At 41.2% G+C, this 115,343-nt stretch carries 84 protein-coding genes, 1 tRNA gene and 2 pseudogenes; 57 read left to right on the forward strand and 30 right to left on the reverse strand.

The window, feature by feature from the left end; translation table 11 throughout:
- Nucleotides 1-56: 56 nt before the first annotated feature.
- Together ACM5QX_RS02550 and ACM5QX_RS02555 are read right to left on the reverse strand one after the other, a co-directional pair.
- Nucleotides 57-428, reverse strand: coding sequence for a DUF3011 domain-containing protein (locus ACM5QX_RS02550; RefSeq protein WP_414752252.1), 372 nt, complete (start codon nucleotides 426-428; stop codon nucleotides 57-59).
- A 150-nt stretch (nucleotides 429-578) separates the two neighbouring features.
- Nucleotides 579-680, reverse strand: a pseudogene (locus ACM5QX_RS02555) (pentapeptide repeat-containing protein); the annotation flags it as partial.
- A 390-nt stretch (nucleotides 681-1,070) separates the two neighbouring features.
- On the opposite strand from ACM5QX_RS02555, the gene ACM5QX_RS02560 reads away from it, so the two are divergent.
- From ACM5QX_RS02560 to ACM5QX_RS02585, 6 genes are all read left to right on the forward strand, one after another.
- Nucleotides 1,071-3,836, forward strand: a complete 2,766-nt coding sequence (locus ACM5QX_RS02560; protein ID WP_414752253.1) for a zinc-dependent metalloprotease — start codon at nucleotides 1,071-1,073, stop codon at nucleotides 3,834-3,836.
- 245 nt (nucleotides 3,837-4,081) lie between these two features.
- Entirely contained in the window at nucleotides 4,082-9,886 is a 5,805-nt protein-coding gene (locus tag ACM5QX_RS02565) for an AAA family ATPase (RefSeq protein WP_414752254.1), read from the forward strand.
- Nucleotides 9,887-10,478: 592 nt separating this feature from the next.
- Complete coding sequence (locus ACM5QX_RS02570) at nucleotides 10,479-10,655, forward strand: hypothetical protein (protein WP_153228495.1); 177 nt, start codon at nucleotides 10,479-10,481, stop codon at nucleotides 10,653-10,655.
- A 163-nt stretch (nucleotides 10,656-10,818) separates the two neighbouring features.
- A complete protein-coding gene (locus ACM5QX_RS02575) occupies nucleotides 10,819-12,849 on the forward strand; it encodes an FAD-dependent oxidoreductase (protein ID WP_414752255.1) in 2,031 nt (676 codons plus the stop codon).
- Between the two features lie 168 nt (nucleotides 12,850-13,017).
- Nucleotides 13,018-13,344, forward strand: a complete 327-nt coding sequence (gene clpS / locus ACM5QX_RS02580) for an ATP-dependent Clp protease adapter ClpS (protein ID WP_011319596.1) — start codon at nucleotides 13,018-13,020, stop codon at nucleotides 13,342-13,344.
- 5 nt (nucleotides 13,345-13,349) lie between these two features.
- On the forward strand, nucleotides 13,350-13,679 hold the full coding sequence (locus ACM5QX_RS02585) for a DUF2103 domain-containing protein (RefSeq protein WP_414752256.1): 330 nt from the start codon (nucleotides 13,350-13,352) through the stop codon (nucleotides 13,677-13,679).
- A gap of 47 nt (nucleotides 13,680-13,726) precedes the next feature.
- Here the strand turns inward: ACM5QX_RS02585 and ACM5QX_RS02590 are convergent, their stop codons facing one another.
- Entirely contained in the window at nucleotides 13,727-14,059 is a 333-nt protein-coding gene (locus ACM5QX_RS02590; protein ID WP_414752257.1) for a hypothetical protein, read from the reverse strand.
- 564 nt (nucleotides 14,060-14,623) lie between these two features.
- Nucleotides 14,624-17,173 carry a TonB-dependent receptor domain-containing protein gene (locus ACM5QX_RS02595; RefSeq protein ID WP_414752258.1) on the reverse strand — a complete coding sequence of 850 codons (2,550 nt, stop codon included), beginning with the start codon at nucleotides 17,171-17,173 and terminating at the stop codon, nucleotides 14,624-14,626.
- 573 nt (nucleotides 17,174-17,746) lie between these two features.
- Here ACM5QX_RS02595 and ACM5QX_RS02600 point away from each other — a divergent pair.
- The 12 genes from ACM5QX_RS02600 (at nucleotide 17,747) to fhuB (ending at nucleotide 34,808) form a co-directional block, all read left to right on the forward strand.
- Nucleotides 17,747-19,228, forward strand: coding sequence for an aspartate aminotransferase family protein (locus ACM5QX_RS02600; RefSeq protein WP_414752259.1), 1,482 nt, complete (start codon nucleotides 17,747-17,749; stop codon nucleotides 19,226-19,228).
- Nucleotides 19,228-20,796, forward strand: coding sequence for a pyridoxal phosphate-dependent decarboxylase family protein (locus tag ACM5QX_RS02605; protein WP_414752260.1), 1,569 nt, complete (start codon nucleotides 19,228-19,230; stop codon nucleotides 20,794-20,796). The genes ACM5QX_RS02600 and ACM5QX_RS02605 overlap by 1 nt, the downstream gene beginning before the upstream one ends.
- Nucleotides 20,797-20,916: 120 nt before the next feature.
- Nucleotides 20,917-22,737, forward strand: a complete 1,821-nt coding sequence (locus ACM5QX_RS02610; protein WP_414752261.1) for an IucA/IucC family protein — start codon at nucleotides 20,917-20,919, stop codon at nucleotides 22,735-22,737.
- A 71-nt stretch (nucleotides 22,738-22,808) separates the two neighbouring features.
- On the forward strand, nucleotides 22,809-23,387 hold the full coding sequence (locus ACM5QX_RS02615) for a GNAT family N-acetyltransferase (RefSeq protein ID WP_414752262.1): 579 nt from the start codon (nucleotides 22,809-22,811) through the stop codon (nucleotides 23,385-23,387).
- The gene (locus ACM5QX_RS02620; RefSeq protein ID WP_414752263.1) at nucleotides 23,384-24,667 is read left to right on the forward strand and encodes a lysine N(6)-hydroxylase/L-ornithine N(5)-oxygenase family protein; all 1,284 of its coding nucleotides are present in this window, start codon (nucleotides 23,384-23,386) and stop codon (nucleotides 24,665-24,667) included. Before ACM5QX_RS02615 ends, ACM5QX_RS02620 begins: the two co-directional genes overlap by 4 nt.
- Complete coding sequence (locus tag ACM5QX_RS02625; RefSeq protein ID WP_414752264.1) at nucleotides 24,664-25,857, forward strand: MFS transporter; 1,194 nt, start codon at nucleotides 24,664-24,666, stop codon at nucleotides 25,855-25,857. The genes ACM5QX_RS02620 and ACM5QX_RS02625 overlap by 4 nt, the downstream gene beginning before the upstream one ends.
- Nucleotides 25,858-26,016: 159 nt before the next feature.
- The gene (locus ACM5QX_RS02630; protein ID WP_414752265.1) at nucleotides 26,017-28,458 is read left to right on the forward strand and encodes a GNAT family N-acetyltransferase; all 2,442 of its coding nucleotides are present in this window, start codon (nucleotides 26,017-26,019) and stop codon (nucleotides 28,456-28,458) included.
- Nucleotides 28,459-28,603: 145 nt separating this feature from the next.
- A complete protein-coding gene (locus ACM5QX_RS02635; RefSeq protein WP_414752266.1) occupies nucleotides 28,604-29,617 on the forward strand; it encodes an alpha/beta hydrolase in 1,014 nt (337 codons plus the stop codon).
- A gap of 114 nt (nucleotides 29,618-29,731) precedes the next feature.
- Nucleotides 29,732-30,703, forward strand: coding sequence for a sucrase ferredoxin (locus ACM5QX_RS02640; protein ID WP_414752432.1), 972 nt, complete (start codon nucleotides 29,732-29,734; stop codon nucleotides 30,701-30,703).
- Nucleotides 30,704-30,940: 237 nt separating this feature from the next.
- Nucleotides 30,941-31,747 carry an ABC transporter ATP-binding protein gene (locus tag ACM5QX_RS02645; RefSeq protein WP_414752267.1) on the forward strand — a complete coding sequence of 269 codons (807 nt, stop codon included), beginning with the start codon at nucleotides 30,941-30,943 and terminating at the stop codon, nucleotides 31,745-31,747.
- Nucleotides 31,744-32,718, forward strand: coding sequence for an ABC transporter substrate-binding protein (locus ACM5QX_RS02650; protein WP_414752268.1), 975 nt, complete (start codon nucleotides 31,744-31,746; stop codon nucleotides 32,716-32,718). Before ACM5QX_RS02645 ends, ACM5QX_RS02650 begins: the two co-directional genes overlap by 4 nt.
- A gap of 155 nt (nucleotides 32,719-32,873) precedes the next feature.
- Nucleotides 32,874-34,808, forward strand: a complete 1,935-nt coding sequence (fhuB, locus tag ACM5QX_RS02655; RefSeq protein ID WP_414752269.1) for a Fe(3+)-hydroxamate ABC transporter permease FhuB — start codon at nucleotides 32,874-32,876, stop codon at nucleotides 34,806-34,808.
- A gap of 116 nt (nucleotides 34,809-34,924) precedes the next feature.
- Here fhuB and ACM5QX_RS02660 read toward each other — a convergent pair whose 3' ends face one another.
- Complete coding sequence (locus tag ACM5QX_RS02660) at nucleotides 34,925-36,337, reverse strand: 1-acyl-sn-glycerol-3-phosphate acyltransferase (RefSeq protein ID WP_414752270.1); 1,413 nt, start codon at nucleotides 36,335-36,337, stop codon at nucleotides 34,925-34,927.
- Nucleotides 36,338-36,856: 519 nt separating this feature from the next.
- Between ACM5QX_RS02660 and ACM5QX_RS02665 the strand changes: the two genes are divergently transcribed.
- Complete coding sequence (locus tag ACM5QX_RS02665) at nucleotides 36,857-37,489, forward strand: class I SAM-dependent methyltransferase (RefSeq protein WP_414752271.1); 633 nt, start codon at nucleotides 36,857-36,859, stop codon at nucleotides 37,487-37,489.
- Between the two features lie 97 nt (nucleotides 37,490-37,586).
- Here ACM5QX_RS02665 and ACM5QX_RS02670 read toward each other — a convergent pair.
- Nucleotides 37,587-37,659 (reverse strand) — tRNA-Ala (locus tag ACM5QX_RS02670).
- Between the two features lie 59 nt (nucleotides 37,660-37,718).
- Here ACM5QX_RS02670 and ACM5QX_RS02675 point away from each other — a divergent pair.
- The gene (locus tag ACM5QX_RS02675; RefSeq protein ID WP_414752272.1) at nucleotides 37,719-38,636 is read left to right on the forward strand and encodes a rhodanese-related sulfurtransferase; all 918 of its coding nucleotides are present in this window, start codon (nucleotides 37,719-37,721) and stop codon (nucleotides 38,634-38,636) included.
- A gap of 214 nt (nucleotides 38,637-38,850) precedes the next feature.
- Here the strand turns inward: ACM5QX_RS02675 and cobS are convergent, their stop codons facing one another.
- Nucleotides 38,851-39,609: an adenosylcobinamide-GDP ribazoletransferase gene (gene cobS, locus ACM5QX_RS02680; protein WP_414752273.1), complete on the reverse strand. Its 759-nt coding sequence runs from the start codon at nucleotides 39,607-39,609 to the stop codon at nucleotides 38,851-38,853.
- Between the two features lie 259 nt (nucleotides 39,610-39,868).
- Between cobS and ACM5QX_RS02685 the strand changes: the two genes are divergently transcribed.
- Nucleotides 39,869-41,077, forward strand: coding sequence for a NupC/NupG family nucleoside CNT transporter (locus ACM5QX_RS02685; protein WP_414752274.1), 1,209 nt, complete (start codon nucleotides 39,869-39,871; stop codon nucleotides 41,075-41,077).
- A gap of 80 nt (nucleotides 41,078-41,157) precedes the next feature.
- On the opposite strand, the gene ACM5QX_RS02690 is transcribed toward ACM5QX_RS02685, so the two are convergent.
- Complete coding sequence (locus ACM5QX_RS02690; RefSeq protein ID WP_414752275.1) at nucleotides 41,158-41,619, reverse strand: hypothetical protein; 462 nt, start codon at nucleotides 41,617-41,619, stop codon at nucleotides 41,158-41,160.
- A gap of 351 nt (nucleotides 41,620-41,970) precedes the next feature.
- Here ACM5QX_RS02690 and ACM5QX_RS02695 point away from each other — a divergent pair, with 351 nt between their 5' ends.
- The 5 genes from ACM5QX_RS02695 to ACM5QX_RS02715 all read left to right on the forward strand — a co-directional run bounded on the left by ACM5QX_RS02695 (nucleotide 41,971) and on the right by ACM5QX_RS02715 (nucleotide 48,907).
- On the forward strand, nucleotides 41,971-42,720 hold the full coding sequence (locus ACM5QX_RS02695) for a sucrose-phosphate phosphatase (protein WP_414752276.1): 750 nt from the start codon (nucleotides 41,971-41,973) through the stop codon (nucleotides 42,718-42,720).
- Nucleotides 42,717-43,358: a Holliday junction branch migration protein RuvA gene (gene ruvA / locus ACM5QX_RS02700; protein ID WP_011319573.1), complete on the forward strand. Its 642-nt coding sequence runs from the start codon at nucleotides 42,717-42,719 to the stop codon at nucleotides 43,356-43,358. Before ACM5QX_RS02695 ends, ruvA begins: the two co-directional genes overlap by 4 nt.
- A gap of 91 nt (nucleotides 43,359-43,449) precedes the next feature.
- The gene (gene bioF, locus ACM5QX_RS02705) at nucleotides 43,450-44,610 is read left to right on the forward strand and encodes an 8-amino-7-oxononanoate synthase (RefSeq protein ID WP_414752277.1); all 1,161 of its coding nucleotides are present in this window, start codon (nucleotides 43,450-43,452) and stop codon (nucleotides 44,608-44,610) included.
- 59 nt (nucleotides 44,611-44,669) lie between these two features.
- A complete protein-coding gene (locus tag ACM5QX_RS02710; RefSeq protein WP_041456226.1) occupies nucleotides 44,670-44,921 on the forward strand; it encodes a hypothetical protein in 252 nt (83 codons plus the stop codon).
- Between the two features lie 395 nt (nucleotides 44,922-45,316).
- Nucleotides 45,317-48,907, forward strand: coding sequence for an NB-ARC domain-containing protein (locus ACM5QX_RS02715; protein ID WP_414752278.1), 3,591 nt, complete (start codon nucleotides 45,317-45,319; stop codon nucleotides 48,905-48,907).
- 428 nt (nucleotides 48,908-49,335) lie between these two features.
- Here ACM5QX_RS02715 and ACM5QX_RS02720 read toward each other — a convergent pair whose 3' ends face one another.
- Nucleotides 49,336-50,172 (reverse strand): hypothetical protein, encoded by an 837-nt coding sequence (locus ACM5QX_RS02720; RefSeq protein ID WP_414752279.1) that lies wholly within the window; start codon nucleotides 50,170-50,172, stop codon nucleotides 49,336-49,338.
- Between the two features lie 258 nt (nucleotides 50,173-50,430).
- Here ACM5QX_RS02720 and ACM5QX_RS02725 point away from each other — a divergent pair, with 258 nt between their 5' ends.
- The gene (locus tag ACM5QX_RS02725; RefSeq protein WP_414752280.1) at nucleotides 50,431-50,748 is read left to right on the forward strand and encodes a hypothetical protein; all 318 of its coding nucleotides are present in this window, start codon (nucleotides 50,431-50,433) and stop codon (nucleotides 50,746-50,748) included.
- Between the two features lie 255 nt (nucleotides 50,749-51,003).
- Nucleotides 51,004-51,432: a hypothetical protein gene (locus tag ACM5QX_RS02730; RefSeq protein ID WP_414752281.1), complete on the forward strand. Its 429-nt coding sequence runs from the start codon at nucleotides 51,004-51,006 to the stop codon at nucleotides 51,430-51,432.
- Here ACM5QX_RS02730 and ACM5QX_RS02735 read toward each other — a convergent pair.
- Complete coding sequence (locus ACM5QX_RS02735; RefSeq protein WP_414752282.1) at nucleotides 51,429-51,623, reverse strand: hypothetical protein; 195 nt, start codon at nucleotides 51,621-51,623, stop codon at nucleotides 51,429-51,431. The genes ACM5QX_RS02730 and ACM5QX_RS02735 overlap by 4 nt on opposite strands.
- A 46-nt stretch (nucleotides 51,624-51,669) precedes the next feature.
- Here ACM5QX_RS02735 and ACM5QX_RS02740 point away from each other — a divergent pair.
- From ACM5QX_RS02740 to ACM5QX_RS02750, 3 genes and pseudogenes are all read left to right on the forward strand, one after another.
- Nucleotides 51,670-51,861: pseudogene (locus tag ACM5QX_RS02740) on the forward strand (multidrug ABC transporter permease); the annotation flags it as partial.
- 20 nt (nucleotides 51,862-51,881) lie between these two features.
- Entirely contained in the window at nucleotides 51,882-52,364 is a 483-nt protein-coding gene (locus tag ACM5QX_RS02745) for a MarR family winged helix-turn-helix transcriptional regulator (protein WP_011319566.1), read from the forward strand.
- Nucleotides 52,324-53,592 carry an MFS transporter gene (locus ACM5QX_RS02750; protein WP_414752283.1) on the forward strand — a complete coding sequence of 423 codons (1,269 nt, stop codon included), beginning with the start codon at nucleotides 52,324-52,326 and terminating at the stop codon, nucleotides 53,590-53,592. Before ACM5QX_RS02745 ends, ACM5QX_RS02750 begins: the two co-directional genes overlap by 41 nt.
- 114 nt (nucleotides 53,593-53,706) lie before the next feature.
- Here the strand turns inward: ACM5QX_RS02750 and ACM5QX_RS02755 are convergent, their stop codons facing one another.
- The 3 genes from ACM5QX_RS02755 to ACM5QX_RS02765 all read right to left on the reverse strand — a co-directional run bounded on the left by ACM5QX_RS02755 (nucleotide 53,707) and on the right by ACM5QX_RS02765 (nucleotide 59,655).
- Nucleotides 53,707-54,336 (reverse strand): hypothetical protein, encoded by a 630-nt coding sequence (locus ACM5QX_RS02755; RefSeq protein WP_414752284.1) that lies wholly within the window; start codon nucleotides 54,334-54,336, stop codon nucleotides 53,707-53,709.
- 155 nt (nucleotides 54,337-54,491) lie between these two features.
- Entirely contained in the window at nucleotides 54,492-57,914 is a 3,423-nt protein-coding gene (locus tag ACM5QX_RS02760; RefSeq protein ID WP_414752285.1) for a filamentous hemagglutinin N-terminal domain-containing protein, read from the reverse strand.
- A 40-nt stretch (nucleotides 57,915-57,954) separates the two neighbouring features.
- The gene (locus ACM5QX_RS02765; protein WP_414752286.1) at nucleotides 57,955-59,655 is read right to left on the reverse strand and encodes a protein kinase domain-containing protein; all 1,701 of its coding nucleotides are present in this window, start codon (nucleotides 59,653-59,655) and stop codon (nucleotides 57,955-57,957) included.
- A 639-nt stretch (nucleotides 59,656-60,294) separates the two neighbouring features.
- Between ACM5QX_RS02765 and ACM5QX_RS02770 the strand changes: the two genes are divergently transcribed.
- Both ACM5QX_RS02770 and ACM5QX_RS02775 read left to right on the forward strand, forming a co-directional pair.
- Nucleotides 60,295-60,588, forward strand: a complete 294-nt coding sequence (locus tag ACM5QX_RS02770; protein WP_414752433.1) for a M10 family metallopeptidase C-terminal domain-containing protein — start codon at nucleotides 60,295-60,297, stop codon at nucleotides 60,586-60,588.
- Entirely contained in the window at nucleotides 60,546-63,197 is a 2,652-nt protein-coding gene (locus ACM5QX_RS02775; RefSeq protein ID WP_414752287.1) for a CHAT domain-containing protein, read from the forward strand. Before ACM5QX_RS02770 ends, ACM5QX_RS02775 begins: the two co-directional genes overlap by 43 nt.
- 160 nt (nucleotides 63,198-63,357) lie before the next feature.
- On the opposite strand, the gene ACM5QX_RS02780 is transcribed toward ACM5QX_RS02775, so the two are convergent.
- The 3 genes from ACM5QX_RS02780 to ACM5QX_RS02790 form a co-directional block, all read right to left on the reverse strand.
- Nucleotides 63,358-64,104, reverse strand: a complete 747-nt coding sequence (locus tag ACM5QX_RS02780; protein WP_414752288.1) for a DUF928 domain-containing protein — start codon at nucleotides 64,102-64,104, stop codon at nucleotides 63,358-63,360.
- Nucleotides 64,105-64,390: 286 nt separating this feature from the next.
- Nucleotides 64,391-66,238, reverse strand: a complete 1,848-nt coding sequence (locus ACM5QX_RS02785) for a CHASE2 domain-containing protein (RefSeq protein WP_414752289.1) — start codon at nucleotides 66,236-66,238, stop codon at nucleotides 64,391-64,393.
- A gap of 74 nt (nucleotides 66,239-66,312) precedes the next feature.
- Nucleotides 66,313-67,182, reverse strand: coding sequence for a response regulator (locus tag ACM5QX_RS02790; RefSeq protein WP_414752290.1), 870 nt, complete (start codon nucleotides 67,180-67,182; stop codon nucleotides 66,313-66,315).
- A 357-nt stretch (nucleotides 67,183-67,539) separates the two neighbouring features.
- Here ACM5QX_RS02790 and rlmN point away from each other — a divergent pair, with 357 nt between their 5' ends.
- A complete protein-coding gene (gene rlmN, locus ACM5QX_RS02795) occupies nucleotides 67,540-68,607 on the forward strand; it encodes a 23S rRNA (adenine(2503)-C(2))-methyltransferase RlmN (RefSeq protein WP_414752291.1) in 1,068 nt (355 codons plus the stop codon).
- A 352-nt stretch (nucleotides 68,608-68,959) separates the two neighbouring features.
- On the opposite strand, the gene ACM5QX_RS02800 is transcribed toward rlmN, so the two are convergent.
- Complete coding sequence (locus tag ACM5QX_RS02800) at nucleotides 68,960-74,377, reverse strand: AAA family ATPase (RefSeq protein WP_414752292.1); 5,418 nt, start codon at nucleotides 74,375-74,377, stop codon at nucleotides 68,960-68,962.
- A 387-nt stretch (nucleotides 74,378-74,764) separates the two neighbouring features.
- The gene (locus tag ACM5QX_RS02805; RefSeq protein WP_414752293.1) at nucleotides 74,765-75,682 is read right to left on the reverse strand and encodes a LysR family transcriptional regulator; all 918 of its coding nucleotides are present in this window, start codon (nucleotides 75,680-75,682) and stop codon (nucleotides 74,765-74,767) included.
- 85 nt (nucleotides 75,683-75,767) lie between these two features.
- Between ACM5QX_RS02805 and ACM5QX_RS02810 the strand changes: the two genes are divergently transcribed.
- From ACM5QX_RS02810 to ACM5QX_RS02820, 3 genes are all read left to right on the forward strand, one after another.
- Complete coding sequence (locus ACM5QX_RS02810) at nucleotides 75,768-76,514, forward strand: SDR family oxidoreductase (RefSeq protein WP_414752294.1); 747 nt, start codon at nucleotides 75,768-75,770, stop codon at nucleotides 76,512-76,514.
- Nucleotides 76,515-76,520: 6 nt separating this feature from the next.
- Nucleotides 76,521-77,438, forward strand: coding sequence for an SMP-30/gluconolactonase/LRE family protein (locus ACM5QX_RS02815; RefSeq protein WP_414752295.1), 918 nt, complete (start codon nucleotides 76,521-76,523; stop codon nucleotides 77,436-77,438).
- Between the two features lie 117 nt (nucleotides 77,439-77,555).
- Nucleotides 77,556-78,116, forward strand: a complete 561-nt coding sequence (locus tag ACM5QX_RS02820; protein ID WP_414752296.1) for an antibiotic biosynthesis monooxygenase — start codon at nucleotides 77,556-77,558, stop codon at nucleotides 78,114-78,116.
- A gap of 111 nt (nucleotides 78,117-78,227) precedes the next feature.
- Here the strand turns inward: ACM5QX_RS02820 and ACM5QX_RS02825 are convergent, their stop codons facing one another.
- Nucleotides 78,228-78,362, reverse strand: coding sequence for a phosphopantetheine-binding protein (locus tag ACM5QX_RS02825; RefSeq protein ID WP_414752297.1), 135 nt, complete (start codon nucleotides 78,360-78,362; stop codon nucleotides 78,228-78,230).
- A 538-nt stretch (nucleotides 78,363-78,900) separates the two neighbouring features.
- Here ACM5QX_RS02825 and ACM5QX_RS02830 point away from each other — a divergent pair.
- Entirely contained in the window at nucleotides 78,901-79,317 is a 417-nt protein-coding gene (locus tag ACM5QX_RS02830) for a 2TM domain-containing protein (RefSeq protein WP_414752298.1), read from the forward strand.
- Between the two features lie 221 nt (nucleotides 79,318-79,538).
- Here the strand turns inward: ACM5QX_RS02830 and ACM5QX_RS02835 are convergent, their stop codons facing one another.
- From ACM5QX_RS02835 to thrB, 3 genes are all read right to left on the reverse strand, one after another.
- The gene (locus ACM5QX_RS02835) at nucleotides 79,539-81,152 is read right to left on the reverse strand and encodes an NAD(P)H-quinone oxidoreductase subunit 4 (protein WP_414752434.1); all 1,614 of its coding nucleotides are present in this window, start codon (nucleotides 81,150-81,152) and stop codon (nucleotides 79,539-79,541) included.
- A gap of 290 nt (nucleotides 81,153-81,442) precedes the next feature.
- On the reverse strand, nucleotides 81,443-81,982 hold the full coding sequence (locus ACM5QX_RS02840) for a hypothetical protein (protein ID WP_414752299.1): 540 nt from the start codon (nucleotides 81,980-81,982) through the stop codon (nucleotides 81,443-81,445).
- A 9-nt stretch (nucleotides 81,983-81,991) separates the two neighbouring features.
- Nucleotides 81,992-82,900 (reverse strand): homoserine kinase, encoded by a 909-nt coding sequence (thrB, locus tag ACM5QX_RS02845; protein WP_414752300.1) that lies wholly within the window; start codon nucleotides 82,898-82,900, stop codon nucleotides 81,992-81,994.
- A 271-nt stretch (nucleotides 82,901-83,171) separates the two neighbouring features.
- Here thrB and ACM5QX_RS02850 point away from each other — a divergent pair, with 271 nt between their 5' ends.
- Together ACM5QX_RS02850 and ACM5QX_RS02855 are read left to right on the forward strand one after the other, a co-directional pair.
- Nucleotides 83,172-83,540, forward strand: a complete 369-nt coding sequence (locus ACM5QX_RS02850; RefSeq protein WP_011319546.1) for a hypothetical protein — start codon at nucleotides 83,172-83,174, stop codon at nucleotides 83,538-83,540.
- 63 nt (nucleotides 83,541-83,603) lie between these two features.
- Nucleotides 83,604-83,843 carry a hypothetical protein gene (locus ACM5QX_RS02855; protein WP_011319545.1) on the forward strand — a complete coding sequence of 80 codons (240 nt, stop codon included), beginning with the start codon at nucleotides 83,604-83,606 and terminating at the stop codon, nucleotides 83,841-83,843.
- A gap of 113 nt (nucleotides 83,844-83,956) precedes the next feature.
- Here ACM5QX_RS02855 and ACM5QX_RS02860 read toward each other — a convergent pair whose 3' ends face one another.
- Complete coding sequence (locus ACM5QX_RS02860) at nucleotides 83,957-86,299, reverse strand: protein kinase domain-containing protein (RefSeq protein WP_414752301.1); 2,343 nt, start codon at nucleotides 86,297-86,299, stop codon at nucleotides 83,957-83,959.
- Between the two features lie 408 nt (nucleotides 86,300-86,707).
- Here ACM5QX_RS02860 and ACM5QX_RS02865 point away from each other — a divergent pair, with 408 nt between their 5' ends.
- Both ACM5QX_RS02865 and ACM5QX_RS02870 read left to right on the forward strand, forming a co-directional pair.
- Nucleotides 86,708-88,021, forward strand: a complete 1,314-nt coding sequence (locus ACM5QX_RS02865) for a dicarboxylate/amino acid:cation symporter (protein WP_414752302.1) — start codon at nucleotides 86,708-86,710, stop codon at nucleotides 88,019-88,021.
- Nucleotides 88,022-88,115: 94 nt separating this feature from the next.
- Nucleotides 88,116-88,994 (forward strand): DUF2207 domain-containing protein, encoded by an 879-nt coding sequence (locus ACM5QX_RS02870; protein ID WP_414752303.1) that lies wholly within the window; start codon nucleotides 88,116-88,118, stop codon nucleotides 88,992-88,994.
- Here the strand turns inward: ACM5QX_RS02870 and ACM5QX_RS02875 are convergent.
- The gene (locus ACM5QX_RS02875) at nucleotides 88,991-90,181 is read right to left on the reverse strand and encodes an ATP-binding protein (RefSeq protein WP_414752304.1); all 1,191 of its coding nucleotides are present in this window, start codon (nucleotides 90,179-90,181) and stop codon (nucleotides 88,991-88,993) included. The two genes, ACM5QX_RS02870 and ACM5QX_RS02875, sit on opposite strands and share 4 nt — an antisense overlap.
- A gap of 201 nt (nucleotides 90,182-90,382) precedes the next feature.
- The gene (thrS, locus tag ACM5QX_RS02880) at nucleotides 90,383-92,230 is read right to left on the reverse strand and encodes a threonine--tRNA ligase (RefSeq protein ID WP_414752305.1); all 1,848 of its coding nucleotides are present in this window, start codon (nucleotides 92,228-92,230) and stop codon (nucleotides 90,383-90,385) included.
- A 482-nt stretch (nucleotides 92,231-92,712) separates the two neighbouring features.
- Between thrS and ACM5QX_RS02885 the strand changes: the two genes are divergently transcribed.
- The 3 genes from ACM5QX_RS02885 (at nucleotide 92,713) to prfB (ending at nucleotide 94,962) form a co-directional block, all read left to right on the forward strand.
- Nucleotides 92,713-93,030, forward strand: a complete 318-nt coding sequence (locus tag ACM5QX_RS02885) for a DUF2605 domain-containing protein (protein WP_414752306.1) — start codon at nucleotides 92,713-92,715, stop codon at nucleotides 93,028-93,030.
- 238 nt (nucleotides 93,031-93,268) lie between these two features.
- The gene (locus ACM5QX_RS02890; RefSeq protein WP_011319538.1) at nucleotides 93,269-93,607 is read left to right on the forward strand and encodes a DUF2973 domain-containing protein; all 339 of its coding nucleotides are present in this window, start codon (nucleotides 93,269-93,271) and stop codon (nucleotides 93,605-93,607) included.
- A gap of 232 nt (nucleotides 93,608-93,839) precedes the next feature.
- Nucleotides 93,840-94,962 (forward strand): peptide chain release factor 2 gene (prfB, locus tag ACM5QX_RS02895; RefSeq protein WP_153228520.1). Its coding sequence is split into 2 segments (ribosomal slippage): nucleotides 93,840-93,911 and nucleotides 93,913-94,962, totalling 1,122 coding nucleotides; the frame shifts between segments, so codons are not numbered across the junction.
- A 3-nt stretch (nucleotides 94,963-94,965) separates the two neighbouring features.
- On the opposite strand, the gene ACM5QX_RS02900 is transcribed toward prfB, so the two are convergent.
- Complete coding sequence (locus tag ACM5QX_RS02900) at nucleotides 94,966-95,094, reverse strand: hypothetical protein (protein WP_414752307.1); 129 nt, start codon at nucleotides 95,092-95,094, stop codon at nucleotides 94,966-94,968.
- Between the two features lies 1 nt (nucleotide 95,095).
- On the opposite strand from ACM5QX_RS02900, the gene ACM5QX_RS02905 reads away from it, so the two are divergent.
- The 5 genes from ACM5QX_RS02905 to ACM5QX_RS02925 all read left to right on the forward strand — a co-directional run bounded on the left by ACM5QX_RS02905 (nucleotide 95,096) and on the right by ACM5QX_RS02925 (nucleotide 97,986).
- Nucleotides 95,096-95,251 carry a DUF3285 domain-containing protein gene (locus ACM5QX_RS02905; protein ID WP_414752308.1) on the forward strand — a complete coding sequence of 52 codons (156 nt, stop codon included), beginning with the start codon at nucleotides 95,096-95,098 and terminating at the stop codon, nucleotides 95,249-95,251.
- Between the two features lie 43 nt (nucleotides 95,252-95,294).
- Nucleotides 95,295-95,825, forward strand: coding sequence for an rRNA maturation RNase YbeY (gene ybeY, locus ACM5QX_RS02910; protein WP_414752309.1), 531 nt, complete (start codon nucleotides 95,295-95,297; stop codon nucleotides 95,823-95,825).
- Between the two features lie 139 nt (nucleotides 95,826-95,964).
- Nucleotides 95,965-96,420 (forward strand): diacylglycerol kinase family protein, encoded by a 456-nt coding sequence (locus ACM5QX_RS02915; RefSeq protein ID WP_011319534.1) that lies wholly within the window; start codon nucleotides 95,965-95,967, stop codon nucleotides 96,418-96,420.
- Between the two features lie 195 nt (nucleotides 96,421-96,615).
- Nucleotides 96,616-97,215, forward strand: coding sequence for an anthranilate synthase component II (locus ACM5QX_RS02920; RefSeq protein WP_414752310.1), 600 nt, complete (start codon nucleotides 96,616-96,618; stop codon nucleotides 97,213-97,215).
- A 3-nt stretch (nucleotides 97,216-97,218) separates the two neighbouring features.
- Nucleotides 97,219-97,986, forward strand: a complete 768-nt coding sequence (locus ACM5QX_RS02925; protein WP_414752311.1) for an MBL fold metallo-hydrolase — start codon at nucleotides 97,219-97,221, stop codon at nucleotides 97,984-97,986.
- Between the two features lie 109 nt (nucleotides 97,987-98,095).
- On the opposite strand, the gene ACM5QX_RS02930 is transcribed toward ACM5QX_RS02925, so the two are convergent.
- Entirely contained in the window at nucleotides 98,096-99,325 is a 1,230-nt protein-coding gene (locus tag ACM5QX_RS02930) for an FG-GAP repeat domain-containing protein (protein WP_414752312.1), read from the reverse strand.
- 558 nt (nucleotides 99,326-99,883) lie between these two features.
- Here ACM5QX_RS02930 and pepP point away from each other — a divergent pair.
- Together pepP and ACM5QX_RS02940 are read left to right on the forward strand one after the other, a co-directional pair.
- The gene (pepP, locus tag ACM5QX_RS02935) at nucleotides 99,884-101,194 is read left to right on the forward strand and encodes a Xaa-Pro aminopeptidase (protein WP_414752313.1); all 1,311 of its coding nucleotides are present in this window, start codon (nucleotides 99,884-99,886) and stop codon (nucleotides 101,192-101,194) included.
- A gap of 141 nt (nucleotides 101,195-101,335) precedes the next feature.
- Nucleotides 101,336-101,896: a thermonuclease family protein gene (locus ACM5QX_RS02940; protein ID WP_414752314.1), complete on the forward strand. Its 561-nt coding sequence runs from the start codon at nucleotides 101,336-101,338 to the stop codon at nucleotides 101,894-101,896.
- Nucleotides 101,897-102,274: 378 nt separating this feature from the next.
- Here ACM5QX_RS02940 and ACM5QX_RS02945 read toward each other — a convergent pair whose 3' ends face one another.
- Nucleotides 102,275-103,027, reverse strand: a complete 753-nt coding sequence (locus tag ACM5QX_RS02945) for a TVP38/TMEM64 family protein (RefSeq protein ID WP_414752315.1) — start codon at nucleotides 103,025-103,027, stop codon at nucleotides 102,275-102,277.
- A gap of 277 nt (nucleotides 103,028-103,304) precedes the next feature.
- Between ACM5QX_RS02945 and ACM5QX_RS02950 the strand changes: the two genes are divergently transcribed.
- The 3 genes from ACM5QX_RS02950 to ACM5QX_RS02960 all read left to right on the forward strand — a co-directional run bounded on the left by ACM5QX_RS02950 (nucleotide 103,305) and on the right by ACM5QX_RS02960 (nucleotide 105,141).
- The gene (locus tag ACM5QX_RS02950; protein WP_414752316.1) at nucleotides 103,305-103,997 is read left to right on the forward strand and encodes a hypothetical protein; all 693 of its coding nucleotides are present in this window, start codon (nucleotides 103,305-103,307) and stop codon (nucleotides 103,995-103,997) included.
- Between the two features lie 12 nt (nucleotides 103,998-104,009).
- The gene (locus ACM5QX_RS02955; protein WP_414752317.1) at nucleotides 104,010-104,543 is read left to right on the forward strand and encodes a hypothetical protein; all 534 of its coding nucleotides are present in this window, start codon (nucleotides 104,010-104,012) and stop codon (nucleotides 104,541-104,543) included.
- Nucleotides 104,544-104,751: 208 nt separating this feature from the next.
- The gene (locus ACM5QX_RS02960) at nucleotides 104,752-105,141 is read left to right on the forward strand and encodes a pentapeptide repeat-containing protein (protein ID WP_414752318.1); all 390 of its coding nucleotides are present in this window, start codon (nucleotides 104,752-104,754) and stop codon (nucleotides 105,139-105,141) included.
- A gap of 15 nt (nucleotides 105,142-105,156) precedes the next feature.
- Here ACM5QX_RS02960 and ACM5QX_RS02965 read toward each other — a convergent pair whose 3' ends face one another.
- Nucleotides 105,157-109,830: a PAS domain-containing protein gene (locus ACM5QX_RS02965; RefSeq protein ID WP_414752319.1), complete on the reverse strand. Its 4,674-nt coding sequence runs from the start codon at nucleotides 109,828-109,830 to the stop codon at nucleotides 105,157-105,159.
- 430 nt (nucleotides 109,831-110,260) lie between these two features.
- Here ACM5QX_RS02965 and ACM5QX_RS02970 point away from each other — a divergent pair, with 430 nt between their 5' ends.
- Complete coding sequence (locus tag ACM5QX_RS02970; RefSeq protein ID WP_414752320.1) at nucleotides 110,261-111,673, forward strand: NAD(P)/FAD-dependent oxidoreductase; 1,413 nt, start codon at nucleotides 110,261-110,263, stop codon at nucleotides 111,671-111,673.
- Nucleotides 111,674-111,677: 4 nt separating this feature from the next.
- Nucleotides 111,678-112,196, forward strand: coding sequence for a DoxX family membrane protein (locus ACM5QX_RS02975; RefSeq protein WP_414752321.1), 519 nt, complete (start codon nucleotides 111,678-111,680; stop codon nucleotides 112,194-112,196).
- Nucleotides 112,197-112,455: 259 nt separating this feature from the next.
- Here ACM5QX_RS02975 and ACM5QX_RS02980 read toward each other — a convergent pair whose 3' ends face one another.
- Entirely contained in the window at nucleotides 112,456-115,116 is a 2,661-nt protein-coding gene (locus ACM5QX_RS02980; RefSeq protein ID WP_414752322.1) for an MGH1-like glycoside hydrolase domain-containing protein, read from the reverse strand.
- Nucleotides 115,117-115,343: the final 227 nt, after the last annotated feature.

Consider the following 115,343-nt stretch of genomic DNA (forward strand, 5'->3'; position numbering starts at 1 on the left):
TATGGACATTGCACAGTAGATGACCTCAATTCATCCCTCTATTATGCAACGCCGAGCTACCATCTGTTATACCTATCGTCTCTGTTGTATCTGCTGTCTCTGTCTCTGTTGTATCGGGTATCTCTGTTATACCTGCCACCTCTGCCATATCTAGAATTAACAGCTGAGAACTCGGCTCGACAACCGTTTCTCACCCAAATACGATTTCTGTTCTGACCCCAATTTCCTCTACAGCTAGCATTAGACAACTGCCTAACCAACCTCACTCTACCTGTTGAGGGTGCGATACAAACGTTCCTCCGATTATTTTGACTCTCACAAGTTATGATTTGTTGAGCTGAGGCAGGGGGAGCAACACTCAACATTGCACCAATACTGATGCTGGTAACCATAAAAGCAGTAGCTATTACGGGAAGACGGAAGGCCATAGTAAATTTATGCTCCGTAAATAAAATGTTAATAAAATTAGTTTTGGCCTGCTAAATCCAAGCCATTGTTAATCATAAAACTAGATTTGTATGGCTAAATAGGTCAAAAGTCACGAATGTAGTTGTGATTAAAGTCATGGTTTTCTAGTTTTATCTAGAATAAGCACCGTATAAAATAGCTCCCCTTAAAACAGTATTAGCCAGAACAACGCTTTCTACATCAGCATTGTAGAGTTCGGCGTTGATGAGTTTAACATCTGAAAATTTCTACATTTCCTGAGGGATGCTGATCGCTTACTGCTTTCTTCACAATTTATCAGCTTTTCAGCGTAGCATCCATTACATTTTTTCACATTCAATGCAGATATACTTCTGATACATCTATCTTGGGGCTTATAAAATATCTGTCTTAAGAAATAAATATTCCTGAATAATCAATTTTATTTTATAAATGAAAAATTGCAGAATAACGCTCACAAAATTCAAATCGCACACCATTTTTGGGTTAGCAATGTTCTTTGACTCAAGTAAACTTAGTTACCTGTAATTCATGAATATCACTTAAGTGTTTGTACATCTGACAAATGATGAATTAATCTACATTTTCTTAAAATAAAAACGCTTCAGGCAGAAAACTAAAGGATGAGATACTGGTTAACTAGGTTAGTAATATTTGTAGCCTTTCTATACAGTTTCTTACTCAATACTAATTATGTAAGAGCCGAGCAACTGACACGCCTTGAATTAGAGCAATTAAACACATATCCAGTAGTAGAAAACTTAACTGTTGCCGAAAATAATCTTGGGGAGAAACCACAGGAAGATTTTTGGCGATTTCGTGAGTTTGTCAAAGGAATAAAGAAAGTACAAGGGCTTTTTACTCTTTATGGTCAGGAAAATTTTGGGGATATTTTCTTAGAAATTAAGCCAGAACAATTAAATAAAAACTACTTAGCCACGGTGACTTTAGAATCAGGTATTGGGGAAAGCGGTATTTATAGTGGTTCACCCCTGGCTGATTACCTGTTCTATTTTCAGCGAGTCAATAATAATTTGCATTTTGTAGTGCGTAATGTTAAATTCCGTACAGAAGCAAGTTTACCAGAACAGCGATCGCTTGCTCGCTCATTTAGCGACTCAGTTCTTTATTCACTACCCATCAACAGCATTGATTCACGTAGTAAAAGCATACTCATAAACTTGGGCGACTTGCTGATGCAGGATTTCCCTGGCTTAACACCTCTATTGAAATACTCTTTACAGGCAGACTATCGCCTAGAAGCAAGCAAATCCTATTTTGGTGATGTCAACAGCTTGCCGGAAAATCTAGAAATCGACGCAGTTTATGGTTTTTCCTCACCAGAAGGAGCAAATTTAGTTACCTTACCCGATAGCCGAGCGCTCACCCTCAAGGTACACTACAGTTTTTCCCAACTTCAAGAAAACAATGGCTATATTCCCCGCCTAGCCGATGACCGAGTTGGATATTTCATTACTGCTTTTCAGGACTTCTCGAATCACAACACACAAGAATCCTTTGTCCGTTACATCAATCGTTGGCATCTGGAACCATCTGACCCGGATGCACCTTTATCTGTACCCAAACAACCGATAGTATTTTGGATTGAAAATGCTGTACCCCAGCAGTACCGCCAAGCGATTCGGGAAGGTGTACTGATGTGGAATAAAGCATTTGCCAAAGCCGGATTTATCGACGCTATTGAAGTGCGACAAATGCCAGATGATGCCGACTGGCAACCAGCTGATGTCCGCTACAACACTATTCGCTGGTTCAATTCTCTGGATGCAGGTTTTGCCAAAGGGCCAGTCCGTGTCAACCCTCTCACAGGGGAAATTTTGGATGCAGATATCATCATCGATGCCAATATGGTGCTGTCTGTTCAGCATGAGTACCAAGCGTTGATGAATGATAGTTTGTCTCTGGGGGATATGTGCAGAGAGGCAGGAGGCAGGGGGGCAGGGGGCAGGGAGCAGGGGGATATTAACAAATATTCTTCCCCCACACCCCTCCATCCCTATACCCCTACACCCCTCCATTCCTCCGAACTCTGCTATAGCCAAAATACTTCCGAACAAGCCGCTATGGGGGCTTTGGCGTTATCGCTTTTGCAAAATACTCAACCTAATAGAGAAACGATGGAGGAGTATGTGCATCAATATCTGCGCTATCTTGTAGCTCATGAAGTTGGTCATACTCTGGGTTTGCGCCACAACTTTCACGGTAGCACTATGTTAGCGCCGCAAGAATTAAATAACCGAGAAATTACTCGCGTCAAGGGTTTAGTGGGTTCGGTGATGGACTATCTACCTGTGAACATTGCACCCCAGGGAGTGGAACAAGGGGATTATTTTCCCGGAGTGATTGGCCCCTATGATGAATGGGCGATTGAGTACGGTTATAGATACAGTCCTCATGGAGTAGATGAGGTAGTTACGCCGGAAGTAGAAAGAAGTTTTTTACAGCAAATTGCTTTAGCATCGCCGCAACCAGAATTATCTTATGCCACAGATGAAGATATTTGGGATATCAATCCTTTGGCGAATGTTTGGGATATGAGTAGTGATGTGCTGGTTTATTCGCAATGGCAAATGGATAACGCCCGCGCCATGTGGCAACGCTTGGACGAGCATTATCTACCCAAAGGAGAAAGCTATAGTCATTTGCGCGTTTTATTTAATCGAGTATTGAAATATTATTTTCGTAACGCTGCGCTACTTTCTAAATATATTGGTGGGCAATCCTTCCGCCGGACTCATGCTAGTGATGATAGTTCTTGGGCATTTGTGCCGGTTCCCCTTAGCAAACAACGTCAAGCTTTGGCAGAGTTACAAGAGTATGTATTTGCTGAGGATGCTTTTAGTTTTTCGCCAAAATTACTCAATCAGTTAGCCCCATCCCGTTGGCAACATTGGGGCAGTTCTGTACCTAACAACCGCCTTGACTATCCCATTCACGAACGTGTTTTAAATTTTCAACGATTTATTTTACGATCGCTCTTAGATAGTGAACGTCTGCATCGTTTACAAGATATAGAACTGAAAAGCTCCTCTGAACAAGCTCTTTCCATACCAGAATTATTCGATACCTTGCAACAAGGCATCTGGACGGAAGTTGTCAGCACAGCAGAACCACAGCCAATTTCTAGCATCCGCCGTTCGTTGCAACGAGAATATTTAGATATCTTGCTGGAAATGGTCTTACATCATCTTGATATACCCGAAGACGGTAGCACCCTAGCTTGGTATGAATTACGCCAATTGCAAAACGCTATTGACACCCAACTAAAACAATGGGATGGACAAGGGGATATTTACACGTTAGCCCACTTGCAATTTTCGAGCGATCGCATCACGAAAGCATTGAATGCGGGTTTACTTTCTCAATAAAACACAAGCAAGTATTCACATTTAAAATCAACTGTGGATAAGAGACTTCCAGAAAATAAATTATTCAATGGGTCAGAGCAAATATGATCATTGTATTCTTCCTCCCCTGCTTCCCCTGCTCCCCCTGCCTCCTCTGCTTACCACAGTGATTGTATATTTTTTTAGTTGGAAGTCCCTAAGCTGTCGGGTATTTAACTTGTCGATCTGGGAATACTAAGTAGGAAATTATCTAGCCTGGACGCAGTATGATTGCTACTCAAGTCAGTATTCCTGGATATATAGTTCATGAACAACTCTATGATGGCTCCAGAACTTTTGTCTACCGATCTGTAAAAGAAACTGATAACAAACCCGTAGTTATCAAACTGTTGAAAAATCATTATCCTAGCTTTAGCGAACTAGTACAATTCCGCAACCAGTATACTATTGCTAAAAATCTTAACTATCCTGGAATCATCCAGACCTATAGCCTGGAATCGTTCCAAAATGGTTATATCTTGGTAATGGAAGACTTTGGGGGAATTTCCCTCAAGGACTATTTTTTTAAGAATTATGTTTCGTCACTTGATGAGTTTTTACAAATAGCGATCGCCCTCTGTAACACCTTAGATATACTCTACAAAGAACGCATTATTCATAAAGATATTAAACCCAGCAATATATTAATTAACCCTGAAACTAAGCAAGTTAAATTAATCGACTTTAGTATTGCATCTTTACTACCAAGAGAAACTCAAACCCTGGTTAACCCCAATGTTTTAGAAGGAACACTAGCTTATATATCTCCCGAACAAACCGGGAGGATGAATCGCGGAATTGATTACCGGACAGATTTCTATTCTCTGGGTGTAACTTTTTATGAATTACTCACAAGAGAGTTACCTTTTCCAGCTAATGAACCGATGGAAGTAGTACATTGTCATATTGCCAAAATAGCACCATTAGCGCATGAAGTTAATCCCCAAATCCCACCAATATTATCAGCAATTGTCAGCAAATTGATGGCAAAAAATGTCGAAGACCGCTATCAAAGTGCATTGGGATTAAAATATGATTTAGAAAATTGTTTATCTCAACTCCAAGCAACTGGCAACATTGAGAGTTTTAAAATTGCCCAAAGGGATGTGTGCGATCGCTTCATCATTCCTGATAAACTTTATGGTAGAGAAGCCCAAATAGAAATGTTGCTACAAGCCTTTGATAGAGTCAGTCTTGGTGCAACAGAAATGATGCTGGTGGCTGGCTTTTCAGGAATTGGTAAAACGGCAGTTGTCAATGAAGTGCATAAACCGATTGTTAGACAACGTGGTTATTTTATTAAAGGTAAATTTGAGCAATTTCAACGCAATATTCCCTTCTCTGCCTTTGTCCAAGCGTTTCGTAATTTAATAGGTAAATTATTAACAGAAAGCAATAGCCAAATTCAGCAATGGAAAGTCCAGATTTTAGAGGCATTGGGTGAAAATGGACAGGTAATTATTGACGTTATTCCCGAACTAGAACTCATTATTGGTCAACAACCACCCACAAAAGACTTATCAGGTAGCGCAGCCCAAAATCGCTTTAATTTATTATTTCAGAAATTCACCCAAGTTTTTACTAGTAAAGAGCATCCATTAGTAATATTTTTAGATGATTTACAATGGGCAGATTTGGCATCATTAAACTTAATGCAACTCTTAATTGCTGACACAGAATATCTACTATTAATAGGTGCATATCGTGATAACGAAGTCAGCCCATCACATCCCTTAATGTTTACCTTGGGTGAAATTAAAAAATTACCATCAATAATTAATACAATTACCTTAACACCACTGAGTCAAATACGCATCAATCAATTAGTGGCTGACACACTCAAATGTACAGAAGCTTTAGCTTGGAATCTTTCGCAACTGGTATATCAAAAAACTCAAGGTAATCCATTTTTTAGTACACAGTTTCTCAAAGCATTACATCAGGAAAATCTGATTCAATTCAACTTATTTGAGGGATATTGGCAATGTGATATTACGGCAATCAACCAGCAATCACTTACCTCAGATGTAGTTGAATTTATGGTATTTCAATTACAGAGATTATCTGCATCAACTCAAGATGTGCTGAAATTAGCTGCTTGTATTGGTAACTATTTTGATTTATCAATTTTAGCAATTGTTTCCGGTCAGACGGAGGTAGAAATTGCTACTGATTTGTGGCAAGCATTACAGGAGGGTTTGATCCTACCAACTAGTAATATTTATAAGTTTTATCAACAAGATACATTATTAGATCATCAACGCATAACTAATGATAATGGCAAAAGAGTATTCACTTATAAATTCTTACACGACCGAGTCCAGCAAGCAGCTTATTCTCTCATCCCTAATAATCAAAAAGCAGTAACTCATCTCAAAATTGGAGAATTACTACGGCAAAATTTATCTCATATAGAGCAAGAGGAAAAACTATTTGATATTGTCGGACACTTGAACCGAGGACAAGAGCTAATTACTCAACTAAGTGAACGGGAAGCATTAGCTAAACTCAACTTACAAGCGGGAGTTAAAGCGAGAAATTCCACAGCTTATGCCGCCGCAACGGAGTATTTACAACTAGGCATTGAGTTGCTACAAACAAACTGCTGGCAAACTCAGTATGAATTAGCTCTCAACCTCCATATTGCGGCCGTTGAAGTTGCCTATCTCAATGGTGACTTTGAGGAGATGGAAAAGATAGCAGCACTGGTGTTGCGATCCGCTCGGACAATTTTAGACAAAGTGAAAATTTACACAATTCAAATTGCGGCACAAACAACCCAGAGCCAGATGTTAGAGGCGATCGCCATAGGAACAGATGCACTTTCCCAATTAGGAGTAGAATTTCCTCGTGAACCTGATGAAGCTGAAATTGCCAAGGCTCTACAAGCTATTACTAACCAGATCCAGAGCAGACAGATTGGGGAACTAGTTGATCTACCAGTCATGACTAATCCTACATCAGTGGCAGCAATGCAACTATTAGGAAGGTTATTTTCACCCATTTTCGTGGGAATACCAGGTTTATTACCGATTCTGAGCGCAAAGATGGTGAGTTTGTCACTCCAGTTCGGAAATACACCAACATCGACGGTGGGGTATGCAATTCATGGACTGGTGATGTGTGCTGTTTTGCAAGAAGTGGAAACAGGCTACAGTTTTGGTAAATTAGCCCTCTCATTGCTGGAGCGTTTCAATTTACCAGAGTATAAATCCATGACTCTACATCTGTTTGGGGATTTTATTCAGCATCATCGGGAAACTTTGCAGGCAACAACATTAACACTGAAAGATAGCTATAGGATTGGTATGGATACTGGTGATTTTCTCCGTGCTGGCTACAGCATTGTGGGTTATAGCCAGGTAAGATTATTTAGTGGGGTGGAATTGGATATTTGCGAATCTGAGTTAGCAACTTACAGCGCCGCCTTGGCTCAGGTTAAACAATTTTCTCCGCAAGTTTATTTAAACCTAACTTGGCAGACAGTCAAAAATCTGCGGGAACCTGTCAATCAACCAGATTGCTTAATTGGTAGTGCTTATGATGAAACGCAGATGTTTCCTAAGCACCTCCAAGATAGTGAACTGACGGCTATCTCTGTGGCTTACATAGCCAAACTGATGCTAGCTTACTTGTGGGGCAATTACTCGCCTGCAATGAGCTACATTAAACAAATCAAGCTGTATTTAATGGCAGTATCGGGATTAATTTGTGTTCCGATTTTTCACTTTTACGCAGCCCTGACATACCTCGCTATCTTCCGCACACAGTCAAAGCCAGAGCAGGCTGAAATCCTCGCCCAAATTGCAACCCATCAAACTTGTCTGCATCATTCTGCACAAAATGCTCCTATGAATCATTTACATAAATGGTATTTAGTTGAGGCAGAAAAACAACGGGTTTTAGGATATTACTATGAAGCGGGAGACAGGTACGATCGCGCTATTGCCGGCGCTAAAGCAAATGGCTATATCCAAGAAGAAGGTTTAGCCAACGAATTAGCAGCAAAATTTTACCTGGATTGGGGTAGAGAAAAAGCTGCCATGTGGTATGTGCAAGAAGCCTATTATTGTTATGCCAAATGGGGAGCAAAAGCTAAAGTTGCTGATTTAGAAAGACGCTATCCGCAGTTACTTGCCCCCATATTACAGCAAAGCCGTTCGACCCTTTCAACCAACGAAACTATCTTCACCGTGGGGACTGTCACAAAAAGTAGTTCTTCAGTCTCTAGCAGCAGTAGCAACGTCTCAGATACCCTAGATTTAACAGCAATTCTCAAAGCATCTCAAGCAATCTCTGGGGAAATCGAACTAGAAAAACTGCTTTCGTCTTTACTGAAAATCATCATCGAAAATGCTGGGGCTGATAAATGTGTGTTAATGCTGTTGCAAGACAATCATTTATTAATTCAAGGTTCAATTACCCAGGGTTCTAAGCCAATTATGTTGCCAAGTCTTCCCGTTGAAGACAGCCTGGAAATTCCCCACAAACTCATTTACAAAGTCAAGCATAGTCAACATACTGCTGTCTTGTTGGATGCAACCACAGATACTACCTTAGCCAATGACCCATACATCATCCGTCAAAAGCCTTTGAGTATTTTGTGCAGCCCGATTTTGTATCAAGGTAAATTGCTGGGGATTTTATATCTAGAAAATAATTTAGTGAGAGGGGCATTTACGAGCGATCGCGTCCAACTATTGAATTTACTTTGTACACAAGTTGCCATTTCTCTAGAAAATGCCCAACTTTATCAACGTTCTCAGGAAAATGCCCAACAGTTAGAGCGATCGCTGGAAAAATTACGGCTCAGTGAAGCCCGCTTTCAAAAACTGGCAAATAATGTTCCTGGAATAATTTATCAGATCCGGATTAAGGCTGATGGTTCAGCTTCAATACCTTACGTTAGTTCTGGGTGTCAAACACTTTATGAAATAGCAGCAGAAGATTTCATGTCAGGTAAATACAGCTTGCGCGATTTTGAACATCCTGACGATCGAGCAAAGGCGTTTCAAATAGTTGTCGAGTCAGCGAAAAATCTCACCCCTTTTCAGCATGAATGGCGCATTGTTACACCTAATGGAAATATCAAGTGGGTAAAAGCTGCATCTCAGCCAGAACGTGGTGAGGATGGTGAAATTGTATGGGATGGCATTTTGATTGAAATCAGCGATCTCAAACAAGCTGAACTGGATTTGCAACAAGCCCAATTACAAATCATTCAAAGTGAGAAAATGTCCGCCTTGGGTAACTTAGTGGCTGGTGTCGCCCACGAAATGAATAATCCTTTGGGCTTTATTGCTGCTAGTCTCAAGCAAGCTAAACCTACCTTTGCCGATATTCTCGAACATTTGAAAATCTATCAAGAAACTTTACCCGATAAAACTGAAGAAATTCTCGATCACGAGTCGGAAATAGATTTGGAATACACCATAGAAGACCTGCCCAAAATGCTGGATTCTATGACAATAGCTTGTGATAGGTTAAAAAATATCAGCACTTCCCTACGCACTTTCTCCCGTGCTGATAGAGACTACAAAGTACCATTTAATCTTCACGAAGGCATTGATAGCACAATCTTAATTCTCAAACATCGTCTCAAATCTAACGAACAACGTCCCGCAATTAAGGTAATAACTAACTATGGAAATTTACCACAATTAGAATGTTTCCCTGGGCAATTAAATCAGGTATTTATGAATATTTTAGTTAATGCAATTGACGCATTAGATGAATCGAATCACGGACGGAATTTTGAAGAGATTCAATCTCATCCTAACCAGATCACAATTACTACATCAATAGCAGATAAATCCGTGAAAATTTCCATTGCTGATAATGGTAAAGGTATGAGTGAAGAAGTTAAACATAAAATATTTGACCATTTATTTACTACCAAAGGTGTAGGTAAAGGTACAGGTTTAGGGTTGGCTATAGCTAAACAAATTGTTGTGGAAAGCCACGGTGGCCAGTTGAAATGTAACTCGGCTTTAGGAGAAGGTACAGAATTTATCATAGAAATACCCGTGTAGATTTTACTGTTCAAAAGATAAATCCGGGGGTTTGAATTAAGTCAGAGTGGAGGTTTACTTCATAGACGCACAAGCGCCTTACCGCAGGTATCTGAACTTATACCAATTCAAAATTCAAAATTCAAAATTCAAAATTAGGAAAGTCAAACAGCATAAGGGTATGTCTGTATGTATCTGTCGCATTCTTTTTTTAAATTGGTATTAGTAAGAGAGGGGCTTATATCCTTTTTTGGCGTTGCATATTTGCGGGATGAATTTAGACTTCTCGACAAAGCTGAAAGTCGATTCTACCCTTCTCCTGTGGAGACGCTAACGCGTAGCTTGCTTCCCCGTAGGGGTACGGGTTCCGCGTTAGCGGTATGCGTGTTAGCGTTAGCGGGGCGTAGCCCGATAAAAATCATCCCATCAATCAGCAACGCCCCTTTTTTTCTTTGGTCAAGTAGATTTTAGAAGGTGCTTGGAAAAAAATTCTGCGTACTCGTTGACATCAGTATTTTATTTTACTAGAGTGAGAGCGATCGCATGAGTAATTTCCCTTGTGCATCTGTGAAAAATTCTGAGGTAGTTGCACTTATAGACATTATTAATACATATGGAACAATACATTACAGAAGCGATCGGTCTAGGTAGACCACAACTGCAAGTAGAACTAGTATTAAGTCCTGAAATAGAAACATTGCTAAAAGTTACAATTTACGATTTTGCTGCTTTGCTTTCAAAAAACGAACCAGAGAAAGTATCGAAATCTGCATTAGTCATTGGTCATTAGAGACGCGATTGACCGCGTCTGCGTTTTTCATATATGCGCTTAGCCGCATCTGTACAGTTGTCAATTTTCTCTCCCTTGCACCTCCTACTTCCTTCTTGTAGAGAACCTTTAGAAGATGGTAACGTCTACAAGTTCGCACAAGAGTAGAAAGAGTTCTCACATCATGAAGCGCAGACATAAAGTAGCCTGTCTCCAGACATCACTCATCAGTCTCAGCTTAATCTCTGGCTACCTGATACCTAATTCTGCAATTGTCGCTGCACCACCAAGAACCCCAGATAAAACGGTCAATTGTGACATTTTGGTGGTGGGTGGCGGACTTTCTGGGGTTGCTACAGCTTACGAAGGTTTATTAGCGGGTAGAAGGGTTTGCCTAACAGAAATTACTGATTGGTTGGGTGGACAAATTTCCTCTCAAGGAACTTCGGCTTTAGATGAAAGACCCACGCAAAGCCAACGTCAGTTCTATTCTCGCGGCTATTTGGAATTGCGTAATCGCATTCAGAAAAAATACGGTAAGCTTAATCCCGGAGACTGTTGGGTAAGTGATTCCTGTTTTCTGCCCCGTGATGCCCATACAGTGATGGTGCAATTGCTGAAAGATGCAGAAAGACGGGGTAAGGGTAAGTTGGAATGGTTCCCCAACACAGTAATTAAGGATTTAGAAATTTCTCAGGGTAAATTAATTAATAGTGCGATCGCCATTCAACATCAACCAGTTAAAGGCGCACCACCCCTCAACACCTTTACCCTATCACAAACCATTGACGATGCTTATCGTTATAGCAACTCATCCCGGTTTACCAAAAGTATTATTCGCCTAGTTCCCCAACAAACTAAAGGAAATAGTCCCAAATGGTACATCGTAGATGCTAGCGAAACAGGAGAAATTATCGCCCTAGCTGATGTCCCCTACCGCTTAGGTATTGATGCCCGTTCCTTTCTGGAACCTTCTTCCTCCAGTGCCAAAAATGACCCCTATTGTACCCAAGGCTTTACTTACACCTTTGCAATGGAGGCTACCAAGGAAGCACAACCCCAGAAAATGCCCCCATATTATTTACAATATTCGCCCTATTTCAGCTATGAGTTACCAAGACTAGCAGACTTTGGTTTAGTTTTTACCTACCGCCGCATTTGGAGTCCGACGAAGGGAGAACCTGCCAATTTCAACGGCGTGAGATTTTCTGCCCCCACACCAGGGGATATTTCTATGCAGAACTGGACTTGGGGTAACGACTATCGCCCTGGTACTGCCAAAGATAACTTAGTTTACACCAGGCAACAGCTACAAGGAACAGGACAGTTAAAACCAGGTGGTTGGATGGGGGGACTACGAACCGAAAGCCTCCGCAAAGCCGAAGAAAAAGCCTTCTCTTACTATTATTGGTTAGTAGCGGGAACTACAGATTCCCAACTAGGGGAAGGTGTGAAGCGTCCCCAAACTAATAACCGCTTTTTAGCCGGGTTAGACTCCCCAATGGGAACAGCACATGGCTTATCAAAATACCCTTATATGCGGGAAGGTAGGCGCATCATCGGCCGTCCCAGTTGGGGACAACCTACAGGTTTTACTATTTGGGAAGTCGATATTTCTCGTCGTAATTATAACGATGAATATTACCGCAAAACCTTGCCAGCCGATATGTATCGGCAGTTGAGAGCGACATTAGCAGGTTTAGAGGCAACTTCAGTGATTTCTGGTCAGGTTTCCCCAGATAAAGCGATGCGGCGGACTCGTTCCACCATTTTCCCTGATGCTGTAGGCATTGGTCACTACGCCATCGATTTCCACCCTTGTATGGAGAAAAGCCCACCAGAAACACCCGGAAATAGAGAACGTCCAGGGGAACGACGGGGTGCAGGACAAGCCTACCCCTTCCAAATCGCCTTACGGGCAATGATTCCCCAAAAAATTGATAATTTGATAGTCGGGGGTAAAAGTATTGCCACTAGCCACATTGCAGCCGCAGCTTATCGCGTACACTCCTTTGAATGGTCTGCTGGTGCGGCGGCGGGAACTGTAGCCGCTTTTTCCTTAAACAATGAAGTTGCACCTTACCAATTAGTAGACGATTTACCCAAATCAGAACCCCAATTGCAAGCCCTGAAGCGTCTATTAGAAAAAAACGGCAATCCCACAGCTTTCCCTGATACTTCCATCTTCAACCAAAATTGGGAAAATTGGCGGTAGTTGGTCATTGCTCATTAGTCATTGGTCATTGGTTGGACTATTGACTATGGACTATGGACTGTGGACTATTGACTATGGACTCTAGACTATTAACCACTGACCACTAACAATGGACTAAACTATTTAGTTGTAGTTTAGTTTTGTAAAATTCCTCTGGTTAACTGTTCTATGGTTACAAAACTTTCGATAGATGTTTACGCCATGAGTACAGCACCAACTGTCACTCCTGAACGGTCTAATCAAACTGTCCGCAAGTCTTATCCAAATTACAAGGTGATTGTGTTGAATGATGACTTTAATACTTTTCAACACGTTGCCGAGTGTTTGGTGAAGTATATTCCGGGTATGACTGGCGATTTAGCTTGGGATTTGACTAATCAAGTACATTATGAAGGACAAGCGATCGTTTGGGTAGGGCCGCAAGAACCCGCAGAATTGTATCACCAACAATTGCGTCGGGCTGGGCTAACAATGGCCCCCCTAGAGGCGGCTTAATTATCATGGGTAAATCCTCCGCCGACCACCAAAAGCCTGTCTCTCGTAAAAAGGATGGTAGATTAGTTTGGAATCATTCTACCCACATTCCCGGCCTGATACCGATTTTAGAACGCCTGTGTCAACAAGATGGCATTCAAACCATCACACCAGGAGTTATAGGTAGGGTTAAAGGCCATTCTCCCAAAATGCAACTGCGTGTGTCTGTTCCTATTCTTGGCGGCTATAAAGTTATCGCCCGACAGGGAAAAACAGTGCAAGAGGTGTTCATCTTAACACCTCTTGCTCAGGATACACTGGAAGCGATGATTGCGATCGCCTGCAAACGAGGGTAGCCCTTCATAGTCAATAGTCAATAGTCCATCTGACTAGTGACTAACTACTAATCTTGAATTTCTTGGCGTACTGCAAATCTATGTAGTGGCAGACTCAGTATACAAGAAAAAGTTAAAAAATATGACAAAGCTGTAGTTATTTTCAATGTCATCATCATTGGCTCATAGTTAGGAAAAACCATCTTTTCCAGACCAAATGCCACGCAATAAACTAACCAATAACTAAAGCTCATTCTAAATAGAATTTTCTCGGTTTCTTCTCGTTCATCATCTTTTGTACCTTTGCTATCCCAGAGCAATATCAAGCCTGCAATGCAAGCCACAAAGGATACAGCAACTACAAACCCATGACACAAGAAATTAACTCCGTGCATCTGCATTCATCCCAATTTTTGCCATTGAGATTCAGTCTAAAGGAATATTCCTCAAGTCCATACAAAATGGTAACAAACTGCAATATAAAGCCACGATTTTTGTTAACAAATGCAAAGATAAATATATTAGTTTGATTGAGCAAAAAATTCTTTAATTATGATGAATTTTATAGTTATAACGTTTCTTGATGTAGCTTGCCTGGCGTAGCCATAGATGCACTTGATTCCGTACGGTAGAGACGTTGCATGCAACGTCTCTACATCATTTATTTGGCGCAAATTCATGGAGAATTGGTATTATTTATATGAATTTTTGTTTAACCAAATAGATAAGACCGATACACACAGATTTTCTGTTGAGACTGGGCGTAAGGGTATAGGGGTGTAGGGGGTGTAAAGGTTTCGAGCATTTATACCCCTATGCTTGCCTATGTGTAAATTTTATAGTACTATTGTACTATATCTAGATTCTAACTCTATAAACCCCACACTGCACCCGTGGGGTTTTTATTTGGGAGTGCAGATTTGCAAGTTTTCCGACTCCCTCAGTCTCTTGATCAAGAAAAGAATTTACCAATCAAAAGAATACTTAATACTCAAAGTTCTACCTCTAGCAGCAGCATAAGCGCTATCATTTGCTTGCAATTGGGAAACTACGGGGAAATATTGGCTATTAAATAGATTTTCTAATCCCAGTTGTAATGTTCCTGCGCCGAGTTTAATACTGCTGATGTAGTCTACAGTGAAATAACTCTCTACAGGTCTCCTACCAAAGGCCGTATTGTTATTACCAAAGACTTCTCTATTACCAGAATACAAAGCTTGTAGACGATTTCGCCAACCGGGTAAAGTCTCATTTTCTACATAAGCTGTAAGTTTCAATGGGGGAATCCTAAACCCATCTAATGATTCGTAATCGCCATCATTGTTGCTGTCAATTTCCCCACCAATTAAGGTAAATGTCCCGCCAACTTGCCATGTAGAACTAGGTTGTGCGTCAATGGCTGCTTCTAAACCATAAATTCTTTCTGGGGCGCGGATGACAGTTCCTGGTGCTGTGAAAGTTGTACCTAAGTCGGACTCGTTATAAAAAGCTGAGAGTGATGCTTGTACAGTGTCCCATTGCCCACGAATGCCAATTTCATAGTTATCTACTTTTTGGGGTTCGGGATTGAGGGATTCTACAGAAAAGCCTGGTGGGGCGTTGCGGAGTGCTAACCCAATATCTGATAAGGAGAAACCTTGAGCATAGTTAGCAAATACACTCAGTTGGGGATTAAGGGCGTATACTGCGCCCAAATTGAACAGTGTGGCGTTAAAGTTCAAATCACCGCCGCCAATAGTAACGTTGGGATTAGCTAGGGTGCGGAAATCATTGACACTCACATCAGCGTTTTCGTAGCGTACACCACCATTGAAGACGAAGCGATCGCTTATTTCCCAATTCAATTGAGCAAATAATCCCAGACTCCTTAATTCTAAAGGCGGAGTCCAAGAGCGATCGCCTGTTTTACGAAATGCTAACCCCCCACTGGCGACAAACGCAGCTTGATCAAATACAGAGACAGGTTGGGAGGTATCTTCGTGGGAATAATCTACACCCCAAAGTAGTTTGGCTGCACCTTGATTAAATAAAGGTGTTTCTATCTGCAAGCGTCCGCCATACTTTTCTGACTCCACCCGCGATTGAAAGATTTCGTTACCCAAACTAGCAAAGCTACGCCCGTCAAAGGGAAAGAAGCGCGTCAGGTAATCTCGGTAATATAACTGGGCTTGTAGTTTGCTATTGAATAAGTCGTCGTGGGTGTATTGCAGGTTGATGAATGTGTTTTCATTCCCTGGCCTTTCATCTAAACTCAATCCTTCTAAAGCACGAGCTTTTTGTCTACCTGGGATAGTATTGACGCTGGGATCACTCGCAATATCTGTATCTTGCTTTTCGTCGAAGCGATTAAAGGTTAGTTGGAGACGTTGATTTGTATCTATATCAACACCAAACTTACCAAATAAGTTGATACTCGAAGCATCAGAAAAGCCACCTTGGGCATTAGGATCAGAGGGAATGCGATCGCCTTGAGCATCAAAGAAGCCACCAGTTTTAGCTACTGCAAAGTTAAAGGTAAAATCAAAGTTATCTTGTTTTGCCGAGATAAAATGCTGTAGGTTGGTGCTAAAACTGTCCCCTGACAAATTACCTAACGCTGCACTCACACCAACTTCTGTCCGGGAGGTTAATTTTTCTTCAGACGGTCGCCTGGTGATGATATTAATCACACCCCCTGTTGCACCATCACCATAAATTGCACTGGGGCCGCGCACTACTTCAATTCTTTCAATCGCCGCCGCGTCAATTGTCCGCAAATCCCGCGACGCATTTCTAGTTGTCGATTGGGGAACTCCATCAATCAAAACCTGGGGATTCCTTCCCCTGAGAGTTAGACCAAAATTACTAGCACCTTGAGCTGGTGGTGCTAAACCAGGAACTGTTTTCCCCAGAATTTCTATGAGGTTACGAGAAGTGCTGGCTTGTGCGGCGATTTGTTCGCGGTCAATAACGGTGATGGAACGCGGGACATTTTGTATTGGTGTTTCGGTACGCGTTGCTGTCACCACCAGTTCAATTGGTTCATCCGCTTCGGCGGGGGAATCTTGAGCTACTTCAGTTGCGGTGAATGCCAAAATTAAACCTGTATCGCTATCAAATAGCTCAAATTTGGGAAGGCTTTTCTCTCCAGTCACAGTCACCCGGATTGTATTGTCATTTTGATTAACCACAGTCACAGTAGTTACGCCTGTGACTGGGTTATTTTGGCTGAATGTGTTTTCCCCAGACAAATTGAGTTGAGCGTTAGTGATATCAGCAATCAAACTATTGCCTTGATTTTGCGTTGATACCTGCAATTTTTCGGCGGCTGTACTATCTAATATCACCTCTAGACCTTGAGCAGTCGGAACAACTCTCACACCAGTTACTTGCGTTAATTCCTGAGCGTTAGGTGCTGGTGATTGTGTATTGAGTGGTGTAGGGGATGGAGCTTCCTGACTATTTGCAGGATGGTTGATAAACGACGAAACAAAGCCTGTGAGCAAGAGAAGAAAAAGGATTTTTCCGGGTTTCATTTTCACTTCACACCTAAAAGTTGCGACTGGATTATGGCTAGTGACACAATCCATCGCCAGTTATTATTGACTTGCATTAGCAATAGTTCTTGATTTTATTAAAATATAACTATTTCAGGAGTTGCACAAGTAGTTTATTGCATAAAAGTATCAAAAAGGTATGACTTAAGCACAAAAAATCTACATGATGGAAGCGAATAAGTCTTGATATACAAGGAATGTAGAGATTTTCTTGTTCTTTGCATACTGTTAGTAATTATTATGATTTACCTATGAAAACGAAAGAGGGGTTTAGGAGTATAAATATTTGAAACCCTCACACCCTTACGCCCATACACCCTCACACCCTCACACCCCTACACCCTCAAACATTTCATTACCATGATGAAGTAAGCAGCTTTAGATAAGAAAAGTTAATGAATCAAAAATTTCTGAGATTTTTAGCTGTTTATTAGTAGACTTTTTCATTAAAGTTCATGTAGGATGTTTGGCAGGTGGAAAATAAATGAAAATAATTATCAAATATTCTGTTCCCACTTACCATTAAGGCTCAACGCCTAGAGGATTTTCACAATGCAACTCAATCACAATGGCGTACACTCTGAAGGCCACTCTTTCGTGGTACCGCAGATATGTCCATCGCAGAGTAGTGTAGGGTCTGATTTTCCTAGTAATCGCGTGCATTCTTTACCTGGTGAGGCATCCAGCCAATATTTAGAGCGCCAGCAAGCACGAGAGTCCAACGCTAGAAGCTATCCCCGGCGAATTCCGATCGCCATTAGTGAGGCTCAGGGTATTTATATCAAAGATGCCGATGGCAATGTATATATTGATTGTTTGGCTGGTGCAGGTACTTTAGCATTAGGACACAATCACCCAGTAGCGATAGAAGCAATGCGAAAGGTGCTAGATGGGGGTTTACCTTTGCATACGCTAGATTTAACCACTCCAGTTAAAGATCAGTTTGTCGAAGAACTGTTTGCTAGTTTACCTCCTGAATTTGCTCAGAATGTCAAGATTCAGTTTTGTGGGCCTTCGGGAGCAGATGCAGTAGAGGCGGCGATTAAACTGGTAAAAACTGCTACTGGCAACCGTAGTGTGTTGTCATTTCATGGTGGTTATCATGGGATGACTCATGGTGCGCTGAGTTTAACAGGGAATCTCAATCCTAAACAAGCAGTAACGGGGTTGATGCCAGATGTCCACTTTTTGCCTTATCCCTATCATTATCGTTGTCCCTTCGGTTTGGGTGGGGAAGCTGGACAGCGCACCAGTAGCCGCTATATAGAATCGATTTTGGATGATCCTGAAAGTGGGATTGTCACACCGGCGGCGATGATTTTGGAAGTTGTGCAAGGGGAAGGTGGGGTGATTCCTGCACCTGATGATTGGTTGCGGGAGATGCGCCGGATTACGCGCGATCGCCACATTCCTCTCATTGTTGATGAGATTCAAACAGGCTTAGGAAGGACTGGTAAACTCTACGCTTTTGAGCATTCGGGAATTATGCCAGATGTATTGTTACTTTCTAAAGCTATTGGTGGGAGTTTACCTTTATCGGTGGTCTTATACAACAAGGAACTCGATCAATGGAGTCCAGGCGCGCACGCGGGGACATTCCGGGGGAATCAAATGGCGATGGCGGCGGGAACAGCAACACTACAGTATATTCTGGAAAATTCCTTGACTGAACACGCGGCGGCGATGGGCGATCGCTTGTTAAAACATCTACACCAAATTCAAGGGGAAACCTATTGTATTGGGGAAGTGCGGGGACGGGGTTTGATGGTTGGTGTGGAGATTATTAATCCCCAAGCATCGGCTGATCGGCGTGGGAAATATCCTGCACATCCGCAGTTAGCTAGTCGTATCCAGGCTGAGTGTTTGCGGCGGGGTTTGATTGTGGAGTTGGGGGGTAGATTTGGTAGTGTGGTGCGCTTTTTACCGCCTTTGATTGTGACTCCGGCGCAGATTGATAGTATTTGTGAGATTTTTGCTTCGGCGGTTCAGGCGGCGGAGAAGCAGGTTTTATCGATTTTTTCGCAGGTGTCCTGATGGTAATTATTTCACGCAGTTCGGCTTTGCCGTTCCCGCAGGGTGGCGCAAAGACGCGGGGAAGGGAGTTTGAGGAGTTGTTTGTTGGGGGAGAGGGTTTGCAGGAGGCGATCGCTTCTGCTGGAGAGGTGTTGATTGATTGTTTTGCAACTCAAGAGAAACCCTATAGTGGGAGGAGTCCCCAGGATTTAACTAGGACTATTGCAGATATGGCTGTGTGTCCTGATGATGGAGTGGGTTTGCGTCAGGTTTTGGCTGAGGTGGGGGAGAATATCATCAAGCATTCGGTGGTGGTGACTCATCCTACTTGTATGGCTCATTTACATTGTCCGCCGTTATTACCTGCTGTGGCGGCTGAGGTGTTGATTAGTGGGACTAATCAATCTCTGGATTCTTGGGATCAAAGTCCGGCTGCTACTGTTTTGGAACAGCTAGTAGTAAATTGGTTGTGTGCAAGTTTTGGTTATGATCCTGATGCTGATGGTATATTTACCAGTGGTGGTACGCAATCCAATTTTATGGGGTTGCTGCTGGCGCGGGATGCTTACGCACATCATCAGTTAAATTGGTGTGTGCAGCAGCAAGGATTACCACCAGAAGCTCAACGTTTTCGGATTCTCTGTTCTCAAGTGGCTCATTTCACCATCAGCCAAGCTGCTTCTTTACTCGGTTTGGGACAGCAAGCTGTGGTAGCGGTGGAGACTGATAGTGATTATCAGCTTTGTGCTGCGGATGTGGAACAGAAGTTAGAACAATTGCAGCAACAGGATTTGTTACCTATTGCTTTAGTTGCGACTGCGGGAACTACGGATTTTGGTAGTATTGATAAATTAGCAGAATTAGCTGCTTGTGCTGAGAAATATGGACTGTGGTTTCATGTGGATGCGGCTTTTGGTGGTGCATTGGTGATGAGCGATCGCCATCGAGATAAACTAGATGGTATTGCTTTGGCTGACTCGATTACAGTCGATTTCCATAAACTGTTTTACCAGCCAATTAGCTGCGGTGCTTTTCTAGTTAAACAGCGTCAAAACTTTGATTTAATTAAGCTACACGCTGATTATCTCAACCCTGAAACCAACGAAATAGCCAGCATTCCCGATTTAGTAACTAAGTCCATACAAACTACCAAGCGATTCGACGCGCTCAAATTATTTGTGTCTCTCCGCACCCTGGGGAGGAGACAATTTGCAGACATGATTGATACAACAATTGAACTAGCCAAGAAAACCGCCAGTTTAATTGACGCTGAACCTGCATTAGAGTTGGCAAACAATCCTACCATTAACGCCGTCGTCTTCCGCTATCTTCCGAGTTACACACCAGCACACCTAGATAGTACAGCCTGGGCAAATCAAATCAATAGCCATATTCGCATGAGCCTATTGCAACAAAGTATTGCAGTCATCGCACAGACCAAAATTGGTCAACTTACCTACCTAAAGTTTACCTTGCTGAACCCTCAGACGGCGATCGCGGATATTCAAGAAGTTCTCAACTCTATCACAACGATAGGTGAGAAGTATTTATTTCACCCACAGGAGAGTCAAGAAGGGTTAAGCCTCTAACCTCAAAAATCTCATTCTCTCCGCGTCTCTGCGTGAGCAAAAAAATAGGAGAGAGGGAGAGCGAACAACTCTCCTCACTCCCCAACATTAAATAACTTTCACTCAAACCATACACTAGACATGACACCATACACAATCGCCAAACCAATCTCAGTGCTGGCGCAACATCGCACTGACAAAGAAATTGCCGAACAAGCAACAATTCACAGCTTTTTGAATTGCTATCTACGCGAAACCAACACGGGTGAAATCATCACCACCGCGACAAAAGACGCTGATATTTTAGAAGTTTTCCAAAATACAAATACAAAATCGTTGTTTTGTTGTCAGTTAACACATCAAAATATCAGGCTATTAATTGGTATAAGATATTATTCACAGACAGGCAGGCATTTATTTAATTTTCCCCTTTATTATCAAGTAGATAAAGGTAATTTACTTGAACTTGATTACCTGACTCTAGCAACGCTCATTACTAAAGAATTAGCCTTGACCGGTGGTAGCAATAGCCATCAAGATGAACTGATTTTGCGTGTGATTCAAAGCTGCAACCATATAGAGAATTTTGTTCGGCAACGGCGACAAGATGTAGAAAAACTTTATACTTTTAACAGCGATTTCATCGCATCTGAACAAGCTTTAGTTTTTGGACATCATTTACACCCCACCCCTAAAAGTCGGCAAAGTTTTGCTGACCATGAATTGTCAATTTATTCGCCAGAATTAAACGGTAGTTTTCCTCTGCATTACTTTCGCGTTCATCAGTCGATGGTAATGGAAGGTTCGCAGCTATCACAGACAGCAACAACACTGATTAAATCAGAATTATTGGCTGACGAAAATGTTGATCATCAATTCAAAAATACTTATTGTAGGGAAGATGAATATGCTTTGTTACCGATACACCCTTGGCAAGCTAATTATTTACTGCAACAGCCACAAATTCAACAATTGATTAAGCAAGAAATATTGCAAGATTTAGGTTTAGTTGGTCGAGCATATCAACCTACATCTTCAATTCGTACTGTCTATCATCCAGAGGCGGCATTTATGTTAAAATTGTCGCTGAACATCAAAATTACTAACTCTGTCCGCACTAATTTATATAAAGAATTAGAACGGAGTTTAGAAGTACACCAAATTTTGGCAAGTGCAATTGGGCAACAACTATATCAACGGTTCCCTGATTTCCAAATCATTGCTGATCCTGCTTATATCACTTTAAAAATTGATGGTGTTGCTGTTGATGGTTTCTCAACAATTCTGCGAGAAAATCCGTTTTTAAATAATCCCCAGACGGATGCAACTTGTGTAGTAGCTTTGTGTCAAGACTCTATTTTGGGTAACGGTTCACGATTAGCACGGATTATTGAGGAACTAGCACAACAAGAAAACCGTTCGACTGAGGCGGTGAGTTTGGATTGGTTCAACCGTTATTTACAAATTTACTTAGAGCCAATTCTCTGGTTATATTTCACTTACGGTATAGGATTAGAAGCCCATCAGCAAAATAGTGTTGTACAGTTAAAAGATGGCTATCCTGAGAAGTTCTTTTATCGGGATAATCAAGGTTATTATTACCGTCGTTCTTATCATCAATTATTAGATAATATTCTGCCGGGGATCAGTCAAAAAAGTCAGACGATATGTGATGATGAGGTTATTGATGAACGATTGACTTACTACTTGTTTTTTAATAATCTGTTCGGTTTAATTAATGCTTTTGGTGTGGCTGGACTTGTAGATGAGGAATTACTGTTAGGGGAGTTGCGAAACATCTTAAGCAAATATTCTGAACATTCTTTAGTGAGTAATTTACTTTCTCAGTCACAGTTACTTTGTAAGGCTAATCTTCTCACACGGTTTCATAATCTGGACGAACTTGTGGGGCCAGTTTCTACACAGTCTGTCTATGTTGCTGTTGATAATCCTTTGATGTAAACGCAGAGGGGCGCAGGGGTTTACGCAAAGTAACGCAGAGAGTTTATGAGAGGAATTTAAGGCTGGAGTTTATGTCGGTTAGTACGATTAATTACAGTTATGTACGGTTTGATTCTACTATCAATAAAACTATTGCTTTTCGTCCGGTGGTTTTGGAGGAGGATTTAAATCTGATTCATGAGTGGATGAATCAACCTCATGTGATTCCTTTTTGGAATTTAGCGTTTGATTTGGAACGGATGCGGGAGCATTTACAAAAGGCTTTAGCGGATAAACATCAAACTCTTTATATTGGTTGTTTAGATGATGAACCGATGAGTTATTGGGAGTCATACTGGACAATTGATGATATTGTGGCTCGACATTATTCAGCAGAGGCGACAGATCAAGGTATTCATTTGTTAATTGGGGAAGCAAAATTTTTAGGTCAAGGTTACGCTTTGCCACTGTTACGGGCTATGACATTTTTTCAGTTTGCAAATCAGGCGACGCAAAAGATTATTGCTGAACCAGATATCCGCAATCAGAAGATGATTCATGTTTTTGAAAAGTGTGGTTTTGAGTTTCAGAAGGAGATTGAATTGCCGGATAAAGTTGGGGCTTTGATGTTTTGCGATCGCCAGGTATTTTTTGAAAGGTGGAAAGCATGATAAATTGTGTTTATGACTTGATTGGTATTGGTCTTGGCCCTTTTAATTTAGGTTTGGCTGCACTGCTAGAACCCGTGACAGAAATTAAGTCTTTATTTCTGGAACAAAAGCCTGAATTTCAATGGCATCCAGGGTTATTACTGGAAGGGACGACAATTCAAGTACCGTTTTTGGCAGACTTGGTGACAATGGCTGAACCTAGTAGCAAATTCAGCTTTCTTAGTTACCTAAAAGCTAAATCTCGTCTTTATAATTTTTACTTTTGGGAAGAATTTCATATTCCCAGACGAGAATATAATGATTACTGTCGATGGGTAGCCAAACAATTACCTAATTGTTACTTTGGTGAACAAGTAAAAAGTATTGATTGGGATGAAAAAGCGCAGGAATTTATAGTTTCTGGTACTAACTTTATCTACCGTTGTCGCAATTTGGTTTTAGGTGTGGGTACTGTCCCTTACATACCGCCTTGTTTCCGCGATGTAGTCTCAGAAAATATTTTTCACTCGTCCCAATTTCTCCATCAAAAAGTCGGTTGTCGCCAAGCAAAATCAATTACAGTCATCGGTTCTGGACAAAGTGCAGCCGAGGTGTTTTATGAACTATTACAAGAGCAAGAAAACTATAATTATCACCTAGAATGGCATACCCGTTCCTCTGGTTTTTTCCCAATGGAATATTCCAAATTGGGATTAGAACATTTCTCACCCGATTACATCCATTATTTCTACAATTTACGCCCAGAACAGCGAGACGAACTATTAACTAAACAAGGGTTGCTATATAAGGGAATTAGCTTTCATACCATAGCCAAAATCTATGATTTGCTTTACGAGCGTTCCGTCGCCGATAATTATCCTGATGTTAGGTTATTGTCTGGGGTAGAAGTTAAAGAAGTAGAACCCACGGCTAACGGTTATCGTCTTACCTATCGCCATTCTCATCAGAATCAACCATTTATTCACCATAGCGATCGCATTATCTTAGCAACCGGCTATCATCACGCTATCCCTAACTTTATGGCAGATATCCGCGATTTGCTGCAATGGGATGAACATGGGCGTTACCAGGTGAATTTTGACTATCATCTCTCCCTCACCCAAGACATCCCCAATCAGATTTTTGTCCAAAACGCCGAGTTACATACCCACGGTATTGGCGCGCCAGATTTGGGGTTAGGTTGTTACCGCAACTCTGTGATTATCAACTCCTTAACAGGACGCGACGTTTACCCAGTACAAAAGCGTAACGTCTTTCAGCAATTTGGTGTAGTCGCATGAAGCATCGGCTACCCCTCATCTCAGGCGCATTATTTTTATGTGTGTTCTTGAGTATTTTCAACGAGGTGTTACTGTCACCCTTTTATCCCCAGTTTTTCCGTAAAGTCTTCGGCGTGACAGATTTAGCCTACACCGGTTACTACATCTTTGTGTGTCGGTTAACCGTGGTGTTATCTGCGCCTGTGTGGGGTGTGTTATCGCGCCGCTTTGAAGTCAAACACCTACTTTTTGCTGGACAATTGGGTGCAGCCTTCATGACAGCCTTAATGGGTACAAGCACCAGTGTAGAGCAATTTTTGATTTACACCATCCTGCTGTTACTGTGCAAAAGCAGTTATTTGCTAGTCTATCCCCTCATTATCCAACTAAGTGGCGAAGAAAAACGAGCTGCGATCGCCGGTACATACCAAGCCGTGTTTCATAGTGCAATCATCATTGCCACCATCATCGGCGCATTTATGGTCAATATCGATACACCATTAATTATTTTTTACGGGATTGCCGCAGCCGATATTTTACAACTTGCCATCTGTGCTTATATATTGCGGGGTGTATCTACCCAACAAGCAGGGGGGCAGGAGAGCAGGGGAGAAAATCAGCCAGTAGCACCGAACCAAATGGGTTACATCATCGCTATCGGGGTAGTAATTCTCACCTTCCAACTAGCAAATAACTTAGTCCGTCCTTACTTCACAGAGTATGTTACCGCCGAACCATTAAACGTTGACATCCTCACCAGCAGCTTGTTATTTCTAATACCCAGTGTAATGGCGATCGCTGCCTTACCCTACATCCGTCAAGCCTGTCGTCCCGAACGCCTCCAAACCATCTACTTAGGAAGTTTAAGCCTACTCATCGTCAGCTTAGGCATACAAGGACTATCATCCAACCTACCCTTACTCATCCTAGCGAGGATAGTTTACGGCTTCTTCCTAGCAGTCACCCAAGCCGCCTTAGAACTGCAAATATTCAACCAAAGCACAGCCAAACACCTCCACTTCAACTACAGCCTCGCCATCTCCTTCGCCAACATCGGACACTTAGGCGCACCCCTTTTAGCCTCCTGGCTAGTCAACACCCACAGCCTAGCCTCCCCATTCATCGCCGCCACCATAATTTGCTGCCTAAACCTACTATTTTCAAGACTTACGCACAAAGGTTATTTGTTAAGAACGGGTGTAAGGGTATGAGGGTGTAGGGGTGTAAGGGTTTTCACAACCCACATTCTTGCCCAAAACCTTGATTTTTCCCATCACCGCGTAAATCCTAAATCTTGTCAGAAAGCAGAAAGCTTTTCAACTCTTTCTCTCTGCACCTCTGCGTGAGCTTTCCTCTCATTACCTAAAACAATGCAAAACCTAACCCAAACCCTCCAACCCCAACGCTGGCAAACAATTAGCCAAAAACTCCTAGCCAAAATGCTCTCCGAATTCATGTATGAAGAAATCATCAAACCGGAGACAATAGAACAAACCCCAGAATCCACCCTCTATAACCTCACCCTCCCCGAAGGTATCGCCTACAAATTCCAAGCCAAAAAACGCTTATTCGATAGCTATCGCGTCATCCCCGCATCTATCCAACGACGAGAAGCCGGAGAATTTTCCCCAGCATTCAACCCCCTGCAATTCGTCCTCGACATTCATACATTTGTAGGAATGACGGCTGAAACCACAGCCCATTTAATCAAAGAACTCAGCAACACCCTACTAGCTGACGCACATATCCAAACCAAGAAAGAAACCCAAAATATAGACTTACTCAGCTTAGATTACCCCTCCTTGGAAGGGGAAATGGAAGGACACCCCTGGATAACCTTCAACAAAGGACGCATCGGTTTTGGCTACGATGATTACCTAGCCCACGCACCAGAAAGTAAACAGCCAGTTTCCCTCTTTTGGATTGCTGTTAGCAGTGAACACGCCCAATTTAACGCCATCCCAGGACTAGATTATGTCACCCTCATCCAAGAAGAATTAGGCGCAGAAAGTCTCGCGGAATTTACCGCCATTTTAGAACAACGTCATCTCAACCCCGCCGATTATTATTTTCTGCCCGTCCATGATTGGCAATGGAAAAATATCATTACCCTTTTGTTTGTGGAAGAAATAGCCACAGGTGCAATTATTCCCCTTGGTTACAGCCAAGATAAATATTTACCCCAACAATCAATTCGCACCTTTGCCAATATCAGTCACCCGCAGAAACGGTATGTTAAATTACCCCTGAGCATTTTAAATACTCTCGTTTACCGTGGTTTACCAGGCGATCGCACACAGGTTGCCCCACTGGTTACAGAATATGTAAAATCGATTTGTGACAATGATCCTTTCCTAAAAAATGAGTGTCGCTTAATACTTCCTGGGGAAATTGCCAGCGTCAATTATGATCATCCATACTATAGCCAACTCGCAGGCGCGCCTTATCAATATAAGGAAATGTTGGGCTGTCTATGGCGAGAGAGTGTTTTAGTTTATACCGAAGCCGATGAACGTCCAATTACTTTAGCTTCCTTATTACACATTGATGGTAGTGGTAAACCCTTTATTTCTCAACTGGTAGAACGCTCTGGACTCAGTTTAGATGAATGGTTATCTCGCTTATTTAACACGATTTTACCGCCATTACTACATTACCTCTACCGCTACGGTGTAGTTTTCTCCCCCCACGGTGAAAACACAATTTTGGTACTGAAGGATTTTGTCCCCCATCGGTTAGCAATGAAAGATTTTGTTGATGATGTAAATATCAGTCGTCATCCCTTACCGGAATTAGAGACTTTAACACCACAACTCAAAGCCGTCTTATTGACTGAACCACCAGAAGGATTATGTCAATTTATCTTTGCTGGCTTGTTTATCTGTCACCATCGTTACCTCTCGGATTTATTAGCTGACTACCACAACTATCCAGAACACACCTTCTGGACAAAAGTCAGACAGACAATCTTGAATTATCAAAGCCGGTTCCCTGAAATGCAAGACAGATTTGAGTTATTCAACTTGCTAGCACCCCAATTTACCAAGCTGTGCTTGAATCGCAATCGCTTGATTACTTATGGTTACGCCGATGATGGCGATCGCCCCCATGCTGCCGCCTTCGGTAAGGTGAATAATGCTTTGTATTTAGTTGACCAAAAAGCTAAATATCTCTCTGTCAATTCCCAGGAAAAACAAGTCAACCATAGTCAATCTTCCTGCATATTTACATATATTGATCCTGAGTATGGCAAAGAAGTTTCTTTCCGTCCTGTATCCTATGAACAAGATGTAGAAATGATTTATGATTGGATGCAGCAAAAGCATTTGATACCTTTTTGGAAATTAAATATTTCCTTTGCAGAATTTCAGGAATATTTGCAAAAATCCCTCACGGCAGATCACAAGAAACTTTTTATTGGTAGTTTAGATGGTGAACCTGTTTCATATGGAATTATCTATCAAGTAATCAAAGATAATATCCGCCATTACTATCCTTATCAAGAGTCTGATATGGGAGGTCACATAGCTATTGGAAAAAGGGAACACTTTGACAAAGAATATATATTCCCAATTTTTAGAGGTTCATCAGCTTTAGTGTTTCATCTTTATAAAACTGAAAGATTAATTATTGAACCAGACTCACGCAATAGAATTGTCATTCCTACTCAAGAGCAATGTGGTTTTTATATTTATGACGAAGTAAAACTTCCTCATAAGAAAGCAACTTTGATGATATTAGAGAGGGAAAAATTCTTTCAGAATCTATCTAATTTAAAGCAGGTTAGCACAGGATTTTGCAACGTTAAATAGTTAATATTCCATCTGTAAATAAGGGATTTAGGGAATTTGATAATATTTTTTATCAATCAAGAGAGGTACATTTACTTTTATCTCTTTCTGTTCCCTAAAATCCAAAGTGGAGTATTGACAAAAAAATTAACAGTGGATTCAAGTCATGCAAGTAAAAGAGCCAAAAACCACTATTCATCCTGAAATTCTAGAAATTGTCAAGACAATCAAAAAAAGGATGGATGAGTTAGGACATCCTCCCATATCTGAATTAACACCTGAAGCATCCAGATTTTTTTACCAGGAAGCTATTAAGTTATATCATCTGACTACTGAAGAAGGCGTAACAATAGAAAATAGATGGATTGAAAGAGTAGGAGATATACCTATAGCTATTAGGGTTTATAAACCTGAAGATGAAGTAGACAATATAAACAGTATCAAAGAAAAGTCAACACCGTATCCAATTCTAGTTTATTTTCAAGGAGGCGGTTGGGTATTTGGTGATTTAGATAGTGCAGATGCTCCTTGTTCTTTCTTATGTAAACATATAAATTGCATTGTCGTATCTGTTCAATATCGTCAAGCTCCTGAATATAAATGCCCTATCCCTGTTATTGATGCACTAGAGGCTATTAAATGGGTACATAAAAATTCTCAAAGTTTAGGAGGAGATGCACAAAAAATCGCTGTAGGGGGAGAAAGTGCTGGAGCTAATTTAGCAGCAGTAGCAGCTATTAAATTAAGAGATGAAGGAAATATTTCATTAGTAGCACAACTTTTGATTACTCCGGTTACTCAATATGGTTTTAATACCCAATCTTATCAAGCAGGTTATACCAAAGGTCTTTCTTTGGAAACAATGAAATGGTTTTGGAATCATTACTTGGAAAATGATCTTCAGGGGGAAGAATACTATGCGTCACCATTGAAAGTTCAAGATGCTAGAAATTTACCACCATGTTTAATTGTTACCGCAGAACATGATCCATTACGAGATGATGGACTATTATATGCTCAATATTTACAATCGTTTCAAGTCAAAGTCAAAGTCCTTCACTATGAATCTTTTATTCATAGTTTTATTCGGATGATTCGCGTGATTGAAGATACAAGAAAAGCTTTATATGAGATGGCCATTAATTTCCGAGAAATGCTGTATTTTTATCAACAAACATAGATGTAAATACAACTATTGCACAATATAATAATTATATATGAGTTAAAAGCTGATTTTATAATCCTATCAAACAAAAAGATTAGCAACCTGATGAAAAATTATGATCTAGACTTAATGAAATGCCGTTTTTGCTCTGAGGTCTCTAAGCAAAATGGAGAAGATACTTTAGGTACTCTTTACCCTTTTGATTCCTGGCTGATCTTTGAAATAAAACAGCCGTGGAATGTGAATATGTTGGCAGATACTCAACCCATATCACAAGCAGTAATAGATTTAATACAGGAAATCCATCAACAACAGAAAATTAAATTTTGGCAATTAGCGATCGCGCCAGATCACGAATATTCCACATCAGATAATATAAGAATCTTTCATTATTCCCGACCTGCTCAACTATTTGCTAAATATGATAAGCGAGAATATATTATCCCCTGGGAACTGATTGGAGAACTGATATTTGCTCTTTATAAACAACCTCAGTTCTTGACAAATTTTGATAAATACCTCCAAGATACTTCCCATATTCGAGAAATCATGGTTTGTACTCATGGTAATGTAGATGTAGCTTGCGCTCGTTTTGGCTATCCTATTTATCAAGAACTACGTCAAAATTATGCCTATTCTCAACTTCGCATCTGGAGATGTAGTCACTTTGGAGGACATCAATTTGCTCCTACTTTAATTGATATGCCCTATGGACGTAGCTGGGGTCATCTTAACCCTGAAATTTTACCTAATATCATCTATCAAAAAGGTGATATTAGTCAACTTCGTCCCTTTTATCGTGGTTTTTTTGGATTACCTACTTTTGCTCAAATTTTAGAAGGAGAAATTTGGTTACAAGAAGAATGGAATTGGTATGAATACTTAAAATTTGGTCAGGTTTTAGAGTTAACAGAAGATAAAACTAGGGCTATGGTAGAAGTTGATTTTGTTAGTCCTAATCAAGAAATTAAAGGTAAATACCAAGGAATAATCAAACAAACTCATCAAGTTATAACTCAACACCACAGCAAGGATAAAAACTTATTTCCTATTCCCCAATATCAGGTTTTTAATTTAAGATATTTACCTTTAAAGAAATGAATCAATTCAAAATTCGCGCATTAAAGACAGTTGGAGTCGGGGATATTTTACTCCAACTCAACTGATACTACGTATAAACGTAGGGGTCTTAAACCCTTGAATTTACGATAAGTGAGATAATCTATTGATTTTTATTCTCTACAGCTATTTGTAAGCAGGGTTGTGTTCTTGGCAGTAATCATATAAACTAACCAAAATAATTGCTAAAATATCTCATTAACTTTTGGGAGACAGAAATTGGTAGTTATTGATACTCGTAATCTGAAAATTGCTTATGACCACCGAATTATCGTTTCTGACCTCTCCATCACCCTCCCGGAAGGCGAAATCACGGCTTTACTGGGGCCAAACGGTTCGGGTAAAAGTACAGTGTTGCGTACCCTAGCGAGATTATTAACACCAATCCGGGGTGCAGTTTATATTGACGGTTGTAATATTGCCAAAATCCCGACTAAACAATTGGCACGAAAGTTAGCAATGCTACCTCAATTCTCGGAAATTCCATCAGCAATTACAGTCAAGGAATTGATTGGTTATGGACGCTATCCCCATCAGAATTTATTGGGGGGCTTTTCCCAAAAAGATATCGCCGCAATGGAATGGGCGTTAGCTGTGACTGGTTTGGAATCTTTAGCAGATAGGATAGTAGATACCCTTTCGGGAGGGGAACGTCAAAGGGCTTGGATAGCAATGGCGTTAGCACAGCAAACCCAGGTGTTATTACTTGATGAACCCACAACATATCTAGATATCCGCCATCAAATAGAAGTTTTAGCTTTAGTGCGACGACTCAACCAAGAACATGGAATTACTGTTGGCTGGGTGTTACATGATTTGAATCAAGCCGCAGCGTATAGCGATCGCCTAATTATGCTCAAACAAGGAAATATAGTCACCGCAGGTACTCCCCAAGAAGTGATGACAGCCAGCAACATTCAGCAAGTTTTCGGTGTAGAAATGACTGTGATTCCGCATCCCATCAATGGCTATCCCACTTGTTTACCTTGCCATCTAGGTATTCCAGAAGGAGAGTTAGCAAGATGAGCAAATTTACTAGACGCGCCTTTTTAACTGCGGCGACGGCTTCCGCTTTGACTGTCGCTTGTAATCGTTCTCCTCGTCCCCAAGCTGCAAGTAAAGCTGCTAGTAAAACTGCAACTAGAGTAGTCGCCCTAGAATGGGTGTATGCAGAAAACCTTTTAGCCTTGGGAATCCAGCCTGTAGGAGTTGCAGATATCCCAGGTTATAAAAAATATGTGAACGTACAACCATCCCTAGATGAGAGTGTAGTTGATGTAGGGACACGCCAAGAACCAAGTTTAGAAGCGATCGCCCAATTAAAACCAGATTTAATTTTAGGTGTAGATTTAAGACACCAGAATATTTACGATACCTTATCTGCGATCGCCCCCACCCTCATATTTAACCCCTATCCCTCGGCGGAAAACTCAAATCAACTAGACGAGATGCAGCAAACATTCCGCAAAATTGCCGAAAGCGTCAACCGTCAAGATGTAGGGGAAAAAGTTCTTCAGCAAATGCAAACCCAATTTCACACAGCAGCCACCCGCATCAAAAATACTCAAAAACCTGATTTCGTCCTCGGACAGTTTAGCGACAACGCCCCTCAAATCCGCCTGTTCACCGATAACTCAATGGCTGCACAAATCCTCACAGCCATCGGTTTAAAAAACGCCTGGAAAGGAGAATTCGACCGTTTTGGCTTTAATACAGTTTGGGTAGAAGCACTCCCAAAAGTCGAAACAGCCAACTTCATCTATATTTCCGCCCCCAATAGCCCCTACAAACAACAACTAGAAACTAACCCCGTCTGGCAAAAACTACAATTCGTCCAGCAAAAAAGATTGTATGCGATCGCCCCAGACACCTGGCTATTCGGCGGCCCCCTATCAGCCCAAATCCTAGTAGATAAAATCATTAAAACCCTCACTGAAGAAGCAGAGGGGCAGGGGGCAGGGAGCAGGGGGAGCAAGAGAAAGTCCCAGAGCCGTTGAGCAAAGCGGAACATGGGTATGAACGTGAAAAGCGTGTCGCAGACAAGCCCTGCCCTTCTAGGACTCTCTTGTTGGGGCGCAGTCTGAGCTTTCGTCTCAGTTTTCCCCCTTGCCCCCTGCCCCCTGCTCCCCTGCCTCTTTTGACCTAAATCCCCATGCTCAAACCCCTCCTCACCCCAATCCTCCTCCTTCTTCCCCTCCTCTTCCTCCACAGCAACCCCATCACCACCCCAGATGACATCCTCCTTTACATCAAACTACCCCGCACTGTTATCGGTATCCTATCAGGTGCATCTTTAGGAATCGCCGGCGCAATATTCCAGACAGTTACCCGTAACCCCCTAGCCTCACCCGCCACATTAGGAATCAACGCAGGTGCATATTTAGCCATCACCGCCACAACCATCTTTGCACCAGAGATATTTGCTTGGTCGCCTTTATTGGTAGCATTCACGGGTGGTTTATTAGCAGCCTTACTCGTCTACGCCATCGCCGGAAAGGAAATTACCCCCATCCGTCTCACTCTCTCCGGAATGGCTGTTTCCCTCGCCTTAGCCGCCTTCACCTCTGCGTTACAACTAATCTACGAAAACCAAACCCGTGATTTATTTTTTTGGGGTGCAGGTTCTTTATTACAAACCAACTGGCAAGGAAGTATTTACGCCGCACCTAGAGTATTATTAGGAGCGATCGCAGTTTTCCTCATCGCCAAACCCCTAGATGTCCTCCTCATGGGTGAAGATGTCGCCCGTTCCCTGGGTTCAAAAGTCCAGTGGACACGCTTATCTAGCACCCTACTAGGTATATTTTTAGCCTCCGTTGCTGTGAGTGTAGTCGGGCCAATTGGCTTTGTAGGTTTAGTTGCACCCCATATAGGCAAATTGATGGGATGTCGCCAACATCAAATTTTATTACCATCAGCAGCAATTTGGGGCGCAGTCATATTATTAGGGGCTGACTTAATAGCACAACAGATATCCAGTGAATTACCTGCGGGAGGTATCACAGCTTTATTAGGCGCACCGTTTTTAGTCTGGTTGGTGCGTTCATCGCCCCGTCTATTGACAAAGACAGGGGGGAATAATGCTTTACCAATACAGATAAAATCCCGCCTCCAGTATCCTGTTTTACTTTTAGCTGGTTGTTCTTGCTTATTACTGGTATTGCTTGTAGGGTTATCCCTCGGCAATATTCATTTAAATATTCATCAACTAACTCAAGTCATTATTGGTAATAGTGACGCACTCACCGAAAGAATAGTCTTATACTTACGCCTACCCCGCTTACTAGTAGCATTACTAGCAGGAGCAGCCTTAGCCATCAGTGGTTTATTGTTACAGGGAGTAGTCCGCAATCCCTTGGCTGGGCCGGAGATTATGGGGATTACTTCAGGCGCAGGTTTCGGGGCATTACTTGTATTAGTATTACTACCCAACACACCTGTAAAATTCATACCAATCGCTGCGTTTATTGGTGCAGTTGTCGCCTTTGGTGTAGTTTATCTAGCAGCTTGGCAAAACGGTGTAGCACCAGGGAGACTAGCGTTGATAGGAATAGCGGTATCTGCGTTTTGTGCGGCGGGAATTAACCTATTAGTGGTGAAGTCAAAATTACAAGTATCTCAGGCCTTGGTGTGGTTAGCTGGGAGTACTTACGCTCGCCAGTGGGATGAAGTATGGCAATTACTAGCTTTTCCCTTAATTTTATTGCCTTTGGGCTGGTTATTTGCCCGTAAATTAGATGTGATGGCCTTAGGAGAAGATTTACCACAGATTTTGGGGATGCGTTTACAGCAAGCTCGTGGTGTAATATTAGCGATCGCAGTTGCTTTAGCTGCTGCTGCTGTCTCTACGGTGGGAACTATTAGCTTTGTAGGGTTAATTGCTCCCCACGCTGCACGTTTATTAGTAGGTTCTCGACACCGCCAACTAGTACCCATAGCGGCAATTTTCGGTGCTATTTTAGTCACTTTAGCCGATACCGTTGGTCGCGTTGTTTTAGCTCCCAAAGAAATTCCCTCTGGATTAGTCACCGCCCTAATTGGTACACCTTATTTCCTCTGGTTACTAGGAGGAAACCAAAAGCATTGATTAACAATTCAAAATTCAAAATACCCTGCGGGAAGGCTGCGCCAACAAAATTCAAAATAAACCACCTTGTAGAGACGCGATTCATCGCGTCTTCTTCTCCACCCAATCCCCAATCCCTAATCAATCAAATTTTCCAAAGCCACCTGTAAATCTTGAGTTAAATTACTCACAGCCCTTTTAGCCGCTTGGCGGTTATCATGCACCTTTTCCCAGCGTTCCGTGACAGAAATCGGCTCACCTAACTTAATTACTGCCTCCCGTAAACCTAACCTTGGTCGTCCTGGTAGAGTCGATTCTTGTATGCGAGAAAGCATATCAAACATTAGTAAAGCCGTCTCAGCAAATCTGTCTGCACTATATTTTTCTTGTATATAGGTAGCATTCACAGCCACAAAACTTTCTACCAGACGCATATGCTGTATTCGTAAGTCGGCTTCTTGGGCTACCCAGTCGGCGAGTCCGCGTTGGAAGGACGGCAAATTATCGATATCTGGTAAATCTTCTCTATATATACGATTCCAACTGGCTTCTTCTAAACGGCGACAACGGTCGATAAAATTACCTTGAGCTGGAATACCAAAATACTGCTCAGAAACTTGTAACGCTTTATCTAATAAACGATGTAGTCTGGCAATTAACACCTGATTGGGCGTGGTAGATTCTTCTGTGGCTATAGTGTTGGGGATATCTTGATGATAGAAGCGGCGATAAAACTCTTCCATCTCTGTAATTAAATATTCACCCAGGCCGCAGATGCGTTGGGCATAAATTTCTGGTTGATTGATTGCAGACTCCCCAACTGATTGCACTGGTAAACCGCTATCTGCTTCTAACTTACTCAACAACCAGTCCAATTTAGACCAAGGCGGCGTAACATAACGATATTGGATAGATACCGGCACAATGACCACAGTTTCAGTCCGGTTAGCTTTGTGCAAGTCTTCCACACACCAAAACCCCAATTGGGAAACACCAGGTTCCAGAGGGCTGACTATGCCACTGTGACCATTATTACCACCTTCAGGCGCAACAGCAATGGGGAATGGAGCGTTAGCGAATAAATCCCTTGCTGTTTGAATAGCTTGCCTATCTAACCGTCTTCCACGCCGAATTGGCACACCTCCCAACTGAGAAAATAACCAACCCAACCAATTCCCGGCCCATATTGTCATTCCTCTGTCATAAACAAAATGACTGTGAACTGGGTATTGCAACTTAATACCTTTTTGACGCGCCACCCGTGGAACAATGCGAGAAATTAAGTACAACATACACAAGGGGTCTTCTACCTCTGGGTGGCGAAATGCCATTAAAAAGCGAATTTTCCCACTTTGGAATTGTTGATAAAGTTCTGCTAATGTCTCAGAATTTTCTGCTTCAATTTTGACGATACCAGCCGGGAGCCAGGGGCGTGTGCGAAAGCGCAACACTAGGGGTAGTAACCACTGCATTAACCTGAGAATGAGGAGGTTAAAACTGTGGGGGATAAATTTTAGAGGTGGTTGGGTAGAGTTAATTAATTTCGGCAAGTGATACTCCCGACTATGTTATCTAAATTGAATGCCTAATTGATTTTGCCACTTTTAAAAGCAGGTAATTGGTAATTAGTAATTGGTACTTATACCGTTTCTTGGTGAAGATGCACTTTATTCTGTACTGTAGAGACGTTGCATGCAACGTCTCTACTATTTGGCTTCATAGAGAATTGGGGCGTTGCTGATTGATGGGATGATTTTTATCTCACGCATTCGCCCTTGGCGTTCCCGAAGGGTAGGCGCAAAGGCGCAAAGAATCGGCTTTCAGCTTTGTCGAGAAGTCTAAATTCATCCCGCAAATATGCAACGCCAGAATTGGTAATTACTCATGTGATTTGGTTCACCGATGATGACACCAAGACTGTATGAATAAAAAATGGGTAAATCTCATCAAAATACAACACCTACCCCTACACCCCCATACCCCTAAACCCGTTTATTGGCGACATTCGCCTATGGTTGAGGGTAGCCCAATCGCTGTTAGTTTAATAATGAATTACTCTACACAGCCAGATGAACACACCACAAGACCCCCGCAAATATGCACCAGCAACACAACGCAACCGCGAACCCATCTTAGAAGTGCTTTTACAAGTGTTGCCTGCCAGTGGCACTATTCTAGAAATTGCCAGTGGTACAGGTGAACACGCCATTTTCTTTGCCCCCCGTCTTCAACCACGTAAATGGCTACCCTCTGACCCCAATCCTGAATTACGAGCTAGTATCACCGCCTGGATGGCACAATTTCCCAGCGATAATCTTTACCCACCTGTAGAACTTGATGCTAGTCAGCCAATTTGGTCAGTAGAAAGGGACGCAATTCTACAGGATGACCCCATTGCTGCCATAGTTAATATCAATATGATTCACATTTCCCCTTGGTCAGCTTGTTTGGGACTATTGGCTGGTGCGGGGCGGATTTTGCCACCAGGCGGGATTCTTTATCTTTACGGGCCTTACAAACAAGGGGGAGAACATACCGCCCCAAGCAACGCCGCCTTCGACGAATCCTTACGTTCCCAAAATCCAGAGTGGGGAGTACGCAACCTGGAAGATGTGATTGCAGCAGCTAAACAACAAAATCTCCAACTGCATAAAACCTACCAAATGCCTGCCAATAATCTTTCGGTGGTCTTTCGACGTTAGTTATGTGAGGGTGTAAGGGTGTGAGGGTGTAGGGGTGTGAGGGAAGAATTTGGTTTTACTCTTTCCCCTACACCCCTATACCCATAAATTATGTAAATGGAGGTTAGCGGACTCGAACCGCTGACATCCTGCTTGCAAAGCAGGCGCTCTACCAACTGAGCTAAACCCCCGTAAAATTGAATTTATAACCTCCAATATCATAGTCGAAAACTCTGTTTTTTACAAAGGGATGAACCAAGAAAATACGCAAATCGTTGCTGCATTTTATAAATTCGTCAGTTTGCCGGATTTTGCCGAGAAACAAGAACCCTTATTGGCTTATTGTTTAGCCCAAGATATCAAGGGTACGATTCTCTTAGCTAAAGAAGGAATCAATGGCACAATTGCGGGTTCGCGTCTAAGCATTGATAATGTTTTATCTTATCTACGTTCTGACTCGCGCCTACAAGACCTAGAACACAAAGAATCTACCGCAGACACTCCGCCATTTGAACGGATGAAAGTGCGGCTGAAAAAAGAAATTGTCACTTTGGGTTTACCAGAAGTAGACCCTAATGAACAGGTGGGTACTTATGTGACCCCTGAAGAATGGAATGAGTTGATTTCTGACCCGGAAGTGATTGTTATTGATACACGCAATGATTACGAAGTACATATCGGTACTTTCCAGGGGGCGCAAAATCCCCAAACAAACTCATTTCGAGACTTCCCGGAATATGTCCGCCAAAACCTCGACCCAAATCAGCACAAAAAAGTTGCGATGTTTTGTACTGGGGGTATTCGCTGCGAAAAAGCTTCATCTTTCATGCTTTCTCAAGGTTTTGCAGAGGTTTATCATCTCAAGGGTGGTATACTCAAATACCTAGAGCAAATCCCACCAGAGGAGAGTTTATGGCAAGGGGAATGTTTTGTTTTTGATGAACGTATCGCCGTAGTTCACGGGTTAGAGCCGGGAACTCACGAGTTATGTTTCTGTTGTGGACATCCCTTGGCTGAAGAAGATAAGGCATCTCCTCAGTATGAAGAAGGTATTTCTTGCTCCCACTGTTTTGATAGTCTCACGGAAGATAAAAGAACGCGTCAGCAGGAAAAGTGGCGACAATATCAGTTAAAAAATTCCCACTCTTTGGGTAATTCAAAATTATAGTCCCATCAATCACTTTATCCAAATTCTGGCGATCGCTCAATCATATAGCTGGGGACTGGGGACTAGGGACTGGGTACTGGGTGAAAAGTCTTGTTGCGTCTAGTAAATATTAAGTAGTGGCGTGGCAAGGCTAAAATGATGGGATAAACTGGGATGAAATTAAACGCAGATGCACGCAGATAAACACAGATAGAACGATCGCCTACATGGTAAATTATGTGAGCATGGTCAGTACGCAGAGGAATAAAGCCTCTGTCCACTCGACGACTGCGCCGTAGGTGTCGCCGGTGTGTCCGCCTAATTTGTGATTAAACCATGCAGCTGTTAAAGTAGCGATCGCACTCCCTACGATCAACACGACTACTGATATCAATAGATGATGGTTATTTACTAGCCAAAATAAGCCACTGACTGCAACCATCAAGCATAATCCGGGTAATAAGTCTTTGTATGAGCGAATAGCTTGTTTATGGAATGCCCCTTTACCAGTGGCTTTTAAATAAGGATAACAGGCGATCGCTACTTGTTGTCCCCAACGTCCCCAGCCACAAGCAGCCATTAATACTAGCCAACGGTATTCCCCAATCTCTGTGAGGGCAGAGGTTTTTAGTAATAATATAGCGATCGCACTCATAGCTCCAAATGCACCTGTAGCACTATCCGCCATCACTTGCAAACGCCGTTCTGGGTCACCCACAGCCAAACCATCAGCTGTATCCATCGCCCCATCTAAATGTAACCCCCCAGTGATAAAAATCCACAGTACCACTACCAAGGCACTGCGAGTTAATACGGGCATTCCCAAATAATTCATACCTCCATCAAATAAACCCAAAATCCCCCCAATGATTAACCCCACCATAGGGACAAGCCGCGCCACCCCCTGAAAATCTAAACCTTTGATGTAAGGTAGAGGAATACTTGTATAAAAAATAATACTTGCCAATAAATCCAATAACAACAGCTTCACCATTTCAATCTCGCTTCATCACCCATAACCCAATACAGTTCAGTTAAGACAACAACTTAGACTGGTGTAGGTTGGGTGGAGGAACAGAACCCAACATTCACGCATACTTTGTTGGGTTTCGCTATCGCTTCACTCAACCTACTATTCTCTTAACTTCATCACCCATAACCAATCCTCTGCGTTTCAATTTCCCCCAAAACCTCACAAAAAAGCAAATTCTTATGTATACTTTTTGACCATGTTTGGATAAAAGCAAAGTCACATGGAACGCGCCATTTCTGCTATAGGAATTTTAGTTTTCATTGGTATATCCTACGCCATGTCTATTCGCCGTGATGCAGTGCGTTGGCGAACTGTAGCCTGGGGTTTAGGGTTGGAATTTGTATTGGCGCTAGTAATTCTCAAAACACCTTGGGGATTAAATGTGTTTAGGTCTTTGGGTGATACAGTCAGCTATTTTTTATCGTTCTCAGATGTGGGGGCAAAATTTGTCTTTGGCGATAACTTTAAGGATCATTTTTTTGCCTTTCAAGTACTACCAACAATTATCTTTTTTTCTGCTTTCATTAACGTCTTGTATTATTACGGCATTTTACCAAGGGTGGTCAACGGGTTGGCGTGGGTGATGATGAAGACCATGAAAACTTCTGGTTCCGAATCTCTGTCTTGTGCTGGGAACATTTTTCTGGGGCCGACAGAATCAGCACTGATGGTAAAACCTTATGTGGCAAAAATGACTCAATCAGAACTCCATGCAGTCATGACTGGTGGCTTTGCCACAATTGCTGGTGGTGTGCTAGGGGCTTACTTGTCTTTTGGAATACCTCCAGAACATTTAATTGCTGCCTTTTTCATGACTGCGCCCACCTCGTTGGTAGTATCCAAATTACTTTATCCAGAAACAGAAGTATCAGAAACGACTGGTCAGGCAAAGATGGAAGGCGAGACAGGTTATGTCAATGTGATTGATGCTGCTGCTAGCGGCGCAATTGATGGTGTAAAGCTAGCAGTGAATGTGGGGGTAATGATTATTGCTTTTTTGGGGTTGTTGGCTGTTGTTAATGCCCTAATTGGATGGTTGGGGTCTTATATTGGCTTACCACAATTATCTTTAGAGTGGATTTTGTCTTTTATTATGGCTCCTGTAGCGTTTTTTATGGGCGTACCTTGGAGCGATTGCGCGCAAGTGGGGGCGCTACTGGGTAAGAAAACAATTTTGAATGAGTTCTTGGCTTATGTAGATTTGGGAAACTTAATTAAGAGTGGGAAAATCTCTGAGAGGGCAGTGATTATTACAACTTATGCTTTGTGTAACTTCGCCAATATCGGTTCAATTGGTATTACTATAGGCGGTATTACTGGGATGGCTCCTCAACGTCAACATGATTTAGCCCGGATGGGTTTTAGAAGTATGATTGGTGGATTGTTGGCAGGTTTTATTACCGCTTGTATCGCCGGAATGTTAATTTAACAGCTTATTGTAGTTCGTAATTAAATTGTTCTCAGGGTGTTAATTTCTTTCAAAAAATGGGTGATTTATGCCACATTGTACTAGTTATTTTTAACATAACCAAGTTGCCAGTTTTGTGGTTGGTTTAACTGATTGAGCTTACCTTGGATAATCAGATTTAGAGCAATGCGTGTATTTAAATATCCTCGAACCGGATAGTAACCTTGCTTACGGGAAATGCCAGCAAGAATATTTTTATCAAGAGGCATTAATCCCCCACATTGAGTAGATTCTCCTGGGATTTTTAGCCGAAATAAATACTCATGTTGGTAACCATCAGGAATCTGAAATAAAGCATATACATGATGCTGACCGCGCCAAGGTTGAACTACTATCTCTTCAGCAAATGTATAGTATTTAGCCTGTTTTGTTTGCAGAAAACCATAAGGAGTGTCACAACTCGTAACAGGCGATCGCTCAAAAAGATTCCAGATATAATATACGCTTATTACACAAACTAAAGTAAGTGCAAATAATATACAAAATCGAGATTTTCTCAGCACTTATCTAGACCCTAAAGCATTTTTCTGTGTTATTTTAGCGAGGAAAAACGGGGGTGTAATAAGGGTTTAGGGGTTTAGGGGTTTAGGGGTTTAGGGGTTTAGGAATGATGTAGAGACGTTGCATGCAACGTCTCTACAGTACAGAATCAAGCGCATCTTCATCAAGAAACTGTACTACACCCTCAAACCCCTAAACCCTCACACCCTTACACCCTCACACCCCTACACCCCTACACCCTTACACCCTCACACCCCTACACCCCTACACTCCTACACTGGTGAGAATACATAAGAACCAAAATCTGGTAAATTAGCTCGGAATGCTTGACCTATGAATTTGGGAACAAAATAATGAAGCCATTTCTTTTTGTCACCGATTTGGATCATACTCTGGTAGGTAATGATGCAGCCCTGGCAAAACTAAGCCAGATACTCACTCACCATCGTGAAGAATATGGCACAAAGATAGTTTATGCTACTGGGCGATCGCCTATTCTCTACAAAGAACTGCAAGTAGAAAAAAACCTGATAGAACCTGATGGGTTAGTTCTGTCTGTAGGTACGGAAATCTATCTTGATGGTAGTGGTCACCCTGACTCGGACTGGTCGGAAATTCTTGCTGAGGGTTGGAATCGGGAAATTGTCTTATCAGTAACTAAAAAATTTCCTGAATTAGTGCTGCAACCAGACTCGGAACAACGCCCTTTTAAAGTGAGTTTTTTCCTGCATCAAGAAGCTTCATTTAAGGTCATACCACAACTTGAGGCAGAGTTAGAGAAATATGAACTAAATATAAAGTTAATTTATAGTAGCGGTATAGACCTTGACATTGTACCATTAAACAGCGATAAAGGTCAGGCAATGCAGTTTCTTCGCCAAAAGTGGGAATTTGCAGCAGAAAGAACAGTTGTTTGTGGTGATTCAGGTAATGATATTGCTTTGTTCGCTGTAGGCAACGAAAGGGGAATCATCGTCGGGAATGCCCGACCAGAGTTGCTTCAGTGGCACAGTGAGTATCCCGCAGACCATCGCTACCTGGCAAAAAACTTTTGTGCAGGTGGAATTATTGAAGGTTTACAATTCTTTGGTTTCCTAGAATGATTAGCTATCTCAAAGGTATAGTCGCTGGTATTCAAAACGTAGGCAGCAATCGCGTCATTCTCACTCTTGAAGTGAATGGTATGGGCTATGATTTGCAAATTCCCCAACGATTAGCAAAGCAATTACCCACAACCGGAGATTTGGTGCAAATATTTACCCATTACCAAGTCCGGGAAGAAATACCCTTGCTTTATGGTTTCTCTTCCCCAGCCGAACGGGATTTATTCCGCCACCTATTGTCTGTTAGTGGTGTGGGTGCAGCCAGCGCGATCGCCCTCTTGGACACTTTGGAACTACCCGATTTAGTCCAAGCCATCATCGCCGCTAATGTCCAAATCTTAATTCAAGCCCCAGGAGTGGGTAAAAAAATCGCTGACCGCATTTGTTTGGAACTCAAAGCCAAATTAATCGAATGGCGCAAATCAGCAGGCTTCTTCGTCGCTACCGAAGGCCCAGCCCCCGGTATTCTCGAAGAAGTGCAAATGACTTTATTCGCCTTGGGTTACACTGCCCATGAAGTTAGTCACGCCCTACACGTAGTCAGCGAAGATATTGGTTTACCAAAAGATGCCTACGTGGAAGACTGGATTAAACAAGCGATCGCTCATCTTAGCAGTAGTGAGCAAGTTAGTCATTAGTCATCAGTCAACAGTCAACAGTCAACAGTCATCAGTTACTCCCCCACTCCCTAAAAGTTTTTGAATTTTGAATTTTGAATTTTGAATTATTATGCCCGATCCCTATGCTTGGTTACAAAACTCACTCCTAACCATCCATCGGGCCGATTGGTATCGTTCAGTGCAAACAATACAGGGTCGTGCTGGTGCAAGCGTGGTTTTAGGGGGGCAGGAAGTAATTAATTTTGCTAGTAATGATTATTTGGGGTTGGCTGGGGATGAACGCTTGATAGCGGCAGCCGTAGCTGCTACTCAAGAATTTGGGACTGGGAGTACTGGTTCGAGATTATTGAGTGGGCATCGAGAACTGCATGGGGAATTGGAAAAGGCGATCGCATCTTGGAAACAAACAGAAGATGCGTTAGTGTTTAGCTCAGGCTATCTGGCTAATATAGGAGTGATCGCAGCTCTGGTTGGCAAGCGTGATTTAATTTTATCTGACCAATACAATCATTCCAGTCTGAAAAATGGAGCTATCCTCAGTGGGGCAACAGTTAGGGAATATTCCCACTGTGAGGTAGAGGAACTGAAAACCCAATTACTTGAGCAACGGCAAAACTACCGACGTTGTTTAATTTTGACAGATAGCGTCTTCAGTATGGATGGGGATTTATGCCCTTTACCCGCTCTATTAGATTTGGCTGAACAATTTAGTTGTATGCTCCTAGTTGATGAAGCTCATGCTACTGGAGTGATGGGTAAAACCGGTGCTGGGTGTGTAGAACATTTTGGGTGTACAGGTAGACAATTAATCCAAATTGGTACACTGAGTAAAGCCTTGGGTAGTTTAGGTGGGTATGTAGCAGGAAGCCACTCCTTAATTGACTATTTGCGAAACCGCGCCCCTAGTTGGATTTACACTACAGGGTTATCACCCGCAGATACAGCCGCAGCCTTAGCAGCCATCAACATAGCTCGACAAGAACCACAACACAGGATGCAGTTGTGGCACAACGTTAATTACTTGAGAGAATTATTGCTAGAAATACCAAACCTGAAATTACTGCCATCAGCATCGCCCATACTATGTTTTCAGTTGTCAAGTCCCAGTGAAGCGCTACAAGTGGGTAAGCAACTAAAACAAGCAGGAATCTTTGCCCCAGCGATTCGCCCCCCCACAGTTCCTACAAGTCGGATCAGAATATCCTTAATGGCAACCCATAAACCAGAACATATAGAAAAATTAGTGGCAGTATTGGCAGACATCAACTAGTGATTGTGGCGATGAAAAGGACTCGCTACGATAGCAGTAAGAATTTATCGTATCTGAGTATGGCAACACAAGACACTCCACTTACGGGAGATGCACTGATTAAAGAAGTCTGTCGTCGGATTCGAGTAGCCCGCAGCTATTGGGATGCTCATAATAATGCTGCTTGTAGGGGTGAACGCGATCGCGCATTAGACCTTTACAACAAACTCAGCAAAGAACAAAAACAGCAGATTCCGCAAGTGCTACGAGTGTGGCTTCGCTACCGTAGTGAGAAATACTTCGGCGCACACCGAACACCACCCAAGTCATAACAATTAGAAAATACAGATTCTATAAAGGTTTCTGGGTTTGGATCTGTTTCATAATTTTGGTGTATTGGTATGAGACAGATTCATCCTTCCACTCAGTAACGCATATATAAAACAATACGGTTCAGTTAAGAGAATATTAAATTGGGTGTCGCAATTTCTCTTTTTATACAAATAAATAATTACTTACAAACGCTGGGATCAAAGCTGAGACACAACACGGCAAATATTTAGTCAAAGAATTTACATTTTTGTTGGCTTTATGACTATCGTAAATTTACTGGGATTGATATTATCAATCTGAAATCCTGTTATGTTCATTTTTGGTTTTGTACGAACACTACCTCAACTAGCCGCTAGTTTGCAAGTAGTTTTACTAGGTCAACTTATTAAAACGCATGAAACAGCAAAAAGCTCGACGCAACCGAGGTGTAACCTTGACCCTCCAAGGTTGGGATAAACTTCAAGCTGCCAAAGCTAAAGCAGAATGGGAAAAGAATGGTGGAGATAGCTTTTCTTTGGAAGAACTGAGCGATCGCACCCGTTTAGCTCTGCACACTATATCTAGAATCTTGGCACGCTTGGAACCTGTAGATAAAAGTTCCTTGCAGCTTGCTTTTGCTGCCTTTAATTTGGAGTTATCTCCAAGCGATTATACTCGTCCTACCTCAACCGTAGAAGAACTAGAAACTCGACAAGGAAACCCACAGTATGACTGGGCAGAAGCACCCGATGTATCTGTGTTTTTTGGTCGCAGTGAAGAATTATTGCAGCTACGACAATGGGTATTAGAAGAACGGTGTCGTTTAGTTGGACTGCTGGGAATTGGTGGTATTGGCAAAACCACTTTAGCGGTGAAGTTAGGGCTGCAAATTCAAGCCGAATTTGAGGTAGTGGTGTGGCGAAGTTTGCAAAATGCACCACCAGTAGATGAGCAAGTAACAAACATACTGCAATCTTTACTGTCGGCGTTGCAAAAGGAAATGGTGATTCCTGAAAGCTTTGATGGCAAATTAGCAAAGCTGATGGAATGTTTGCAATCAAACCGATGTTTGCTGATTTTAGACAATTTTGAGACAATTCTCTCTGGTGGTCAAGCTGGGCAATGTCGTCCTGGTTACGAGGGATACGGTCAATTACTCAAACGCATTGGCGAAGTACCTCATATTAGTTGCCTCCTGTTTACTTCTAGAGAAAAACCTAGAGAAATTGTACCCTTAGAAGGAGAAAGAACAGGAGTGCGATCGATCCCATTAAAGGGATTAAATCCTACCGAGGGACAAGAGTTATTCCAGCAAAAAGGACAATTCACAGGTACAGAACAAGAATGGCAATTACTCATCGAGCATTATGGGGGTAACCCCTTAGCACTCAAGATGGTAGCAGCCGGAACCCAAGAGCTGTTCGATGGTAGAATCGCCCCTGTTTTAGAGTATGTAGAACACGGGATACTAATTTTTGAGGACATTGGCGACTTGTTAGAACGGCAATTCTACCATTTGTCACCAGTAGAAGCGGAAGTAATGTATTGGCTGGCAATTAATCGAGAGCCAGTATCCCTTACCGAGTTAGTTGCTGATATAGTGACATCTTCTTCTCAGCGTCTTGTACCTTCAGCAATTAACTCTCTGTTGCAAAGGTCATTAATTGAAAGAAGTGGTAAGTATTTCTTTTTACAACCAGTTGTGATGGAATATACCACCCAGCGATTGGTTCAACAAATTCGTCAACAATTGTTAGGGGAAAAGTCTGCCCGTTTAGGCTTATTCCAAACCCATGCTTTAATCAAGGCAACAAGCAAAGACTTCATCCGGGAGACACAAAAGCAATTGATTGTGCAACCATTACTTGAGCAATTGTTGCTAGAGATGGGCAGTCAAGAACAACTAATAATTTTGTTACAGAATATATTGGAGCAGCAAAGACATCAAACTGCAATCTTAACTGGGTATGCAGGGGGTAATATCCTCAACTTTTTAGCGCATTTGCAAGTAAATTTACGGGAGTATGACTTCTCAAATTTGTGCATGAGGCAAGCTGACTTACAGCGTATCAATTTAGCTGGAGTCAATTTCCAAAATACAGCTTTTGATCAGTCTGCATTTGCCACAAGTTTAAAGAATATTTTTTCACTTGCCTTGAGTCCAGATAGAAAACTGTTAGCTACAGGGGATCAAGATGGGCAAATTCATTTGTGGCAAATGGCAAATAGAAAAAACCTGTTGACATTTAAAGGACATGAATGTGTAGTTTGGACAGTTGCCTTTAGTCCTGATGGACAAACCCTGGCAAGTGGTGGTCATGATGGATTAATCAAATTGTGGGATGTACAAACGGGAGATTGTCTCAAAACTTTAGCTCAACACAAAGGTATTGTTTGGTCTGTTCGCTTTAGTCCAGATGGACAAACTCTTGCAAGTGGTAGTTTAGACGCTTCAATTCGTTTGTGGGATATCCGTCGAGGTGAGTGTCTTAAAATATTGCACGGTCATACTAGTGGGGTATGTTCAGTCAGGTTTAATCCAGATGGTTCTATCCTGGCAAGTGGTAGTCAAGATTGCGACATTCGCTTATGGGATCTCAATACAGATAAATGTATAAAAGTTTTGCAAGGTCATGCTGGCAATGTACGCGCGGTTTGCTTCAGCCCAGATGGTAAAACTCTTGCTAGTAGCAGTAGTGACCACTCTGTTCGGTTATGGAATGTGAGTCAAGGTACTTACATCAAAACATTTCACGGTCATAAAAATGAAGTATGGTCAGTTTGCTTTAGTCCAGACGGTCAAACCATAGCTACAGGGAGTTATGACTCCAGTGTGAGGTTGTGGGATGTGCAGCAAGGTACCTGTATTAAAATTTTCCACGGTCATACCAGTGATGTGTTCTCAGTCATTTTTAGTTCAGATCGCCACATAGTTAGTGCTGCTCAAGATTTCAGTGTACGTATATGGAATATAAGTAAAGGCGTATGCGTGAGAACGTTACAAGGTCACTCCAGTGGGGCGTTTTCGGTCAGCTTTAACTCTGTATGCCCGACAGGAGTCGATTGTCTGTTGGCGACAGGTAGTATGGATGGTTTGGTTCGGCTATGGGATGTTGCATCTGGTGACTGTACTAAAATTTTACAAGGTCACACAAATTGGGTATGGTCAGTTAGCTTTAGTCCTGTTGGTTCTATATTAGCTAGTGGCAGTCATGACAAAAGCATTAAACTGTGGGATGTGATTTCTGGTCATTGTATTACAACTTTATACGGTCATCATGGTGGAGTAACATCAGTTAGCTTTAGTCCAGATGGTCAAACTTTGGCTAGTGCCAGTAGGGACAAGAGTGTAAAGTTGTGGGATATTCATAAGCGTAAATGTGTAAAAACATTAGAAGGTCACACGGGTGACATCTGGTCAGTTAGTTTTAGCCCGGATGGCAATACCTTAGCTACTGCTAGTGCAGACTACTTAGTTAAGCTGTGGGATGTGGATGAAGGTAAATGTATAATAACTTTGCCTGGTCACACTGATGGAGTCTGGTCATTGAGTTTTAGTCCAGATGGTAAAATACTCGCTACTGGTAGTGTCGATCACTCGATTAGATTGTGGGATGCTAGTAACTTTACTTGCTTAAAAGTGTTGCAAGGACATACTTCTACTGTATGGTCAGTCAGTTTTAGCCCTGATGGTTCCACTTTGGCATCCGCCAGTTCTGACCAAACAATCCGCTTATGGGATATGAATAACTTTACCTGTGTCAAAGTCTTGGATAGTCATACTAGTGGAGGATGCGCTGTTAGCTTTAATTCTGTTGGTAATATCTTGGTTAATACTAGTCAAGATGAAGTAATAAAGCTTTGGGATGTGGAAACATTTGAGCGGATTAAAACCCTGAAAGTAGATCGCCTTTATGAAGGGATGAACATTAGGGGGGTGACTGGGTTAACAGCAGCGCAGCGATCTGCACTCTTGGCTTTGGGGGCGGTAGAAGGTGTGGGGTAGGTTTTGTTACGGGTGATTGCTTTTTTGAGATAGGTGGTAAGGGGGCGATCGCCTCTAGAGTCTATTTATAGAGTAAATATTAAGTAGGGGAGGCAAAAAGCGGTGTAGATGTTCTTCCCGCTTTATTGCCGTTGTGTTACGGCTATGCAAGGATTTCGGAAGTCGAGCAAGTGGGAATTAGCCGTAACGCACCTTACAATTCCAAGTGTACTTGGTGCAAGATGTGAGCCTTCCACGGGCGCGATTAACGCTTCCGTAAAATATGAACTGAGCACATTTTGATGATATTTTTCAAAGCCTTACCGTATAAAGGCTTTAAAATGTGCAAGTTGAAAGTTAAGCCTCTTAAATAAACAGAAGGAAAGTTTGGCTGTTGTCCACAATTACCGTAATAATGTCCGTGATTGGTTCGATAAAGAAAGCGATCTCTACACAAGTATGGTTCCGTAATATCGGTTTAGCAGTAGCTTGAGAAAGGCTTTAGTCAACCCATCTGAAGTAAATTCTTTTACCGCTAATTCAAATATAACATTATTAATATCCTCAGCTTTGTAGCCTTCCGAGATCATCTTGTTTATAAATTTAGGTGCTATTGACAATGCCATCGTATAAGCTAATGACTGAATTCTTGTTCCGCGACAATTAGACAGATTTTCAATAAGGGGTTCAGCAATAGACTCAGAAGGTTTATCAAATAAAACTTCTTTTATTTTCTCCAATATTTCTCTATCTTTTTCTGTTAGTATACTCTTCCGCACAATTTCATTTGTAGACGTGTCTTCAGAAATTCCGGGAAATAATTCGCTAAAATTGCTTGAAATTTTTGATGTTACTTCTTTCGTAATAACCTTTTTAAATGCCTCATGTTTATCAGATTCAGTTAATGCGATAGCGCTGTATTCAAAAGCTTTAGACAATAAAGATGTATATTCATTTAATGTGAAAACCGCACCCAATATTTCTCCGCTTAATGATGCAAAATCACTGCTATACTTCTTGTCTATTTCAAATTGACTTAATCTTTTTACTTGAGTGTCAAATATATAATCAACAAGTTTAGAAGCAGCAGATGCAGCAAATGGTGCAATTGGAGTAAAGTATGCACCTGCAACAACACTAGCAGCTGTTTTTGCCATATATTGCTTTGCTTCAACAGTTTCATCGTTGCGTAACAGGTTACGTAGTAAATGCGTTCCTACAATCAATCGTGGCAAACTTAATAGACTTAGAAATCTCATACTATTGTCTCCCGGATTTTTAGTCAACGTTATTTTTAGCACTTAAGCAAGTGTAAGTTTTAAAGCAAACTTATTGTTTTTACTGGATTTTATTTATTCATAAAATAAAAACAATGAGATTATAAATGTACCGAACCATACTAAAGTTGCATAACCTAAAAGTTTAGGAAGCAATATTGTTGCTTCTATATATCTTTGGAAAAGAGAGGATGAATATGCAAAAAATGACTGATTATTTATACTTACAATTTTCAATCGCTTAATTCTTGGTTGACGATTCGCAGTGTGGTAGATGACTCGCATAAAGATTTATTGGGAAAGTGCGATGTAGCTTTTACATACCCTAGTTTGCCTACGTTCCTCTACTTACACCAGGCAACTTTAGCAAGTTATCTTCAACTTATTTTCAACTTAAGTGTTTCAGAAACAAGCGATCGCCTACATCAACCCTATTACCAAAAGTGCGTAGAAGCTCTGCTTCTTGTCGCCAGACATCCCATGATATTTATCAAAATGCCTAATTACTTTCCCATTTCCCTAAATTCAGCAAGCAAACCGGAGTTTGCTTACTCATTTGCTTTAAATGCTTTCTCATTTCAGTAGATTCAGCAAGCAAACTGGAGTTTGCTTATTCATTTGCTTTAAATGCTTTCTCATTTCAGTAGATTCAGAAAGCAAACCGGAGTTTGCTTATTCATTTGCTTTAAATGCTTTCTCATTTCAGTAGTTCGCGCATTTATAACAATGATCGCTTGTAGCAAAAGTTGTTGTAGATTTGCCAAAATTCTCTCAGGCTAATCATACGGATATTTTTTAAGGTAAAGAATATCAACCGTACTATGTTACAAGGTGTATGTCATGGCGCGTAGAAAAAGAAGCTCTCCTGTGTTACAAAAAGCAGTGCGGCGTGCGGCTGGTATGAACTCAATTGATCCAAATTTAGATGTGGGTAATGGACTCACTCTACCTGTTTTCTCAACTTTAATTGAGACGATGCGAACTAAAGAGAATGCCTACAACAGTGCTCTTTCTAACCTAGATAAGTTATATCGTGAAATGCTCGAAACAGAAAGTAAATTAGGAGATATGGCAGAACATATGCTGATGGGAGTCGGCGTTCTATATGGTAAAAGCAGTGTAGAGTATGGCATGGCGGGAGGAGTTCCTAAAAACCAACGCAGCAAGGGATTGCGGGGTGAGTCGTTAACTTCTAGTCCTCAGCAACCGTCATTTGTTGCCAATGTAGATGGTAACGGAAATGGAAAAAAACCAGCACCGACAAGTTAGGATGTGGGCTGTGACTGAAATTTTGTAAGGTGCAAATCTGGCGATCGCCGTTTTCCATGAAAGCGATCGCCCACATCGCCACATTCAGCCAATAATCGAAAGAGCGATCGCAGAGTGTCTTTAGGCTTGTCGCTGACTAATAAGTAAATTAAAACATTTGTACCCTTTTCTCCAGCAACTCTTGACTTCACAGCATTATCTTGCGAAGCTAATAATTAGAAAAACTAAATAAAATTCATTATGCCTGACTGGTTAAAGTTCCTTTCTCGCATCAACCCGTTAATTTATCAGGTTGATGCTTTACGCGGCACTACGTTATTGCTTAGGTCAAGCGTATATGGCTTTGGTCTGGATTGTACAATTCTCTTATTAGCATTAATAGGTTTAAACCTCATCTGTGGCAAACTTTATCCACAGGTGATGATGTAATTAGGAGAATTACGATACTCATGAAGCTCGATAAATCCTCTCAAGAAGGTGCAACTTCCGCAGAATGTGCCGCCAAAGTAATGGAAACTGTACCCTCAGTCATGAGGTTTATCCGAGCTAAGATGCGAGCGCACAAAGCCGCTTTTTTATCGATACCACAATTGCGATCGCTAGCATTTCTCAATCGTAACCCCGGAGCGTCTTTATCTGATCTAGCAGAACATTTAGGTGTCACTTCTGCTACAGCATCAGCCACAATCGAACGGCTAGTACAACGGGATTTAGTGCAACGGATTCACCATCCACAAGAGCGCAGACGTATTGTTCTCACTCTGACTGATGAGGGAAAATCTATTTTGCAACAATCCTTAGATGAAACACGCGCCCAAATTGCTGATCTTTTGGAAGGTCTGACAGCCGAGGAAATATCCCAAGTTGAAAAAGGATTGGCTTTACTCAAAAATGTCTTCGATCAAACGGAATTCACCCCCCCCAAGCGCTGAAGCTAACCAGCACGACCCCTTTGCCGCTTTGAGGTTTCGAGACTATCGCCTATTTACATTAGGACGTGTATTGCTGTCTGTGGGATCACAGATGCAGACTGTAGCTATTGGTTGGGAACTCTACGAACGCACTAACTCAGCTATGGTGTTAGGTGGCGTAGGGTTAGCCCAAGTCTTACCAATGATTGCCCTCACCTTAGTTGCTGGAGATATTGCCGATCGCCGTTCACGCAAACTGACTATATTATTGTCAGTAATGTTATTAGCGCTCTGCTCCCTGGGTTTAGCAATACTTTCTTATACTAGAGGCGCAGTATTTTTAATTTACGGCTGCTTGGCGTTAATTGGTGTGGGTAGAGCATTTCTCAAGCCTGCCAGTGATGCAATTATGTGGCAGTTAATACCTGTGAACGCTTTTACCAATGCAGCTACTTGGAATAGTAGCAGCTTTCAGTTAGCATCGGTGGCTGGCCCGGCTTTGGGTGGTTTGGGGATTGCTGTACTAGGAAGCGCCACAGGAGTATACATATTAGCAGCGATCGCTGGTTTTTTGTGTTTTCTCTTCATGGCAGCAATCAAAGAGAAAAAAGTTGAGCGTGTTACTGAACCCATCTCCTTGCAAGCACTAGCAGCCGGTGCTAAGTTCATCTGGGAAAATCAGTTAATTTTGGCAGCCATTACCTTAGATATGTTCGCCGTTTTATTAGGAGGCGCAGTTGCACTGTTACCAGTCTTTGCCAAAGATATTTTGCAGGTGGGGCCAGTGGAATTGGGATATCTACAAGCAGCGCCTTCTATCGGCGCTTTAATTATGGCTGTGACTTTAGCCTACCTACCACCATTACGTAAAGCTGGGACAGCTTTATTGTGGTCTGTGATTGGCTTTGGTGTAGTAACAATTATCTTTGGGCTTTCCCGATGGTTTTGGTTATCCCTAATCATGCTTACCCTGAGTGGCGCACTAGATACTATCAGCGTAGTCATTCGCCATACATTGGTACAAATCAGAACCCCTGACCAATTACGCGGTCGAGTTGCAGCGATTAATAGCGTATTTATCAGCGCTTCCAATGAGTTGGGAGGTTTTGAGTCTGGTCTAACGGCGGCTTTATTCGGCCCAGTGCTTTCCGTAGTTGGTGGCGGTATTGGCACGATTTTAGTCGTGGTTGCTACGGCTGCGATTTGGCCGGGAATTGTCAAGTTAGGGTCACTGCAAGAGTATGAATAACAATTCAAAAATTACGAAAGTTCCGTTACTTCTAATGTCTCTCAATTGTGAATAGGTATAAACCTGGTTAAGTTAACGTGAGTCTCCAATGGAGGCGCACGTTAACTTAAAACATCACGGATTCCAAAATCTAGGCATCTGATGTACAAAATTAAATTGCTGATTGACGCTAGTAGAAGGGGCGGCTGGGTATCCATATTGGCGAATGATCCGCCTGAGTCGTTCTTGTTGTTCAGGAGATAACTGACTATTTGCTTGAGTAGGCGATCGCCCAATAGCAGTTTCATTGTAGTTGCCCTTATACCACCTTGCTGATACTAATACCCAACCGTTACTAGTTTTTTCCCATATATCTTCGTATGGAGTTTGGCTGTGTATGCGTTTATTACCAATTACGTAATCAGAGTATGATAGACCCATAACTTCTGCTCGATTTCCATTAACATTGATACGAATAAATTCGTCACGGTGTTGATATTGACTAGCTTGTTGAAATAACTTGTACGTACTTTGAATGTGTTCTGTGAAATTAGTTAAACTGCCATCTGATCCGCGACCTTGAAAACCAATTGACCAGTAAGCGTAACATTGTTGGATCAATCTAGCATTGCAACCATCACTCATCCACTGATATCTGCGGATAATCTCTTGTCTATCCGATTGTGTGTTGGCTTTTGCCATACCACCATTGATGAATATTGAAGCTGTTAATAAGGTTGTGAGTAAAATATTGCCTTTCTTCATAATATAACCTTACCAATGATTCCTTTATTGAACAGATTAAAGGAGATATTGATATAGTGCATTCAGTTTTTATGCTGGTTGATGTGCAGGAACTATCATCAAAAATTGCAGAAAAATGTATTGACTATATATTTTAGTAATACTAAAAAAGAAAATTAACGACACTCACGACTCATCACCATCTCCCCGTTCGCTAGTCGATATACTCCTTGTGGTTCAATAATAGCGTCGCCTTTCTTCCACCCACTAGCTACAATATTATTACTGACACTCTGCACATCTCCTGTGGCATAACTAGAAGCCTTAAGCTCACCAGGACGAGTTGGTAAACCACCAGTCCCGGTAATAATAAAAGTTCCTTCTTGTCTAGGACTGCGAGCAATGCAACTATTAGCAATCAGTACGGTAGTATCAATGGGATTAGCTTGTAAATCTGTGAGTCCGTTTTGGATAGAGCTAATATCAGGTACACCAATAATGTTGCCAGAGATTGTCCCTGTAGCGTTAATGTCAGGGCGAGTATTATTAACTAGTGACTGAAGACTATTTCTGTCAGATATTGTTTGTCTAGCCGTGTAGAGAACATTGCTAAATACAGCACGGGTATTGAATTTAATATCACCGCCTTGTCCCTCTGGTGCAAAGGCAAGAATATCGCTATCCTCCAAGGCAATGATAATATCTGCGGTGAGGGAAATTCCCCCACCTCTACCGTTACCACTAGATAAATCAGTACGAATGTCGCTGTTATTCCGTAGGTTGATATTTCTAGCATTAACACTGATATTTCCACCACCGGCTCTTTCAGATCGTGCGCTGATTAAACCGTTATCGGCATTATAATTGCCTGTGGCAACAATATTAATATTCCCGGCAATCCCACTTCCTTGACTTAATGTGGCCACAAGGACGGGAGCATGCAAGTTAGAATTAGGAGCTAATAAGTTAAGGTCAGTTGTAAATAGGAATATATTCCCCGCATCTCCACTAGAACTAGTGCTAGCCACCAAACCAGTATTACCATTTAAGTCGGTGTTGCTCAAGATGTTAATTTGATCTGTAGCATTAATGGTAATGTCACCAGCTTTACCACTAGCCTCAGTGCCTGTTACTACTACTCCACCATTCAATACCTCCATGACGCGGGTATTGATCAAAATATTACCTGCATCACTACTATTTGCTGTTGATGTCGATACACTACCGTTGTTTAAGACACGGAAATAATTTGTATTAATGATGATATCGCCAGATTGACCAAATGCACCGCTTTGGGTTTCCGTCAAGATTGCACTCTCAAAACCATCTGCATTAGTTCCTGAAATAGTGACTGCATCTGTAGCATTGATACGAATAGTTCCACCTTTACCCTGTCCACCAGGTAAATTTCCTTCTGGTGGGGCAACTATAGTATCAATCCCACCACCATTAGTTAAAGTTAGCCTCTGTGTCTGGATGTCAATATCACCACCATTCCCAACTGCGCCAGCACCAATTCGGCTATTGATCACACTATTATCGATTACCACCCCATCATTGCTGAAGATATTGATATTACCTGCATTACCTTGACCGAAAGTCCCGGCTGATATAGTTGCGTTTGTTAGCTGTAAATTTTGAGTACTAATTTTTAAGTCACCACCGTTACCTACAGCGATCGCATTATCATTAAAAGCTGAAACACCAGTGAAAATTATACTAGGGCGGTTGCCATTAGAGCTAGTTAACTCAACAGTATCTGATGCGTTGATAGTAATATTACCTGCATTTCCCCCTAAATTATTAGCAGCTTCTACGCTAATATAACCACCATTTCTAACAATCAGATTTCTGGTATTCAGGTTTATGTCACCAGCACGGCTGCCACTAAAAGTTCTGGCAACTAAACCCGTAATTATATCTGTTGCACCTTTTGCATCTATTTCTATTAATTCATTAGCTGTGATATTAATATTTCCGCCATAACCGATTGTTTTCCCCGGCGCTGGTTCGTCAGAACTAGATGAGATGAAACCCCGATTTGTGAGACTAATTCTTTCTGTTTGGATATTGATAGTCCCAGCATTACCTATATTGGTAAGAACGCCTGTAAAAGATAATGAAGCTGCACTAATTGAAGACGCGTCTATAGTGATATCAGGAGCATTGATATTAATTTGACCAGCATTGCCACTGCCAAATGTATTAGCTGCTATTTGAGAATCATTTTTTAGATTTAAGCGATTGGTAATAATTGATAAATCACCTGAATTACCGTTTTCAAAAGTACCAGTAAGAATGCTAGCATTGTTCAAGTCAAGGGAATCAAAAGCTTGAATTTTAATACCTACAGAATCATTTCCTGATGAATTAAAAGCACGGATTAAAGCGCCATTTGCAAGGGAAACTTTTTGTGCTTGGATATTAATACTATCACTTAAAATCACATTAGCAAGAAGCCCCTGATTTAGGGAAAGAGTGTCAGTAACTTTAATATTAACAATTCCTGATTTACCTTGTGCAGTAATCGCTTGAATGCTGCTACCATTCTTCATATTTAGTGATTGAGCAACAATGTTGATATTGCCGCTATCTCCTGTCCCTAGTGATAAATTTCCAATACCACTACCTTCAGTTAGGTTGACAATTCCCGTTGCATTAATGGATATATCCCCAGTTTTACTATCAGGTTTTCCTTGATTAGCAAATATGCCAGTAAAAAGATTAGTAGAATTGAGTAAATTTAAATTATTAGCGTTGACTACAATATCACCACCACCAGCACCAGCAACAAGAACTCCAGTATTATTTATTAATGCAATATCTGTCCTAGCTACTCCCTGGGGAAAGCTTAAACTTAAATTATTACCGTTAACATTTATTCCTACGGAGCCAGGTGCAGTTAATCCGCCAATTTCGACTCTCCCATCTAATGCTCCTAGTCTTCCATTATCCAGCAAAATTCCCCCAGTGGCATGAGATGTGGGTGCAATATTACCACCAAGTAAGATTAAACTTTTATTATTAGGAACTCCTAAATAGCCGCGATTTTCAATGGAGTTTATACCCTGATTAGCGATTTGGTTAAATAAGAATGCTGTAGGATTGACCCTAAGTAGATGATTATCTGGTGAAACTGATGAATTTAAAGAAAATTCAGCACCACCAGGAAATTGAATAGCATTAGCTGTGGTAGCGACAAAAGAACCACCAATATTTAAGCTAGCATTTGTGCCAAAAATAATGCCGTTGGGATTGATTAAATATAAATTGGCAGTCCCTTGAGTACCTATTCTGCCTTGAATATTGGAAGCTGTGCCACCTGTTACTCGTGCAAAGATATTAGTTAAACTAGGGTCATTGATAAAAATTGCTGCACCATTACTAGGAACATTAAAACTAGCAAAACTGTGGAATAAATTAGTGTTGCCAACTGTTGTGCCACCTAAAATAAAGGAGTTGAAACCAATATCTATAACTTGTGTTTCTAAGGTTTGGTCGGCTGTGACCTGTGCCAAAATTTTTCCATTTGTTGTTAAAGTCACGCTGACTAATAAGCTTAAGGTCAAACACCGATTTAAATAATTTCGTTTAATCACAATTTTGCTTTCAAGCAAATTTTATATAAGGTTTGTTAAGTTAAAATTCTTGAGCGATCGCCGAGGAAATATTTCCACTATCATCACAGTTGATTATTGTTGTTGAACCATCAATTTCTACTCTAATTATCAAATTATTCGCTTTATATCGTCGTGCTTGCTGTTTCTCCACATCCATAAAATTAAACCCCAGCAAAACATATCCTTTGGCAGAAGTATATAGTTGCATTGTTTGCTCTACAGTTCTCAAGCCGCCTTTACCGTCGGGAGAGATAGTTCTCATTTTCCCTGAATAACCTTGCATTTTTAACCGCCCTACGTGAGCATTCCCCTTAGTTGTCCAGTCTAATTGCCAGTCTAAGTTTAGGCGATCGCTATGATTTGGCTGAAGCAGTTGTAAAGGAGCGTTACAAATATTGTATGTCCGGGGTGTAGCCACCTGATGAATCTGGATATTCTCTAGTCTGAGAGTCTGTAGACGACTGAGGACTGGTGATGAGCTTTGATTGTGAACAAGTGGTTTAATTATTGGTAAATCTGTAGGATTTTTCTTAGTTAAATTTGCGGAGGAATTAATAAAATAAGAGAGAAATTTACTAATATTTATATTAGGAGTATGACCTTTTGTGGCTCTGGAAGCAGGAAGAGAAATTTCATCCGCCATCGCATCGATATTATTAATTAATATCTGTGTCCAAATTCCCTTACCCACAATAATTGCTACTATCGATGCCAATATTAAAGATATTCCAGGAGTTTTGACAAGTTTTCTATTTTGAGTGATAGCTAAAAATTTGCCAATAAATTTATTAGTAGTTATTCTGCCAAAACTGCTGAATTTAATGACAGTGCATATCGGGGATGAAGACGATGATATTGATGTCTGTATTTGATGATTTAAAACTTGTGATAAACTTATAATTGCCTGTAAACATTCCGAAGCAGACTGATAGCGATGATGGGGATTGTAGGCTATCATTCTATCTAAAATCTCTGCTAAATCCTCTCTAATTTTTATGCGATCGCGCCAAACAATTTGCCCTGTATACGAATCTAAAAGTTTTATAGAATGTAAGCCGGTGAGCGCCTCAATGGCTATCATTCCTACTGCATAAATATCACTACAAAGCATCGGATTTTGCCTTAACTGTTCCATCGGCATATATCCCGGTGTACCAATAATAAAGCTAGTTGAGACTTTTTTACCCTTGTTGTTGATAATTTGCGTACCTATTTCTTTAACAGCACCAAAGTCAATTAAAACAATTTTATTGTCGCTGCTACGTTTGATTAAGTTTTCTGGTTTTAAATCACGGTGGATGACTTGATTTTGATGAACAAAATCTAGAACTTCTAAAATATTCTGCAACAAGGAAATAACTTGAGTCTCACTCCATTTTCCAGAATTACTAAATTCTGTACGCAGATTTATACCATGAATAAATTCTTGGGCTATAAAAAACTCTTCATCCTCTCGAAAAAAAGCTAATAATCTGGGGATTTGGTCGTGACTTCCGAGTCTTTGTAGCGTTACCGCTTCTCGATTAAAAGCTCGTTGTAACCACATTATTGTAGACTGGTTGGTATTTTGAGGTTTAAGTCTTTTAATAACACATTGATAATCCCCTGGCTGATCCTTATCGATAGCTAAATAAGTCTCACCAATACCGCCCTCTCCTATTTTGTCTGTAATATAATAGCGACTACGAAGTGTTTTCCCAATCAGAGATGCTCCTGACATGAAGATACCTCTGTTTCTATAGTTAGAGGATGTTGTAAAAATCCATAGCAAAAAACCTCCAGTTAAGTTGATAGTCACAACTAGAAGTCGTAACTATACAGATAAAACCCGCCTGTGCGGGTTAAGAGATTTCAGCAAATGGTGTAATAGAGAACACACCCACTAATTTAAACTTGATATTTGCAATCAAAAAGAGAAAAAAATGTATTTTTAATTGCATAAAAATGTATTGTCTAAATATTTCAGATCGTGTATTCCACATATAGTCGCAGCCAGATAGATTAAGACATTAAGCTAAGATAAAACCCTGAAAACACAAAGCTTTCAAGTCTGTCAACCGTTAACAGCTATATCTTTTCAGTCTCTAAAGTCCTGCAAAACCAGGACAATCTTCATTTGCGCTGAAAAAGAATACGGTTTTCTGCAACTTTGCATACATGAAGTTGCATACATCGGTACTAAATTCTGCATTTCAGACTGCATAAAACATAAACGACTAATTTCTATTCATTTCGTACTCTGTAAAATTATGCACTCTGAAGGGGTGACAAAGCGGCTGAAGCCAAGAAAATAGAGGAGTGTGAGCATTTTTGGGTAAAAAAAGATAGGTCAGGTATTCTCAATGAAACCGTCTTAACTATCGGTACGGGAACCACAATCGAAAATGCTTTTGGTGGTGATGGCAATGACACAATTATCGGTAATAGTGCTGCTAACATTTTGCATGGTGGTAGGAGTAATGATACTCTCGATAGCGGAGTAGGCAACGATACACTAACAGGAGGTGTAGGGTGCGATCGCTTTACATTCAACTATCGTAGTGGAGGTATCGACAGAATTACCGATTTTAGCGTAGTTGATTTTACTTTAAATTTTGAGTTGATTCATACGTGTTTAATAAACTTTTTAAATCATTATTTTACCCTTGGTTAGTAACGCTATTTACTGCCAGTCTCATACTTTGTCTATTTTTTGGCAGTTTTCACCCAGCAGCTATAGTCAACGCTCAAATTCCTGATGCTTATAAACTTGTTAATCAGGGTATTCAAAGCTATAAAAAAGGAGACTTTTATGCTGCTATTCAACACTGGGAAACAGCTTTAGATTTTTATCAAAAAAATAACGATACTCCTAATATAGCCATCATTAATGAAAATTTAGCTAGAACTTATCAACAGTTAGGTAATAAAAGCTTAACTTTGAGTTATTGGGAAAAGGTAAAAGCTTATTATCACTCTCAAAAAGATTTGCCAAAAGTCGGAAGAATCCTGACTGAAATAGCACAAATTTATAGTAATTCAGGACAAACAAAAAAAGCCATCAGTCTTTTATGTGGTGCAGATACATTAATTTGTCAAACAGGGAGTGCATTACAAATTGCCCAGGAACAAAAAGATAAATTAGGCGAGATTGCGGCCCTGGGAAGCTTAGGAGAAGCTCACCGACTGCAAGGTAACTATGATTTATCAATTAAATATCTAGAGACTGTCAACAATAGCCAAAATCAAACAGACAATTTTGCTATCCTTAACAGTTTAGCTAATGCTTACGCTGGCCGCGCCCAACTTTGGAATTTACGCGCTAAATCTGCTAAAAATCATAAATCTTCTAAAATGAATGAGTTTATACAACGTTCTCAAGATGATTATAAAACAGCCATAAGTTCTTTGCAAAGAAGTATTGCCGCAGCAGCTAAAGAAAATAATAAAATTGCCGAACTACGCAGTCATATAAACTTCATCAAGCTTGCTTATCAAACTGTAGATAGTAATATCTTAAATCCCAATCAAATTCAGACAAATATCCAACAGGCTTTAGCTTTAATTGAGCAACTACCAGATTCAATTAACAAAGTATATGCAGAAATTGAATTAGCTAATTTACCTATTACTAATGATGAATTCACTTCATCCATCAATCAATGCCACCAAAAAACAAGATTGCCAGAATTACAAGTTAAGCAGCTTTTTCATCAAGCCATTAAAACTGCCCAAAAATTGCAAGATGCCCGTTCTACATCCTATGCTTTAGGAGAATTAGGACATTTATATGAATGCCAAAAAGAGTATAAATCTGCTTGGAAACTAACTAACCAGGCTATTTGGTTCGCTGACCAAAATTTACAAGCAAAAGATAGTTTATATTTATGGGAGTGGCAAGCAGGAAGAATTCTAGCAGCACAGAAACAACTTAATCAAGCACTATCTTTTTATGAAAGAGCTTATAAAACATTAGAAGAACTACGCAATGATATTTTAACTACAAACCGTGATTTCCAATTTGATTTCCGCGATGTTGTTGAGCCTGTCTACCGCCAATTAGCACAACTTCAGTTAGAATTGGCTACATCTAATAATCAAGATAGTGTAAGGCGCAATCAACAACTAAATAGTGCCTTGACCACTATCAACTCCCTCCGACAAGCAGAAATCCAAAATTATTTTGGTAATGATTGTATCCTAGCAGCTTTTAACAACCAGCCACTGTATCAAGTCATAGAAAAAGATACTGCTGTTATCAGTTCAATTATTTTTAAAGATAAAATAGGAATTTTACTCAGTCTACCCAATCAACAAGAATACTTGCACTGGGTAGAGAATAAAAATCAAGAAACCTTACGTCAGGAAATATCTCAATTCCGTAATAGTTTACTAGCACAACAAACTATCAATTACAGTACCAAAGATGCCGAAAATATTTATGATGCCATCATTAGTCCAATTGAAAAATATTTAACAGAACAAAAAATTAAAACTTTAGTTTTTATTCAAGATGGTTTCTTGCGTGATGTCCCAATGGCTGCGCTTTACGACAAAAACGAAAGCAAATATTTAATTGAAAAATATGCTGTTGCTACAACTTCTAGTTTACAATTAACCGACTTAAAGCCTTTAAGCTCACAAGTCAATCGTGCTTTAGTTTTAGCGTTGAGTCAAGAAAGTAAAATAGATAATAAGGTTTTTCCTGAACTCGCATATTTCCCTATAGAATATGGGGCTATTAAAAAAATATTTCCCGAAAGTAAAAAACTAGAAAATGAAGAGTTTGCTATCCAAAACTTAAAAAGAGAAATTCAGGAAAAAACTTATCCTATTATTCATATTGCGACCCATGCACAGTTTGGTATTATCCCAGAAGATACGTTTCTAGTAATAGGTAATAATGAAAAACTTACCATTGATAAACTAGAAGCCATACTGCGCCAATCTGGTAATATTTCTAATGTAGTGGAACTATTAACATTAACGGCTTGTGAAACAGCTACAGGTGACGATCGCGCTACACTAGGTTTAGCTGGTGTAGCATTGCAAGCTGGGACAAAAAGCGCCTTAGCTTCACTATGGCCTGTAGACGATGACTCTACAGCCAACTTAATTGCCGAGTTTTACGATAAGTTACGTAATTCAGGAATGAGTAAAGCACAAGCTTTACAAGCAGCACAGTTAAAACTAATCAATGCCAAACAAATACCAGAAATTAATGACAAATATGACCATCCATACTATTGGTCAGCATTTATCCTCATAGGAAATTGGCTTTGAAAAGGAATAGTCAAAACTAAGTCTGCTTATAAATCCTCTTCAACAAGTATCGTCAACTCCCCTCAGTTTCTTAATGAAGATGTGCTTTATTTTTAACTGTAGAAACGTTGCATACAACCTCTCTACATCATTTTTGCTGCCACTTCATAGAGAATTGCTATCAATCTTTTTCTTGATCTGCTATTTTATGTAGAAATTGTATTCTCTTTTGAACTAATGTTTGAATCTCTGTAGGTTTTGGCGATTCATGTTTAGCAAAGCTTTTAACTATTTTTGCCCCTAAATCACCTAGTTTGCCATTATTTGCTAACTTTAAAGCCTCATTCAATGCGTCATACCACAAATTTTCTTCAGCCAAAACAGTGGCTTTTTGTAAACCATTAGCTGTACTGGGTAATTTACTTTTGAGTGTAGATGACATTTCCACAACAATAAATTCTGCTGCTTCGACTATGTTCACCCCAGAACATCTCATAGATAACTGCCAAAGATATCTCTTACCTATAGTTAAATCAGGGTTTTCTTCAGGTAGGGGTATTTGAAATATACCTGATTTTGCATCTTTGTGTACGGCATTACCTAGCTGTTTGACTTCCTTGTCGGAAGTAAATTCAAAAATCCGCAACTCTACCTTCTGGGGACTAGAGACAAAACCGACAAAAGTAGGACGTAACTCCGTTGTGTATCCAACATAAGTCTGTGGTGCAAGTACTGTTAGAGGTATGGTTTCACTGGAGTCATTTGGACAACCTCGTTTACCCGCGCTTCTACTATAGTCACTTGCAGGTTGGCGGCGATTAGATGATGAAGAAGCTGTAACTGCAACTGGTGTCAGAAACAGCAATAAGCCAAGAATAGCACTAGTTACTAATCTGGGGTTGATAGTGAGGCTAAAATTTGTTGACATTTGCCTTCTCTAAGTTATCAATTTGATCAACAGGGAGAAATTTCTGTCTATAAAAAGTGAAATCTTACCATATTTATATGAAATTATTGTAGGGTGTGTTGTACCAATTCTCTAGTAGAGAAGTTGCATACAACCTCTAGATTTTTGAAATATACGTAGGGGAGCCACTGCGCCCTTACGGGTTTCCCGGCTTGGAGCAAGTGGCGTTGGGCAATGTCCATCAGAAGCATGATGAGGTGGGCAATGCCCATCCTACAGATAATAAGATATTTTTAATAATGAAAATCTAATTCAAATAGTTATTTTTATTGTTTGTTAATTTCCATGTAACTTCACAGATTGTTCCCTTGGGATAAAGGGATTCGCACTTGAAATTTCCTCCTAGTTTTTTAGCAATATTTTTAAGTTGTTTCATCCCTTTATTTTCAGAAAATGATGTGAGTCCACAACCATTATCTTTAATCATCAAAGTATATGAACCTCTTTCTTTCTTACCAATGGCTTCAATTCGTTTGACACCTTTGGCGTGTTTTCCTACATTACATAAAGCTTCTTCTAAAAATAGGCACAACTCTTGTTTTTTTTCTATATTTAAGTACTTTTCGTCTATAGGCTCAAATGTGCGGACTTTGACGTTAATATTATAGAAATACTCTAAATCATCTCTGGCAATAGTACTTGTATATACTTCGTAAAATAGTTCATGGATTGGTCTTTTTAAGTCAATTTTGACACAGCTACCTAAGCGCAAGCTTTCGTTGGGGGTTAATGCTTCGATCCTTAAATATTCACCGATAGAACGAATTTCAGAATTAAGTTTTTCTAACTGCAATATTAATTTATCGTTTTGTAAGTTGTCTGTACCTACCTGCCTCAATATATTAGCTAAAGTCTGTAACGGCCCATTATGAATAAGTGTAAATGTATGCTCTATAGTGTGTTGACTTAGCTGTATTTTTATTTGATTTTGTTTATATTCATGAAAAGCAAAGACACTGATTCCCAAACCGTTAATGCCTAAAATTAGTAAAGTCGGTGCTAGAGGAATCCACCAACCTAATAAGATGAGTAAGTAGCTGATACTTATTAAGCAAAATATTATTAATATAATAGTTAATAAATTTCTGCGAAAAGTCTCTGTTACTCTAGCAATAATTATTGCTGTCACACCCCAAATCACTAACCATAAATATTCCCAACCATCAGACCAAACTTGTAATAATGGTCTATCATTGACAACTGCATTAATTATTTGCGAAGTAACATGGGCATGAAATTCGACTCCATAAATTTGACTATGAATTTTTGAGCTAGTAGTTGCTGAAGTATTAAATAAATCATTACTACTAGCAGCAGTTACACCAATTATGATTATTTTTTGCTTGAGCCAATTGGGATCAAATTTACTACTTTTAATATCATTTAGAGAAATAAACCGAAATGGTTGCTTACCACTGCGAAAATTAACTAGCATTTTTAAGCCAGTATCATTTTCTCCTACGTATCCACCAGTATTTGCAGAAAATATAGGCAGTTCTATATCAGCAAATCGAATATATGAATTATATTTTCCCGTATTTATAATTATATTTTTAGTAGCTAAATAACCTTGTGCTAATCTTAGGGCTAGGGAATATTTATCATCTTGGGGATTTTCGGGATTTTGGGGTGAGGCGGTCAAAAGTAAATAGCGACGATAGTTACCATCTCTATCTGCGATTACATCAGAAAAACCTATTTGTTTTGGCGGTAGGTTTGGTGGTGGAGAAATTTCGTCAGGTGGTAAAACTTTTTCTATACCAATCAGGTTTTTATATTGTTGAAATGCTTTGATAAGTTTTTGATGTCCTGGTTCTATTGGAACATTTTTTACAATATCAAGTCCAATCACTGCGGGTTTGTAAATCTGAATTTTTTGAATCAATGAAGCAATTTCTGCATCTGGAACCGGGTAAGTTCCTAAACTACGAATGTCATTTTCATTAATTCCGATAATCACTATTTTTGGGTCAGTCATTTCGGCTGGGCGCAACCGTAAAAAAGTATCAAATAATATCAATTCTAAGCCCTGCAATAAACCGGATAATCTGGCAATTATAATAATAAATAAAACAGTCATTCCAGGTATAGCCACCTGTCGCAAAATAATAATTTCTTGCTTAATTTTTCTTGTATTAAGCCGGAACATAAGTAAGTAATAACTAATGACTAATCAATCAATCCTTCTTGCCGAGCGCGGATTTCAGTTTGAATTCGCATATTTTTTCCTGGTTCTGGATAAATGCCAAGTACATCTTGAATCTTCGTCCAGTATGTACGCACGGCGCGCTCGGATCTGTGAATCCGTTTGCAGATTGCTATATCTGTTAAACCTTCTTCAAAAGCTAATTTTAGTACTTCTAACCACTCTGGCTTCAGCTCTAATCCAGTTTTGATGTCTTTGGTGTGGGTTGCCCCTTGTAGTGCTAAATTAGCTCGAACTATCATTTCAGATTCGCATAGTCCCTTATCAGCGATCGCAAAGCCACCTTGATGCTCATCAATTTCGTGTTTGATCCTGACCAAAGCCTTGACATAACTACTTTGTACCAAAAAATTCTGTTGGGGATATTTCTGGATTAACTGTTGTAGCAAATTGATACCCGTATCAATATAGGCGATCGCACCAGCTTTTTCGGGTATTGATAAATCCATAACAATCAAATCAAACGCAGAATTTCTCATCTGTGTCAGCGCCTCAACTACTGTTTTTGCTGTGGCGATCGCTGCATCTGGATATTGTTGCTGTAGTACATTCAGCGTTCCACTTAAAATTAACTGATGGTCATCAACAACTAAAATTTTTAGTGTGGATGATTGAGGTAAATCTTGGCTCATTATCAATTGATCAACATTAACCATACTTATATCTCTATCTATAATTAAATGTTTCATTATCTGTGTGTATTCAAAATTAGGCTCACTAGTTTCAGTTGTAAAAATTTTGAGTTTTATATAGTTAAAGTCTCTATTTGGCTCTTGTAAGTCGCTAGGTTTTAAACCTTGTATCCATGTAAGTGCTTTTACTAATAGTTTCATTTCAGATAGTATATATGGTACTCAATAGACAAAATATTAAGAATATATTTATTCAAGAGCAATGGTTTGTCTGATCACACAACTATTTGATGTTTGTTAGGGTAACTTGATGTGTGCCAGAAAATTCCCCACACTTGTATTCCTTGCTCTCTTTCCCTGCCCACGTCTTAACTACGCAAGTGAGTATGGCTACGCTACCCGAACAGAAATCCAACTAGGCAAGGTATCCAAACATTCTATAAAAAGACAAATTCGATGCCTATGCAGAAAAATGCACTTCTTTTGCAGTGTTAACATCGCCACTAACTTCCTATGAAAGTTGTAGGATAGAGATTCAGAATTAATTTGTGATTTCTTATGTCTGCTACGCCTGTTACCCAGCTAACTCCATCATCTCAGCCACAACAACCTTGTTTACCCCTGCTCGGCGCTTCAGTCACGGAGTTAACTGGTTGGGTGCAGCAGCAAGGACAACCTGCTTATAGGGGTAAGCAGTTGCACGATTGGATTTATCACAAGGGAGTGCGATCGCTCACTGATATTTCTGTATTCTCTAAACAATGGCGGGCGGCTGTAGCCGATGTCCCCATTGGACGTTCTACCATTCACCATCGGTCTGTAGCATCGGATGGGACTGTCAAATATCTCCTGCAACTGAGCGACGGTGAAATTGTGGAAACTGTGGGTATCCCCACCGATAAGCGTTTGACAGTCTGTGTTTCTACCCAGGTGGGTTGTCCGATGGCTTGCGATTTCTGTGCTACTGGTAAGGGTGGCTATAAACGCAACCTAGAAAGACATGAAATTGTTGATCAAGTTCTCACTGTCCAAGAAGATTTTCAGCAACGGGTGAGTCATGTTGTCTTCATGGGGATGGGTGAACCGTTGTTGAATACAGAAAATGTTTTGGCTGCGCTGAGAAGCTTAAATCAAGATGTGGGTATTGGACAGCGATCGCTGACTTTATCCACTGTAGGGATACGCGATCGCATCAGTCAATTAGCCGAACACCATCTACAAGTGACTCTGGCGGTGAGTCTCCACGCTCCCAACCAAGCACTGCGCGAACAACTCATACCCAGCGCTCGCTCTTATCACATTGAGGATTTACTGGCTGAATGTCGAGAATATGTAGCTATCACCGGGAGACGAATTTCCTTTGAATATATCCTGCTGGCTGGCGTGAATGATTTGCCAGAACACGCTTTAGAACTATCAAAGCATCTACGGGGCTTTCAAAATCACGTTAATTTGATTCCTTATAATCCTATTGATGAAGTTGATTATAAACGCCCTAGTGGCGATCGTATTCAAGCATTTCTTACAGTGCTTCAGCAACAACACATTGCTGTTAGTGTCCGCTATTCTCGTGGTTTAGAAGCTGATGCAGCTTGTGGACAACTACGCACCAAAACATCAAGGTAATACCAATTTAAAAAAAGGGCGTTGCATAAATGCGGGATGAATTGAGACTTTTGTACAAAGCAGAATATTGATTCTTTGCGTCTTTGCGCCTTTGCGTGTTAGCGAAGCGGGGCGTAAGCCCGACAAAAATCATCCCACTAATCAGCAACGCCAAAAAAAGAATGTGACAAATAAACAATCTGTAGAGACGCGATGAATCGCGTCTTCACCCAAGGATGTATAGCAATCATTAATAAAGAGTAAAAGCAGAGGAATGTTTGGTAGGGTGCATCAGTATGAATAATTTCTGAGTACAGTTAGGTACTATCGCACTGACACACCCTACATTTAAAATTTATTCATCTGGAAGTCCCTAATTTTGGGACTCATCCAAAATCGGTAAGGAGATGACAAATTCAGTTCCCTCACCAAGGGTAGAATTTACTGTCAGCGTTCCGCCATGTTTTTCTACCACAATAGACTGAGCTATAGCCAATCCTAATCCCGTTCCTTTTCCTACCATTTTGGTAGTAAATAAGTGGTCAAATATCTTGGCTTTAACCTCTTCGCTCATTCCCTGACCATTATCAGCAATAGTAATCTTCACTTGCTGATTTTCTAGTAAGGTTCTAATCTTTATTTTGTTGGGATTTGCTTGAATTTCCGCAAAACTACGTTCCGTATTTACCTCATCTAAAGCATCAATGGCATTTGCCATAATGTTCATAAATACCTGATTTATTTGCCCTGGAAAGCATTCAATCATGGGTGAATCAGCATATTCTGTTACTACTTCAATTGCTGGACGTTGTTCGTTAGCTTTTAGACGATGTTTTAAAATGAGAATTGTACTCTCAATACCTTCATGAATATTGAATGGTACTTTATAATCTCTATCAGCACGAGAGAAAGTGCGAAGACTGGTACTAATATTTTTGAGTCTTTCACAAGCCATTGTCATCGACTCAATCATCTTCGGCAAATCTTCTAAAATATATTCCAAGTCAATTTCTTGAGCATGGTCTGCGATTTTCTCAATCTTGTCGGGCAAATTTTCTTGATAGAGCTTCAAGTGTTCGGTAATATCAGCTATGATTGGTTGAGCTTGCATAAGACTGGCAGCAATAAAGCCCAAAGGATTATTCATTTCATGGGCTACCCCAGCAACTAAATTACCCAGTGCCGACATTTTTTCACTTTGGACAATTTGTAATTGGGCTTGTTGTAAATCTTGTAATGCTTGTTGGGCTTTTTGATAAAGTCTGGCGTTTTCTAGTGATATTGCTGCTTGGGAAGAAAGTAGATTGACTACTTGCAAATGTTCGCTATTAAATACCTCACTTGTGAGTTCATTTTCTAAGTAGAGAATTCCCACTAAATGACCTTGATGAATAATTGGTGTGCATAATACACTTTTTGGCTGATGCTCTAGCATATATTCCCCAATTACCCCAGGAATATCTGTTTGGCAATTGTCTATAATCAGGGGTTTCTGGGTATTTTTTACGTAATTGATAATTTTTGGGGGTATATCTTGACAATCTTCTATTGATTGTGAGGAAAGGATAGTTTGTATATTAGTGTGAGAACTTGACTCTTGATTAACCGAGGTAATTGCTTTAACTTGCCAAGTTTCTTCTAGGGGAAGAATGAGTACAGATTTTTTCGCGCCGGAATTTTCGAGGATAATCCGGGTGAGGTTGGCAATCAGTTCGTCTAATTCAATACAGCCAGATATAGCTTGAGCGCCTTTGAGAACAGAAGTAAAGTCCAGAATCTCAGAAATATTTGTGCTACTAGTAGTAGTAGTGTGAGTAGATGAAGTGGCCCCACGAAAGGTAATAGTTTCCAAGGGGTTGAAGTTGATTCGTTGCTGTTGCAGAATAGGTTTGAGTAGTTGGGGATAGGTTTTTTCTAGGTGATGAGCTTTGGCTTTAGCTCCCCAACGGGCGTAGCCGTAGCAGGCTTCCTGCATATATACTTGGGCAATTTTTACTTTACCCCAGTCGAGATAGAATTTAGCTGCAAGTTCGTTAGCTAAAGCTTCTTCGTAGCCATACTGATTTGCTTGAGCTTGGCTAATTGCTTGCTCATAAAGTTCTATAGCCTTGGTTTTTTGTTTTTTAATTCGGGCTTTTTCTGCTTGAATGAGGAGGAACTTGTGCCGGATATTTTCTGGACAAGCTTTTAGCCAACGCTTTAAGCTTGTTTCTAGGGGGAGGAGTGCTTGCCAATGGTGTTGACGCTCAGATTCTTCAGTAGCATTTTCAGCTAGCGCCAGGTGCATTAATGCCACATAAAAAACGCTGGAAGGGACTTTTGCATGACTGGAAATAGTGGTTTCAATCATGCTCAGTTGGGGGATTAAATCGGAGTAGGTGGATTTTTGGTCAAATAAATAAGCATGGCGAATTTTAACGGAATATAACCAAGATAAGTGATAGGGAGCATTGGCATATTTTTGCAAATATTCAGCTTCAATAAAATCGTCATCATCAAAGGTGAAGAGCGTTTTTGTTAACCCCAGGAGATGGCGAATTGGTTGCAGAACTCCTGCTGTTAAAGCATCTAGGTTATCTAAGCTTTTGATTTGATGAAGAAAGGCTGCATGATTTTGAGCGATCGCATACAAATCATCTAAATGTTTACCATAAGTTAGGCGATCGGAACCACTCTGCATCATCATGAAGCCCACTGTTAGCCAGTTTCCCGCTTCCATCCCATATTTGTAGGCGTTGTTATAGTATGTATCTGCCTCTCGAATGGGACGACTCCAGCTATGCACATCAGCGGCAAACAGGAAATTCGTCATCCCTCGCACATCAGCATTATCAAACTGTTCACAAAGCTGTACTGCCATTTCCCCAAACTCATAAGCAGTGGCGCAGTCTTTGAATACACCATTAGCAATTAAGCCATAGCCGGCATAACCAAAGGGAGACATATCGCTGTTACCATACTGTAATGACAGCGTGGTCATCTTGGCGAGTGCTAGCAGAGCTAAGGTGCTTTGACCATCGAGCCAGGCGGCGTAGAACAAAATTTGTAAAATTCGCAGCATTTCGGCAATGCTGGGATCTACCATTTTGGGGGCTGCAAGAATGGATTCAATGGTATGCTGCTCTAGAAATTGTTGAACTGTGGCAATTTCCTCATCTAGTCCAGCTTGTATCATCTCCGGTTGTGTGGGTATCGTCCATCCCAACATCTGTAAACTTTGACGTTGAATAGCGATCGCCTCAGCATTTCGTCCCTGGAGCTGATACTGTGTCATCTGTATGCGATAAATTATGGCTTGGTCAAGGGGGGCTTGAGCATAGGTGAGGGTTTCTGCATACAAGGCTTCGGCTTGGTCAAATTTACCACAAAGATAAGCGGCTTCTGAAGCATCACGGTGCAAACTGTACATGAGTGGATAGTCTTGCTGCCAAGCATCTGGCGATAATACACTCATCCCAATGGTGCAGTAGTCGTAAGCAGCTTGATAGGCGGCTGAGAGTTTGGCTTTTTGTCCAGCTTTTAAGTTGAGATGGGCTAGTTCTTGTTTCTGTTCATTGGTGGTGATGACATCTAGCCCCATATTCAACTGGTTGACGATGTCAAAAATCCGTTCTTCTTGTTTCCCTTGAGATAACCCTTGCAACAGCAATTGACCGATCTGGAAATGGGTATACTGCTTTTGTTCTGCGGGAATCAATGAGTATGCTGCTTGCTGGACGCGATCGTGGAGAAATTTGTAGGTAACAGTTTGTGAACCTTTGACCTCATCCTGTATTTCCCTATCGACATAAAATTTATAAACTTCACTCTGGGGTAAAATCAGTCCTTCTTGTAATGCTTTCCATAAGGCTGTAGCTGTTTCAGTTAATGATTTTTCCCAAATAATCGCCAAGATTCCTAAATCAAATTTATTCCCTATACACGCTGCAAATTTGAGAATATTCTGTGTTGTCTGTGGCAATTTCCGTAACTGCAATGCCATGAATTCAACAACATCATCGGAAAGGGATGACTCCTTAACTCCCACAATATCACACTGCCAATTTCCCTCATCCCCATTAAATGTAATCAGTCCATCTTCATATATCGCCTTGATAAACTGGGTGCTGAAAAAGGGGTTTCCCTTGGTTTTTTGATATACCAATTGAGTTAATGGTTGGGCAATTGCCGATGAACAACTCAGGGTATCTGCCACTAGTTGATTTAAACTAGATTGACTCAGGGGCGCAAGGGTAATAGTATTGATGGTGGCTTGGGCTTTTCTAATTTCTGCCAAACTGAACATCAACGGATGGGCATCGGAAACTTCATTATCTCGATAAGCCCCAATTAATAATAAATATCCCCCTCCTGATTCACTCATCAACAACTGCATCAAGTTGAGAGATGCGGAATCTGCCCATTGCAAATCATCTAAAAACATCACTAAGGGATGTTCCTGAGTTTTGAATACTTGGACAAATTTCTGAAATAATAAATTAAACCGATTTTGGGCAGCAGTTCCTGATAGTTCTATGATTGGCGGTTGTTGACCAATAATTCCTGCTAATTCGGGGATGACTTCAATAATTACCTGTCCATTCTCACCAACGGCTGCTAATATCTGACTTTTCCATTGCTGAATTTGAGCGTCGCTTTCTGTCAACAACTGCCCCATTAAATCCCGGAATGCTTGTACAAAAGCACTAAAGGGAATATTACGCTGAAATTGGTCATATTTGCCTTTAATAAAATAACCCCGTTGTCGAACAATGGGTTTATGAACTTCGTTGACTACGGCTGTTTTCCCAATACCCGAAAACCCAGCTACCAGCATCATTTCGGTGTTACAGGTACTAACGCGCTCAAATGCTTGGAGTAGGGTTTCTACTTCGGCTTCTCGTCCATATAATTTATCAGGAATAATGAAGCGATCGCACACATCCCTCTGAGCAATTGGGAAACTCTCAATTTTACCCGTTTCTTGCAGTTGGACTAAGCACTTTTCTAAATCATACTTCAGACCTAATGCACTTTGATACCGGTCTTCCGCATTTTTCGCCATGAGTTTGTTAACAATGTCTGAGAGTACAGGTGGAATTGTTAGATTAATTTCATGTACTAAAGTTGGGGCTTTTGCCAGATGACAATGTACCAACTCCATTGCGTCCTCTGAGGGGAATGGTAATTTTCCTGTCAATAGTTCGTGAAAAGTTGCCCCCAAAGAATAAAAATCAGTGCGATAGTCAATCCCCCGGTTCATCCGTCCAGTTTGTTCGGGAGAAATATAACCTAATGTCCCTTCCAAAACGTTGGGATTAATTAAAGTTTGAGTTTCCCGTGGAAGCAAGGAGGCTATACTAAAGTCAATTAATTTAACCTGTGTCGTTTCTGGGTTAATGAGAATATTGGCAGGCTTAATATCTTTATGAATAATGCGCTGACGATATAGTATGTCTAAGATGTCGCATAGGGCGATCGCTATTTGTAAAAATTTATCTAGAGACGCGACATAATGATTGTGGACGAAATAATCCTTCACAGAAATTCCGCCAAAGTCTTCCATTACTAACTGATAGCCATTATGTAAGGGTTCTAGGCTATAGGTGGCGATGATTCCGGGATAGTTGAGATTTTTAGCGATGGTGTATTGGTTGCGGAACTGTACCAGTTCAGAAAAGCTGGGATAAGGATTTTTCAGCAGTTTAATTACCACTGGTAAGGTGTCTGCCTGTCGAATAGCTCGATAAACTAGGGTTCTCGAACCATCATAAAGTTCTTCGCTGATAGTATAACCGGGAATATTAAGCATATTATCACTTCTTAAATATCAGATTTAGCATTCCCGTACAAGCAAAATATCGTGATAAACAAAGTAGAAGTTCATAATATCTTGTTAGAAAAATAATCTTTATGTCCCAAGGTTACTAGAAATCCTCAACTTAAATTTTCCCCATATGCCAAGGTTACAAAGCAGAATATTGATTCTACCCTTCTCATTCGGAGAAGCTAATGTGTAGCTTGCTTCCCCGTAGGGGTACGGGTTCCGCTTGCGGTATGCGTGTTAGCGTTAGCGGAGTGTAGCCCGACAAAAATCATCCCACTAATCAGCAACGCCCTTTGCTGATTTCCGATGATGCCAAATTCATCACAGAGACAACATTAAAAGTAGATGAAGCTTATTATGCGGCGATTTAGCTTAAATTCCTTCACAAACACTTTTGAGCATCTGCCGTAACCAAATACTCGCTTGATCTTGATCTGTAAGCTTACTCCACAACATAGAAATCATCCAAGGTTCAGTTTTTACAGGAAGTTCAAAAATTTCTAGCGTATCTTTGTAAGCAAATGATGTCACCAGTCGTGAAGGAATGACAGTCACCAAGTCACTAGATGAAATGACAGTTGGTAAGATGAGCAAGTGGGGGGTAGTCAACACAACTCGACGCTGAAGATTGTATTGAGCAAGCACCTTGTCAATTTCACCAATGTCATCTCTTCGGAGAGTAAAAAGAGCTTGAGGGAGACAAGCAAAGGTCTCCGGTGCCATATTCTCCTGAGTGACAACAGGATGTCCACGGCGACAAAGACCAACAAAGTGTTCTTCAAATAATGGCATTTGTCTCGTTTGTCGGGGTGGATTTTGAAACAAACCCAACGCAACATGAATTTCTCGTTGTTCTAACAGGTCTCCTACACTATCTTTCTCAAAACCAATTAGTCGAAAATCAATGCTTGGTGCAACCAGGCGACAAACTTCCAACAATTTGGGCAGAACAACATAGCTGGTGTAGTCCGAACTACCAATGGCAAAGGTATGTTTAGAAGTTTCTGGGTCAAAGGTTTGGCTAGATTCTAACGTCTGTCGAATCTGCTGGAGCGCAACTGATATACCTGGAGCAATTTCTAGAGCTTTTGCTGTCGGCTGCATTTCCCGACCAATACGGATGAATAATTCATCCTGAAATAGTATGCGTAGCCTTGCAAGAGCCGCACTCATGGCTGGTTGTCCTAAATACAAGCGCTGGGCGGCTGCTGTCACACTTCGCTCTTCAAAAAGCACCTCAAACGTAACTAGTAAGTTGAGGTCAATGGAGGATAAATCTATTAATTTCATTAATAAAATATATCGCCGCAATCAATTTGCTTAATTTATAACATCTCAGTACAGTAAACCTAAAAGCATTCTTTAGGTCACAAAAATGACGGAACAAAAGAGAATTGCGGTGATAACTGGCAGTAATCGAGGTCTAGGATATGCTATTTCCCGTAAATTAGCCCAAATTGGTCTCCATGTCATTCTGACGAGTCGTAATGAAGCTGATGGTTTAGCAGCCAAACAGCAATTATCTGCTGAGGGACTGGATGCAGATTATTGTGTTCTAGATGTGACTAATGATGTGAGTGTTCAGAGGTTTACTAAATGGTTGCGTGAGACCTATGGCAAAGTAGATATTTTAGTCAACAATGCAGGTATAAATCCCACAACTAAGCCAGAAGAATCCAGCTTGCTGACTGTGCAACTGGAAACAATGCGTGTCACTTGGGAAACTAATGTTTTAGCGGTAGTGAGAATTACTCAAGCATTAATTCCCTTAATGCAGGTGCATAATTACGGTCGCATCGTCAATATTTCCACAGAAATGGCTTCTCTGTCCGCAATTTCTGATGATTATTACCCTTTAGCTCCATCCTACAGACTTTCTAAAGTAGGTGTGAATGGCATCACAGCGATTTTGGCTAAGGAACTCCAAGGTACGAATATTCTGGTGAACGCCTATTCTCCTGGTTGGATGAAAACAGATATGGGGGGTGATAATGCTCCGTTTACAGCAGAAGAGGGAGCAGAAACAGCCGTCTATTTAGCAACCTTACCGGATGGAGGAGTGCAAGGCCAGTTTTTTGCAGAGATGCGGAAGTTTGGTGGCCCAGTTCAATTACAGTGGTAGGTTAATATGACAGATTCCCCAGGTTTACCCCCTATTTACGTACAAACACCGATTAATTTGGCTCCAGCCAAGGTTATTACCTCGTTCCCTGTTTATACCTTTCTCGAAAATTTGGCGATCGCTGCCGATGGTACAATCTTCGTAACCAACCATGAAATCGGTCAGATTGTCCGCATCACCCCAGATGGCAATCAACAGATTCATGCCAGCGTTCCAGGCAAGGTAAGTGGTATAGCTTTTACTAACAATAGTGGTTTAGTCGTCACAGGATGGAATGCTGATTCTGTACCCGTGGTTTCTTTAGTTGACCAAAATGGTACAGTAGAAACCTTGTTGACCTTGCCAGATGCCATATTTCTCAACGGTATCACCCCTCTATCCCATAACCGTTATTTGGCAGCAGATTCCTATCGTGGTGCCATCTGGCTAATTGATATTGCTCAACCCAGTGCATCAATTTGGTTAGAACATTCTTTGCTGGCTCGTAGCAATGCAGATAACCCCATCCCCGCCGCCAATGGCATCAAACGTTTTGGTAACACACTATACGTTTCCAATACAGAGAAAATGTTGTTGCTGCGGATTCCCCTTGGTATAGCAGATGTCCCAGGTGAGCCAGAAATCTTTGTGAAGCAGACTAATATTGATGACTTTGCATTTGACGTGGAAGGCAATCTTTACGGAGCAACGCACATTTACAACAGTGTAGTACGAATCGGTACTGATGGCAGTACAACCATTATTGCTCAAGCCGAGCAAGGTGTAATTGGTAGTACATCAGTGGCCTTTGATCAAAGTCCAGATAACCGCACCGCTATCTATGTCGTCACCAACGGTGGGATGTTTTTACCCCCTCCCACAGGAGTTGTCCCTGCAAACGTTGTGCGCTTGGAAGTCAATAAAACTGGGTATATTTTTGTTTAAAAATTACCAGAAACGAGTCGTATTTATACCAATTCACAAAATCTTTGCTACACCTCAATAATCTATAGGGACGCACACCGTGCGTCCTTACTTCCACTCTGATTAGTACCAATAGAAATGCAACAAGACGATCAAATTATTACAGTGGTCATTTCACAAGTTGTCAAACCAGGTTGTGAAACGGCATACGAAGCTTGGCTGAAAGATATTACCACTGTTGCCAGAACCTATCCTGGTCATATGGGAACCAATGTGATTCGCCCTCAACTCGGAGTGCGGACAGAATACGTGATTATCTTTCGATTTGACGGCTATGAAAATCTTAAAGCATGGATGACATCGCGCGATCGCCAATATTGGCTAACTCAAGCCGAAACATTGGTAGAATCTGAACCCCAAGTTCAGCAAATCAATGGCTTAGAAGCTTGGTTTTCTCTTCCCGGCCAACCACTAAAGACACCACCACGTCATAAAACAGCTTTACTAACTTGGGCATCTGTATATGTGTTGATTAATTTGTTAAATACATTTATCACGCCTCTCCTGGGCGGCTTACCCCCCTTTATTATTTCGTTTATCATTACAGTTACTATGGTTGTGCTGCTAACTTATGTTGTCATGCCTAGAGTGAGCCGATTGTTTAGCTCCTGGCTATATCCAAAACCACGAAAAATTTAGACATCGAAATCACTTTTATGTAACTTTATTAGCTAGCAGAAAACTCAGTCAATTGTCGTTTTAAGGGAGAATCAAAAGCTGATATTATGTCGCATATATTGACTACCAAGTTTAACTTAGTTTGAATGAAATTATATTTACTAATTCTTGAACTGTTCTTGCCATCTCGGCTTCCGCATCAGAAATTTCAATATCAAATTCTTCTTCTATAGCCATTAATAATTCTATTGCATCTAGGTTATCCATATTTAAGTCATTGGGTGGAATATCATAGTTATACCGTTTCTTGATGTAGCTTGTCTGGCGTAGCCATAGATGCACTTTATTCTGTACTGTAGAGAAGTTGCATGCAACTTCTCTACATCATTTATTTGGCGCAGCTTCATATTAATTTGGTATTAGTCGATGATGATAGGAAAGATCCAAAAGTTACTCCTAATACAAGGGAGTGAACCAGGCTAATATTTATGTTCTCCCAAGCCTGACTTAAATCTAAAACTAACCCAGGTAGCAAGAATTTACTAGAAATTAATTAGGATTATATAATATTTTTTGTTTCCAAATATACGAATTTTTAAAATCTCCTGGAAATTCCCAAGAATAAGAACAAACTCAATATATTTATATTTGTGTTTTCAATTACTGCATTGGTTATTTTTTTAAATATAAAATGTTGGTCTTAGCTGTTAGTAACAACGGGTCAATATATTTTTAATGATTTTGTAGCTAAAGTTTCAAAATTCGCCTAATCTTCCTAGCTTTTTTCATCTTCTTGGGTATTTATATGACTTACAATTCAGAACAAATGCAACAGATTCTCCAAAAAGCTTTTGCCCGTCAGCAACAGGGAGAAATTTCACGCCAGCAGATTATAGAAATCGCCTCAGAGCTAGGAGTTTCATCCGCATCTTTGCAAGCGGCTGAGCAAGAATGGCTGAGCCAAGAAATAGGAGATAAAAAACGCCAGAGATTTCATGCCCAACGACGAGAAGAATTTAAAACACACCTGATTACTTTTATTGGTGTCAACGGATTGTTAGTTGTTTTGAATCTGTTAACAAGCCCTAGCTATTTTTGGGCGATTTTTCCCCTATTGGGTTGGGGGTTAGGTTTATTATTCTCTGGTATAAAAGCTTATAAAACTAGCGGAGGATCGTACGAACATGATTTTCAGGAATGGTCTAAAAAACTACCAAAATAAATAAAATTTCTCATCTCCTTGTGGGTGAGGAATCTGGTAATAGGTAATTAAACTATTACCCATTACCTATTACCTGCATCGACGCTTTGAGCAACCTCGACTACCCATGAAAGGATGGAGTTTCTCGCCGCTTTTACAAAATTTTAGGGGTAGTTTGGCAACCACCCCTAATTTCTGTCATATTTAGGATTTACTTTCAGCACCATTGCTGAGAGATATATTTACTTAGAGATATTAACTAAACTTTCAACTTCCGCATTAGCCAGTGTTGGTGCAGTGAAAATTTGGGAGTACAGACTTGATGGCTGTTGTCCTGCAACTACTGGTAATACTTGACGAGCGTGAGCAGCAATTTCTACAGTCTTCACATCATAGGTTTGGGTAATCAATTTGGGATACAAACCGATACCGATGATGGGAAGTAATAAAGAAGCGGTGATGAACAATTCACGAGGTTTAACATCAGGGATGAAAGCATCAAGATGTAACTCTTCGCTTTGTTTGCCGTAAAAGACTTGGCGCAATAGAGACAGCAAGTAAATTGGAGTCAGAATCACACCCACTGCGGACAGTAGGACAACTACAACTTTGAAACTGGAACTGTAGACATCGCTGGTAGCGATACCAATGAACACCATCAACTCACCTACGAAGCCACTCATTCCGGGTAAGGCTAGAGAAGCCATTGCGCCGGCTGTGTAAAGAGCGAAGGTTTTGGGCATCACCTTACCGATACCGCCCATTTTGTCCATCAACAAGGTGTGGGTACGTTCGTAAGTCACACCAGTTAAAAAGAACAAGCTAGCCGCAACCAAACCGTGGGAGACCATCTGTAACACTGCTCCACTCACACCAATTTCTGTGTAGGAAGCTAGACCGATTAACACAAAACCCATGTGGGCGATGGAAGAGTAAGCTAGGCGGCGTTTCAGGTTGGTTTGAGCAAAGGCGCAGCAAGCACCATAAACAATGTTAACTACACCTAAGATTGCTAAGACTGGCGCAAAGTAAACATGGGCATCAGGCAACATTTCGATGTTGAAGCGGATGAGGGCATAACCACCCATTTTCAGCAACACACCAGCCAGAATCATGGAACCAGGGGCAGATGCTTCACCGTGAGCATCAGGTAACCATGTGTGGAGCGGGAATATTGGCAATTTTACACCGAAGGCAATTAAAAATCCTGCATAAGCTAATAATTCAATCGCTTTGGGATATTCTTTCATTCCCAGAGCTGCAATGTCGAAAGTAACTGTATCTCCAGAGAATGCAAGTGCAAATCCAGCTACGAGAATAAATATAGAAGCAGCAGCAGTATAAAGGATGAACTTGGTCGCTGCATAACGGCGTTTGGGGCCTCCCCAGATGGAAATCAGCAGGTAGACAGGAACTAGCTCGATTTCCCACATGAGGAAGAAGAGTAGCAAGTCTTGGGCGACAAACACCCCTAACTGGGCGCTGTACATCACCAGCATCAACCCATAAAATAATCGCGGCTTGTTTGTTACTTTCCAAGCCGCGAAGATTGCGAGTGTGTTAATTAAGCCTGTTAACAACAGTAAGGGCATTGATAAGCCGTCAACTGCTACAGACCAATTCAAACCTATTTGAGGAAGCCAAGCGTATTTTTCTACAAATTGGTATGTCGAACTTTGGAAGTCGTAATAATGCCAGAAGGCGGCAATCATTAAGGCAAAGTCTGCAAAGGCTACACCCAATCCATACCAACGAACCGTTTTTCCTTCTTTGTCTGGAATTATGGGGATGGCTAGGGCTGCCACCAAGGGTAAGGCAATTATGGCTGTTAGCCAGGGAAACTCAATGAGATTCATCACTTCTGACAATCGTTTTTTCTTTTCGCTTTTAATTACATTATATTAAGGAATTGTTACTTTTGTAAACTTTATTTATCTCTGGAAAATTAAATTTTGGTTATAGATAGGAATTTATACTCAATGATTCTGCAATTCTCATGATAATCAGGAATAAATACTCATGGGAATTGCCTGCCAGCCCATTCTAGGCATAAACTTTTGTAACGTCAATAAAAAACGGTGGCTCCAACCACCGTTACAAATCTTTGTATTGCCTCTATTCTAGGGGAGTAATTTTTCAAGATTCCTTAAACAATGCGATTGACAATTGTCCAAACTGCCCCATCTGAACGGACATAGGGAACTGAAATGGTTTTGAACCCGGTAATAAAGGGTTTGTAATAAACCTGCCAATATAAAGGACTGAGTTGATCAGCACAGGCTTTGAGCAAACGAATTTCTGCTGCCAGTTCTTGGGCTATTTCATTGATTCGTTCCGCATGGACTTGAGCCACTTCTTTGGCTGCTTCTAATTGTTGCTCTTGGTTAATTCGTTGCTGTCTCCTTGGCAAACGCGCTAATTCAGCTTTTTTGTGTTGTAGCTGTGTGTCTAAAGCGGCGATCGCATCTTCTATGCCTTTGATTTCCGCAAATAGTTGGGCATTTTCCCTGGCTTGGCGACGATAAGCTTCCACAATGGCGAAAGGCGAATCATCCTCATGGGTAATTGCATCATTATTAATAGTGAGTGCAGCACGTTCTTGCTCAAGCACCTGAATTTGCGACTGGAGTGCTTTCATCTCCGATTGAATTTGCTTTAAAGGCAAGCTGGGATTAAGTTCTTTCATGTTGAATTGTTAAGTTGCGCCGTGAGTATCGAGAGCAAGCGATCGCACTACAGCCTTAATTCCTGCTTCTTGCCAAGCTGTGGACATTGCCGCCGCAACAGCTGCCGCATGAGATACATCCGCTAAAGCCAACAGTGTCGGCCCCGCGCCACTAATCACCATACCGTAAGCGCCAGCAGCCACAGCCGCAGTATTCACAGCATCGTAACCAGGAATTAAAGCTTGGCGATAGGGCTGATGTAACTTATCTTGTAAAGCTGCCCTTAACCATTCTCCCTTACCTGTTTGCAAGCCGCGCAACAATAACCCCAAATGGGCAGTATTAAAAATCGCATCTGCGCGACTATATTCTGTTGGTAAAACTCGCCGCGCCTCTGAGGTGGACAATTCAAAATCGGGAATTGCCAGTACTGGGACAATATCACTATGCCAGGGAACATCACAAATTTCCCAACCCCTAGCACCAGTAGCCGCCAGACGACATCCCCCCACCAAAGCGGGTACGACATTATCAGGATGTCCTTCGATGGCGATCGCTAATTCCATCACCTGCGCCTGAGACAACGGCTCACCCGCCAATCGATTCGCCGCCACCAAACCCCCAACAATCGCCGTAGCCGAACTCCCCAAACCCCGCGCCAGTGGCACACCCAACTCAATCTCGATTTTCACCCCTGGGGGTGTCTGATCTATATATTGATATAAATTGGCAAACGCCTGATAAAGTAAATTACTCTCATCAGTTGGTACGCGTTCAGCTTCCGCGCCTGTGGCTTGAATAATTAACTCACTCGTTTCCAGGCGGGTGAACTGGAATTGATTATATATAGTCAAGGCTGCACCGATGCAGTCAAAACCAGGCCCCAAGTTAGCAGTTGTGCCAGGAACCTTAACCGTGACAGAAGAAACAACAGACATTTATAAATACTCACCTAACAGTCATTAGTCAATAGTCATTAGCTTTTGAACTATGGACTACTCACATCACCAATCAACCAGCATCCCACGTAACTGCTCAATTAGTCATTAGTTAATAGTCAATGCCAGGAAAATGGAACCGTACTGATTATTTGAGAGAAGAGTAATTGTCTGATTTTCAACAAGCTAATATTAGTAAATAAACCCAATTCATCATGAAACGATGTTATTATATTTACATATAAAAAAATAATATATTAAAACTATAACAATGGAATATCTACAACGTTGGGAGCAATATGCGCCTGAAGCATACAATGCTATACGTCGTAATACTGATGATGTATCAGAAATTGCACTTCATACGGGTTGGGCAGAGTTTCGCATTAGACGAATAAAAAATCATGTATTTTATCGCCAACATCAATTAGATGATAGATTTGATTACTTTGATCCTGATCCAGATATAGCTGATGCGTGGTTTAGATTACAACAAGGTAATTATCTGGCTGAAGATTTACGCTTACTGGAACATGAATACTTTGAGTCAAGGTTTGAGGTGATTTTTAATACCGACTACAGAACGGCTCATCATGCAACTATACGCTCTGGTCGTTTATGGAGTCCACCAGAAGGATAATAGAAATTAACTTAAATGAGTTACAAATAGAGTAAACAATATGTATAGACAACATTATGAGCTATGGCTTTTTACGTATTGATTTTAAAAGAACAAGAGGATGAACGCGGGGTTACTTACCTCTTCGGTCCCCATGAAGATGATCTTGGGGCGCTGTGGCTAGACAAATCTAATGGAGAGGTTAAGGAACTTCAAGAAACATCAACTCAAAATTCACAAGCACTTTTCCAAAGAGCGGCTGTAAAGGTTAGACAATACTGGAAAAAAGGAGCATTTCCAGAGAAGACTTGTTGGGCATCTTGAGAATAATATAATACTGACAGCCTATCTAGTACTAGCTTGTGGAATCTAACCAATGGCTCGTTTTCTATGACTTGCTGTAGGGATCGCTTCCATAATCATACCTAACATACCAACTATCGACATTGTAAAGAGCGATCGCTGGGAATAACAACAAAACCATTATCATCACAATTACGCTGGAATTTTACCATCGTAATTTTTCCATTTTGGCGATCGCTTCCGGCAAATTGAATTATTCCTGTTGCACCTGTAACGTAAAATTGGGGTTGGCTGAGTGTTTTTTGAATACCGAGGCGAGTAGGATTTTGGGTGATAGCTTGACTCAAAACTAACATTGCATCATAGCTAGTTGCTGTTCGCCAAGTAATTTCAGTGTTGCGGAGGAGTGATGATAGATCAATTTTCCAGAGGTTTTGGACTTCCTTGACAAAGGTTGAATTCATCTCGCTAAGGGGATGCCAAAAAACTGCCCAAGCTGTGTATTGGATTTCGGGTGAGGAAAAAACTTTCTCTGATTTGAAGGAGTCAGAACTGTAGAGGCTGTCACCGGCAACAATCCAAACTTGATTGATGTTCGTCTGAATCACTCGTAAGGCATTGGGAATTGCATTATACAATCCTACTCCGGCATCAGGAATTAGGACAATTGCCTTTGCACCTTGGGTTTGAGCTTGATTTAACGCTGTTATGGCATTGAAGCGATCGCTGGCTAAATTAAAAGCCGCTTGATGATCAATCACCTTCAAAGGAAGAGATTTTGTGCTTTCTCGAACAGCCTGGGAAAGAGATTCAGCATACTCACTACCTTGACTATAAAAGATAGCTACTTGATTCTGTTTCAATTCAGACAGCAAGTAAGTTACCATTTTTTGGGCTGCATTGCGATCGCTGGGGACAGTCCGAAAGAAAAAAGGGTCTTTGAGATTTTGAGAAGTGCTAGTGGCAGAAACTAACACTACTCCGGCTTGGCGATAAATCGGTAAGGCATTTTTGCTGGCTTCGCTGCTATAGTGACCCAAAACAGCCAGTAAATCACGATATTTAACTAAATGCTGGGCAATTTTACGAGCATTATTGCCAGTTCTGCTATCTTCCCGATTACTATCGTCAGCAATGATAATGCGTAAAGCTCGACCTTGTTTTAGTGCCTCAGTTTGAGCTTGTGCTACACCCCTGAGTATTTCCCGACCTATATCAGTGCGTCGTTCCAGGGGGACTGCAACGGCGATAGTATGAATCTGATTTACGGAAAATTGCTGGTGAATCTTGCTATTATTTAGGTAAATTAAGGTTTCTGGGTCTGATTCTTGCTGGAAAGCAGTTTCCAAGAATTTTACAGCTGCATCAAAATTTTGATGGCGATACTCTTCCATTCCCAATTGCTTTGCTGGTGGCGGCTGACTATTACCCCAAAAGCTACTAGGAGTGAGGCTTTCTTCTCCACAACTCAGATAATCATTGAGTACATTGTCACAAGTCCGAGGTAATGTAATTTCCTGATATAAGGATTTCCCCGCGAACAGCAACAACACACCACAAGTAGCAAGCAACAATAATTTTGGCCATGGGTACGAATGCTGCTCAATATTTTCAATCTTTGCGAGAATTGCTTGCGCTGTTGGTGGACGGTGGTGGGGATGAGAATCCGTCATCGCCTGAAGCAAAGAGATGAATTTTTTAGGAGTTTTTGGGTCTTGAATATATTTAGACCAATTGAGTAAATCTTGGATGCGATCGCCTGTTGGGTCAATACCTGTGAGTAAATAGATTACAGTCCGACCCAGTGCATAAAAATCTGACTGTACAACGGCATGACCATCACGTTGTTCGGGTGCAGTATAACCAAGGGAATTAATTATAGTGACAGGCTCACGGTTGATAATGGTTTGTGTCACTTTACGCGCCGCACCAAAATCAATTAATACCAGTTTCCCATCAGGACAAACCATAATATTCGCTGGCTTGATATCCCGATGGAAAAACTTTTCCTGATGTACGAATTGGAGAATTTGCATTAGTTGTTTTAGCCAATCTAATGCTGTTTTATAGGATGTCACATATTGATGGTGAGATAACCAAGTCTGTAAATCTTCACCAGGAATTTTCTCCATCACAAAACACCATAATTGGCGACCTGTGTTTAAAACCAGGGGAAATAAGGCTTCACCCACAGGTAAACCAGGATGCCGCAAAGTCTTCAATATTGATGCTTCTTGCTGAAAAAGTCGTTCTAGTTGTGGCGTTACCTCTTTCAGCGACTTGAGAACTTTAGGTTGATCTCGGTTAACTAAATCTTCGATTGCAAATACTTCTGTATAACTACGTCTATCAGTTTGCAACAGATGCCTGAGTCGGTAGCGATTTTGAAGTATGAGTGGCGTTCCACAGTTTTGACATACTGCACTAGTATCAGAATTTTCTCGCTGCGAACAATCGGGATTGATGCAGTACGCCATAAAGTAAAGACAAAAAGCCAACAAACAATATACGTATTCTAAAACTACAATCTGTTAAAAAAAGCTTTTTCCATTACTTTAGGACTTATGCACGCAGATTTTCTATTGAGACTGGGTGTAAGGGTGTGAGGGTTTCAAAAATTCATACCTCTATACTCCTATACCCCTATACCCCTACACCCCCATACCCCTAATTTGTCAAGCTCAATTTTATATCAGTTACGGGGTGAGCTAAAACTTGACTAGTATACAGCAAATAATTCAACGATATTGATAACATACACAAGCATGATCGAGAAAACCATGAAACGTTTACTCCCAACTACTGCTTACATTGTCAATGTAGTCGATATCTGCGGTGAGACATCAGTAACAGTTTAAAGTAATCCACAATTTATCAATAAGATTATGAATGACTCCAAAGGCTTTGTGTTCTCGAAGACCTTTCCTCTATCATTGCAGATTGCGATCGCTCTCATTCTAGCCGTAGTCGTAGGAATCCTATTTGGTGCAGGTAACCCAAATCCCAACTTCATCGACTTAATCAATCATCTCACCATCCCCTGCAATTTAATCCTCAAAGCACTACGTGCCTTAGCCACACCGTTGATTTTACTCGCCATCCTCCACGCCTTTCTGACAGTACATATTCCGGGGCGTTCAGGACGAAAACTGGCAATATTGTTATTGACCAATACCCTCATAGCAATTGTCATCGGACTGCTGGTAGCCAATTTGTTACAACCTGGGCGTTGGTGGTCAGTCGCATCCTTTGGCGCTGCACCTACAAATAAAACCCTCGACCCTTGGGGATTACTGCAAGATATAGTTCCGCCTTCCATATTACAGCCCCTAGTTGATAACAATGTGATTCAACTAGTGTTCGTGGCCTTGGCTTTTGGGGTAGTTTTGCGCGCCATCAAAACTGAGCAAATTGTCCAAAAAAAGAACGATTATCAACCAGTTGAGCAACTGATTGGCTTATTGTTTGAGGCCGTGATGGCAGTGTTGAAATGGGTAATTGCTCTAGTTCCCATCGCCGTATTTGGGATTGTCGCCAAAACCATCGCTTTACAAGGTTTTAAACCATTCATCTCATTAGCTGCCTTTATTGTCGCCGTATTAATTGGGCTATTTCTCCAAGGAATTTACTATACACTCCGAGTTAGATTTGGTTCTTGGGTAAGTCCCCAAAGGTTTCTCCGTGGTGGTAGCGATGCACTGTTAACAGCTTTTTCTACCGCTTCATCCACAGCCGCCATGTCTGTGACCTTCCAAGCTTTGATGCAGAAAATCGGCGTGCGGGAATCTTCCGCATCTTTGGGGGCTTTGGTCGGTAGCAATTTCAACAATGATGGGACGGCTTTATATGAAGCCATGTCTGCTTTATTTGTTGGTCAGTTGTTGGGACTGCATTTAAACCTGCCCCAACAATTGATGGTGGTATTCACCTCAATCATCGCTTCTGTGGGCGCTGCGGGGATTCCTGAAGCTGGACTGGTGACAATGACCCTGGTGTTCACGGCGGTAGGATTGCCGACTCAATATATTGCCCTCTTAATCACAGTGGATTGGTTTCTCGATCGCTGTCGGACTGCAATCAATGTCATGGGAGATATGACCATTAGTTGTTTGCTGGATGGTAAAAAACAGCACGTTAAGCAGGTGGATGTTATCTATTTGGAAGGCGATTTATCTCACGCAGAGGTGCAAAGAGAATGAAAGTTTTTAGCTACCCGACGCGAGGAATTAATCAATTCAAAATACCCTACGGGAAGCCAAAGCTACAAAATTCAAAATTAACTAATAGTAATCAATGATTCAAACTATGTGGAATAAAAGCATCCAAAGATTGTGTCTATTTTGCGTCGCTCTCTTTTGTAGTCTTGGGCTTTCTCTCAATCATGTCCAAGCTCAATCAGTGCCTTTTTATTGGGAATTTATGAATGTTGATATCGCCGTACAAACTAACGGTGATATGTACGTTACCGAAACTCAGAAGTATACATTTACCGGAGACTATAAAAATCAACGCTATCGTTACATTCCCCTAGATAAAGTAGACAAAATCACTGAAGTATCAGTATCAGAAAATGGTCAATTATTACCCAGCGAAACAGGCACGGAAAATAACCAACTTTGGATTCGTTGGGAACATCAACTTAAAGCGCCTGAAAGCCATACTTTTGTCTTGAAATATCGCGTTGTGGGTGGATTACACGTCAACGATAATGATGCTCAAGTCTATTGGAAAGCTATTTTTGCTGACCGTCAAGCGCCTATTAAACAGGCACGAGTCAGAGTAAAATTTCCTGAACAATTGGCTAATAATATCAAAGAATTCCAAAGCTTTGGTGTAGCTGCCAACGTCCGTAAAGCAGATGCAAATACAGTTGAGGCTGTTGCTCAAACATCTTTGGCACCAGGGGAAGAATTAGAAATTCAGGTGAAATTTGATCCCACAGGGACTGAGATAAAAACTCCTATCTGGCAAAGTTCACAATCTTTTATTTATGGGAGTCAGTTGATATTGTGGGGATTTTTACTGTTCTTATTCTTTATTTTCTTTTTCCGTGGAAGTGGTGGCGTTAGTGTTAGTTACGGAGGTGGCGATGGCGGAGGTGGCGGTGGTGGTGGTGGCGGAGGCGGCGGTGGTGGCGGAGGCGGAGGCGGAGGCGGTGGTGGTGGTGGTTAAAATAAACGCTGCACGCACTTGAGAATGACAGGCTGTAAATAAAAGCGTTCTAATTCACCATCTTTCATCGTTTCTATCAACCCTCTTCGCTTTAAAGATAAGAGCGCTGCTAAAATATCCCCATTAGCAGCGCGACTTGCTAAGTGTAGTAGTATCTCTTGGCGAGTGAATCCTTGCACCTTTGTAGCCAAAGATTTGATCAGTATTTGTTCTAAAGTAGAAATCTGCTTCAGCCATTGTGTTACTAGGGGGGCAAATTCTCCAGCCACTAAGGTTCCAGAAGCTAAAAACTCTCCCACATCCCCAGCAAATAATTCATGAATGAAATTAGCCGCCATATTGAGAAATAAGGGATTACCACCATATTGATTGACTAGCGTAATCCACTGTTGAGCATCAAAAGTCAGTTGATGATGCTGCAAAAGCTCAATAGCACCTTCCATTAGTCCACCAAGGGGGAAAATAACTGCACCCCCAGCGCCTAAAATATTTAACCCTTCTGGTTGTTCTCGGCTAGTGATAATCACACAACTAGTGTGAGTAGTTTGTACCACTGTGCGGAGAAAATCGGCGTATGGTTCATATTCTGGGCGATATTGTCCCCCTCGATTACCCCCTAAAATGCCATCCCAACCATCAAAAACCATCAGGGTTTGTGGTACTAAAGTTGGTATTTTATCCTTGGCAGGTGGGTTGTGGTGAAACGAAAACCATAGGGTTTGAGAAAAATGAGATGACCTGCTTTCTACTAACTTTACTGCTAAAGCCGTTTTCCCTATACCCCCAATCCCTGTAATAGCAATTAGGCGTGTTCCTTGTTCAATTGCTTGGCTGAGTGTTGTTAGCTCATAACGTCGTCCAAAAAATAAGGGAATATTGGGAATTTGGGTTGTCCCAATGATAAATGAGTTGGGAGGACGTTCCACTAAGTCTTGCCAATTCAACCCCGAAACCTGACAAAAGGCTTTAAATACGGACGCATCGATCGCATCACCTTTGAGGAAGCGTTTCCAGGTTGCTAAAGATACCCCGGCTGCAAAAACCTCCGCATTTTCCCAGTTACGCCCAGGCTCAAGCACTTGACTTGCTTGTTCTAACCAACATGGATTATCAATTGTCCAACCTTTTTCGCTTCGAGCTTGTTTGATGATTTGCAATCCAGTCAGCGAGAGTTTGAGGCTAGGCATCGGATATGAGTGGCAAGGTGTAGCAAATTCATCCAGTTTAATTCTAGATTAGTCTGGAAAACTATGGGAGCGATCGCCTAGAAAAATCGCCCTAAAATCAGATTAGAGTTTGTAATTGCGGCAAAAGATATTGGACTTTATCTTCTCTCATACTTAATAGATTGAGTTTTTCTGGCTGGGTATGACCCAGCCAAGTAACTGCTAAAAGTTTTCGTAGTTAGCGATCGCATCCTTCATCTTCTGCACCACTTCATCCACAGGTATAGCTCCCAACTCTCCAGAAGCACGGGTACGGATACTTAAGGAGTTGGTTTCTACTTCCTTGGCTCCCACTACCGCCATCACGGGTATTTTATCTTTCTCTGCGTTGCGGATGAGTTTACCCAGGCGATCGCCACTGGTATCAACTTCGGCACGAATCCCAAGCGATCGTAATTTTGCTACTACATCTTTGGTAAAGTCTAACTGGGCTTCACCTACAGGTAACAATCTGGCTTGCACCGGTGCTAACCATAGGGGAAAATCCCCTGCATACTCTTCAATTAAAATCCCAATTAACCGTTCTAGGGAACCGAAAGGTGCGCGGTGAATCATCACAGGACGTTTGCGAGTCCCATCTTCCGCGACGTATTCTAAATCAAACCGTTCTGGTAAGTTGTAATCTACCTGTACAGTTCCTAGTTGCCACTCTCTTTCTAAAGCATCACTGAAAATAAAGTCTAATTTCGGCCCATAAAAGGCCGCTTCCCCAATTCCTTCAAAGTGTTCCATCCCCAACTGTTCCACCGCACGACGGATTGCACCTTCAGCTTTGTTCCAAACTTCATCAGAACCGATGTACTTATCGCTGGCTGGGTCGCGGAAACTGAGTCTAGCTTTAAAGTTTTTCAATTGCAGACTCTTGAACACTGACAAAATCAAATCCACAACATTTAGAAATTCGTTGTCTAACTGTTCTGGGGTCACGAATAAGTGAGAATCATCAACAGTAAAGCCGCGCACTCTGGTTAAACCACCTAATTCCCCTGACTGTTCGTAACGGTAAACAGTCCCAAACTCAGCCAAGCGCATTGGTAGTTCCCGATAAGAACGCAATTCACTCTTATATATTTGGATATGGAAGGGGCAATTCATTGGCTTGAGGACGAAGCCTTGCTCAATTGCTGCGGCTGCTTCATCTTCCGCCATTAAAGGAAACATATCTTCCTTATATTTTTGCCAGTGTCCTGAAGTCTTAAATAAATCTACTCTGGCAATATGAGGGGTAACTACAGGTAAATAACCGCGCTTGAGCTGTTCCTGTTGGAGAAATTGTTCTAAGGTGCTACGTAGCAAAGTACCTTTAGGAGTCCACAAGGGTAAACCAGGCCCTACTTGTTCCGAAAAGATAAATAATCCTAGTTCTTTACCTAGTTTACGGTGGTCACGGCGTAGGGCTTCTTCTTTGCGGCGCTTATACTCTGCCAGTTGTTCTGGGGTTTCCCAAGCTGTAGCATAAATCCGTTGCAATTGGGCTTTGGTTTCATCTCCCCGCCAATAAGCACCCGCCACGCTTTCTAATTCAATTGCTTTGGGGTTTAAATCTTTGGTATTTTCCAAGTGAGGCCCGGCGCACAAATCCCACCACTCATTTCCCAGGTGGTAAATTGTGATCGGTTCTGATTTAATATCTGCCAGGATTTCTAATTTATAAGGTTCCTTGATTTCCTGAATGCGCCGTTCCGCTTCTTCCCGGCTCACTTCTTCCCGCACCACTGGCAACTTACGGTTAATGATCTTCACCATCTCTTTTTGGATGGCTTTGAGATCCTTATCAGTAAATGGCTCTGGACTATCAAAGTCGTAATAAAATCCATTCTCAATCCAGGGGCCAATTGTCACTTGCGCTTTAGGGAACAGTTTCTGTACTGCCATTGCCATTACATGGGAAGCCGTATGGCGAATCTTTTTCAATGTCTCTGATTCGCTGGTACGCGGTAAATAGATTTTTTCTGGTTGTTCTGGCTGGTTGTTGGGGTCTTGATTAGGCGACATTGGCTGCTGAACCATTAGCGAAGTGACTGCAAGAGTAACTGATCAATTGAAGTTTTCAAAATCTACCCAAATATAACATGAGCTTATCTTCCTGCTGTGTAAGCTTTCCCTCGTCATCAAGGTACTTTTGCATCAAGGAACTTCCCGGTAATAAATATATCCAAGATGTAGGGTGCGCTACTTGGGAGAAAACTTAGCTGTACCAAGAATTTCTTCATGCTGACGCACCCTACTAACCTTTCCTTCGTCATCAAGGTACTTTTGCATCAGAGGAATATGAGAGTGGCTGTCTATAAATTCTAAAGATTATCTGAGGTTTTTTCATTCAACATAATCGAAACAGTCAACTGTCAACATCTGCCAAGCTACTGAGTGTAATTTTGTATTTATACCTACTAATAAGCATGAGATATTTCTTGAGAGATAGCGTATAGTAATGTTAAGAAACGTAAATAGAGTTAATATTGATAAAGAAATTAGAAGTATCTCTCTCATCTATGTCAGACTCGAACTTATCGGGAACTGATCTGCTAAAGACGGTACTAGAACCGTTGTTAGACGATTTCCAGTATTGGTTTGCGCGATCGCGTAGCTTTTTGGAAACAGAACGGCTCTCATTTATGGATGAACAAGCGCAACAAGACTTACTGTTGCGAGTTAAGCAAGCCCAAGAAGAACTCAACACAGCAAAAATGCTGTTTAGCGCGACTGAAGGACAAGTCGGAATCGATATGGCAACGATGACACCTTGGCATCAATTAGTAACTGAATGTTGGAATGTGGCAGCACGCTTTCGTTCTCAGCAGCCAACCTAATCGATGGCAAAAATCACATAGCTTGCAGTGGTGCGACTAAATCCTTAACATTATTTTAATTAAAAAATAATGTATCCTCTGTTACCATTATTCTAATAATGTTGACAAATTTTCATACATAGACATAAATGCACTTCAATTGTGTCAAGTATTTATTCTCGCCAATGGTAATAAAAAGGCGAAAAAAAGAGTTTAAAGTATAGATTTTTAAAAATTGCTGTCCCTGGAGGAAAATCCGATGTTACACCTGCTTTACATTCTAGCTTTTACAATTCTTGCTGTTATAGCGGTTGCCAATTTAATTCGCAACTTAATCATGTTTAGTTTTGATCGCGAAGGATCACGAGGGAATTACTCAACCAGAAACTCACAAGTGGTAAATCAGGGAGGCTACGGTTATTTATCTTCCAGCAGAAGGGTAGCTCCACATCCAGAATTATTGGATAGTGCAGGTAAATTCATCAAAGAACCTCTGTTGGTAATGCGCTCAATTAATGTAGAAGATGCGCGCCAACAATTGGATGCACTCTATGAATCTTCCCCAGGACATAAGAGTGAGAACTCAGAAGAAGCATAGATAACTAAAGATGTAGCGTCGAATTTAATATTTTTTTGATTAAAAAAATTGTTACAAATTCCATCCTGAACTTGTTCTCGTAACTGTTCAGGTTTTTTTTGTGAGACGGGGTGTAAGGGTGTAGGGGTTGAATTTTGAATTCGGAGCGAAGCGACGTGACGTGACCAATTACCGCTAAAATCAAAAAATCAAATACAATATCATCCAAAGCGCTGTATTCTGAGCGAGCTTTATGGAAGTTTTAGAACTGAAACGCGAAATCGAAACGTTGTCTAGCCGCCTGGGTAAAACCCAGGACTATCTTTGACGTACCTGCACTCAAAGCCAAAATTCAAGACCTAGAACAAATTGCAGCACAGCCGGAATTTTGGGATGACCAAAACCAAGCCCAGAAAACGCTGCAAGAACTTAATGACCTCAAAGCCCACTTGGAAAGATATCATCAGTGGCACGCCAATCTAGAAGATACTAGGGCGGTGGTTGAGTTGTTGGAGTTGGAAACCGACGAAGCACTATTGCAAGAAGCGGAATCTACTATCACTAAGCTCAATCGAGACCTTGACCAGTGGGAATTACAACAGTTACTTTCTGGCCCCTACGATGCGGAAGGGGCAGTATTAACGATTAACGCTGGTGCTGGCGGAACAGATGCCCAAGATTGGGCATTTATGCTGCTGAGAATGTACACCCGTTGGGCTGAAGACCAAGGCTACAAGGTAGCTTTAGCAGAAGAGTCAGAAGGTGATGAGGCGGGAATTAAATCAGCCACCTTAGAAATTACTGGTCGCTATGCCTACGGTTACTTGCGGTCAGAAACAGGCACTCATCGCTTAGTGAGAATTTCACCTTTCAACGCCAACGGCAAGCGGCAAACTAGTTTTGCTGGGGTGGAAGTTATGCCGCAATTAGATAATACGGTGCAGTTGGATATTCCAGACAAGGATTTGGAAATCACTACAACTCGTTCTGGCGGTAAAGGTGGACAGAACGTCAACAAAGTAGAAACAGCAGTGCGAGTGGTTCACCTTCCCACAGGCATCGCTGTACGCTGTACGGAAGAACGTTCCCAGCTACAAAATAAAGAGAAAGCCCTCGCCCGCCTGAAAGCCAAGTTGTTGGTTATTGCTCAAGAGCAAAAAGCTCAAGAAATTGCCCAAATTCGCGGCGATATGGTAGAAGCTTCTTGGGGAAACCAAATTCGTAACTATGTATTCCATCCTTACCAGATGGTAAAGGATTTACGTACCAATGCAGAAACAACTGCGATCGCTGATGTGATGAATGGTGAACTAGATATGTTCATCCAAGCCTATCTACGTCAGGAGAATCAAGTTGTCGAAGGTGAAGCAAGTTAGAAATTAGGGGTGTAGGGGTTTAGGGGTGTAAGGGAAGAAAAATTTACCCAATCCCCAATCCCCAATCCCCAATCCCCAATCCTCACCATCACCTGTTACATTTATATATAAAAGCATTCGTGATTTATTCATTATGAGTAATTCTCCTTCCACAGAATCCCAACCCAGCTACGTCAAGCTTGCCATGAGAAATATGGTGCGTAAGGGTGGTACTTCTGCAAAACATTTTGTCCTGACAGCCGTAGGTCTTTTAGCTGTTCTCGTAGGCCTTGCTTACTTAACTCGCTAATAGTAAGCAAAAACCTAAAGTGCTGAGTGAGGAGAGTGAGTATTTGGTACAAGTTGAACTAGATGTACAAGACTGTTTTTTTGAGTCTTCCCCGGAAGCTGCTCAGACTTCTGGATATATAGATAGTCAGGTTTCCTCTACAACTTGGGAAGACTGGTTTCATCGCTGGTTAGAAATTCTGGATTCTTCTCTTCCGCCTGCACCAAGCTACGAAATCGGATTGCGGCTAACAGATGATACAGAAATTCAAGCGATTAATGCCCAATATCGTCAGCAAAACAAACCTACAGATGTTTTAGCCTTTGCGGCTTTAGAGGTAGATTTGCCGCAAAATCCGGAAATGGTGGCAGAACCTTTGTATCTAGGTGATATTGTTGTTTCCATCAATACGGCACAGCGCCAAGCTGGCCAACAAGAGCATAGTTTGTCAACTGAGTTAGCTTGGTTAACGGCTCACGGCTTATTACACCTGTTGGGCTGGGATCATCCTGATGAAGAAAGTTTAATAGCGATGCTGCAACAACAAGTAGTATTACTAGATGCTGTTGGTATCAGGATAAACATTAATTATTAAAGTTTTGCCGTTTTTTGAGTATTTATCCTTAACCATGCTTTTATAAAACTTTAAGAGAAAATTGCCTAAAACCTCGTAGCAGATTAAAATCGGCGAAGATTTCTCACTGAACCTATCCCAAGTTTTTATTTTTAAGCCTATGTCCCAACAAGTCTCCCCGCCACCAACGCAAAACAGCCTACCATCACTAGTAATGAAAGAACGGGAACTTTCTTGGCAAGTTGCCACTAATTTATTGATTAGCTTTAAATATGCCTGGGCTGGAATTACTTATAGTTTTCAAACTCAGCGAAATTTTCGCATTCATGTGAGTGTTTGTACTTTAGCGATCGCTTTAAGTATTTTCTTACATTTGCAAGCTGTAGAAATAGCCATTATTGGTATCACTAGCGGCTTAGTCCTGGTAATGGAATTGTTGAATACGGCGATCGAGTCTCTTGTAGATTTGACTGTAAAACAGACCTACCACGAGTTAGCCAAAATTGCCAAGGACTGTGCCGCAGGTGCAGTACTCGTTTCTGCTTTGGTAGCAGTGCTAGTTGCTGCAACCCTGTTGCTTCCACCCTTAGTAGTTTTAATTATCTCAGCTTTGTAGTGCTGACACCCAATTAAATCCCTATTATTAATATAGTTAAACCCACTCAAAAGCCAAAAAAGAGCGGGTAAAATTCCATCGTCTTTATCCTCATTTACTAATCCCTAGTCCCTAATTTGTAACGATGACGTTTATAGCAGCTCAAATCTGGTAAAAACTAAACATGGTGAGATTAGTAACCAGGAGCTATGAGCATTGATTATAGTCATCGATAATTACGACAGCTTTACTTATAATTTGGTGCAGTACTTGGGAGAACTAGCATCTGAGTTTCCTGTCGCATCAGATATTCAAGTTTTTCGCAACGATAAGATAACTTTAGATGAGATCCGAGGATTAAATCCTGATGCGATCGTCATTTCTCCTGGGCCTGGTCGTCCAGAAGATGCAGGTATATCTTTGAAGTTAATTCAAGAACTCGGTACTAACCTGCCAATTTTAGGCGTATGTTTAGGTCATCAAAGCATTGGTCAGGTATTTGGTGGTAATATTGTCTCTGCTCCAGAGTTAATGCACGGCAAAACTTCTCAGGTAACTCACACTGGGGTTGGGGTTTTTCAAGGATTAGAGAATCCTATGATTGCTACCAGATATCATAGTCTGGTAATTGACCGCCCAACTTGCCCCGAAGTGTTAGAAATTACTGCTTGGGTAGATGATGGTACGATTATGGGAGTGCGACACCGGAACTATCCTCACATTCAAGGAGTCCAATTTCACCCAGAGAGTGTTTTAACATCTTTAGGAAAGCAGTTACTACGAAATTTTCTAGAACAGTTACAGTTACGAGAATAATTAATGAAAAGACGACAGTTGCTAGGCTATGCTGGGGCGGGATTAGCCACAGCTTTTGTCTCTACCCTTGGTTCAAACTTCCAAGCCGATGCACAATCTAGCGGTTTATCGGTGCAGTGGTTGGGTCATACCAGTTTTCTGTTTACTGGTGGTGGGGCGAGGATTCTTGTCAACCCATTTCGGACGATTGGCTGTACAGCGCGTTATCGTCCACCAAAAGTCACAGCAGATTTAGTATTAATTAGTAGTCAATTGTTGGATGAAGGGGCAGTGGATGGGTTACCAGGTAATCCTAAACTTGTATATGAACCCGGAGTTTATGACTTTAAAGGTATAAAATTTCAAGGCATCTCCATAGCCCACGATCGCAAAAATGGTAGACAATTTGGGATGAATACCGCTTGGAAATGGACACAGGGTGGAGTTAATATCCTACATTTAGGCGGGGCGGCTGCACCCATTTCCATTGAGCAAAAAATCCTCATGGGACGACCTGATGTTTTGTTAGTCCCAGTCGGTGGTAGTGACAAAGCTTACAATGCTCAAGAAGCAAAGCAAGCAATTGAGGTATTAAATCCCAAACTGGTCATTCCTACTCATTACCGTACACAAGCAGCTGATCCGGCTGCCTGCAATATTGCCCCACTGGATGAATTTCTCACATTAATGCAGGGCGTAACTGTGCGTCGTAGTAATAGCGACAGTATTAATATTAGTTCTGGTAATTTACCTGAAACTAGTACAGTTCAGGTTTTGAGTTACAAGTTTTAATGAGGGGATTGGGGATTGGGGACTGGGGACTGGGGACTGGGGATTAGAGACTGGGTAAATATCTCTTCCCTAAACCCCTAAACCCCTACCCCCCTAAACCCCTAAACCCCTAAGCTGTGTACCACTCTGGAGTCAGAGCATCTGTAACAGGAGTTTCAGTAGCCAAGGTACCATCCATAGTCCAGATGGCATCTGTACCGGTTGCCTGATCGCGCCAGTAAATATCAGATTTGCCATCGCTGTTATAATCGCCAATATAGGCTCTAGATCCTGGACTTCTACTTGGAAGAAAGGCTTCACTGGTAACGGATGTACCATTCATTAACCAAGCAGTGTTTGCACCAGTTGTAGCGTTGTTCCAGAAGATATCGGTGCGGCCATCACCATTGAAATCACCAATGTTGGCTGTCCAATCGGAACTGAGGGTGTTTAAAGTACCTTCAGTGACAAAAATGCCATTCATTGTCCAAATTTTGTTTTCGCCGGTGACGGTATTACGCCAGAGAAGATCAGTAGTGAAATCACCGTTGAAATCGCCAAGGCTGTAAGTCCAAGATGCGTCTTGTGCTTGTAGATCATACTTGGTAGCTTGGATACCATCCATAAACCAAACGGAGTTTGCACCTGTGGTTGTATCTCGCCAGAAGATATCACTCTTACCGTTTCCGTCGAAGTCAACAATAGTGGCACTCAACCCTGGGGTTGTGGTATCCAGAACATTGGCACTGACAACGGTTGTGCCATCCATCAGCCAAACTGCATTTTCACCTGTTTGAGTATTATTCCAGTGGATGTCGGTTTTGCGATCGCCGTTAAAATCACCGATGCTAGCATTCCAACCTGGATCAACTTTGTCTAGATAAACAAAGTTAGCAACTCTAGCTCCATCCATGATCGCAATCGCATTCTCACCTGTTGCATTGTTCCGTAACAGGAAGTCAGTCTTGCCATCACTGTTAAAGTCAGCGATTTTATAAGTCCAGACACTCAGATCAAAAGTTCCTAAAGAGGCTTCTTCTTGAGTGACTGTTCCGTTCATTAACCTCACTCTAATTTCACCTGTTTGAGTATTAACCCAAACCTTATCTGCCTTACCATCGCCATTGAAATCAGGTGAAATCGCTGCGCTAGTTAAGTAAGGATTAGGATTTGGGTTGGCACTCAAACCAGGAATGGAAATTGGCAAATCTACTTGTGTGGTTGCAGAGCTATTACTAGATGATGGTAGCTCAGTATTTAAATCACTTACATAAGCACTCGATACCAAAGATGCTGATCTTGCAAAAGATGTATTAAGCGAATTATCTATTCTCTTGGAAAAGCTTTGCGTTTCTTGCATGATGGTTTCTTAAACTTGTTGTCTTAAAAGTTTTAGCTGAAAATTTATGTTGGTTTCTGTCAGTTAATAACATTATTCCAAGTTAAAAAAATATTGTATCTACAGTTCTACTTTTGGGGAAATATCAGATTTTACAGATAATTCTTGTGGCTAATTTTAAACATATTCCTAAAAATATCAAGAGTATTTTGGACACTTTTTAAGTCCTAAAATGATGACTTTTCATGTCAACATATTTAGACATTTATCAGTTTTATGTCCTGATATCTATAGATCACCGACTTCTTTAAGAAATTGGTGATCTTATGGCTCTTGTTTATCAGGCAATTAAACAAAGAAAAAAACTAATAGTTATATCAGCAATTTTTAATAAAACTGAATAAAGCAGTGTAAGTCACAAAATATCTCAAAGATGACTGATTTTTTGTACTAACACTTGAGTTGAAATAAATATTGGTTAAAATACTTAAATTAGCAACTACTGAAAGATAGCGACTTTCAGACATACATAGTTGCCAAAAGTGTAAAAATATATGAAGATTCCCAAAATTAACGGTTATGCAAGCAGAATATCGGCAGCGTCGTGAGCAATTAATGGCGAAGATTGGTAGTGGTACAGGGATTTTTCGCAGTGCGCCGATGGCGGTGATGCACAACGATGTCGAATACACTTATCGCCAAGATAGTGATTTCTTCTATTTGACTGGTTTTAACGAACCGCAAGCAGTAGCCGTATTAGCGCCGCATCATCCAGAACATCGGTTTGTGCTGTTTGTCCAACCCAAGGATCGAGACAAAGAAGTTTGGACTGGTTATTTGTGTGGGGTAGATGCAGCCAAGGAAATTTATGGTGCAGATGAGGCTTACCCCATATCTGAATTAGATGAGAAATTACCCCAATATCTAGAAAAAGCCGATCGCATTTACTATCATTTAGGACGCGATCGCAATTTTAATGACAAAATTCTCAGCCATTACCAACAATTGCTGCGGACTTATCCCAAGCGGGGTACGGGGCCTATGGGAATAGAAGATACAGGCCCCATCCTCCACAGCATGAGGCTGATCAAAAGTGAGTCAGAGTTAATTCAGATGCGTCAAGCTGCGGCGATCGCCACTGAAGCCCATAATAAAGCCTTGGAATCCTCTGCACCTGGGCGTTATGAGTACGAAATTCAAGCGGAAATAGAACATATATTTCGCTTGCGGGGGGCTATGGGGCCTGCTTACCCGTCGATTGTGGCTTCTGGTGCAAATGCTTGTGTCCTCCACTACATCGAAAACAACCGCCAGATGCAGGATGGTGATTTGCTATTAATCGACGCTGGTTGTGCCTACGGTTATTACAACTCAGATATTACTCGCACATTCCCAGTTAACGGCAAGTTTACACCAGAACAAAAAATCCTTTATGAAATTGTACTGGAAGCGCAAAAACAAGCGATCGCTCAAGTACAACCAGGGAACTCATTTAAATCAGTCCACGATACCGCCGTGCGTGTCCTCACAGAAGGTTTAGTAGAAATTGGTATCCTCAGGGGTGAAGTTGACAAATTGATTGAGGAAGAAAAATATAAACCTTACTATATGCACCGTACTAGCCATTGGTTAGGGTTGGATGTCCATGATGTAGGCGTTTACCAACACGGTGACGATAAACCGCAGATTTTACAACCAGGTCAAGTATTGACGGTTGAACCAGGACTATATATTGTCCCAGATACAAAATTAGCAGAAGACCAGCCAGAAACAGACACGCGTTGGGTGGGAATTGGGATTCGCATTGAGGATGATGTCCTGGTAACAGCTACAGGACACGAGGTATTAACGGCTGGAGTTCCCAAGGAAGTACATGAAGTAGAACGTTAAGCGGGTAGCAGATAAACCATCTGTAGAGACGCGATTCATGAGCCAGCGCGTTGCGGGGGTTCCCCCCGTTGTAGCGACTGGCGTCGCGTCTTCACCCGATAATGTTGAATTGGTATAAGAAATCCGTTGTTAGATTGGGTAATGAATAAGTCAATTAAAAAAGCGCTGATATTACTGAGTACAGGGATAATTTTGTTGTGTTTGATGGGTTGCGATCGCTTGTTTAGTGCGAGTGGGGATTCAGTAGAAAGAGTCAGCGATGGTGATACATTAGTTGTGAAGGATGCCCAAGGGAAGAAAGTTACTGTGCGGTTTGCTTGTATGGATGCGCCAGAAATTGCCCACTCTAATAAAGAAAAGCAAAGTAGACGTACTACCGATCGCAATCAATTTAGCTGGGGTGTAAAAGCACGAGAACGGGTACAGCAATTGGTGAAACAAGGAGGCGATCGCGTTACCTTGAATATTACTGATAGCGATCGTTATGGACGTAAAGTTGCCGAAGTCAGATTAACAGATGGCACTTTTGTACAGCAAGTACTCATACAAGAAGGTTTAGCTAAAGTGTATCGCCCTTATTTAAATAAGTGTCCCAGCAAAGCGATCGTGCAGCAAGCCGAAACCAAAGCCCAACAACAACAAATAGGAATTTGGGGAGATCCTAAATTTGTCAATCCGTGGGAATATCGAAGCTTAAAATAAGTCGCCATCATGAACTGCGTACACCAGAACCCATGAAAAAGGGATCAAAGTATTGTCACATAACGACTTGAAAATACCAACCCATATTAAGTAACTGTAGGGTGCGTCAGCCCCAATAATTTCGTACACATTAGAGGATTTTCCGCATCTGACGCACCCTACTATTGTGCCAGTTGCGTAAGTCCTGTTCACATAACGACTTGAAAATACCAACCCATGTTAAGTGATGTAAAAATACTAAGCTTCAGTTCGTAGTCAGGACTTTATTCCTTGTTTGAGAACTTTAGTTCTCACTGCAAACCTTTAATTATTTACCCTGTTGTACTTAATACCAAATCTGCAATTTTAACTATAAAGTTCTTGTTGAATGCTTAATTTTCAATTCGTATCCTGACTCTTGATTATTTCCTCTGTTACCACTTTTTGAGATAAAGCTTTTTGAGCAATTTTAGTGATATATACAGTCACACCCACAGTTGCTATCAGTCCCAATCCTTGCATTATCCATTGCCAGATTTGTGTTTCCGGTGTAACTGGTTGATGATTCGTACCCGCCAGAGCCAAATCACCAGCTAAAGAACCAATATAAACATACATTATAGTCCCAGGTATAATGCCCAATGAACCTAATATATAGTCTTTTAAAGATATACAAGTTATACCAAAAGCATAGTTCAATAAATTAAAAGGAAAGACCGGAGAAAGGCGAGTTAACAGCACAATTTTCCATCCTTCCTTGGCTACAGCCTGATCGATCATTTTAAACTTTGGATACTTGTCTATCTGTCGCACAACCCAATCCCGTGAAAGATATCTTCCGATGATGAAAGCTAATATTGCACCCGTAGTTGCTGCTATTAATACATAAACTGAACCCCAAAATACACCAAATAAACAACCACTTTTTAAGGTCAATATAGAACCTGGGATAAATAATAACGTTGCCAGATTGTAAATAATTATGTAGGCGATCGGCCCAAAAAATCCCAGGCTTTGCACCCACAATATTAATGTTTGCAAAAGTGACTGAATGTTAAATTGTCGTGCTATAACTATCAGCACAGCAATTGCCAAACCCATAAGTAATAGTTTATGTTTCCTATTGAATCGAGTCTGCTCTTTGGAAACCATTAAATTACCTCAGTTTTCAGCGTTACTTTAAATAGTTAAGGATAATGTCATACAACAACCAACCAGCAAAAGATTCCTGAACTTGCTTTTATCACCACCTGCCATCAGAATATGCTATTTACATGAGAAATGGCTGAGAGAAAGTCTGTGAAGTATGCAGTCAACAATATTTCTGAACAGATGATCCTGATCACATACTGAATTAGTTAATACCAGCTATACTTAACTCTTAAGATTATCTATAAAAAATACTCAATTGGGAAGCTGAGTTATGGCAATGCGGAGATCGGATCGTCGAGACTCTAATCATGACAATTCAGTTAATAATCCTCGCTCACGTCAAAAAGAACCAGTTCCACCCCATGAGCTTAAACAGCTATTGATGACGGTTCGCGCTCAACGTGATGAGTGGCAAGAACGTGCTAAACAAAATGAGGAAGCAGCATCTCAACTAGTTCATGTTCAGCAAACACTTCAAACATATCAAGTTGAAGCCAATGATCTCAAAGAGCGTGTGACCCATAATTACCAGCTTTATCTTGACGAACAACAAAGATATCAGCAAACTCTCTGCCTTTACAACGAAGAAAAAACTAGAGCAAATGAATTATTTACCCAATATGAGACAGCAAACTCTGAGCGAGAAATGTATTTGACTTTATACAATGAAGCCAAAGCGGAACTCAAGTATGAGCGACGTTCTAAAGCTAGTATTAAAGGCTGGGAAACTCGTCGTAAAGCCGAGAACGAAAAACTAAAGCGAGAAATTGCGGAAATGGTTGTGCTATTGCGTGAATCTTTGGCTAGTAAGGAAGAAGCTGTCAACAGCTTGTACGTTGTAGCAGAGCGTATGGATCGGATTCAATCTTTAGTTGATTCGGCTGATGAAGAAACAACAAGCAATCCTATAGGTCTGGTACAAAAATTTAGACGCATCTGGCTTGCTATTAAAGAGATACTTTCTGAGTAAAGCTATATCGTCATGGGTAAAAAATCAGTGCCGTCCACACAAAGCAAAGCAACATTGGGAAACCAAATTCGTAGTATTGCCGATCGCCTCAAGCAAGAAACTGAGGTACAAATAAAAGCAACATCACGTATTTTAGATGCTGCTGCTCAAATTTCGCAAAATCATGAGCGACTAATTAACGAAGTAGTTGAGATGGTTGAAGAAGACCTTGAGCAAGAAAGCCAGATTTTTCCAAGGCAGATTTATAACGTTGATATTCTGAAACAACAGTTTAAAACATTGCGTGAAGCCAAAAGTCACTTTAATTTGAAAGTCAATAGTTGGGAATCACTAGCTAATAAATTAAATGAACCATCTTTGCAAGAGCGTTTCTCAGCGCATGAACATCCGTTAAACGGTATCAGAAAAGAGGAACATGGACACAAGAAGATGGAAAAGATTACCGTTCGTTTACAGCCTGATGTTGCAGAAATTTTTCCTACAGAGGAAGCAGTAAATGAAGCTCTGCGTTTTTTAATCAGAATTACAAATAAACATCTTTATTAACATCTTGAACTGTAGCTACTTGTTGACCTGTGCCAGATATAGAAGTTTTCGCAAGTATATTCGCTTCGACTTGACTTTGAACAAAAGCTAGAGCAGGTTGTTGATTGAGCGTGAGGTTCAAAAATAATACTTATGTCATGTTTGCCAATATTCTGCACATCACCAGCTCTATGATAAATTTATGTGATTTAACAAAGACGGCTGTTTTATGTCTGAAGTCAATTATCAACAGCCCATTAGTACAGTGGCTACTCTCATTGAGATGTACACTGCGGGAAGGCGTGATTTTAACCGCGCTGAATTGGGTGATGCTAATTTACAAAATGTAGATATCAAAGGCTCTGACCTTAGCTACGCTGATTTAAGTACAGCTAACCTTAGAGGAGCCAACCTTAGGGGAACTGACTTAAGCTTTGCCGATTTGAGCCAAGCTGATTTACAAGAGGCTGATTTGCGAGGCGCATTATTAATGTCTGCCAATCTCCGCCAAGCCAACCTCCAGGGTGCAAAATTAGAAAAGGCTGATTGCGATCGCAATACTCATTTTCCCGAAAATTTTGATCTCCTAAAAGCAGGCTTGCAACTCAAAGAACAATAAAATATCCAATGAGGTTTATTTGCGTCCGATGAGTTGGGCGATCGCCTCAGCTAACTCTACTGGGTCGGCTGGTTTGGCTATATGCTTTTGAAAGCCTGCGGCTATGGCTTGTCTTTGATCAATTTCTCCAGCATAGGCAGTCAGAGCGATCGCTGGAATTTGTCCACCTTGTTCTGGCGACCATTTTCTGATTTGCCGCAACAACATATAACCATCAATTTGTGGCATCCCAATATCACTTAACAGTACATCTGCCTTTGAGCGCGCTAGGGCTTCCAATGCCTCTATTGCTGATGCTACCGCAGTTACATTGGCCCCACACTGTTCTAAAGCAAAGCTAAAAAATTCCCGCACATCTTCTTGATCATCAACTAAAAGAATCTGCACACCAGCCAATAGTGAGTCTTGATTCTCTAGTTCTGTAACCGCAGACTTAGCACTCTGCACTTGGTAATCAGCACTTTTATGCAAGGGTAGCTTGACAGTAAAAGTTGCTCCTTGGTCTTCTCCGGCACTCTGTGCTACTACTGTACCACCGTGTAATTCTACAAGATGGTGGACAATTGCCAATCCCAAACCCAAGCCACCGAATACCCTGGTTGTCTTGGCATCTGCTTGACGGAAGTATTCAAAGACATAAGGTAAAAATTCTGGTGTAATGCCTTTACCTGTGTCAATCACTTGGATTTGGGCATCTCGTCCCACCTGTTCTAAACGCACTTCCACCCGTCCTTCCGACGGTGTAAACTTGACGGCATTCGAGACTAAATTCCAGATTACCTGTTGCAAGCGATCGCCATCACCCATCACCTGTACAGGTTCATCACTCAAGATTGTGTGAATTGCTATTGATTTTGCTTCGGCGGCTAAACGGACTGTTTCTAACCCAGCTTGAACTGTGTTTCTCAAATCTACTAGACAGACATTCAAATTCAGCTTACCGCGTAAGATCCGGGAAACATCCAGCAAGTCGTCAATGAGTTGAGTTTGTAACTTGGCGTTGCGCTCGATTGTTTCCAAACCTTGCTTGATGGTCTCTTCCTTATATGTGCGCGTGCGGAGTAACTTAGCCCAACCCATAATGGGATTGAGGGGGGTACGCAATTCGTGGGACAGAACCGCCAAAAATTCATCTTTAATCCGGTTAGTGGATTCGGCTACAGCTCTGGCATTTTTTTCTGCTTCATAAAGTTGAGAGCGAGCGATCGCCTGAGCGCATTGTTGACCCAATGTCAACATAAATTTTTGCTGTTCTTCGTTAAATTTTTGGGCTGTGGCAAAGCTTAATGCCATCACTCCAATTGTCTGCTGTTCGACGATGAGAGGAATACAAGCAAAAGCGCAATTACCCGTGAGGGAGGGGACGTTAGCAATTTGTGGATATTTGGCGGCAAATTCTGTGACGTTAGCTAAAAAAATCGCTTCCCCTGTTCTAGCGGTTTCCGCAATTGGTACAGTTGCAGTTAGGGGGAAAGTTTCCCAACTATCTCGTACCGATTCTGGGTAGCCAATGGCTTGAATGATTTTTAGGGTAGTACCGTCTTCAGTCAACAGCACCACAGAACCGGCAGACGCTCCCAAAGCTGCCAATCCTTGATTTACTACCACATCAGCAACTTGTTGGGGAGTGAGGGCTTCGGAGAGCGCTGCTGTGATGCTTTGTAAACGTAACATTCGACTCATTGCTAACTCGGCGGCTTGTTTCGCCTGCTGAGTTTCCTGATACAGTCTGGCATTATCAATGGCTGTAGCTGCTCGTCGGGCAATATCTTCTGCCAATGCCAAATCTGTTTGTTTGAGTTGCCTGCCTGAACTACCAGTAACAAAGGAAATGACCCCAAATATTTGCTCCCGTGAGTAAAGGGGAACCACCATCAGCGATCGCATTCCCAAGCTTTGTAATAATTGTAAATGTTGTTCATCATCCGCCATCTCTACCAAAATTGAGTTTGGCAGTTCAGGATAAAAAGCTGATGCTCCTTTGAGGAGTTTATCCCGAAACGGGTGTTTGCCCTCGGTTCTGGTTGGATATGAACGGCGAATTTCTTCTATAATCTCCAGTTTTGCAGGATTAACACAGGCGATCGCTACACGTTTAATCGACCAGTCAGCTTGGAGAATATCTACAGCACACCAATCAGCAATGGTAGGTACTGCCAAATGAACCACATTATTCAGGGCAACCTCATAATCTAAAGAAGCCGCTAAAAGAGTGCTGGCTTCCACTAAAAAGTTTTGTGCGGCTTCTGCTTGTTTGCGTTCATTAATATCTTCAATAATACCCAACGCATATTTAGGTTCTCCCTGCTCATTCCACACGGCTGATGCAGTCAGATTCACCCAAACAGTGGTGCCATTTTTGCGAAGATAACGCTTTTCTAGAGAGTAACCATTAATTTCCTTGGCTAATACTTGCTTGGCGTATGCCCAATCAGCTTCCACATCATCAGGGTGAGTAATTTCGGGAAACTTCATCTGACTTAATTCTTCAGAGCTGTAACCGGTAATGTCGCACAAAGCCGGATTATTTTGCAGAAATTGACCATCTAAGGTAACTAAGGTAATGCCAACAGCCGCTTGGTCAAACATGGCTCGGAAGCGTTCTTCACTTTCTCGCAGAGCAATTTCTACTTGCTTAGTAGCTGTCACATCTGCCAGGATAATCCCGATGCCTACTGTTTTGCCCATGCCGTCGTAGACTGGGTAATAATTACCTAACCAATAGCTATTAATTTCTGGTCTTCCTAGCGCCTCACCACTAACCTCCAAATTCAGCAGAGGTTGTCCCGTCTCCAATACTTGTTGCAATTGCTCTTCAAATTGCTCTGCCATCTTAGGTAAAACATCCTGAAATTTTCGTCCCAGATGCTCTTCTATACTCAAGCCATTGAGATCAGCTAATACTTGATTAATGCGGAGATATCGTAATTCCTTATCCAAAAAACAGACCGCTACAGGTGCGCCTGCCAACAAGGCATCTAAAAGCGCCAATGATTCAGCATAATGTTTTAAAGCTTGTTGAACATCTCGATACAGTTGAGCATTCTCCATCGCTAGGGCAGCACGATAGGCAATGTCTTTGGCTAAGCTTAAGTCGGATTGATTGTAGCTACGACCTGATTCAGCACTAACAAAGGTTATACATCCTAGCACTTGCTCATGTGCTATTAAGGGTAAAAGCATGAGTGATTTAATTCCTATCTGCCGCAGCAACTCCAGATTTTCCTCATTTTGATCTGCTGGTAAAGGAGAATCTGGTAAGTCTGCAACTAATAACTGTTCCCCAGTTTGTAATACGTTAGCAACTAAACTTCCACTCCCTAACTGTGGTGCATATTCCTGAAATAATCTTGCCAATTCTGCTTTTGCTGGGTCTACATGAGCAATAGGTAAGCGGCGAATCGAGCCATCTTGGTTGATAATATCAATACTGCACCAGTCTGCTAGTTGCGGGACGGATATTTTCGCAATCTGTGCCAAAGTTTGCTCGTAATCCAAAGAACTGGAGAGTGTGTTACTGGTTTGGGCAATGTACCGTAGGGCATCCTCAGCCTGCTTCCGTTCTGTAATATCAAGAGCCGTCACTCCCACCCCCAGCAGTTTTCCATCTGGTAAACATACTGGATAGTAGTTCACTAAGCTACAACGATGTACTCCCGATGGATAGGTTACCCCACATACTTCTTGATTTACGAGTGGCTGCTTGGTTGCCATTACTTGTTGGAGAATAGGCTCCAGTTGTGTTGCCCATTCTGGCAATACTTCCCTCAAGGTACGCCCAATGTGTTGACTTTGGGGTACACCGTTAATTGCTGCCAGAGCTTCATTAGTATAAACGTAACGTAGTTTTGTATCTAAAAAAGCTAGGGCTACAGGGGAGCTAGCCAGCCAAGCATTCAATAATGCTAGATATTCGTCTTGCTGCTCAATAGCTTTTTGGAGTTTACTCTGTAATTTAGCTTTCTCTAGTTCTGAGCGCTTGCGTTCAGTAATGTCTACTGCTGCACAGGTAATACCCTGAATTTGACCATCAATTGTCAGGGGTTCGGCTAACAAATCATAGTAAACGACTTTTCCGTGAAAAATTACGGACACTTCCTCATGGACAGAAACATCTTTCTCTAATACTTTTTGCTTAATGGCTGTTAGTTTTTCTGCCACTGAAGCGGGGAACAATTCATTGTCTGACTTACCAATGATTTCTTCAGCAGAGGCTACACCTTGATAATTATGAATCCATCGATACCGTAAATCTCGATCCTGTTGAAAAACCACGATATCAGAATTGCTCAAAGCTAATCGAAATCGCTCCTCGCTTTGCCTAAGTTTCTGTAAATTAACTGCATCTTGCTTTTTGGTATTTCTCAAGATTTCACAGATAAAACTGAAAAACCATCCTTGTACAGCAAATAACCCTATGATAACTACATTATCAGTATCAATAGAGAGAGTATATCTTGGGTGAAAAAAGAAGTAATTACTAAGTATTACAGATAAGAAAGTTCCTAACACTCCTGACCAAAAACCTCCATACCAAGCGCTGAACATGACAGCGCTAAAGAATAATAAAAAAGGAGTACTGGTCATCCCTAGCCAAGGGTCTAACAATAGCATTAGCGCACAAGCCAGTGCGACAGAAAATATGACAATTCCAAAACGTAGTAATGCAGAAATAGGAATATTAGGCATGAAAATGACTTGCGACAACTAATACTTGTTGCAGAGCTTATACTTAACCTAAGCTAGTTTGCAAGTTTTAGGTACTCGTCTCCAGATAGATTATCATATCAGATAAAAAAACTTCTTTTGGTTAGATGCTAATTTTTTCTTAATGTAGTATTACAAGAAAGTTCTTCATATTTGAGCAATCTCAAAAGTTGCTCCCTTTATTGTTATCAAATGTGAGGTTTTGTTTCAACGAAGATAAATACTCGACGGAAATCTATTTCATATAAAAATCCTCAAGTAATTGGGTAATCTAAATTATTGCTGAGAAAGGGATAAAAAATATGCTGCAAATTCCCTTGAATTTCTCAGCCAAGCTTTAGGACTGCATCACTTAAGACCAAGTGAGTGCCGTAATACTAAGAGCAGTTCTCTAAAGTAACTGTTAATACTTATGCAGCAAGCATCTCATCCCACAGTCATTCTGGGTGCTGGCTTTGCTGGACTGTTTACGGCTCTGCACTTAAGCCAGCAAAATTACTCCTATCCGATTATTTTAATAGAACAGCGCGATCGCTTTAGTTTCAAACCGTTATTGTATGAATTACTAAGCGGTGAGCTGCATAGTGAACAGGTGTATCCTCCTTATCAAGAGCTGTTAGCTGGTAGCAAAGTTAAGTTTGTCCAGGACACGGTGCAATCAATTGATATACATCACCAGAGAGTTGATACAGTCTCTGGTCAAGCTTTCCACTACAGCAACTTGGTCTTAGCACTCGGTAGCAAAACCACTTATTTTGCTACTCCCGGTGCGGCAGAATATGCCATGCCCTTTACCTCTGGGGAACAGGCGATCGCACTCCGCCAACACTTGCGTCATAAATTATATCAAGCCATTCAAACACCAGACTTAGAACGTCGTCGCTTACTATTAACTGTGGCTATCATTGGTGCTGGGCCGGCTGGTATTGAATTGGCCTGTACCTTAGCCGATTTACTTCCCATTTGGTACGACGAGTTGGGCGGCGATGGTAGTGAAATTCATGTTGTCCTTGTCAACCGCAGTCGGGAAATTCTCAAAGGCGATGTGAATAGCCATTTGCGCTGCACAGTCGAACACGCCATGAAAAATCGCCTCATTCCCGTGGACTTTTTATTTGATGCGGCTGTCACAAAGATTACACCTGAAGGTGTAGAGTATCGACGACAGGAGCAAATACAGATGTTACAAGCAGGAACCATCGCTTGGACTGCTGGCACTGCACCCAATCCTTTGCTGATGGAATTACCCGTTTCTCAAAATCGAGGGCGGTTAGTGGTAAAACCCACATTGCAACTGTCTAATTTTCCCGAAATCTTCGCGGCGGGTGACTGTGCTACAGATAGCGATCATCCCCAACCACCCACAGCCCAAGTAGCCTATCAACAAGGAATTGCGATCGCTCAAAATCTCCAACGAATCAGCCAAAACAAACCTACCATTCCCGTACAAGTCCAACTGCGCGGCACTTTGATGAAATTAGGACTCAATGAAGGTGTTGCTAACTTATTCAACAAAGTACAAATCAAAGGACAAGCAGGCCATTTGATTCGGGAAGGAACATACTTACAGCTACTACCCAACTCTGCTCATAACCTGAAAGTTACAACCGAGTGGCTAACAGATGAATTATTTCAGCGTCACCGTGCTGCTACACCCATGCAGCTGGGACAAACACCTTGGTTATCTGGAGTCGCCACCACCGCAGCAGCACTAATTTTTGCCACCCCCCTAGTTTGGCGAGCAGCCCAACCTACCCAATTTCAGCAAAACCTCAGTTGGACAGGCGTTCCCACCTTACTCAATCACCTCACACCCCGCCGCTAAATTTATGATGAAATACCTACTCAGCCTCCACGCAGCCGTTACCGTCAATCGCATCACCATCGGTTTTTTCTTCTTCCTCTCCGGTATTGCCAACTACTTAAATTTCAGCGTTCCTAACGGTTTCTACCAAACAGTTATCACTCAAAAACTACAAATGATTGGCCCTGGAATTCCCCCCGGATGGGAAGGTATAGGGCCGCTACCTTGGTTAATAGCAGTTCCTTATGCTTGGTCGTTACCTTTAGCAGAAATCGTCCTGGGTATCTTATTTGCCCTCAATTATTGGGTGCGGTGGACAGGTTTACTACTGATTCTCATGACATTTAGCATCATTCTCGCATTTGGTATTGTTCCCGCAGGTAGTCTATTTCCCAATGGTGCGGAAAGCTTTAACAAAAACATTCTCTTCATGACCTTAATTTGGATTTGCATTGCCTACGATGCTTATGAACAAAAAATGAGCCGTCGTCGTAGTCAAGCAATGGCTGATTATGCTGGTATGGCTGCTGAGGAAGATATTTGATATAGTCCCGGCTTGAAGACGTGGGGATTACAGCAAATCTGAAGTAGGGTGTGTTACGGCTATGAAAGGATTTGGGACAAAGAGACAATTAAATTTAGCCGTAACGCACCGCCGAGTGGATGGTGCGTTAGGCGCTAGGATATTTTTTCCGTGACCAATCATATTGGAAATCAGCGCCTAACACACCCTACAATAGTTTTATTTTTACTATGTAGACGCGATTTATGTTTGTATTATGCAGACGCGATAAATCGCGTCTCTACAAAGATTTTTCGCTCAGATGCTGAATTAATTTAGCTACTAAACCTGTCCATCCTGTTTGATGACTTGCACCAATTCCTGCTCCATTATCACCATGAAAATATTCATAGAATAAAATCAAATCTCGCCAATGTGGGTCATTTTGAAACTTCTGTGTTGCACCGTAAACAGGACGTTTACCAGAAGCATCCTTTAAAAAAATTCTAGTTAATCTTTGGGATAATTCTGATGCTACTTCCCAAAGATTCATCATCTTACCAGAACCTGTGGGACATTGCACCTGAAAATCATCTCCTAGATAATAATATAACTTTTGCAGAGATTCAATTAAGAGAAAATTCACTGGAAACCAAATAGGCCCCCGCCAGTTAGAATTACCGCCAAATAAACCACTACTAGATTCAGCCGGTTCATAATCTACACGAAATTGAGAACCGTTGACATCAAATTTATAGGGATGTTCTGCATGAAATCTCGAAAGAGCGCGAATACCATAGGGGCTAAGAAATTCACTTTCATCGAGCATTTTTTGGAGGATATGTCTTAGTTTATCCCGTGAAACTATTGCCAATAATCTCCTAGCACCTGTGCCTATTGTTTCCATACAAGCGACATTTTGTCGCAAATCTGGACGATTTTTGATAAACCACTCCAGCCGCTTTTTAAAGCCAGGAAGCATTTTTAATGTGTCTGGTTCAATAGTCTCAATAGCAAATAGGGGAATTAATCCCACCATTGAGCGCACTTTTAAGGTAATCTGCCGTTCAGGTAGATGCAGCACATCGTAGTAAAAACCATCTGCTTCATTCCATAAACTAGCTTCCATTTCACCAATTTTATTCATAGCATCAGCTATGTAGAGGAAATGTTCAAAAAATTTAGTTGCGATGTCTTCATAAACAGGATTAGTCTTGGCTAATTCTAAAGCAATGGCTAACATATTTAAACAATACATTCCCATCCAACTTGTACCATCAGATTGATCAATATGTCCGCCCGTAGGTAAAGTTGCACTGCGGTCAAATACACCAATGTTATCTAATCCTAAAAAACCTCCTTGGAAGACATTATTACCTTCAGCATCCTTACGATTTACCCACCAAGTAAAATTGAGCATCAGCTTTTGAAATACTCTTTCTAAAAACTGCCTATCTGCTCGTCCATAAATTTTCTGTTCAATTTTATATATGCGCCAAGTTGCCCAAGCATGAACAGGAGGATTAACATCACCAAAAGCCCATTCATAAGCCGGAATTTGCCCATTGGGGTGCATATACCATTCCCGTGTTAAAACATCTAATTGGTATTTAGCAAAATCCGGGTCAATCATTGCCAAAGGGATGGTATGAAATGCTAAATCCCAAGCAGCAAACCAAGGATATTCCCACTTATCTGGCATAGAGAGAATATCTTCATTGTAGAGATGAAACCATTCTTTATTTCTACCATTGCGGCGTTCTGGTGGTGGCTTTGGTGTGTGGGTGTCTCCTTTTAGCCAATCTTCGACGATGTAATGATAAAATTGCTTACTCCACAGCATTCCTGCAAATGCTTGTCGCTGCACATTGCGCATATCTTCACTTAATTGAAATGGAGTAATGCGCTGATAAAATTCATCCGCTTCCCTTTGGCGTTGACTGAAAATTATACTAAATTCCTCGCCAAATGGTTCCATCAACTCAGGTGTATCAGATAGTCTTAATTTGATGATCTGTGTTTCACCTGCACCCACTGTTAACACATAGTTGGCAGAGGCTTTTGTTCCCACCTGTTCAGGATTTACTGCTGATTTTTTGCCGTTAACAATATAGTCATTAATCCCATCTTTAACATAAGCAGATGTGTTAGGATAACCAAATAATTTCTGTATATTTGTTTCGTTTTCTGTAAAAATAATCTCATTTGGTTGTTGACAGTATAACCATCTTTCACCTAAAGTTTGATGGTGGGCTGCTATGGTCTGAAAATCATCACTTAATTTTACTACTTGCAAAATAGGTTTATTTGTATCTCCATTCCAAGACCAGGTATTATGAAACCAAATCGTAGGTAATAAATGCAGTGTTTTGGTTTGTGTTCCTCGATTAATTACCGTAATTTGGACGAGAATATCCTCGGCAGTATTCTTGGCATATTCAACAAATACATCAAAATATTTATCACTATCAAATACACAAGTATCTAGTAATTCAAATTCTGTATCTCTACGATTGCGGCGCTGATTTTCTGTTACTAATTGGGAGTAGGGGAAGGCTGTTTGGGGATATTTATACAAAGCCTTCATGTAAGCATGGGTGGGGGTGTTGTCTAAATAAAAGTAATATTCTTTAACATCTTCCCCGTGATTACCTTCATTTCCCGTTAAACCAAAAATTCTTTCTTTGAGAATAGAATCTTCACCATTCCAAAGAGCGATCGCAAAACAAAGCCGTTGATGATTATCACAGATACCCAACAACCCGTCTTCACCCCAACGGTAAGCACGAGAACGAGCTTGATCATGGGTGAAATAGTCCCACGCATTCCCATGAGAACTATAATCTTCCCGTACTGTTCCCCACTGGCGATCGCTCAAATATGGCCCCCATCTACGCCAATGAGCTACGTGATCCCTGGCTGCTTGTAATCTGAGTTCTTCTTGGGTGAGATTTGCTGTCATCGGGTTATGCACATTGATCGAGTCGAAAATAGGAAAATCTAGTGATTTATTCTGTACTGTAGAGACGTTGCATGCAACGTCTCTACATCATTTATCTGGCGCAACTTCATAGAGAATTGGGATGAGAATATGAATTTATTTCACGCAGAGGCGCGGAGGCGCGGAGAGAAAGAGAGGGAATTTTTGGTTTTTATTTTGAATTTTGTTCGCCCTTGGCGTTCCCGTAG

The organism is Anabaena sp. CCY 9910, assembly GCF_963920875.1.
In the GTDB taxonomy this organism is placed as follows: Bacteria; Cyanobacteriota; Cyanobacteriia; order Cyanobacteriales; family Nostocaceae; genus Trichormus; species Trichormus variabilis.

Coding starts and splice junctions, on each gene's coding strand:
- ACM5QX_RS02710 (WP_041456226.1), top strand. CDS start 44,670: ATGGCAACACAAGACACTCCACTTACGGGAGATGCACTGATTAAAGAA.
- ACM5QX_RS02570 (WP_153228495.1), top strand. CDS start 10,479: ATGGAACAATACATTACAGAAGCGATCGGTCTAGGTAGACCACAACTG.
- clpS (WP_011319596.1), top strand. CDS start 13,018: ATGGTTACAAAACTTTCGATAGATGTTTACGCCATGAGTACAGCACCA.
- cobS (WP_414752273.1), bottom strand. CDS start 39,609: ATGGTGAAGCTGTTGTTATTGGATTTATTGGCAAGTATTATTTTTTAT.
- ACM5QX_RS02875 (WP_414752304.1), bottom strand. CDS start 90,181: ATGCCTAGCCTCAAACTCTCGCTGACTGGATTGCAAATCATCAAACAA.
- ACM5QX_RS02765 (WP_414752286.1), bottom strand. CDS start 59,655: ATGTCAGGAGCATCTCTGATTGGGAAAACACTTCGTAGTCGCTATTAT.
- rlmN (WP_414752291.1), top strand. CDS start 67,540: ATGTCTGCTACGCCTGTTACCCAGCTAACTCCATCATCTCAGCCACAA.
- ACM5QX_RS02950 (WP_414752316.1), top strand. CDS start 103,305: ATGCGGAGATCGGATCGTCGAGACTCTAATCATGACAATTCAGTTAAT.
- ACM5QX_RS02805 (WP_414752293.1), bottom strand. CDS start 75,682: ATGAAATTAATAGATTTATCCTCCATTGACCTCAACTTACTAGTTACG.
- ACM5QX_RS02610 (WP_414752261.1), top strand. CDS start 20,917: ATGACACCATACACAATCGCCAAACCAATCTCAGTGCTGGCGCAACAT.
- ACM5QX_RS02755 (WP_414752284.1), bottom strand. CDS start 54,336: ATGAAGAAAGGCAATATTTTACTCACAACCTTATTAACAGCTTCAATA.
- ACM5QX_RS02605 (WP_414752260.1), top strand. CDS start 19,228: ATGGTAATTATTTCACGCAGTTCGGCTTTGCCGTTCCCGCAGGGTGGC.
- ACM5QX_RS02825 (WP_414752297.1), bottom strand. CDS start 78,362: ATGGATAACCTAGATGCAATAGAATTATTAATGGCTATAGAAGAAGAA.
- ACM5QX_RS02585 (WP_414752256.1), top strand. CDS start 13,350: ATGGGTAAATCCTCCGCCGACCACCAAAAGCCTGTCTCTCGTAAAAAG.
- ACM5QX_RS02900 (WP_414752307.1), bottom strand. CDS start 95,094: ATGAATAAATCACGAATGCTTTTATATATAAATGTAACAGGTGATGGT.
- ACM5QX_RS02780 (WP_414752288.1), bottom strand. CDS start 64,104: ATGTCAACAAATTTTAGCCTCACTATCAACCCCAGATTAGTAACTAGT.
- ACM5QX_RS02970 (WP_414752320.1), top strand. CDS start 110,261: ATGCAGCAAGCATCTCATCCCACAGTCATTCTGGGTGCTGGCTTTGCT.
- ACM5QX_RS02640 (WP_414752432.1), top strand. CDS start 29,732: ATGAAATGCCGTTTTTGCTCTGAGGTCTCTAAGCAAAATGGAGAAGAT.
- ACM5QX_RS02955 (WP_414752317.1), top strand. CDS start 104,010: ATGGGTAAAAAATCAGTGCCGTCCACACAAAGCAAAGCAACATTGGGA.
- ACM5QX_RS02675 (WP_414752272.1), top strand. CDS start 37,719: ATGAACCAAGAAAATACGCAAATCGTTGCTGCATTTTATAAATTCGTC.
- ACM5QX_RS02810 (WP_414752294.1), top strand. CDS start 75,768: ATGACGGAACAAAAGAGAATTGCGGTGATAACTGGCAGTAATCGAGGT.
- ACM5QX_RS02860 (WP_414752301.1), bottom strand. CDS start 86,299: ATGGCGTACTGCATCAATCCCGATTGTTCGCAGCGAGAAAATTCTGAT.
- ACM5QX_RS02940 (WP_414752314.1), top strand. CDS start 101,336: ATGAATAAGTCAATTAAAAAAGCGCTGATATTACTGAGTACAGGGATA.
- ACM5QX_RS02865 (WP_414752302.1), top strand. CDS start 86,708: ATGAATGACTCCAAAGGCTTTGTGTTCTCGAAGACCTTTCCTCTATCA.
- bioF (WP_414752277.1), top strand. CDS start 43,450: ATGCCCGATCCCTATGCTTGGTTACAAAACTCACTCCTAACCATCCAT.
- ACM5QX_RS02595 (WP_414752258.1), bottom strand. CDS start 17,173: ATGAAACCCGGAAAAATCCTTTTTCTTCTCTTGCTCACAGGCTTTGTT.
- ACM5QX_RS02965 (WP_414752319.1), bottom strand. CDS start 109,830: ATGCCTAATATTCCTATTTCTGCATTACTACGTTTTGGAATTGTCATA.
- ACM5QX_RS02590 (WP_414752257.1), bottom strand. CDS start 14,059: ATGCAGATGCACGGAGTTAATTTCTTGTGTCATGGGTTTGTAGTTGCT.
- ACM5QX_RS02790 (WP_414752290.1), bottom strand. CDS start 67,182: ATGAAACTATTAGTAAAAGCACTTACATGGATACAAGGTTTAAAACCT.
- ACM5QX_RS02630 (WP_414752265.1), top strand. CDS start 26,017: ATGCAAAACCTAACCCAAACCCTCCAACCCCAACGCTGGCAAACAATT.
- ACM5QX_RS02930 (WP_414752312.1), bottom strand. CDS start 99,325: ATGCAAGAAACGCAAAGCTTTTCCAAGAGAATAGATAATTCGCTTAAT.
- ACM5QX_RS02915 (WP_011319534.1), top strand. CDS start 95,965: ATGTCCCAACAAGTCTCCCCGCCACCAACGCAAAACAGCCTACCATCA.
- ACM5QX_RS02960 (WP_414752318.1), top strand. CDS start 104,752: ATGTCTGAAGTCAATTATCAACAGCCCATTAGTACAGTGGCTACTCTC.
- ACM5QX_RS02560 (WP_414752253.1), top strand. CDS start 1,071: ATGAGATACTGGTTAACTAGGTTAGTAATATTTGTAGCCTTTCTATAC.
- ACM5QX_RS02975 (WP_414752321.1), top strand. CDS start 111,678: ATGATGAAATACCTACTCAGCCTCCACGCAGCCGTTACCGTCAATCGC.
- ACM5QX_RS02890 (WP_011319538.1), top strand. CDS start 93,269: ATGTTACACCTGCTTTACATTCTAGCTTTTACAATTCTTGCTGTTATA.
- ACM5QX_RS02615 (WP_414752262.1), top strand. CDS start 22,809: ATGTCGGTTAGTACGATTAATTACAGTTATGTACGGTTTGATTCTACT.
- ruvA (WP_011319573.1), top strand. CDS start 42,717: ATGATTAGCTATCTCAAAGGTATAGTCGCTGGTATTCAAAACGTAGGC.
- ACM5QX_RS02665 (WP_414752271.1), top strand. CDS start 36,857: ATGAACACACCACAAGACCCCCGCAAATATGCACCAGCAACACAACGC.
- ACM5QX_RS02905 (WP_414752308.1), top strand. CDS start 95,096: ATGAGTAATTCTCCTTCCACAGAATCCCAACCCAGCTACGTCAAGCTT.
- ACM5QX_RS02625 (WP_414752264.1), top strand. CDS start 24,664: ATGAAGCATCGGCTACCCCTCATCTCAGGCGCATTATTTTTATGTGTG.
- ACM5QX_RS02925 (WP_414752311.1), top strand. CDS start 97,219: ATGAAAAGACGACAGTTGCTAGGCTATGCTGGGGCGGGATTAGCCACA.
- ACM5QX_RS02850 (WP_011319546.1), top strand. CDS start 83,172: ATGGAATATCTACAACGTTGGGAGCAATATGCGCCTGAAGCATACAAT.
- ACM5QX_RS02715 (WP_414752278.1), top strand. CDS start 45,317: ATGAAACAGCAAAAAGCTCGACGCAACCGAGGTGTAACCTTGACCCTC.
- thrB (WP_414752300.1), bottom strand. CDS start 82,900: ATGTCTGTTGTTTCTTCTGTCACGGTTAAGGTTCCTGGCACAACTGCT.
- ACM5QX_RS02815 (WP_414752295.1), top strand. CDS start 76,521: ATGACAGATTCCCCAGGTTTACCCCCTATTTACGTACAAACACCGATT.
- ACM5QX_RS02685 (WP_414752274.1), top strand. CDS start 39,869: ATGGAACGCGCCATTTCTGCTATAGGAATTTTAGTTTTCATTGGTATA.
- fhuB (WP_414752269.1), top strand. CDS start 32,874: ATGCTCAAACCCCTCCTCACCCCAATCCTCCTCCTTCTTCCCCTCCTC.
- ACM5QX_RS02565 (WP_414752254.1), top strand. CDS start 4,082: ATGATTGCTACTCAAGTCAGTATTCCTGGATATATAGTTCATGAACAA.
- ACM5QX_RS02980 (WP_414752322.1), bottom strand. CDS start 115,116: ATGACAGCAAATCTCACCCAAGAAGAACTCAGATTACAAGCAGCCAGG.
- ACM5QX_RS02620 (WP_414752263.1), top strand. CDS start 23,384: ATGATAAATTGTGTTTATGACTTGATTGGTATTGGTCTTGGCCCTTTT.
- ACM5QX_RS02550 (WP_414752252.1), bottom strand. CDS start 428: ATGGCCTTCCGTCTTCCCGTAATAGCTACTGCTTTTATGGTTACCAGC.
- ACM5QX_RS02855 (WP_011319545.1), top strand. CDS start 83,604: ATGGCTTTTTACGTATTGATTTTAAAAGAACAAGAGGATGAACGCGGG.
- ACM5QX_RS02830 (WP_414752298.1), top strand. CDS start 78,901: ATGACTTACAATTCAGAACAAATGCAACAGATTCTCCAAAAAGCTTTT.
- ACM5QX_RS02840 (WP_414752299.1), bottom strand. CDS start 81,982: ATGAAAGAACTTAATCCCAGCTTGCCTTTAAAGCAAATTCAATCGGAG.
- thrS (WP_414752305.1), bottom strand. CDS start 92,230: ATGGTTCAGCAGCCAATGTCGCCTAATCAAGACCCCAACAACCAGCCA.
- ACM5QX_RS02600 (WP_414752259.1), top strand. CDS start 17,747: ATGCAACTCAATCACAATGGCGTACACTCTGAAGGCCACTCTTTCGTG.
- pepP (WP_414752313.1), top strand. CDS start 99,884: ATGCAAGCAGAATATCGGCAGCGTCGTGAGCAATTAATGGCGAAGATT.
- ACM5QX_RS02945 (WP_414752315.1), bottom strand. CDS start 103,027: ATGGTTTCCAAAGAGCAGACTCGATTCAATAGGAAACATAAACTATTA.
- ACM5QX_RS02800 (WP_414752292.1), bottom strand. CDS start 74,377: ATGCTTAATATTCCCGGTTATACTATCAGCGAAGAACTTTATGATGGT.
- ACM5QX_RS02835 (WP_414752434.1), bottom strand. CDS start 81,152: ATGAATCTCATTGAGTTTCCCTGGCTAACAGCCATAATTGCCTTACCC.
- ACM5QX_RS02885 (WP_414752306.1), top strand. CDS start 92,713: ATGTCAGACTCGAACTTATCGGGAACTGATCTGCTAAAGACGGTACTA.
- ACM5QX_RS02750 (WP_414752283.1), top strand. CDS start 52,324: ATGTCTTCGATCAAACGGAATTCACCCCCCCCAAGCGCTGAAGCTAAC.
- ACM5QX_RS02820 (WP_414752296.1), top strand. CDS start 77,556: ATGCAACAAGACGATCAAATTATTACAGTGGTCATTTCACAAGTTGTC.
- ACM5QX_RS02730 (WP_414752281.1), top strand. CDS start 51,004: ATGGCGCGTAGAAAAAGAAGCTCTCCTGTGTTACAAAAAGCAGTGCGG.
- ACM5QX_RS02695 (WP_414752276.1), top strand. CDS start 41,971: ATGAAGCCATTTCTTTTTGTCACCGATTTGGATCATACTCTGGTAGGT.
- ACM5QX_RS02635 (WP_414752266.1), top strand. CDS start 28,604: ATGCAAGTAAAAGAGCCAAAAACCACTATTCATCCTGAAATTCTAGAA.
- ACM5QX_RS02870 (WP_414752303.1), top strand. CDS start 88,116: ATGATTCAAACTATGTGGAATAAAAGCATCCAAAGATTGTGTCTATTT.
- ACM5QX_RS02650 (WP_414752268.1), top strand. CDS start 31,744: ATGAGCAAATTTACTAGACGCGCCTTTTTAACTGCGGCGACGGCTTCC.
- ACM5QX_RS02575 (WP_414752255.1), top strand. CDS start 10,819: ATGAAGCGCAGACATAAAGTAGCCTGTCTCCAGACATCACTCATCAGT.
- ACM5QX_RS02745 (WP_011319566.1), top strand. CDS start 51,882: ATGAAGCTCGATAAATCCTCTCAAGAAGGTGCAACTTCCGCAGAATGT.